Here is a 115,343-nt window from a genome sequence, read left to right as displayed (position 1 = left end):
ATTTTCATGAAAATAGAAATTGTGCAGAATTCTATTTTGGATTAAAGGGGGAGGGATTACTTCTTCTAATGAATAAAGAAGGTGAAATGTGGGCAGAAAGGATATGTGAAGGGTCACTCCACCACATAGATGGAGAAATTGCTCACAGGATAGTGAATGTTTCTGATGATAAATTGATGGTAGGAGCATGTTGGCCAACTACATCAGGGCATGATTATCAATCTATCGAAAGAAATGAATTTCCTTATAGAGTGTTTAAAAGTAATGGAAGAATTAAATTTGTAAAAAAACAGTAGAAAATACTTAAGAAAAAACTATGCATAAGTCATTATTTTTGAATGAATAGGAATTACAAGGAGGAAAGCAAATGGATTATAAAAAGAGAGTTTCTAATTATGATAAAGAACCAGAGATAATGGTAAGAGGATTTGAGCATAAAGCTTGGATGGGATACTTAAACATAATAAATGAGATTAAAAACAATATAGATAAGAAAAAATATGTTATAACTTTGGATTGCTATCCTGGTGTGAGAGACGAAGAGGTACTAAATGAATTTATAAATGGATTGAATCCTGAGGTTGTTATAAAAAGTGAAGATGTTTTCTATGAGGGAGAAAAAATAACAGATTTAATAAAAAGAAATTTAACTGATGATAGAGTTTTTGGAATAATGTATTATGGAGAAATAGATGATTTTATTGATAAAGATAAATTAGATGAAGCTAAACAAAAGTTAGAAGAAGTAGAAGAAGGTATAGTACTTGTTTATGGTGTGGCTGCAAGTAAAATTACTAAAGGAGATACCTTTATATACTTAGATTTAGCAAGATGGGAAATTCAAAATAGATATGCTAGAGGTGAGCTTGGAAATTTTAAGATTAACAACTTAAGTGAAGATGGATTAAGAAAATATAAAAGAGCATTTTTCATAGAATGGAGAATAGCAGATAGACATAAAAGAAAATTGTACAATAGCATAGATTACTTATTGGATACTAATGTAAAATATAATCCTAAAATGGTAACAGGAGATGCTTTTACAGCGGGATTAAGTGAAACTGTAAAGCGCCCATTTAGAATTGTACCTTATTTTGCTCCAGGGGTTTGGGGCGGACAATGGATGAAAGAGGTATGTGATTTAGATAGAAATGAAGATAATTTTGCTTGGTGTTTTGATGGAGTTCCTGAAGAAAATAGTTTGTATTTAAGATATGGAGATGTTAGGATAGAGGTTCCTTCTATAGATGTAGTATTATACAGACCTAAAGAATTGTTAGGAGAAAAGGTTTATGCAAGATTTGGAGCAGAGTTTCCAATAAGATTTGATTTTTTAGATACTATTGATGGAGGTAATTTAAGTCTTCAAGTTCATCCAGTAACAGAATATATTCAAGAAAAGTTTGGAATGCATTATACTCAAGATGAAAGTTATTATATTTTAGATGCAAAGGAGGACGCTTGTGTATATTTAGGATTAAAAGAAGGAATTAATAAGGATGATATGATAAATGATTTAGGGAGAGCTGAAAGAGGAGAGATTTTATTTGATGCAGAAAAGTATATAAATAAATTCCCAGCCCAAAAACATGATCATTTTTTAATTCCTGCAGGCACAATACATTGCTCTGGAAAAAATAGCATGGTACTTGAAATTAGTGCTACTCCATATATATTTACATTTAAACTATGGGACTGGGGTAGAGTTGGATTAGATGGTATTCCAAGACCTATCCATTTAAACCATGGTAAAAATGTGATACAATGGGATAGGACTACTAATTGGATAAAAAATAATTTGGTAAATAGAATAGAGCTTATTAAGGATGATGGAAAGGTAAAGGAAGAGAAGACTGGATTGCATGAATTAGAATTTATAGAAACAAGAAGATTTTGGTTTGATGATAAAATCTTGTTTAATACCAATAATGTAGTTAATGTTTTGAATCTTGTAGAAGGTGATGAAGCTGTAGTTGAAAGCCCTGATAATAGTTTTGAGCCGTTTACAGTTCATTATGCAGAAACCTTTATAATACCAGCAGATATTTCTATGTATACCATAAGACCTACGGGAATAAGTAAAGGGAAAAAGATAGGTGTAATAAAGGCCTATGTAAGATTTTAACCATATATTAATTATTATATAATATAATATTTAAAATTAAATATTTAAAGTAATGTATTGTATGTTAATTCATTGAAAAATTAAAGCTAAAGCTAATTATATTGGTATAAAAAAGAGGTGATAAATTGCAATTAGATTTTAATAAGGGAGCTCCTCCACTATATTATCAAATAGAGGAATTATTAAAGAAAAAGATTGAAAATGAGGAATATGTTGAGGGAGATATACTTCCTTCAGAGCTAGAACTTCAGGAATTTTTTCATGTAAGCAGAATAACTGTAAGACAGGCTATAAATGAGTTAGTTAACGAAGGATATGTAAAAAGGACTAGAGGTAAGGGAACCACAGTTATATTTAATAAAATAGAAGAACCTTTAAGCAGAATAATGAGTTTTACAGAAGAAATGAAAATGAGAGGGTATGAACCTTCTACAAGATTTGTTAAAGTAGATATAATAAAAGCCAATAAAGTCATAGCAAAAAATTTAGATATAAATGAAGGTGAAGAAGTTTATAAGATTCAAAGACTTCGATATGCAGACAACTTTCCAATGGTATTTTTCATAACATATTTAAAAAAAGAATTAGATTTACCTTTAGATGAAAAAGAATATGAGGGTTCTTTATATGAATTTTTAAGCAAAAATAAAAATATAATGGCGGTAAAAGTTAAAGAATATTTTGAAGCTGTAGCTACAGATGAGATTATAAGTAGATATTTGGGTGTGAAGATTGGAACACCTACTTTAAAAAGGACTAGACTTTCATTTGATTCTACAGGAAATAATTTGGAATACTCAGTTTGTTATTATAGAGCTGAGAGATATAAATATTTAGTTGAAATAGGATAGATTATCCCAGAAGCTATTTGCTTCTGGGTATTTTTTATATGTAATTCCCTTTAGTTTTTATAAGAAAGTTTCTTAATCTACATTATCAATACTTTCTTTGTAGTCTGTGGGTATTTCAATATAATCAATTGAAATACCTTCATTATTTAATATGTTAAAAATCTCTTCCATGAAAATGCCACGCTTACCTGTAATACTACAAGTTGGACTTTCGTTTATTCCTATTATAGTTTTGAGCTTGTATCCTGAGGCAATATATTTTTTTAGGTCTTCTAGTACTGAAAAAAATAAAGTTTTACATAGCTCTCTATATTCTGGACAATCGTATTCTTCTTTGCTCATAGGTTTTCTATTAGGTCCTAAAAATTTAAATTCTGGACAAGGTAGTTGTATTATACCGTAACCTTCCTTAATAAATTTATCTATCATAGTAAAAGCACCTCTGGCACGAGCAAGTGGTTCTACAACGCTGTTTTGATTTAATACACAGTGACTTACTAAAATTAAATTTTTACTTCTCTCCATTGATCTACTCTCCATTCAAAAGTTCTATTTTAAGTATACATTATAATATAACATTTTAAATATAAAAGATTATTTTGTATTTGAAAATCACATAGAACGTTTAATATCAATAGAATATTCCTATTTCACATGCTGTAGATGAAATATTATAATCAAGTGGAGTAATTTAATAATACAAGGAGATGAGCTTATGAGAAATAACAAGTTGAGAGTATTACTTTTATGTTCTATTGCAATTGCATTAAACATTGTACTTGGAATTTTAACTAGTAGTTTAAAGTTACCTCTTTACTTAGATACCATAGGTACTATATTTATAGCTGTTTATTTTGGACCTTGGTATGGCGCTGCGGTTGGTGGAATTACAAATTTAATTACTGGAATGATATTTAGTCCTAAGGATATTCCTTTTTTAATTGTCAATGTAGCTGTAGGCATAATTGTAGGATTTATAGCTAAAAAGTTTAAATTTAATTTTATTACAGCACTAATAACTGGAATTATATTAAGTATTGTATGTCCACTTATTGGAACACCTATAGGAATATGGGTTTATGGAGGTTTAACAGGAACTGGATTAGATTTCTTATTCTTGTGGCTTAAAGAAAGTGGCAGCAATATTTTTGTTGCATCATTTATTCCTAAGATTATAAATAATTTATTAGATAAAATAGGATCTTGTGTTTTAGTTTATCTCTTAATTACTTATTTACCAAAGCAGTATAGACATTCTAAATCTTTAGGAAGAGGAATGAATTAAAAAATTAAATTGAATTTTAAACAGACTATATCGTTGAATATGTAATTTTATTCAATGATATAGTCTATTTTAATTATTGTAGTATAGAATTTTTTGTTTTTTTAGAAATATTACTATGCTATAATAAAATAAATTATTAATAAATGGGGGAGCAATCGTGAGTGATTTAATGACAGAGAGTTCAATAGATAGAGATAAAACAATGGTTTCAAGAAAAGAAAGAATAAAATCCAGAAAAGTGAAAAGAAGGAATAAGAAAAGAAAAAGATTTAAGATATTATTAGCAATATTTATATTACTTGCAGGTATGTATTCAAGCTTAGTATTTTTAGATATACCTGTAATTTCAGAACTTAGAGATATATACATAGAAACTGCAATGACAACAGCAACTCATCAGTGGCTAGCTACATTATTTTTCCCAGATTCACTAATAAATAGAGTTATGAGCAAAAAAGTGAACAATTCTAATTTAGTATCAGTTACAAATATAGATAAAGATGTGAAGAATAGTGAAAACCAAGGCAGAAATAATGGACAAGCAGTAGATATTTTAAATCAGAGAAATTTAAAAGTTGGAGACAAAGATTATGCAGGAAATAATGTGGTTATAAATGATATTGAACAAGGCATTCTAATATCTAAAGTTAGCGGTACCAAGTTTAAAGGCAGGATTGCATTGATTGATGATCCAAAGAGGGTATTTGTAGGTACTACAGATAGAAAAGGTATTTCAGGAAGAGCTATTTTAGATTTTATTAGTATGTATGATGCTGTAATAGGTATAAATGCTAGTGGATTTAATGATGTTGGAGGTGTAGGAAATGGAGGCAGCATTATAGGGATTACATATTCAAATGGTGAAAAATGGGGAGAATATACAAATGGGTATGGTACAATAGCCTTTGATAAAAATAATAGGCTTATTGTTGGAGGAATACAAAATTGGGATAAATATAATATAAGAGATGGAGCTCAATTTTCACCAGTGCTAATTTCAGATAATAAGAAAATAATTAATGGTTCAGCAGGATGGGGACTTCAACCGAGAACTATTATAGGGCAAAGAAAGGATGGAGTTGTAATATTTTTAGTTATTGATGGAAGGCAGCCCACTTACAGTTTAGGGGCAACAATGGAAGACTGTGCAGAGGTTATGCAATCTTATGGAGCTATTACAGCGGCAGCATGTGATGGGGGATCATCTTCTATTATGGCTTATGATGGAAAAATTCTAACAAAATGTTCTTCTCCATCAAAGGTTGGTAGACTTCTTCCTAATGCATTTTTAGTTAGAAGAAAATAGGAAAAGAGCCTTTTAAGTTAAAGGCTCTTTTTCAATAACTACGCCTAAAAGGCCAGGACCAGTATGAACACCAGCAACTGGACTTATATCTCCAAAACCTAGATAATCTATATTAGGGTTATCTTTTAGTGAGTCGTAGAAGTTTCTACCTTCTTCGTAAGCGCCACCATGCATTACCCAAACTTTTGCTTTTGTATTATTTAAATTTTCCTTAACTATATCCATAAGTTTACTTTTTGCCTGTTTTTTGCCCCTTACTTTACAATAGGTATAATAGATTCCCTCATCGTTTATAGATATTATTGGTTTAATATTCAATAATTGTCCTAGGGTTCCAGATACTTTTCCGATTCGTCCACCTTTTATTAAATATTCTAAAGTATCAACTATATAATAAACACTAATATTATCTCTCATTTTAGGAAGAGCCGATACAATTTCATCATAGTTCTTTCCATTCTTTATCATTTCACCACAGCCTATAACTAGTGCACCTGCTCCAAGGGTTAAAGATTTTGAGTCAAAAACTGTTATATTAAGATTAGTATGTTCACTAGCAGCAAGTTTTAATGTGTTATAGGTACCAGATAATCCAGAACCTATAGGGATTGCAATGGCGTGTGTATATCCTTCAGCTTCAAGTTTATAAAAAAGTTCATGCATGTCTGCTACGGAAGGTAAGGATGTATGAGGAACTTCTACCTTTAAGTTATCATATACTTGTTGAGGTGTTATATTAACTTTATCAATGTATTCTTTATTTTTGTAAATTATTTTCAAATTAAGCATTTTTACATCATATTTTTTTATAAATTCGTCATTTAAATCACATGTGCTATCTGAAATTAAAGCTATTTTCTCCAAAATAATGCCTCCTAATAAATCAAATTAATACGCGGTTTTCAAAACTACATATAGGTATATTAATATAATACCACCTAGTGAGTCATATATCAACTAAAACATTCCATAATATCACCAATAAATAATATATCAACTAAAACATTCCAGTTGCAATGTATTAAATCTTATTATGCTATAATAAGATAAATTATTAATTTAATTGGAAGGATATTAATATGTATTTTAAGCAAAAATAAAAAATTAATACTAAAAGTATGAAATGATTTTGAGGGAGAATATGAATAAAATGAATTACATCATATTTGATTTAGAGTTTAACCAAGGTTGGGATGAGAAAGAAAATAAAGTGATTACAAATTCAAAAAATCCTTTTGAAATAATTCAAATTGGAGCAGTTAAACTTGATGAAAATCTTAATGTGGTTTCAAGCTTCAATAAATTAATAAAACCTAAAATATATAGTCAGATAAATCCGTATGTAAAAAAAATAACTAATATAACCATGGAACAATTGAATGAAGCGGAGGATTTTAAAAACATATGGAAAGAATTCATTGGATTTTTTACTGATAATAGAAATGTACTAGGTGTTTGGGGAACTTCAGATATTAAAGAATTAATAAGAAATATTGAATATCATAAATTAGATTCATCAGTAATACCTAGAGAGTATATTAATATTCAGTATTATGCTTCTAAGCATTTTAATTTGCAGAAAGGAAAAAATATTGGTCTTAAAAATGCAGTTAAACTATTAAATATTACAGGAAATAATAAATTTCATGATGCTTTTTATGATGCCTGTTATACTGCAGAGGTTTTTAAGAAAATTTATAATAAAAAAATTCAACCTAAGATATATAATCAACCTAAAAAAAGTAGAAAAAGTAGATATGATGAAAGTAAAGAAATTGACTTTGAGGGATTAATAAAGCAATTTGAAAAAATGTTTCAAAGAAAAATGAGTCCAGAAGAAAAATCTATGATTAAGTTAGCTTATATTATGGGGAAAACAAATCAATTTTTAATAAAGAATAAATAGGAATAGTTATTTTGTATAATATTTATTCTCCATGCAAAAATTAATGGTAAACAAATGAATGGAGGATTTTAAAACATGTTTATTCCTAAGAGAATAATATTTGAAAAGGGAAGCCTAGATTATGAAATAGGTAGATATGTATTAAATTTTTTTAAAGGAAATAGTGATGTACAAATTATAAATATCACATCTAATAGAATTAAAGAAAATATTCCAGGGGAGGATTTATATAATTTCTATAGAGAGGGTAAAAAAACTTTAGTTGTGGGAGTAAAGAAGGGATTAAAGTTTCAATCTTGTAAGCCATCAGCTCATTATCAATTGCCACTAGTATCAGGTTGTACAGGTCAATGTCAATATTGCTATTTAAATACTAATTTAGGTGATAAACCTTATATAAAAATAAACGCAAATGTGGAGGAGATACTTTATAAGGCACAAAGCTATATAAATGAAAAATTGCCAGAGGTAACTATATTTGAAGGTTCTGCTACCTCTGATCCTGTGCCTGTGGAGCCATATTCTCATTTGCTAAGGAGGACTATAGAATTTTTTGCAAATAATGAAAATGGCAGGTTTAGATTTGTCACAAAATATAATGATGTGGATAGCCTTATAAATTTGAATCACAAGGGAAAAACAGAAGTAAGATTTACTCTAAATACAGATAAGGTTATAAGAGAATATGAAAGTAAAACAGCCTCTATTAATAAAAGAATAGAAGCCAGTGTTAAGTTAGCTAAGGCAGAGTATCCCATAGGATTTATAATAGCACCTGTATTTATTTATGAGGGATGGAAGGAAGATTACAGGAATTTGTTAATAGAATTAAAAGATAATTTGCCAACAAATTTAAAATATCCACTAACTTTTGAAGTAATATCTCATAGGTATACCTCAAGAGCGAAAGATATAATATTGCAGGTATTTCCTAATACTAGTTTGCCTATGAATGATGAGGAGAGAAAATATAAATATGGTCAATTTGGTTATGGCAAATTTGTGTACGAAAAAGAACAACTTAGGCATATGAAAGAATTCTTTACGAAGGAAATAGAAGAAATATTTAAAAATAGTACCATAAAGTATATAATATAAGTTATATGGTAGTGTGCAACGAAATAATGTATTATGGGGGGATTTTATGTATATTGTAGACTATACTTCTGATGATTTTAATGAAATTTCTAGCAGGGTAAATACTGTAATAATACCTATAGGTTCAGTAGAAGCTCATGGACATCATCTTCCACTGGGCACAGACATATTTTCACCTAGGTTGTTTTGTGATAATATAAATAAAAAAATTGGAGATAGGATTTGGATTGCACCAGAGATTCCATATGGTCAAAGTTATGATCTATCTATATATCCTGGTACAGTTACAGTACCTTCTGAAGTAATGGCAGAATATCTTTTTCATGTGAGTAAAAGCTTTTATAATAACGGACTTAAAAATATAATTTTTTTAAACGGACATGGAGGAAATATAACTTCTCTTAGTTTGACAGCTGAGAAACTAGTGGATTTAGGTGCTGTGGTTATGACTATAAATTGGTGGATGGATTTTTCTAAGGATATACTTACTATAACTGAGGGGCAAGGTCATGGGGGAGAAGATGAAACCTCTGCTATTTTGTATTACAATGAAAGTTTAGTGCAAATGGGGAAAACTACAAAAAATCCTAATAAACAATTATATCCCGTGAGATTTAAAGATAGAGGAAAAACTATTTTTCAAGATGCCATTACGGGAGATGCAACTTTAGCTTCTAAAGAGAAAGGTGAAAAGATATTTAGTTTATTGGAAAATAAGATAATAGACAGAATAAATCTTATGGAGCAAGGAATATATTTTGAATAGATAATAAAATAAATCAATTTGTGGAACAATTAACAAAATTTACGACTTATTATAGAAGAAATTTAGGATACAGTTAACATAGACTTAGAAAGGAGTAACTAAATGAATATATTAATTACTAACGATGATGGAATAAATGCTAGAGGAATTAGAGCTTTAGCAGAGGAAATTTCTAAAAATCATGAAGTTTTAATAGTTGCCCCAAGAGAACAACAAAGTGCTACTAGTCACTCTATATCTATAAATAAGCCTATAAAAATAAAGGAAGAAAAACTACAAGGTTTAACCTGTAAGGCCTATAGTGTACTTGGAACTCCAGCAGATTGCACTCAAGCAGGTCTTTCATTACTTGGAAAAGATATAGATTTAGTTATCTCGGGTATTAATAGAGGGCTTAATGCTGGTACCGATGTATTGTATTCCGGTACAGTATCTGCTGCTATTGAAGGAGCTATTTATAATGTTCCATCCATTGCAGTTTCTATGGGAGTAGATTGGGAAAAAGATGATGAAGACTATAACAAGGCAGTAAAATGGACAAGTAAAATACTTAAAATGGTGGAAAAAGAGTATTTAAGAGGAGATGTGGTTATTAATATAAACATTCCTAATATAAAAGAAGAAGATATAAAAGGCATTAAGGTTTGTAGGATAGGAAAATCAACTTATAAGGCAAAATATACATTAATAGAAGATAGTGAAGACAAGATTTATAAAAAAAATGGAACGAGAAATGAAATACAAGAACAGGATTCTGATTTATATTTTCTTTCTCAGGGATATGTAACAGTAACTCCGCTGCATTTTGATTTCACTAATTTTAATATTTTAGAAGAAGTAAGAGATATAATTGAATAATATGGTTTAATATGGTATATTTTTCGGGTATAATAAAATAAACATATAAACAAAAAGTCTTAGAAAAGTATTTTTATTTTTCTAAGGCTTTTTATATACATGTGTCTAGCAATGAATTTTACTAAAGGGTTTTGCCGATGGATTTTTTAGGACACGAATAAACACATTTGCTACACTGGATGCAATCCTTGTGAGTGATAGCATTGTCTTTAAATTCATAGGGTGCTATACCCATAGGGCAATTACGCTCACATATTTTGCAGGACACGCAAGAATTATTTACTTTAAGTAAAGAAGAACTATTTTTATTATTTTTAAAAAATGATATTAATGCAGCTATGCTGCCCATAGGACAGAAATTACACCAGGTTCTATGGTTGTAAAATAAAGATAAAATAATGCCAATTAGAGTAGTAACCGCTATAAGTCTATAGAATATGAATCCCATTGCATATAAATTACCCCAATTCTCTATCATTCCTAAGGTGAACATAGTGAGCATGATAACAGTAACGATTAATCTAAAAAATGTAGATTTAAGAAATTTAGGTACTTTTCTTTTGTTACTAAATTTAGATACTACATTATCGTAAAAGCTTCCTCTAGGACAAATGTTACCACACCAGAATCTTCCCTTAAATAAAGATAGTATTATAGGTCCAACCATACATAGGATTGCAATTAATCCTATTCTAAAATCAAATAATCCAAGTATCATAAAGATTATTAGAATTATATAAGAATATTTTTTCCAAATTAAAGATAAATTTTTCATCATAAGCACCTCCAATTTTTTAATATACCCTACAGGGGTATCTGAAAAATATTATATTTTATATTTATTAGTGTGTCAATATAAACTTATGAAATATAAAAAAAATAATTACCTAATATTTAAATATATCCAGTAAAAATTTTATTGAATATTTTAGTCATCATATATTTTATAACCTATATAATGATTAAACCACAATAAGGTACAATGTGGTGGAATTATGAAATTTCTCCTCCATGACTTGCATAAAAGCTCGGAACAATAAATTAAATTTAAACAGTTCCTTCGCTTCTTATGCAAGTCATTCCAGAGAAATTTCATAATTCAAGTAATATAATGCTTTTTGTGGGTTAATCATATAATAATTTGTAATTGAAAAAAATTTGTTAACATATTGAGAAAAAACTTGACTAGTGTTATTAAAAGGATTAATATATTTCGTATGCGAAATATATTAATACGAATGATTTTAATATAAAACGTTTTTTGAAAATATGTAACAAGGATCAACAATAATTTGTAGGAATTATTAAGAGAGGGGGATAATGTTCCATGAATAATACAAATAAATCAATTGAGATAGTTAGGATGCTGAAGCAGGTTATGGATTCTATAAAGCAAAGTGTGAAAAAAGAATTTAAAGATATGAAATTAACAGCACCACAAGGCATGATTATAGGCATACTGTCCCATGAGGGAAAAATGAAAATAAGCGATTTAAGTAAGCGTATAGGGCTTTCTAATAGTACTATATCGGGTATAGTAGACAGATTAGAAAAGCAAGGCTTGGTAGAAAGAATTAGAAGTGAAAAGGATAGAAGAGTTGTTTATGTAGATGTAAACCCTGAATTTAGAAAAAATTCAAAAGATCGCTTTTGTCAAATACAAAGAAAAATTGAGATGATGGTAAGTAAAACATCAGATGAGGAAGCAGATAAAATACTTGAAGGTTTGTCCATATTAAAAGAAGTAGTAGACAGGGAAACTTTCTAGATTTTCAAATATAACCTTAGGAAAGGGGTAGGAGTTGCAATGTACAAATTAGCTAAATATTTAAAACCATTTGTGGCATCAATACTTATTGCTATAGTTCTTCTTTTTGTTCAAGCTATGGCAGACTTAGCATTGCCAGACTATATGTCTAATATTGTAAACAAAGGTATTCAGCAAGGCGGTATTGAGGATGCTGTACCAAAAGCTATAAGAAAAAATGAAATGGAAAAACTCACTATATTTATGAGTGAAAAGGATAAGGAAAAGGTATTAAAGCAATATACTTTAATAGATAATAAAAATATTGATTATGAAAAGTATGTAGATGATTATCCAAATCTTAAAAAACAAGCTATATATGTATTAAAAAATAATGATAAGTCAAAGGTAGAAGAATTAAATTTAATAATGGGAAAATCATTCTTAGCGGTTTCAGGCGTTGATAAGATGAAAAATGAGGCAAAGAATGGTTTAATTGATATAGGTGGTAAAAAAGTTCCAGAAGCCACAGATTTATTTATGCTATTTAAAAATTTACCAGAACAACAGCGTTTAAAAATAAATGATGATATGAATAAGAAATTTGCTGCTTTAGGAGATAATATGATAATACAAGTTGCAGCAAATTCTGTAAAGGCAGAATATAAAGCTTTAGGAGTAGACACTGATAAAATCCAAAATAGGTATATTGGAAAAACAGGAGTTAAAATGCTTTTAATATCCTTATTAAGTGCCGTATGCATAGTTATGGTGGGATTCTTTGCGTCAAGAATAGCAGCCGGTCTTGCTAAAAATTTACGTAAGGATGTGTTTAAGAAGGTAGAGAGTTTTTCTAATGCTGAGTTGGACAAATTCTCCACTGCATCGCTTATAACAAGGACAACTAATGATATTAATCAAATTCAAATGCTCATTGTAATAATGATTAGGATGATGTTTTATGCACCAATATTAGGAGTTGGGGGCGTAATTAAAGCTATTGATAAGAGTACATCAATGTCATGGATTATTGCAGTGGCAGTGATAACACTTTTAGGATTAATACTTATAGTATTTTCAATAGCTTTACCAAAATTTAAAATTGTACAAGGACTTGTGGATAAGCTTAATTTAGTTACTCGTGAAAATCTTTCAGGAATGATGGTTATAAGAGCTTTTAATACTCAGAAATTTGAAGAAAAAAGGTTTGATAAAGCCAATAAAAATCTTACAAAGACTAATTTATTTGTTAATCGTATAATGGCAGTTATGTTTCCAAGTATGATGCTTATAATGAATGGAGTAACTTTACTAATAGTTTGGGTGGGAGCCCATCATATTGCAGAATCAAGTATGCAAGTGGGAGATATGATGGCGTTTATGCAGTATGCTATGCAAATAATTTTTGCATTCCTTATGATGTCATTTATGTTTATTATGATACCAAGGGCTTCTGTATCAGCACAACGTATTTCTGAAGTTTTAGAGGTGGAGCCAACTATTCTAGACCCAGAGGAGGGCAAAAGTTTTAATGAAGAATTAAAGGGTGTAGTGGATTTTAGAAACGTGTCCTTTAAATATCCTGGTGCAGAGGAAAATATGCTTAAAGATATAAGTTTTAAAGCTTTGCCAGGAGAAACCACAGCTTTTATAGGAGCTACTGGTTCAGGGAAAACTACATTAATTAATTTAATACTTCGTTTTTATGATGCTACAGAAGGTGAAGTACTAATTGATGGCGTGAATGTAAAAGAAGTTAATCAACATGAACTTAGGGAGAAAATTGGTTATGTACCACAAAAAAGTTCATTATTTAGCGGAGATATTGAATCTAACCTAAGATATGCTAATGAAAATGCCTCAGAGGAGGAATTAAATAGAGCTATAGAAATTGCTCAAGCTAAAGGATTTGTAGAAGAAAAGGGTCAGGGACTTTTAATGGAAATTTCTCAAGGTGGAAACAATGTGTCAGGTGGTCAAAAGCAAAGATTGTCCATAGCTCGTGCTATTGTAAAAAATCCTGAAATTGCTATATTTGATGATAGCTTTTCTGCTTTGGATTTTAAAACAGACTTAGAATTAAGAAAGGCTTTAAAAGAAAAAACTGGTGATAGTACATTTTTAATAGTAGCACAGCGTATAGCTACTATTAAAAATGCGGAAAAGATAATAGTTTTAGATGAAGGCAGAATAGTCGGCATGGGTACACATAAAGAACTTATAGAAAATTGTGAAACGTATAAAGAAATTGCTTTATCACAGCTTTCAAAGGAGGAATTGGCATGAGCGACAACAAAAGTAAAGTAAGAGAAAATCATAACCGCCGTCCACCTAAGCGTATGGGACATGGTCCAGGAGCTATGATGCAAGGTGGAGAAAAAGCAAGAGATTTTAAAGGCACTATGAAAAAATTAGGTAAGCACTTAAGTGTATATAAATTTTCAATAATAATTGTATTGATATTTGCTATAGGCAGCTCAGTCTTTTCTATAGTTGGACCTAAGGTATTAGGAAAGGTTACTACAAAGATTTTCGAAGGTATTATGGCAAAAATATCAGGTATAGGTAATATAGATTTCGATTATATAGAAAAAATAATAATTATACTAATAGGCTTATATTTGTTAAGTGCAGTGCTTAGTTATATTCAAGGATGGATAATGACTAGTGTTGCAATGAAAGTTAGTTACAATTTTAGAAAAGAAATTTCTGAAAAAATTAATAAAATGCCTCTTAAATATTTTGATAATACAAATCAAGGAGAAGTATTATCACGTGTTACTAATGATGTAGATACTTTAAGCCAAACTCTTAATCAGAGTTTAACACAGATTATAACGTCTGTAACCACTGTTATTGGTGTTTTAATTATGATGTTTACTATAAGCTGGCAAATGAGCTTGGTGGCTATTGGTATAATTCCAGTATCTATGATTATCATAATGATTATTGTTAAGAATTCTCAAAAATTCTTTAAACAGCAACAGGATTATTTAGGAAATGTAAATGGACATGTGGAAGAGATGTATGGTGGTCACGTAGTAATGAAGGCCTTTAATGGTGAAAGGAAGAGTGTTGAGAAGTTTAACAAGTTAAATGATAGGCTTTATGGAGCTGCATGGAAATCTCAATTTCTAACTAGTATCATGATGCCACTTATGAATTTTGTAGGTAATTTAGGTTATGTGTCAGTGAGTATTTTGGGGGGATATCTTGCAATTAAGAGAACTATAGAAGTGGGAGATATTCAAGCATTTATACAATATGTACGTCAATTTACTCAGCCTATTGCCCAAATTGCTAATATATCCAATATACTTCAGCAAACAGCGGCTTCTGCTGAGCGTGTATTTGAATTTTTAGATGAAGAGGAAGAGGTGTCAGAAGTTAATAATCCTGTGAAGCTTAATAAGGTTGAAGGTCAGGTTGAATTTAAAAATGTACACTTTGGATACAATCCGGAAAAGATTATCATTAAAGATTTTTCAGCAAATATAAAACCAGGACAAAAGGTTGCTATAGTTGGACCTACTGGTGCCGGTAAAACTACTATGGTAAAACTTTTAATGCGCTTTTATGATGTGAATCAAGGAGCAATATTGGTAGATGGTCATGACATAAGAAATTTTACACGTAAAGATTTACGCTCAATGTTTGGTATGGTTTTACAGGATACTTGGCTATATAATGGCAGCATCATGGAGAATATAAGGTACGGCAGAGTAGAAGCTACGGATGAAGAAGTAGTTGAGGCTGCAAAATTAGCTCGTGTGGACAGTTTTGTTCATGCTTTGCCAGATGGGTACAATATGATACTTAATGAAGAAGCATCTAACATATCTCAAGGTCAAAAACAGCTAATAACTATTGCAAGAGCTATTCTTGCGAAACCTAAAATTCTTATTTTAGATGAAGCTACTAGCTCTATTGATACTCGTACAGAAGTTCAGATTAAATTGGCCATGGATGCACTTACAAATGACTGCACTAGCTTTATAATAGCCCACCGTTTATCAACAATAAGAGATGCAGATTTAATTTTGGTTATGAACAATGGGGACATTGTAGAGCAGGGAAATCACAGTGAGCTTCTAGAAAAAGGAGGATTTTATGCTAAACTTTATGAGAGTCAATTTGAAGCTTCTTAAATTATACGCATTTAAAGATAAAATTAATAATTCAACTTTCGCAGTCATAAAATAAAAATATAAAATTTAAAATGAAGAATAAAGCTCTTTTAGAAATTAACTATAATTTGAAATTTGCAGGTAAGTAGTAGGTAATAGGTAAGAGCTAAGAAGTAAGAGTTAAGGATAAAACTCAAGGAGTTTTTTATAATTAATTTGTGAATAAGTAAGACCAGCTAGTAATAGTTGTGCTGAAAATTCAGCTTTGCTGAATTTTTTCAAGAGCTCTTACTTCTTACCTTTTACCTACTCTTTAATTGCTCATTAAAAGTTATATTTGTATTTCTTTTATTTATATAATTTGGGGTTTGAATATTATGTTTAAAAATTAGTTAATTAATAGAGAGAATTAATTGTAATAAGAACTTATTATTAATACAATTAATCCTCTTTTTTTATTATTTTCTCTAATATGTGCAAAAATTTTACCTAAATGTGTTTTATTTTGTTCATTATTTATTAATGAAGTATTAAATAATTTATAATAATACCTGTAAACGATATTATTAATATATAAAGAAAATGGATTGGGAGGATTAATATGATTAAAAAAAGATTATTGGCTTTGGCTTTGGGAACGGTTATGCTTGGAAGCACTCTAGTTGGTTGTGGCAAAAGTGAAGCTACTAAAAAAGGAGATAAACAACTATCATTGACAATATATGCAGGACTTATGGAAGATCATGCAAATGCTGTTGCAAAGGAATTTGAAAAAGAGTCTGGTATTAAAACTACTGTTATAAGACTAAGTGGAGGAGAAGCATTAAAGAGAATAGATGCTGAAAAACAAAATCCTAAAGCTTCAGTATGGTATGGTGGTCCAGCAGATACATTTGTAGCTGCGAAGGAACAAGGACTATTGGAAAAGTATGAATCACCTACAGCGAAAGAAATACCAGATAAATTTAAGGATAAAAATGGATATTGGACAGGAATATATAATGGATATTTAGGATTTGTGTGTAATTCTAAATTATTAAAAGAAAAAAATGCTCAAGTACCAAAATCTTGGGAAGATCTATTAAAACCTGAATATAAGGGACAAATAGTTGTGGCTAATCCAGCTTCATCAGGTACAGCTTACGCTATGCTTTCAACTTTAGTTCAGTTAATGGGCGAAGAGAAGGCTATGGAATATGCTAAAAAGTTAGATGGACAAGTAAGACAATATCCTAAAACAGGATCTGCTCCAGCTCAAATGGCAGGTACAGGAGAAACTATGGTTGGTATTTGTTTCTTACATGATGGAATTAAATATCAAAAACAAGGATATTCTGATATAGTTCTATCAGCTCCTTCAGAAGGTACTGGGTATGAAGTAGGTGCTGTATCTATAATAAAAAATGCCCCAGATATGGAAGCAGCTAAGAAGTTTGTAGATTGGTGTTTAAAGAAAGAAGTACAGGAAATGGGACAAAACTACGGTTCATTCCAATTCTTAACAAATAAGAATGCTCAACCACCTAAAGAAGCTGAACAATTAAAAGATACTAAATTAATTGATTATGACATGGAGTTTGCAGGAAAGAATAGAAAGAAATTAGTAGATGAATGGCACAAATTAACAAATAAATAATATTTAGAAATAGAACAAAATTAGGCAATAATAGAAAACTCGTTAGTAGCTGAATTTTATGATACTGACGAGTTATTTATTAAAATATTAATGAAATTTCTCCTCCATGACTTGCATAAGAGCTCGGAACAATAAATTTAATTTAAGAAATTCTAATCTTTTAGCCATATAAAATTATCTAACGCTCACATTCAGCGTCCTGCCTCAGGTTCGCTAGTCTGGCGTCCTTGCCAGGTTTACGATAATTTTATCTGTCTAAAAGAAGAATTTCTAAAATTAAATTTAAACAGTTCCTTTGCTTCTTATGCAAGTCATTCCAGAGAAATTTCATAATTCAGGTAATATAATGCTTTTTGTGGGATAATCAAATGAAAAGTATTTAATATATTTACTAATTTCGCTTAAGGTAAGTGTACATGTTTTATACAGGAAAGGAGAATGTTTAATGGCATTCAATAAGTATAAGAATAAAATGAAAAGTGATGTAACGGATATGAAAAAAATATGGAGAGATCCAATGCTTTTAGTTACAATAATTTTTGTAATAGCAATATTGTTAATATTTATTCTATATCCATTATTTGCAGTACTTAAAGAGAGTTTTATAAGTAGAGATGGTTTTACATTAAGCGCATACTCTGAAACTATTAAAAGTATTGATTTTAGAAATACATTAAAAAATACATTAATGTTAGGATTTATTGTTGGAGGATTATCTACTTTAATTGGATTTATATTTGCATATGCAGATTCATACATAAAAACAAGATTTAAAAAATTATTTAATATTGTATCTATACTTCCTATTATATCACCACCTTTTGTACTTGCATTATCAGCAATTATGCTTTTTGGACAAAGAGGATTTATAACTCATAAGTTACTTCATATTTCGGATGCAAATATATACGGGCTAAAGGGTTTAGTTATTGTACAGACTATGACATTTTTCCCAGTAGCATATCTTTTGTTGACAGGACTTTTAAAACATATTGACCCTTCATTAGAAGAAGCAGCGAGAAATATGGGTGCATCGAGATGGAAGACTTTTACTACTGTTACATTACCGCTTATGGCACCAGGACTTGCTAATGCATTTTTATTAACATTTATAGAAACTGTGGCAGATTTTTCAAACCCAATGGTTATTGGAGGAAACTTTTCTACATTGGCAACACAGATATATTTGCAGGCTATAGGTAATTATGATATGCAAGGGGGAGCTACTATAGCAGTTATTTTATTAGTTCTTACCATATTACTTTTTGTTATTGAAAAATATTGGATAGAGAGAAAATCTTATATAACAGTTACTGGAAAAGCATCAAGAGGAAGAGATTTAATTGACGAGAAGAAAATAGTATATCCTATAGATGCATTTTGCTTAATAGTGACTATTTTTGTATTAATATTCTACGGACTAATACCTTTAGGTGGACTATTTAACATATGGGGAATGGATTATACATTAACCCTTAAACATTTTAAATATGTCTTTGAACTTGGAATTAAACCATTAATAGATACTACTTTATTATCTGCTATTGCAACACCAATTACAGGAATACTTGCTATGATTGTTGCATTTTTAATTGTTAGAAAAAAATTCTATGGACGTGGTTTTGTTGAATTTTCATCTTTATTAGCCATGGCGGTACCTGGAACTGTTATAGGTATAGGGTATGTTTTAGCCTATAATACTAAACCATTGTTATTAACTGGAACTGGGACAATAATAATAATAGCTTTCGTTATGAGAAGTTTGCCAGTGGGAGTAAGATCAGGAGTAGCGGCTCTTCAACAAATAGATCCTGCTATAGAAGAGGCAGCTTCGGATTTAGGAGCAGATACAACTAAGGTATTTAGTTCTGTAACATTACCACTTATAAAGCCAGCATTTTTTTCAGGACTTGTTTATAGTTTTGTAAGAAGTATGACTGCAGTAAGTGCGGTAATATTTTTAGTTTCAGCAAGATATAGTCTACTTACTGTAAATATACTTTCACAGGTGGACGCTGGTAGGTTTGGTGTAGCTGCAGCATATTCTACTTTACTTATTATAATTGTTTATATTGCTGTTTCTATAATGTATTTTGCACTAAGCAAAATGGGAGTAAGCAAAGAGCAGATATAAATGTATTAATCAAAATAGCACGGTACAGGTTAAGTAAAGATTACAATTATAGTTATAATCTAGGTGCTTTACAATTATAGTTAGATTAATCTATTAGTTTTGAAGCATAGATAGTGAAATGGAGGAGTATACTATGGAAAAAAGATCTAAAGGAGTTAATATAAAAAAATTAAGCAAAATATATATTGGTGCTAATAATAATGAATTTAAAGCAGTGGATAATATATCAGTGGATATTAAACCGGGAGAATTTGTAACTTTACTTGGACCATCTGGATGTGGTAAAACTACTACATTAAGAATGATAGCAGGATTTGAAATTCCAACCATGGGGGAGATTTATCTAGGAGGAGATAAGATAAATGATCTTCCACCGGATAAAAGAGATAGTGCTATGGTTTTTCAAAGCTATGCTCTTTTCCCTCATTACAATATTTATGATAATATTGCTTATGGTTTAAAATTAAAGAAAATAAGTAAAGATGAAGTAAAGACAAGAGTGGATAATATTATAGAACTAGTTGGATTAAAGGGAATGGAAAATAGATATCCAAATCAATTATCTGGAGGACAACAGCAAAGAGTTGCGCTAGCTCGTGCACTGGTTATGGAACCGGGAGTATTACTATTTGATGAACCTCTTTCAAACCTTGATGCAAAGCTTAGAGTATATATGAGAACAGAAATTAGAAAAATACAACAAAAGGTAGGAATTACTGCGATTTATGTAACACATGACCAGTCAGAAGCTATGAGCTTATCTGATAGGATTATTATTATGAATAAGGGAATAATTGAGCAGGTTGGAACTCCTAAAGAGATTTATTACACACCAAAAACAGAATTTGTTGCAGATTTCATTGGTACAGCAAACTTTATAAGTGGTACAATAGATAGTGTAGAGAATAGTATAGCTGAAGTGTCAATTTACGGCAAAAAAATGAGTATACCTTATAAGGGAGATAAGAAAGCAGGTAGTACTTGTAAATTAGTTTTAAGACCAGAAGCTGTGGAAATAGGCAGAGAAGGATTTTTAGAAGGAAAGGTTATGTTATCAACATTTATGGGAGCTTATCAAGATTATGTGGTTAAAGTTGGAGAAGCGGAAGTCAAAATTCAACATAATAACCCTCAAGCGAAAGAAATTTTCAATGAGGGAGAGAATGTAAAAATAAGTTTCTCACCATATAATGCTCATATAATATAATGTTGGTAAGAAGTAAAAAGTAAGAAGTAAGAAGTAAGAAGTAAAAAGTAAGAGCTATTGAAAAAATCGAGCAAGGCTGAATTTTCAGCACAACTATTACTTACAAATTAATTATAAAAACTCCTTGAGTTTTATCCTTAACTCTTACTTCTTAGCTATTAGTTATTACCTATTATCTATTACTTATCTATGAATTCCCATTATAGTTAATTTCTAAAAGAGTTTTATTCTTCATTTTAAATTGTATATTTTTATTTTATAACTACGAAAGTTGAATTAATAAATAATTGAAAATTATTATTGTATGGTTATGTTTAGGTATTTAGATGCTAAAAAGAATAAGGTCTTATGGACCTTATTTGTTTATATTAAGAACTAGAGTATATATTTTACTTTTCTTATTTATGAAATAACTGTTTTCTTAGATATTATTTATAATAAAAAGTAAGAATTATAATCTTAAAAAGTATATTTTATGATTATCCCACAAAAAGTATTACATTATCTGAATTATACCTTATTGTGGGTTAATCATTTTATAAATTATCTTAATATGTGACATTTAATGGTGGGAGGTGAGCTGTTGCGATAAATCTATAAAACATCACAAATAAGAGACATTGAAGGGTGAATTAAATGATGTTTATTTTATGGATTATTGGCAACTAAGGTTATATGCTAATTCATGAGGTGGTTTTAAGGATTTTTCTTGCAGTTATAGTAGGCGGATTAATTGGATACGAAAGAGAATTTAAAAATAGACCAGCAGGATTTAGAACCCACATTTTAGTTTGTGTAGGTGCTGCGGTAATTTCTATGATTCAATTATATTCAGTGGAAGAAACTACTAGATTAATATTAGCACATCCACAGTTACAATCTGCTTTAAAGGCTGATATTGGGCGGCTCGGAGCACAAGTTATAAGTGGCATAGGTTTTCTAGGTGCAGGTACTATAATTCATGAAAAAGGTTCTGTAAAAGGGCTTACCACTGCTGCAAGTCTTTGGGTGGTAGCATGTATTGGTTTGGCTGTGGGACTGGGATACTATACTTTAACCTTATTATCAACAGCTGCTGTTTTTATGGTATTAGCTGCACTTAAAAGAGTTGAGGCCAGATTTATGGAAAAAGGAAATTTAGTTAAAATAGAACTTCAATATAATGATAAAAAACAGCTAATAAATATTGTTGAAGGATATTTTGAGACTAGAAATATTAAAGTGCAAAATATTGAATTTTCTTTAGAAGATGATGAGGAGAGCCCTTATAAAACTAGTCTTTATACAATATTGGTACCTAGATATATAAAAAAAAGTAAAATCATTCAAGAATTATCTGTTTATGAGGGTGTGGAAAAGGTTAATTTAATTGAGTAAATATATATTAATGATTATCCCACAAAAAGTATTAAATTACTTGAATTATGAAATTTCTCTGGAATGAGTTGCATAAGAAGCAAAGGAACTATTTAAATTGAATTTATTGTTCCGAGCTTTTATGCAAGTCATGGAGGAGAAATTTCATAATTCCACTAAATTGTACCTTTTGTGGGTTAATCATATTAATTGTTTAATAGAAAAGTAAAGTATTTAAAAAAATAATTTAATAACTTTAATCTATATAGCTCAATTGTGTTACAATTGAGCTATATTAAATTTTACTATCTATTTTAAAAATGTGAAGGCATTTAGTTAATAAACTTTGTTTACAACAATAATTAAGTTGTAGTAAATACATTATGATTTTTTAAGGGGATTTTTATGAAAAAGAAATTTTCATTTAAAAACAAACTTTGGTTTAGAAATAGATGTATATCTAACATTTTAAATAGGAACAAATGTATATATAGATTTAAGAAAACTTTTGGTGTATTATGGAAAAATCGCAGTTTTAAGGATAAGCTATTTAGAGGCTTTTTATTAGTAGGAATATTACCACTTTTGAGTATGACGATTTTTTCTTATTATAATACTAGTAAGTCAATTAATAGTAGATTAGATATTTCAGTAAAAGAAAACTTAGAGGTAGTCAGTAGGCTTATAGATTCATCTTTAGGGAGTTTTATAAGTATCAGTGATTACATATCAGAAAATAAAGAAGTAAAGGAAATTTTAAAGAAAAAAGATTATAATAATTATGAAGAAAAATTTTTAGATATTCAAAAAATATACAGAATAACTAGCGGTGTATTAGCTACACAAAAAAGGGATGTGCCTATATATATAACAGGAATGAGTAAATATAGTCATTTTAGTACTACGGACTATTATCCACCTATATATGAAGATTTAAACAGTGAATTTTTTAAATCCATTGATAAAAGAGAAAATGAGAAGCTTTTGTATATACATAGAAGAATAGATGAAAAAGAGAGAAAAGACATTGTAATGGCTATAGGAAAAGAAATAAAAGATGTAGAAAATGGACAAAAAATAGGATATGTAATAGTTGATTTATATGATGATTACTTTAATGATATTTTTAAATATTTAAAGGTATATAAGGACAATAATATTTTTGTGTTGGACAGAAATGGTAAAATAATTACGGATAAAATAAATAAAAATAAAACAGGATTTTATTTTTATGAAGAATACTTGAGTGATATATTAAAGAATACTAAGGGAAAATTTTCATGCAACATAGAAAATAAAAAATATACAGCTTATTTTACAACTTTAAGTGATACAGGACTTAAGATAGTGGAAATAATTCCTCAAAAACAATTATATAAAGATAAAAGAGTTATTATAATTACATTTATGTTATTACTTATTTTATTTGCTATATTAGCTGTAATGGCTTCTTTAGTGTTGTCTAAAAATATTTATAAACCAATAAATGAGCTGGCAAATTTGATGGATAGAGTTGAAAAAGGAGATAGAAACGTAAATTTCTCTATTAATACAAATGATGAAATTGCACATATGGGTAATAGTTTTAATAATATGCTTAAAGAAATTAACAGATTAATAGAAGAGGTTTATGTAAAACAATATTTACTGAAAGAAGCAGAATTTAAAGCACTTAAAGCTCAAGTAAACCCTCACTTTTTATACAACACATTGGAGTCAATTAATTGGATGGCAAAGCTTGATGACTTACAAGGAGTAAGCACTATGGTTACAAGCTTAGGAAAATTTTTAAGATACAGTATTAGTAAAAAAGGTGATATAGTAACGGTAGAGGAAGAGTTGCAGCAGGTGAATAACTATTTAACCATACAAAAAATTAGGTATAGAGATAAATTTCAGGTATTCGTAAAGGTGGAACCGGAGGTTTATAAACAAAATATTCTTAGGCTTTTAATTCAACCGTTAGTAGAAAATGCAATAACTCACGGATTAGAACAAAAGAGAGGCACGGGAAATCTTATTATAAAAGGTTATTTAGAGAACAATATAGTTTATATTGATGTAATAGATGATGGCATTGGAGTGGGAAATAGTAACAGTTCAGGAGAGAAAATAGGTTTAAGTAATGTGGATAATAGAATAAAACTTCATTATGGAGATGAGTATGGGGTAAAATTATTTAGTGAAGAAGGATTCACTATATCTAGAATCAATATACCTGGTGGATTATAAAAGCATAAGGTAGTTCTAGTTGCACGAGCCTTTGTCACTATCAGTGTATGCGTTAATGCATTAAAGAATGGAGTAATGCATAGTTGGTAATTTAATATTGATAGAGAAAATATATGTGTGGCATTAATAAACAATAAATAGCAAAAGAACGAAGATAATTTAAACTGAAGTTACATTGGAAAAGTAATTGTAGTAGACTTTTTATAAATTTAGTGTTTAGAGGAGGACGGTGATTTTGGTTAAAGTCATAGTGGTAGATGATGAGTATTTAGCTAGAGAAGGTATGAAAAAAACTGTTGATTGGAATAAATATGGATGTAAGATAGTAGGTGAAGCAGAGGATGCGTTTCAGGCAATAGAACTAGCAAAGCTGGAAAAACCAGATTTAATTATAACGGATATTAATATGCCGGAAATGAATGGACTGGAAATGGCTAGGGAGATTATAAAAATTTTACCTAATAGTAAGTTCATCATAATTACCGGATATGATGATTTAAACTATGCAATAGGAGCCGTTAAGGTAAATGCTATAGATTTTTTATTAAAACCTATAGATGAAGGAGAGTTTTTGAATGCTATAGAAAAAGCAGCTAATGAATGTATAAAAACCAAAGAAAGCGTATCTATAACTCAAGAAAAAATGTTATTAGATATGATGCGGGGAAAGCTGAGAAGTTATGAAAATATTTATGAAGAAATAAGAAGGCATAATATATCTTTAGAAAAACTTATGATTGTTTCTATTCAAAATGATAATTATGAAAATATATTAGAAATGGATAATATGAAGTTAATTTATGAGGAGAATCAGATAATTAGAGATGCAATAAATAAGTCTTTTCTAGAGGAACACTATGTTATTGAATGTCATGAGGATAAGTTAGCTTTGGTATTATGCTGTAATAATATTAGTTGTGAAAAAGAAATCGAGAATAAACTGAAAAATATTCAAAGCATTGTAAAATCTAAATGTAATATAACTATAAGTATGGGCGTTTCTGGTATAATGAATTTGGAAAGCATACAGGATATATATAGTCAAGGGAAAAGAGCTCTAAAAAATAGATTATATAGTGGTAAGGGCAGTATAACTTATTTTAAAGACATAGGTAAAGAAGTATGTGATGAAGAAAAATTAGAATGGAATGATTTACATCAAAAAGAAAGAGAACTTATATTAAGTATTAAGGCTTGTGATAAAAAGAGAGTTAGAGGTGGATTAAAATATATTTATTATGATATATTCAAGTGCAATAAAATAAGCGATGATACTATAAAACAAATTAGTATTAATTTAATTTTAAAGGCGCTAGATATTCTTAAGGATTTTAATATTAACATGTCAGATATAGTAGGAGAAAACTTTAATGTTTACAAGAAAACTACAGAACTTAACACCATTGAAGAATTATATACATGGGCTGAGCACTTAATATTTGAAATATTATATGCTATAAAAGAAGTTAAAGTGCAAATAGTTGAGTCTGGAATAAAGGATGCGCTGGATTATATGACAGAGCACTATAATGAGAATATTTGTTTAAATGACGTAGCTACAAAAGTCTACTTAAGCGAAAGCTATTTAAGTAGAAAGATTAAAAAGGTAATGGGAGTAAGCTTTGTAGAGTACTTAACAAAACTGAGGGTAAGTAAAGCTATGGAATACCTAACGGAGCCTGAGGCAAAGATAGCAGATGTGGCCTCTAAGGTTGGTTATACAGACTATAGATACTTCTCACATGTTTTTAAAAAGCACACAGGATATTCACCTAGTGAATTTATGAAAGTATCTTTAGGGTAAAGAACTTTATTTAATAAAAATCATGGAAGCGAAGGAAAAAGTAGATTTATGTAGAATAATAATTTGTAGATATGAATATTTTATGAAGAAAATTAAGAATTCAAATATAACTTGTAAACTTATCATAAAGAGAGGTGCATTAGCGTGAAAAAAAATAGATTTAGATAAAAAAGCTTTATTTAATTCAGGACGTACTTTGGGAATTATTGGTTGCATTTTATTGGTACTAGGGATTTTTTATACTATAGGAAGTATTGGAGATTCTACAATGACCGTAGGACAGGTGTTTTCTGGTTTATTATTATTTGTAGGTGGTGGAATTGCATTAATTGTTGTAAGTAGAAGAAATAAGAAAAAGGCTCAAAAATTTAAAAAATATATAGCTATAGTAGTAAATCAGAACATTACATCTATAGATAACATAGCTGCTGCAATGGATTTGCCTTATGATGTAGTTAAAAGTGATCTTCAAAATATGATAGATAAAGAATATTTTTTTAATGCATATATTAACGAATCTAAAAGGGAAATTATTATAGTACATAAACGAAAGCAGGACTATAATAAAGAAGCAAGTGTTAAATTTAATCCTAATGTACAAGTGGTAGTAGTAACTTGCAAAGGCTGTGGAGCGAAGAATAAGATTTTAAAAGGTTCTGTAGGGGAATGTGAATTTTGTGGCTCACCTATTAGTACTGTGAATATGTAAATAATTATAAAGGAGCTGTAGCATTAAGAAATTTACATACAATGTACTGTTTTACAGATTTAAACTTGCAAAACAATACATTGTAGTATTTATTTTTAGTGCTACAGCCCTTTTGTTAGATATCCTTATTAGATATTATATTTAAAACATCCGTAATAGTATGAGGTATAAATTCTCCCTTTCTATATTTCTTTTTTGTAACTATTACATCTACTTGGTTTCCGCTATTCTCTACTTTTCTAACTATTTCTGGTCTTTCTATAAAAGCACCTAAAACCTTTTGAGTTTTGTCTGTAATTATAAAAGTAGGTATTCGAGGTTTTCCATCTATTGCATAGTCATCTAAATATTTTTCATTTCCTTCTCTTGAAACTACTTTGAAATTAATCTTAGGATTTAATATATGGATTTTTTCTAGAGCAGGTACATTTAGCATACAATCAGGGCACCATATTTCTGCAAAAGCAATTATGTCAACTTCTTTATCTACAGCTTTTATTTTATCTTCTAGGTCTTTTCCTATTTCTATATTATTGTATATGTCTAAAACTTTGTCCTTTGTGTCCACGTCTTTACTATTTAAAAAATCATTGTACTCTATGCCACTTTCATATAAACTTTTTAAACTCATAAAAAAGACTCCCTTCTAAAAATTTTATTAAAATTTATAAAAATTTCACTGCTTATTTATGAAATTATTGAAAATATTTTTGTGATAGTTCAAGGAGAAATCATTATAGCATTAAAAGAGTAAATTCGCACATATTATGATTATATAATGTAAAATTATTTCCCCCATTATTTTTAACGATATACATAGATTTATCTGCATTTGATATCAATTCATCAAGGCTCTTCCCATCAAATGGATAAAGACTTACACCTATGCTAAGGGAAACTTTTATTTTTTCTCCATTGCAGTAAATAGGCTTGTTTCTTTCATTCAGAATTCTAGATACTATAACTTTGTAATCATTAGGATTTTTTATATTTGGTAGTAAAATTAGAAATTCATCTCCACCAAACCGAGCTACAATGTCTCCTTTTCTAGTACAATTATTTAATGAATTGGCCACACTAATTAAAATATTATCTCCTGATTTATGCCCATAGGTATCATTTATGAATTTAAAATTATCTACATCTACAAACATTAGTGCTAGCAAACTTTTAGTTCTATCAGCATTAATTAGGAATTTTTCAACAATTTTATAAAATAACGTTCTATTTGGTACATTGGTTAACTTGTCATAGTAAGCTAGTTTTTTTATTTGGACTTCTTTGTACTTCAATTTTTTATTTAATGAAGACAATTGATTAATGTAGTTTTTTAGCTGATTAATCCGTATAAATTGATTCGTTACATTAGTAAATTCAAGAAGTAGGAGTTTCGAATAATCTGTTTGTAAGCGACTTATTTTCAAATTCAAATAGTGTCCATTGATTATTATTTCTTTATGCATTGCTGCAGAAAAAAACATTTTATATCCATCATTTAGTACTTGTTTTAATGATTTTCTAAAATAATTTTTATCTAGATTTGGTAAAAAATCATATATATTATGGTATAGGGCAGCTTCTTTTGTAATGCCAGTTACATGTTCCATATAACTATTCCATAGCGCTATGTTAAAATTCTCATCTAAAAGAATTATAGCTTCATTAATATCATTTAAAGTGTCATATAATATCTTATCCATATAATTCGTCTTCTATCTTATCTATTTTACTTATTAGATTATTTAAGGATTTCATAGTTAAGTCAATTATTATAGCACCCTCTACTTCTGTTCCATCTATGTTAAAGGTTATATATAGCATTAATATATATGCGTATTCGTTACTTTCTATATCTTTTTTAAAATCTATTTTATTAAATAATTTTACTTCTGGTAAAGTGTAGTCTAAGCCAATAGTTAAATAATTTCCTATCTCTCCAATAACGGAATTTAAAACTATATTTCCTATTTCTTTCATAACGTCTAGATCTATATCAGTGAAATCCATATTGCCATTGCTATTTTCTTCTTCATTTAAACAAAGGCTTATAAAAGTACGTATTTTTTCAGCAGGAAATATTAAATTTGCTTTTCCCGTTAGTTCCTTCTTAAAAGTAATAGAAGAAACCATTAAATTTCTATTGCAGATAATGTTTATAAAGTTATTGACAATTGTAAAGATTCATAATATAATGAATGACAATAATTAAATTCTTTGAAGGGAAGAGTAGACATTTTAAAAGTACTCTCAGCGAGTCAGGAATGGTGAGAGCCTGGCAGGAAATTAGATGTTCGAAGGACATCCTGGAGATATTTGCCTGAAAGCTGATGTTATTAGGGTAAATCGGTTTTCACCGTTATATGAATCCAAGTGAACTTCAAATTTGAAGTTAAAAAGGATGGTACCGTGGGAATACACTCACTCCTAATTGGAGTGGGTTTTTTATTTTTTGAAATCAAGCACTGCGCAGTGCTGCATAATAAAATTTTAAGGAAGAGGTGTAATTATGCAGCGTATATTAATTAAAAATTTAAGTAATCAAGTAAATAGTCAAGTTTCTATTAAGGGCTGGGTATACAAAATTAGAAAATTAAGCAAGGTATCTTTTTTAATAATAAGAGATAGAACTGGCTTGGTTCAATGTGTTTTGGATAGCAGTATTAAATTAAATCATGTTAAATTAGAATCGGTGGTAGAAATAGTAGGTAATGTTGTGGAGAGTAAAAATAAAATAAGTAATATAGAAATACAAGTAAGTTCTTTAAATATTATATCAAAAGTAGAAGATGAGCTTCCTTTAGAAGTAAATAAGGAAGATGTAAATGCAAATTTAGATACACTTCTAGATCATAGAGTTTTGAGTTTAAGGCAGCAGAAAATCAATAGTATATTTAAGATTCAGGGAGTTATTGCTCAGGGATTTAGAGAATTTTTATTAAATGAAGATTTTACAGAAATCTTTACCCCTAAAATAGTTTCAGAGGGGGCAGAAGGTGGTACAGCTATTTTTAAGGTGAAATATTTTGAAAGAGAAGCTTTTCTTGCTCAAAGCCCCCAATTTTATAAACAAATGATGGTAGGTGCAGGCTATGAAAGAGTTTTTGAAATAGCTCATGTATATAGAGCTGAGGAGCACAATACCAGTAGACATTTAAATGAATATATTAGCATGGACTTAGAAATGGGATTTATAGAAAATGAGAGAGATGTAATGGACATTGAAACGAATATTTTAAAACATATTCTTTATAAATTAAAGAATGAATGTGGAAAATTACTAGAATTTTTAGAAATTCAATTACCACAAATAAGCGAGAAAATACCAAGTATTACTTTCTCAGAAGCTATAAATTTATTAAAAACTGAGTATGGCAAAGAGTGTAATGAAGGAGATTTAGATCCAGAGGGAGAAAAGCTCATATGCAAATATGCTGAGGAAAAGATGGGGTCAGAATTTTTATTTATAACGGATTATCCAAGAAAGAAAAGACCAATGTATACCATGCCTAAGGGTGAAAAATTCACTTATTCCTTTGACCTTTTATTTAGAGGATTAGAGATTACAACTGGTGGACAGAGAATACATGATTATTCAATGTTGGCGGAAAATATGATATATAAGGGCTTAAATCCAGAGAATTTTACCACATATATGGAGGTTTTCAAATATGGAATGCCACCGCATGGAGGACTTGCTATAGGACTAGAAAGATTAACTTCTCAGATATTAGGATTAAAGAATGTAAGAGAGGCATCTCTATTTCCTAGAGATAGAACTAGATTATTGCCTTAAAGGGAATATAATAGTCTAGTATGTAAATTATCTAACGCTCACATTCGACGTCCTGCTTCAGGTTCCCTAGCCTGGCGTCCTTGTCAGGCTAGCGATAATTTTATCTGTCTAAAAGAAGAATTTCTTAAATTAAATTTAAATAGTTCCTTTGCTTCTTATGCAAGTCATTACAGATGAATTTCATAATTAAGTAATTTAATACTTTTTATGGGATAATTATTATATAACTTATATAATTTCTAGATGAAGGAGGCTATGTGAATTTCATAAATGGAATTTATATAGTCTCCTTATATATTGCTCATTTTTTACTTAAAACTTATGCTTATTTTACTAAGGTGTCGTAAATATTTATTTCTTCATATTTCCCATTTTTTAAAATAGCAGGACAAGTATTTTTTGACTTAATAGCTTCTATAAAATCTTTTTCATCTCTTATGGTACCATTAAATACTGTGGCATATTTTCCAATGTTTTCAGTAACATGGGCATCACTAGCACCGAAAAGTGGTAGGTTTAGTTCTGTGGCAAGAGCATAGGAATATAAATTATGGTGTGGTGTTGTACTGCCGTTAAAAACTTCTACTCCTGAAAGTAAATCTTTTACCACTCTTATATGATCCTTAAGACCCCTGTTGTTGGTTCTAAAAGGATGTGCACTTATAGCTGCTCCATTATGTTTTTTTACAATGTTTAAAAGTTCTTCGGCATGAATCATTTCTTCTGGTAGGTTGCCCACTCCAAAAACTAATATGTCACCTTCAAAAGTAAGTATTTCAGCTCCAACTATTATTAAAAAATCATTCTTTTTTCCATAGTCTAATGCTTCCTGTTTTATTTTATTGTTGTCGTGATCTGTTATACATATTCCATCTAATCCGATTTTTTTTGCAACATTAACAGCTTCTTCAAGAGAGAATTTGCTATCAGGGGAATATTTTTTTTCATGTATATGTGTGTCAATAATCATATATAAAATCCTCCATTAATATCTTATGTGCAAGGTGGTAAGTACCCTGCTATACTATATTTTCAATGAATAATATGTAAATTCATTATTTATATTTATGCTATAAATTTTAATTCAAATCTTGTTTATATTAAATGCTTATTGAAAATATCAATACAAAATGAATTATCTATTCATAAAACAAATTTGATATAAGAGTAGTACTATGTGATAATAATTGTGGAAAATTTAGATTATTTGTCATAATGGAGGGTAAATAATGAAGAAACTTAAGAAAATAATGTCAGTTGCACTTTCGTTGGTTCTAGTTTTAGGACTTTCTGCTTGTTCAAGCAAGAAAAGTACAAAGGATAGCCAAAAAGATTCAACAAAGACTTCAACAAAAGATTTAAAAGGAACAACATTAAAAGCTATAGCTACTAGTGAATATAAAGAGGTGTTTGAAAAGTTTACAAAGGAAACTGGAATAAAAGTAGAAACTTTATCTATGTCCTCTGGTGAGGCAATATCAAGAATAAAGGCTGAAGGCGGAAAGCCTATGGCTGATCTATGGTTTGGAGGCGGAATTGATGCTTTTATACAAGCTAAGAAAGATGGGCTTCTTGAAAAATATGTTTCTCCTGAATTTAAGGACATACCTGATAAGTATAAAGATAAGGAAGGATATTGGGTTTCAAAAGGAATAACTATTGTAGGATTTATAGTTAACAAGGATGTGCTTAAGGAAAAGAATTTACAAATGCCAAAAACTTGGCAGGATTTAACAAAGCCTGAATATAAGGGCGAAGTTTTAATGTCCAACCCTGCAATATCTGGAACAAACTATGGGGTACTATGTGGACTTCTTGAAAACATGGGTGAAGAAAAAGGATGGGAATATTTTAAAAAGTTAAACGAAAACATTACAGCATATTCAAAAAGAGGAAAAGACCCACAAGTGAAGACTGTGGCAGGAGAAGCTGCAATAGGGATAACTTACATAGATAAATCAATAACTGATTTAAAAGATCAGCATAATGTAGAAATTGTTTATCCAGAAGATGGGCTTCCATGGATACCTGAGGGCGTTGGTATATTTAAAAATGCAAGCAATGTAGATGCTGCAAAGGCATTTTTAGATTGGATTTTCAAAAAGGATAATATGGAATTCTTAGCAAAACATGAAGGCAAAGATGGAGCAACTTCTTCTAAACCAGGTGTAAAAGGTTATGATATAAAAGTTCCAAAAGATAAATTATTTGAAGAAAACTTCGCTGAATATGGGAAAAATAGAAAAAATATATTGGCTAAATGGGCTGATTTAACAGGAAATAAATAATGAAAAACAAGAAAAGGGTATCTAAATTTCTAGATACCCATCTTTATAATTTTTTTGACTTATTGATTATATTAATATTGATTTTATCAATTTTGATATTTATCTTTTGGCCAATTTTATCTGTAGCAAAGCAAAGTATTTATCATGACGGAGGATTTTCTTTTAATTTTTATAAGGAGATTTTAAAAGAAAATAAAAAACTTATAACTAATGGAATTTTTGTTGCTTCTTTATCTACATTATTTTCTATAATTATTTCTATATATGTGGCTGTATACATTAGTTTTTCTGAAAGTAAAATTAAAAAAATTCTTTTTATTATATTAATGATTACTATGATATCTCCACCTTTTGTATCTTCATTAGCATATATTAATTTATTTGGAAGAAGAGGATTTATAACTCATAATATTTTAAAACTTACATTAAATACTTATGGATGGTATGGAATAGTGGCAATGCAGACATTAAGTCATGTATCTCTAAACGCCATAATACTATCTGGAGTTATAAGTGGTATAGATAAGAGTATAATTGAAGCTTCATTAGACAGTGGAGCTAGTGTAAATTACACTATTAGAAAAGTAGTGATTCCAATGATGATTCCAGGAATTATAGTAGCATCCCTGTTGACTTTTGTACGATGCTTTTCAGATTTTGGTACGCCTATGATAATTGGTGGTTCTTTTAATGTTATTGCAACTCAAATATATATTGAAATAATAGCAAATAGCAATCTTCCTAAGGCTGCGGCAATGAATATGCTTTTGATTATTCCATGTATTATAGCTTTTATAGCATATAGATTTTATATGAAAAAAAATAATTCTACTTTAGGGGGAGCTCAAAAGGCAAGTTCGAGAGAAATGAAGCTAAAGTTTAATGGATTCCTAGGGGCCTTAATAAAATTTATAACATACACGTTTATCTTTATAATGGTTCTTCAATATATATCTATTTTTATTTCTGCAATAACTGTATATAGAAAAGGAAAAATGTATTTTTCTTTAGATAATATAATTAAATTAAAAAATTATAGCAGTAAAAGTTTTATAAGAAGCATAATATATTCTACTATTGCTGGAATTATTGGAAGCTTTATAGGAATGCTTACAGCTTATTATACTGAAAGAAGAAAGATATTAGGTATGAAGCAAGTTGACTTTATTGCAACACTTCCTTATATTATTCCAGGAACATTTTTCGGTATTGGATACATTTTAGCATTTAATGATTATCCAATGAAACTTACTGGAACTGCTGCTATAGTTATATTGAATTGTATATTTAAGCAGTTACCTATGACTACTAAAGTAAGCAGTGCAGTGGTTTCATATATAGATAGGGAAGTTGAGTATGCAGGAAAAGATTGTGGTGCATCAAACTTCTTTATACTTAAAGATATTATAATACCATCTCTAAAACCAGCATTTTTAATGGGATTTATAAATAATTTTACTGCTACTATGACTACTATAGGTTCTATTATATTTTTAATATATCCAGGACAAAAGGTTGCTACAGTTGAGATGTTTGATGCTATTCAAAGCGGAGAATACGGACTGGGTGCTGTTATTGCATGCATAATAATATTAATTACTTTAGCTATTAATTTACTGTTTTCCAAGTGGGTTTTAGGAGGGAAAAATGTTTCTACAATTAAAAAATTTAGTAAAGAGTTTTAATGATTTAAATGTGGTTAATGATTTGAATATGAATGTAGAAAAGGGTGAAATGGTTTGCTTTTTAGGTTCTAGTGGTTGTGGTAAAACAACTACACTAAGGATGATTGGTGGATTTTTAAAGCCAGATGGTGGGAATATAATACTAGATGGTAATGATATAACTAATTTAGAGTCACAGGAAAGACCAGTGGCAACGGTTTTTCAGTCGTATGCATTATTTCCTAATATGAATGTTATGCAGAATGTAATTTATGGATTGAAGTTTCAGGGTTATAAAAAGAAAGAAGCTCTAAGTATGGGTGAGAAATACCTTCATTTAGTTGGACTAGATGATTATAAAAAAAGTAGTGTGAGTAAATTAAGTGGTGGCCAGCAGCAGAGAGTTGCCTTAGCAAGAGCTTTGATTTTAAAACCTAAAGTTCTTCTTTTAGACGAACCACTAAGTAATTTAGATGCTAAACTTAGATTAAAAATGAGAGATGAGATAAAAGAGATAAATGAAAAATTTAAAATTACAATGATTTTTGTAACTCACGACCAAGAAGAAGCTTTAAGTATATCAGATAAAATTGCAGTTATGAATGAGGGAAAGATAGAGCAAATAGGAACTCCGGAGGATTTGTATAATAATCCTAAAACAGATTTTGTAGCAAGCTTTATTGGAACATTAAATAGGCTGAAGCTTCAAGATGGAAGTATAAAGTTTGTAAGACCTGAGAAAATCATTATTCACAGAAATGAGGAAAAACAGAATGCTGAAATTATAAAAAAGCAGTTTTTAGGATCTAACTCAATATATTCTATTAAGACAAAGGATGAACAAATTCTTAAAGTCCAAGTTATAAATACTTTAGATAATTTTAATGTTGGAGATAAAGTTAAATATACTATAGTATAAAACAATGTTAAAATATTATCAACGCATGGTGCAATATAGTTGTACTAGATAAATTAGTTTAATACATACTAAGCATAAATTGCGGCAGAAGTGCCGTAATTTTTGGCTTAACTTAAATCTTTTATTGGCGATAGCCAGCCAAAATACTAAAACTAAAATTTATACAATCCTATGCCTCACGGCAAAATGAATTAAATTTTAGCTATTATCTTATTTTCATAAGTATCATATAACTTTTCGAAAGGCTACGCCTAAAAAATATTATGAGCGCTCTCTTTTTTTATAAATCAAAGATTTTCCATAGTACAGCGGAGGAAAATAATCCTTTACTAGTCCACTAGCCCTCTGACACCCTAGCCCACTGAAAATTATGACAAAGTCATAATTTTCTTATGTTCCAACTTTATTTAATTTTTAATTAAGAAGTTCCTGTTTAAGTGCAGGGAGTGGGGAGCTAATAGTAATATGTATTAGTAGTAATAGTAATATGTATTAGTAGAAAAAGATTAAACTTTATAATAGGTTGAATGTTAAAACATTCATTAGTGTATTGAAACTGAATGTGGTGTGCGTGAAGAGAAAATGGTAATTTACTGCATGAAGCTGTATAATAAATTACAGAATGTCGGGTAGTGTTTAGAAACATTGAAAAAAGCATGGAGGATAAAGTTTTATGAAAAAAATACTTATTGTGGAAGACGATAAGAAAATTCGTGGAGAATTAAGTACATTTCTTTCTAAAAATGGTTATGTATGTGAAGTTTTAGATGATTTTAATAATGTGGTAAAGGACATAATGTCTAAAGAAATTGATTTAGTACTTTTAGATATTAATCTTCCATCTTTTGATGGGTATTATGTATGCCGTGAAGTAAGAAAGAAATCTCAGGTACCTATAATTGTTGTTACTAGTAGAGATACAGAAATCGACGAACTTATGGCTTTAAATTTGGGCGCGGATGATTTTATAACTAAACCTTATAATCTTCAAATATTGTTAGCTCATATATCTTCTGTTTTAAAGAGGACTTTAAGAGAAAAAGAACCTGAATATATAAGTGGTAAAGATTTTACAATAAATATTTCTAAAAGTACTATAAGGCATGATAATAAAGAATACGATCTTACCAAAAACGAGCTAAATATACTTACACTTCTCTATAAAAAAAGGGGAAAGATAGTTAGTCGTGATGAGCTTATGGAAGAACTTTGGAATAGTAATATGTTTATAGATGATAATACCCTTACAGTTAATATTAACAGGCTACGAAAAAAACTTGAAGGTATAGGAATAGATGAAGTTATAGAAACAAAAAGAGGTAGGGGGTATATGGTAAATTGAATTTAAGAGAATTTATAAAGGAAAGAATGCTGTATATTATATCATTGCTAATAGTGTCTATTTTAAACATGTCTATAATATGGGTTTTAAATCCTAAGAAAAGTTTTCAACTGCCTTTACTCATAGGCAGCATATATATAATAGGTGCTGCGGTTCCAATAATTTTTGAGTACGCAACTAAAAGAGAGTTTTATAAAAATGTAACTTGTATTTTTGAATCTCTTGATAAAAAGAACCTAATTGCAGAGATGATTTCGCGCCCTACTTTTAAAGAGGGAATAGTTTTATATGATATACTAAAAGGTTCCAATAAGGCAATGATAGAGGAAATAAATAAATATAAATTTATGCAAGAGGAGTATAGAGAATACATAGAACTATGGGTTCATGAGATAAAAACTCCAATTGCTGCATCAAAACTTATAGTTCAAAATAATAGAAGTAAAGTAATGGATAATCTATGTGAAGAAATAGATAAAATAGAAAACTTTGTGGAACAAGCTTTATTTTATTCCAGAAGTAATACTGTTGAGAAGGATTATTTGATAAAGAAAGTAAATTTAGAAGAGTTATGTTTTGATGTTTTGAAAAATAATTCAAAGATTTTTATTCACAATAAGGTTGGAGTGGAAACGGAAAATTTAGATATTAATGTTTTTACAGATGGTAAGTGGGTAAGCTTTATGTTAAAACAAATACTTACTAACTCAGTGAAATATATGAATAAATTTGAGCCAAGCATTAAAATAAGCGCATATAAAATGTATAACGGAGTAGTACTTTCTGTTAAGGACAATGGAGTAGGGATCAAAGAAAGTGAGTTTTCAAGGATATTTGATAAAGGATTTACAGGTACTAATGGAAGAGGCGACGAAAGAGCTACAGGCATGGGATTATACATCTGCAAGAAGCTTTGTACTAAACTAAACCTTTCTATTAAGGCATATTCAAAATATGGTGAAGGTACAAAAGTGGATATAATTTTTCCTAAAAGCTCTATGATGAATGTCAGGCAGAAAAAATATATATAAAGAAAGGATGAAAAGTCTTATCTTACAAAATGTAAGAATAGTGTAAGTTAAAATTATGGTACATAAAAGTAAATTATATTAAAATGAAGCCATCAAGATGATGGAGGGATTTGTATGGCAGAGATACTTAAGGTTTCAAATGTTGAAAAATATTATGGAAATAAAGAAAATATCACAAAAGCTATTGATAATGTTAACTTTTCTGTGGAGAAAGGTGAATTTGTAGGGATAATGGGTGCATCTGGTAGTGGAAAAAGTACACTTTTGAATTGTATATCTACAATTGATTCAGTTACAGCTGGTCATATATATATAAGAGGCAAGGACATAACTGAAATGAAGAGTCGTGCTTTAGCAAGATTTAGGCGTGAAGAGCTAGGGTTTATATTTCAAGACTTTAATCTTTTAGATACACTCACTGGATTTGAAAACATTATATTACCATTGACCATATCTGGAACACACCATAAAGAAGCTGAAAAAAGGGTATTGGAAATGGCTAAAAGGCTTGAAATAAGTGATGTGCTTTCTAAATATCCCTATGAGATGTCAGGTGGACAAAGACAGAGAGTGGCATCTGCTAGAGCTATAATATCAAACCCAGCAATGATACTTGCAGATGAACCTACAGGAGCATTGGATTCTAAGTCATCTCGTATGCTTCTTGAAAGCATGGAGGATCTTAATAAAAATTTGGATGTAACTATACTTATGGTTACCCACGACGCATTTACTGCAAGTTATTGCAGTAGGATACTATTTATAAAGGACGGTAAAATTTTTAATGAGATTATAAAGGGAGATAGCAGCAGGAGGGAATTTTTTAATAAAATAGTTGATACGGTAACGCTTCTTGGGGGTGACATGGATAATGTTCTTTAAGTTGTCTTCAAAAAATGTAAAAAAGAGTTTTAAAAATTATACTTTGTATTTTCTAACTCTCACCTTTGGAGTTTGTATATTTTATATTTTTAATTCTATTGAAGCACAAAAGTCCATGATGAATATATCGCATTCTACCTCCCAAATGATGGGGACTTTAACTAAACTTATGAATATAATTTCAGTATTCATATCTATAATACTTGGATTTTTAATTGTATATGCAAATAACTTTCTTATTAGAAGAAGAAAAAAAGAAATAGGTATATACATGACCCTTGGCATGGAAAAGGGAAAGGTTTCTAGGATACTTGTAACTGAAAACTTTATAATAGGTATATTATCACTTGCTATAGGACTTTTAGCTGGCGTATTTTTATCTCAGGGGCTTTCAGTTATAACAGCAAAGCTCTTTGAAGTGGATATGACTGAATATCATTTTATATTCTCATCCAGCGCATTTGTAAAAACTATTTTATATTTTGGTATAATATTTTTGGTTGTTATGTTTATGAGTACCGTATCTATATCAAAGTATAAACTAATAGAACTTATAAATGCAGAAAAACAAAATGAAAAACAAAAGCTTAAAAATCCTGTGCTTACAATAATATTATTTATACTATCTATTGCATGTATTGGTACAGCATACAAATTGGTGTTGAAAAATGGAATTGGAAATTTTGATAAAAAACTTATATTTGAAATAGTACTTGGTTCCATTGGTACATTCTTATTTTTTGCATCTTTATCAGGATTTTTTCTTAAATTACTTCAATCAAGGAAAAAATTGTACTTTAAAAAACTTAATATGTTTATTTTGCGTCAGATAAATTCTAAAATAAACACAGCGCATATTTCAATGTCAATTATATGTCTTATGTTATTTTGTACTATAGGTATATTGTCTACAGGACTTGGTATTAACAGTGTACTGAATAAAGCTTTTAATGATGTCATACCTTTTGACGCATCCTTTGTAGCTCAGGGAGGAGAAAGCATTGTTAAAAAACTTAAACAATATAATTTGGATTTTAATAAATATAGTGATAAACTTGTAGAGTATTCATTATATAATTATAAAAATGGAGAAATTAACAATAAAGTTATATTTGAAAAAATGAAAGGGTATGAAAGTAAAAGGCCTATCAATATGAAAACACCTATTTTATTTATGAGGATTACAGATTATAATAAGCTTTTAAAACTTGGAGGAAAGGAAGAAATTAGACTTTCTGAAAATGAGGTAGCTTTGTATTCCCCTGATTTGAAGAATGAAACAGAGCTTAAAGATGCACTTTATAAGTATATTAAAAGTGATAACACTATCAAAATAGGTGAAAAACAATATAGTATTTATTCCAAGGCATTAACTTTTGGTTTTGAAAGTAATATGAGCCCATCTACAATTATGCTTGTAGTACCAGATAAAATAACGGAAGGGGCTGTTAAACAAAGTACTATTGTATCTTTTAACTGTAAGGGAGATAGTAAATTGATGCAAAAAAAGCTTGAAGATGATCTTTATTCATTGACTGAAAAAACTAAAAATGCAAAAAATGAAATTAAAATATCAGGTATGACAAAGGAAGCTTATAAAGCTATTGGAGCAGGAACGGAAGCTGTAATAGCCTTTGTAGGAATATATATTGGGATAATATTTCTTATAACCAGTGCTGCAATACTTGCTCTTCAGCAGCTTTCAGAAGCTGCAGACAATAGACATAGATATGATATTTTAGAGAAGATAGGAGCAGATGATAAACTTGTAAAAGCTACGCTTTTTAAACAAATAGCTATATATTTTATGTTACCAATTATACTAGCATGCATACATTCAGTTGTGGGTATAAAGGTTGCAAATGATATGATACGGGAAGGCGGAAATATTAACGCTACAAGTAATATAATAATAACAGCAGTATTCATTACTATTGTATATGGAGCATATTTCCTTGCAACATATTTTAGTAGTAAGAGAATTGTTTTAAGAAGAAAATAAGACTATAAAAATTCCACATAGGGGTTATACCTATGTGGAATTTTTATTTATCATCTATTACCATAAATGCAACACAAATGGACTTGTATCTATGGTGATTTTTAATGTTATTTATAACATTTTTTAAATATAACTTCAATTTGTTCTGCAAAAGGTCCACAGCCAGTTCCCTCAAAATATGCATCTGATTTTGCTAATATTTTCCTTGCTATTCTATTGTGTTCTGGAGATGTTCTGGAACTGAACAATATTTCACCATTTAGATATTCAAAGACTCCATCATATTTATTTTGAATCTCTTCAAATTGTTCTGGTGTAACAAACACATTTCTAATAGGTTGCATGTTTTCATCTCCTAACATTATACAATATTCCTATGTTTTTATTATATATTTTTTCACTAATTAGCAATTTAAAAGAATATTAACAACTTGAAATAATGTAAAAAAATTAGTTATATGATGTTTAATGGTATTAATGTTATAATTATTATAGAGAATTTATGTATTAATTAAATATATTTGACTTTGGTATCAAATACTGTATGCTTGAAAATGAATTTAATGGTTATTTTAAAATATATTAATATGGGGGATTTAAAATTGACTAGTAGAGTATATTTTAAAAAATTTATTTCTAAGGAGGATTTTAAATATTTTTCAAAGTTAGTTTTTAATGAAAAAATAATGGTGATGAATTATGGAAGAGTATTTACAATGGATGAAGCAAAAAATTACTATAAGTATTTATTACAAAATAATAAAACACATGATGATTTTGGAAATTTCAAGGTTTTTGAAACATCAACTAACAATTTTATAGGTATGGGCGCTATTACAATAACCAGTGACTTGAAAGAGTCTGAGATTGAATATATGTTGCTTCCTGAGTATTGGGGAAAAGGATATGGAAGTGAGATTGTAGACAATTTATTAAAGATCACTAAAGAAACAAAGAGTATTGAAAAGGTTACAGCAATAACAGACCCTGGTAATGTAGGGTCAAAAAAAATATTACTAAAAAATGGTTTCGTATCTTGTAAGATATATAGAATTGATGATGGTTCACTAGCAGAAATGTTTAGTAAAAAATAATGCATAAGTAGTAATGAGTTCATATGCAAAGCATATGAATATAAAATAATATTTCATATGTTGGAAGGAGAGTTTTATATGAAATATAAAGCTATATATTTCGATCGTGATAATACGCTAACCCACGCTAATCCACACAAAATTAAGTGGAGAGATAAAATGATCGAAAGTTTATCTGGTAAAAAATTTGAATTAAATTATGACAAAATGCTTGATTTGTTTTGTAAGGCTGGATATCCTAAAGGAGGATTAAAAACTGTAGATGAAGAAATAGAATTTTGGAAAAGGTATTATCAGTGCATTCTCATAGAGGAAGGTATAAAGGATAAAATAGAAGAGAGAGCAAATTTGATTTTTCAAGAATTATGGCTTAAGGATAGAATACTTTTCCCAGAAGTTATTGAGGTATTAGAATATTTTAAGAACAATGGATATAAGATTGGTGTTATAAGTGATACTTCACCTTCTTTGGAACTAACACTAAAAGCTTTAGGATTGTCAGAATATTTTGACTGCTATATTTGTTCTGATCTCGTAGGTGTTATGAAACCTGACCCTAAAATTTATCAGGAAGCACTAGATAAATTAGGTGTAGCAGCTGAGGAAAGTATATATGTTGATGACTATGATGTAGAAGCAGATGGAGCAAGAAACATTGGATTTACATCTTTTCATATAGACAGAAAAAATAAATTTAAAGATCAGTGGGATATATATACTCTTAAAGAGATTGTTTATTATGTTAAGAGAAATAAAATGGGTAATTAGAAAATTTATAAATACAGTAGGAGAACATTTAAAATAAATACACATATTAAAAAGACTATTAGGGTTTTGTGAAAGGTGGCTGAAGGTATGAATAAAAGAGTTAATGTACAAGCATTTGTTTTTTCAAATAATCCATCTTTTAAGGTTCTTATTTTAAAAAGAACTCCAGATAGGAGTGGATATTGGCAACCTGTTTGTGGTGGTATTGAAAATGATGAGAGTTCAAGAGATGCTGTAATAAGGGAAGTATTCGAGGAAACAGGAATAACTGATATAAAAAATATTATAGATTTAAATTATACATTTAATTATAGAGAAACTAAAAATGGAATTTTAATGGATATGACAGATATATGCTTTGCGGTGGAAGTTGACGGCATATCCCATGTAAGAATATCCGATGAACATGAGGCATATAAATGGTGTTCATATACGGAATCAAAAAAATATTTAAATTGGAAACATAATTTAATAGCGTTAGACAGGTTGATGGAGTTAATTAATATTTGATTATTATAATTGAATCTTATGATAATAAATGCATTTAATAGTAAAATGAGGAAGGGTTATGATAGCTATGAAAGAAAAAGTAAAAGTACTTATATAATAATCCTAAACATATTGAAAGAGAGCAGAGTAATCTTTACTTAAATTTAGCAAGAGTAGGAGGTGGAAATAACTATCATGAAAAAACCTAAGATGATTATATTTGATTATGGTCAAACCCTTGTTAATGAAAAAATTTTTGATCCACTGAAAGGTACGAAGGCTGTATTGTGTGATGCTGCAAAAAATCCAAATGATGTTTCAGCGGAGGAAGTACAAGCCTTGGCTAACGAATTGAATAAGGAAATAAGACGGTATGGGATGGACATTGAAAAATATGCTATTGTTGAAGTTCATACTCATATTTTTCAGAATTATCTTTATGAATATTTTAATATAGAACTGACAAAAACACCGGGAGAAGTGGAACACATATTTGAAAAAGCTGCTTCGATATCAGAACCAACAACACATATAGAGAGTTTTCTGGAATTTCTATATGACCACAAAATACGCACAAGTGTAATAAGTAATATATCTTTCAGTGGTGAATTGTTGAAGAGACGAATTAACAGATACATTCCGTTTAATAAGTTTGAATTCATCATTGCAAGTAGCGAATATGTATTTAGAAAACCTCACAAACGAATATTTGAACTTGCACTGCGCAAAGCAGGGCTTGATTGCAGTGATGTCTGGTACTGCGGAGACAATGCTGTATGTGACGTGGATGGTGCGGCGGACTGTGGTATATTCTCTGTATGGTACAAGGGAGCAATGGAAGAATGTAATAAAAGTATTCCTAAAAAGAAATGTCTAGAAATAAGCGATTGGAATGAACTTATAGATATATTAAAATGTACTTAATAATTTATATGAATGATAGGTGACAGTAGTTAAGAAGGGCTGTTGCTGAGTTGTTAGCATGTAGCCCCATTTCTTAAAATGAATTTGCTATATTAATAAGCATAAGTTCATCTTTATCAAGTTTATTTTTTGTGGATGTGGTAGTTAATCCTATGTCATGATTACCCATAGGAATAGTTAAACTTATAAATGCTATATCACTATTTTTTTCGAAGCTAATAATTATATAGGCTTCATGATTTTTTATATTTATTTTTTTAAATTTAGTACCTTGTGGGAAAGTAGTTCCCACTGATGAATCATTCTTATTTTTAGAAATATATCTAAATGTTAAATCTTTTCTTATACTATTTATTCTGTCAGAATCATTTGTGCTAAAATATTTGATTATAATTGATTCACTAGTGTTGGAATTAGAATGTAGGGCGTAGTTAAATGTATAATTATTTGGAAGTTTAGGCGATGGAATTGGATATTTTATTTCATTTTTAAGTTTATCCAGATTTTTATATTTTTTAACATCACCTGAAACAGAATAGTCTTTCTTTTCTTCTTTTCTAAGTTTATCATCATATTGTTCAACAATTTTATCTATTTTTCTATAAGCGGATTTTTTATCTTTAGATTTTAGTGCTTTATCTATAAGAAGTTGTCTTTCTTGAAGACATTTATATAAATTAGGGTACTCTGTGGCAAAGGCTATTGTATAAGTTCCTTCAGATAATTTATAGTTATTATTTTTAAGTTCAATTGAGCTTTCACAGATGTTTTTTAATTTATTTTCCCAAGATTCAATAGCTGCTTTAGCAATAGATTTACCTTTAAAAGGTAAAATAACAAGTAGTATGATTATAGCACAAATAGTTAAAGGTATTTTTTTATTGTTTTTAATGAAATTATTATACCTTCTATTATCAATCTTATTTTTATCTAGAGAAATTTTTTTATTTAAGGAATCTAAGTTTTTATTTATATAATCATAACTATAGTATTCATTTCCAGATAGAAGTTTTTTAGTTTTTATCAAATTATCTTTAAAATATTTACAATTTGGACAATGTTTAATATGATTTAATATAGCAGTATCATAAGAATCTATTTCACCATCTTCTATTAACATAATATATTTTTTAGCTTCCTCACAATTCATAAATTACTCACCTCTTCATAGTATTTTATAAAATTTTGTCTAGCTCTATATAATAATGATTTTACAGCATTGTATGAAATACCCATTATGCATGAAATTTCATCATATGAGTAACCCTCCATATCTTTTAATAGGATAGCGGTGGATTGGTTAGGAGGTAATTTTATAAGAATCGCTTGAATAATTTTCCTTTTATGATTTTCTTCTATTACTCGGTCCGGAGTATTTGAAGTATCTTGCAAGCTATCATTTAAATGCTCATTAATTTTGTTATTTTTTTTAAAATAATTAACTGCTTCATTATGGGCTACTTTATATAACCAAGCCTTTACTTTTTCATATTTAATTTTATGTTTATATTTGTAAAATTTTATAAATACATCTTGAGTAATTTCTTCTGAAATTGATTGATTGTTACACATTTTAAAAATATAATTTCTAATACTAGAATAATTTTCTTTATAAATTTCATCAAATGTATAAAAGTTTTCCTTACTGATTATATTGTTTAGAGGATAACTTTTTTTCGAAAAATACATTTTTTTCACCTCCCCTTCATTATATATAACAATTTATAATTATAAAAGTTTTGGTTATTTTAGAAAAAATTTAAATTGTATTACTTAATTATAATGGTATAGTATTTTTAAGTGATTTTTATCTTTAAAAAATGTATTATATATGCTTTTAATTGAAATGTAGTAAGAATCAAGAAGAATGGTTAAATATAGAAATGGAATATATTTGTATGTTATAATTATTTTACAAGTTAATATATAGAAGTTTTGAATTATTGAAGATAAAAGCGTGATTTAAAATAAAGCAGTAAGAGAATATAGAGTAAAGATAATAGATTGTAATGAAAATATGGGAAATGAGAGTTGAAACTGTGCAATAACGGTAGTTTGTGTAGTTAAAGGGGGATTTTATGTATAACGTTCGTTATGCTGATGTAGATGATGCAAAAATATTAGGACAGATCCATTCAGAATCATGGAAAGTAGCATACAAAGGTGTAGTACCAGATGAAGTATTAAATAATATTACTGCTGAAAAAAGACAAAAATATTTTGAAAAGGCATTAACAGAAGGATGGGAAGAAGATGCTATAATTTTTAAAGATGACAAAGCAGTTGGATTAATATGTATTGGAAAATGTAGAGACGAAGACAAAGAAGAATTCTGGGGTGAAATATGGGGTATATATTTATTGCCAGAGTATTGGAATATGGGTATAGGCTTTGAATTAATAAATTGGGGATTGAATGAATTAAAGAGAAGAAATTATAAAAAAATTGCCTTATGGGTTCTTGAGGGGAATCTAAATGCAAGAAATTTCTATGAAAAAATGGGGTTTAAGCATGATGGCACAATTAAAAAAATTACCATAGGTAAAACATTAAATGAATATCGTTATGTGATATCCATTACATAAATTCCAAATTTAAAATATATACAATAAAAAATCAAGTAAAATGTAAAGGAGATTTTATGTATAAAAATCAATGGAGTGTAATTAAGAGTTTAGCTAGTATTTTTGAGCAGAACAATATAAAGTATCACTATGATGCTTCTACTTCTGTATTTGTGCATGGAATTGAATTTGAAATGGACGATATTGACATTGTTTTTATGTGGCATGAGGAAAATCATTTAAAGGAAGTATTTAAAGGTTATGGTGTAACAAAAACAGAATATATTCAAGAAATTGGTTTGAAGTATTTTTGGATGGAGATAGATGGGCAGAAAATTCATTGTCTGTTATATAAAAGTGATAATTCTAATTTAACAGAGAAAGAATTCAATAAAAATGCAGAGGCGGTTTACGTAGATGGACAAAAAATTATGACTCAAACCCTAGAATTTTATCTAAAAAATTGTAAGGACAAGAACAATTTGAAAACGAAAATCTGTGACTTTTTAGTTAAAAAAGGGGAAAGTAAATGTTAACTGAATTTGTAAATGAAGCTAGAAAAAAAGATCTAAATATTTTTGGAATTGTGGTTATAAAAGACGGTGCCAAGGTTTTTGAACATCATTTTATACCAGAGAAAAGACGAGAATTATATTCGGTTACAAAAAGTTTTACTTCTACAGCAGTTGGTATTGCAATAGAGGAGGGGTATTTTTCTTTAAACGACAGTTTGTTAAAATTATTTGAAGAAGAAATTCCAAGAGATATGTCACAGTGTCATATGGATAATTTAAATAAAGTCACAGTAGAGAGACTGCTTACCATGTCAATTAAGGATTATCCATATGAGAGCTTGACATCAGATAATTGGCTTTCATATATTTTATCATTACCTCTTCCAAATATAGAACAGAGAGTATTTGAATATTCCAATTTTTCTTCTTATCTGGCAGGTGTTATAGTAGAAAAAATTACTGAAATGAATATTATGGACTACCTTCAACCTAGATTATTTACACCACTCGGAATTAAAAATGTTGAATGTGAATATAGCCCAGAAGGTTATTTTTATGGAGCAACTGGTATGAAATTAACAATTAATGAACTCAGCAGATTTGGACAACTTTATTTACAAGATGGGTATTATAATGGACAACAATTATTGACGAAGGAATGGGTAGCTAGTGCTACAAAAAAGCAGATTGATAATAGAGAAGGTGGGTATGGATATTATTTTTGGAGACATGAAGGAAATTGTTATCGAGCTAGTGGAATGAAAGGTCAAGTTTGTATTGTAATTCCAGAGAAGAATGCAGTAATAGCAGTTATGTCTGATTTAAATAGTAAAAATAAAACCAATGAAGCTTTAGAAATGCGACAGTGTATTTGGGATACAGTTTATACTAAACTATAGTTAATATAATATTAATATGGACGTAATTACATGTGCATATTAAATTTTTGTTTTAAGGCACATCTTAAATTTTATTGTGCCATAGATTTAGAGCGTGGGGGGTATGGAAATGTCTAAAGTAAAACTAACAATCATGAAAAGCAATTGTAGGTGCGGATATCACAAAGAAAATGATTCTTTTATTGTAGGAGATATTTGTCCACCTATATGTCATGAGCTATGGAATAATATTTATCCAAGCGTATATGTTCTTTTAAATGGAGGAGTACTAGATTATGGTGATACTAAAGAAAAAAAGTTTGAAATGAAGTGCCCAGACAATGGCAGGGTAGTGATACGTGGTGAAGTTGTATGAGAATATATTATGTGAGACATTGATTAGATGAAAAATTCATTAAGTCAATAGTATAAAAGGGAAAAGAAAATTTTTAACTGTGTTATAAAAATATAAAATATAGTAGATAAGGATGAAGCAAATGAATTTTATAATTATAATCACCATTGTAATAGCTTTTATATGTGGTTCCATACCAACAGGATATTTGATTACCAAAAAAATATGTGGAATCGATATTAGGACTAAAGGTAGTGGAAATATTGGTTCAACAAATGTAAAAAGATATGAAATTGCCTATTGAAATCATAATTTCTACTACAGTAGCTTGTATTTTGATGATATTTAGACATAAAAGCAATTTAATAAGACTTATAAATAAAGAGGAAAAATAAATAAATTAAATTTAATAGGGGGTACACTAATGGGAAAATTAAGAATACTTCTTAAATAATCAATAAATTTAAGGAGGAAAATTTAAATGAATATTATAATTACAAAAGAATTTATGTATCAGGAATTAAGGAATCTGCTTAAGTTGTTATTTGCCCTTCCTGAATTAGAGAGTATAGTAATAAAAGAAGTTGTGATTCAATCAGTGAATGATGAAAAATCAATAAATAGAGCAGTAGATAGAAGTTTTTATGATATATATAGTGATGTTGATATTTACATAAAAATTAAGTTAAGTGAACATGAGTATAAGGGAAATTGTTCAATATATGCTGATTGTATGAGTAGACTTGGCTTTGCAAATGATATATTGGGAATGTCACATTATTGTACGGAACCAAGAGGGGAAGTTATAAGAATTTGCAAAACAAATGGCATGAGGTTTGACTTAATTATTATTGCAACGTATGTAGAGGATACGCCATTGTTACCACATATTCACATAAGTGAGAATTGTGAGAAAATAAATAATTTTTGGTTTGTAGCTGTTCAAGCATTGGGAAAACTAATGAGAAAAGACTACTTAATATCAACACATTTAGCTCATATGTTGATACAGGAAGGAATAGTATTACAAATGGTGATGAGGGATAAGGAAAAAAATACTAGTATTCATAAGTTTGGTTATGCAGAAGAATTAGATTATTTAAACATATTCAATAATGAGGAAGTTTATTTTAAAAAAACATCAGATGAAACCTATAACTATATTTCCAAGTTAATCTATAGCGCCGTAAAAAGCTATGATAGGCTGGTTTCCTTGTTAAATGCATCATATAAGTCAAGAATTGAAAATTATTTAGATATATGGTCATGTTACTATCAATTTCATGTATGAAAGTTTATAGAGTCACTAAATTCTTTATAATTTTAGCGGTAATTAAATAAATTTAATTAATGCCTTGCCCATTACGTGACGTAATGATTTATAATTACAATAAATATTACAGTAAAGTTTTAGAAATATATGTAGAAGTAAGAAAATAAAAGGGCTATGGGGAGGCTATAATTATGATACGAAAATTAACTCAAGAAGATAATAATGAGCTTATGAAATTAATTATGAAGGAGCCAGAGTTAAATCTTTATATAATTGGAGATATAGAAAACTTTGGATATAATCAAAATTTTCTTGAATATTTTGGTGAATTTGATGGAAAGGGTACTTTAACAGCTGTTTTAGTTAGATATTTTAGCATTTTCAATTTGTATGCGAAAAATGAATTTGATGTAAATGGATTTGTAAATATAATGAAAAATCAGGGTAAGGTGGGAATGCTATCTGGAAAAACAAATTTAGTATCAAAATTTGAGAAAACATCATTAGAATTTAATGAATCGGAACTACATTATTTTGCTGTGTTAAAGGAAATAAATGAATCATTTAAAGTAGATAGAGAAATCAATGTAAAAAAGGCAAGTGTTGAAGACATTGGACGTATAGCTGAATTGAGAGAAAAAATTAAAGAATTTTCTCATGGCAATCATGATTTTAAGGAAATTATTTTAAATGATTTTAAAGCTGGCACAGCTCATGGATATTATGTTGAAGTTGATGGTAATATAGTATCATATGCCCAAACATCTGCAGAAAACAGTATGTCAGCAATGGTGGTCAGTGTTATGACTGACAGTAAATATAGAAAAAAAGGGTTTGCATCTGCTTGTGTGAAAGTCATATGTGAAGACTTACTTAAACAGGGAAAAACTCCATGCCTATTTTATAAAAATCCTGCTGCAGGAGCTATATATAAAAGTATAGGTTTCAAGGAAATAGGATTCTGGAGTATGTATATGTAAGTATAAGTTTGTAGCAAGAACTTATTTAGACTCTTAATTAAAAACCATATATTAATAATAAGTATATGTCATCATAGAAATTTGAGGGGAGATCAACATGGCACATAAATTAGGCGTTTCCGGTAGTACAATATTATCTAATCCAGAATTATATTCAGAATTATTTTGGGAGGACATACAGCATATTGAAATTGGAGAGTTTGAGGATAAAAAATCTTTATATAAGTTTCTGAAAATATGCAGAGGTAAAAATATTTCGTTTGGTATTCATTCCCCTTTAGTACGTGGAAAAAGTAAATATGATTTAATTGAAAAGGTACAATATGATCCTAAAGAAGCTTGGAAACAGTTAGAATTAGAGGCCGAGAAAATGTCAGCATTAGGGGCTAAATATCTTTTAGTGCATTTCCCATATTTTAAAGGAGAGATTTTAGAAGATACCAATAAATTAATTGAAGAAGGTTTAAAAAAATTAAGTTATATACAAAATCAATATTCTATAGACATTATCTGTGAACCCAAACTTGGATTTAATCGCTCTTCTGCTGGCATTAATTATTTAAATAAATTTCCAAGGGATATATGGAAAAAATATAATGTGAAGTTATGTATAGATATAGGTGATTATATTATTGCTTCTGAGGATGAAATTTTAAATTATTTAGTAAGGTGGAGTGAGTTTATAAAAGTAGTTCATTTACATAATATACACTATGAAGATGACAAGTATATTTGGATACCTGTTCATCCTAGTCAAGAGTATGAAGGAAATCATAAAGTTAAGAAGATAATTAGCTTTTTAGCGAAATGTAAAGATGTTACTTTTGTTTTCGAACATACTCCTCAAACAAATCCAAGTAAGGCTTTTGTTAATGAAGGATATAAATGGGTAAGTTCTCTTATTAGGTAATGTAAGCTATTAAAACATATAAAGTTCACAATTATAAAATTAAAATGATTTCTACTTTACTTGGGAAGGTACTAGGTACAAAATTACATATATAGTAAATGAAAGAGAATTTCAATAATAAGGGGGAATAAAAATGAAGGTTTTAGTTATGGGTGGAACTCAGTTTGTAAGTAGCTCAGTGGCAAAATATTTAATTGGCAGGGGATATACGGTAGATATATTTACAAGAGGTGTTAAGCCTATTGAATATGATGGGGTTAGGAGACATTTACAAGGGGATAGGGGGTCCATTGAAGATTTAAAAGCAAATATTTCAATGGAAAAATATGATTATGTTTTTGATATATCTGCATATACAAAAGAAGATGTGGAAAATTTAACTAAGGTTTTAAATAGAGAAAACTTAAAAAGATATATATTCTGCAGTTCAGGATCTGTGTATATACCTTCCCATGAAGTAGTTACAGAAGAATTTACTCGAGGTGAAAATGTAAACTGGGGAAAGTATGGATTGAATAAGAAGAAGGCTGAAGACTATTTATTTAATCTATATGAAGCTGAAGGGTTTCCCGTAACTATATTCAGACCTACTTATATATATGGAGATGGAAATAATTTATACAGGGAGATTTATTTATTTGATAGGATAAGTAGGGGATTAGATATTCCAATACCTGATGGTAATAAGAAAACTCAATTTATATATATTGATGATTTAGTTAAGATATTTGAAAGTGCCATACATGTAGACGAGGCTATAGGACAAGCATATAATGTAACACATCCTAAATTTGCAGCATGGCAGCAATTAGTTGAAACTGCCATGAAAGTGGTGGGCAAAAAAGTAAATATAATAAAAGTAGACGATAAAAAATTAGACACATTAGATATAAATGTAAGAGAATTTTTCCCTTTCAGAAATGTAACTTATTTATTAGATACAAAAAAATTACAAAATCATGGGTTATACGTACCAAAAGTTAATCTATTTGAAGGCATGAAGAAAACATATAAATGGTATTGTGATTCTAAACCGGAAGTAAAAGATGATAGAATGAATAAAATGGATTTACTATTGGAATGCACAATATAAAATAATATATCGACACAATTATTTTCTTTTAAAACGGGATATTATGTACATTTGCTAACTGATATTGAGTGGTCAAAATTATTTAAGGAAAAGAGAAAAGAGCCTTTATATAGAGAAGGTTTAGAAAAGGATAAAAATTTTATTTGGGTTATAAAAAAGGATTGGTATGGATTGGATTATATATATTTAGAAAAGCATCCAGAGTTTATATTTAATACAGTTTTTAAAAATGTACATAAAGTACCTGATTACTTAGATTATTTTCCAAAGGGAGCTTTTGAAAAACAAGTAAAATATATAACTGAGTTTTATTTAGGTGAGAATGAGGAGAATAAAGATAACTTTATTTATTTAACGGAGGAGGAAATGAATAAATTTGTTGATGATACAACAAGAATAATAGATAATTTGCTAAGGGAGGAATTATAAAATGGAAATTGCTGAGCTTACCAATATGTGTATGATAGAGGATAGTAAAAATGAAAAGGTGCTAGTGCAAAATCGAAAGAAAGGAAGTTGGACAGGCATTGCTTTTCCAGGAGGGCATATTGAAAAAGGTGAATCCATAGTTGAATCTGTAATAAGAGAGGTAAAAGAAGAAACTAATTTAGATATTGATAATATTAAACTATGTGGAATAAAAGATTGGTACGAGAAGGATAACAATAAAAGATATATAGTTTTATTGTTTAAGACACAAACTTTTTCTGGGGAGCTTTTAGAAAATGGAGAAGAAGGAGATGTATATTGGGTGGATAAAAAATCCGTTTATAGTCTAGATTTGGCAGATGGATTCGATAAAATGTTGGATGTTATGCTAAGTGAAACATTAAATGAATATTTCGTAAGTGAAACTTTTGAACAAGATGGGTGGAAACATGAGTTAATGTAGGAAAAAGATGATAAATACATTGTGGAAATATAGGTGTAAATTTAGAAAAGTGTAAAATAGAAAGGAATGCAGAAGGAATGGTAGAAACATTTGCAAAGCCTGCGGCTGGTGCAATAATAGAGAAAGTGGAGGAAGACACTGATTATATTTTAATTCAAGAAAGATGTAAGGAAAATGGTGGAGAAGAAAATGGCCTTATAGAAATTCCAGCAGGAAAGATAAGAGAATATGAAAATATTTTTGACGGTTTGCGCAGAGAAATTTGGGAAGAGACAGGATTAGAATTAATAGAGATACAAGAGGAAAAAGATGCTGTTATATCTAATTGTAATGGATATAAAGTTATAAGTTTTAATCCATTTTATTCTTCACAAAACTTAAGTGGGGGCTATTCTATTATGTTGCAGACGTTTATTTGCAAGGCAAGAGGAGAGCTTCTAAAGAAATCTGAGGAATCAGTTAATATAAGATGGATAAAAGTTAAAGATTTAAAAAAAATATTGGAAGAAGATGAAAATACATTTTATCCTATGCATATTAATGCTTTAAAGAAATATCTTAAAGAAAAAATTAGGTAAGTAAAATTAGTATAGATAAAAATTTTTATAAAAAACCGCTGCGGTATAAAAACGCAGCGGTTTTTTATATTGTCTATAAATGAAACAAACTGATGTAGAATATGAATATCAATTGAATTTTAGTATACTTGCAATAAATTTTAATTCGACCCAATAATAATTTATTTTTATTAAATGTTAAAAAATATAATATTAACATGTTAAAGATTAATAGCTTTTTAAAAAGCATCACAAAAATATCATATATATGGAATGAGGCTATTTTTAAAATGTATATTACAATAATCGCTGTAAAAAAATAAACAAACATATATATTTATACAAGAATAAGAAATAAATTATTCAATAACGTCTATAAATGAAGTAAATATTGCAAAACTATCAGTGCTGGTATAGGATTGAATGGAAGGTATTTATAATATTGTAATATAAAGTTTTTAAGTTGTAGTAGCATTATGGAGGTTGATATATGCTTAAAAATTATATGAGTTTTCATAAAAATAATATAAATAAAGAATTTAAGGTAAAAAAAATGGAAGAAAAAGAGGCTAAGGAGGTAGTAGAGTGCGCTTACAAGGCTTACGGAGGATCATATATTCATAAATATATATATTCTTCAGAAGAACTTATTAAATTAAATGCCGTTGGAGAGATAATTTCATATGTAGCCGTTGACAAATATGGACAGGTAGTTGGACATATTGCCTTAGAGAAAGAAGAAAATTTATCTATATATGAATTGTCTTGTGCATTCATACATCCTTTTTATAGGGGAAGAGGTTATCTTAAAGGTTTAACTGAGGAGGTAATAAGAATATGTCAGCATGAAGAGATTAAAGGGGTGTTTGTAAGGTCTGTTACAAGTCATAATTATTCTCAAAAATCAGCTAGTAAAAATGGATTTATAGAATGTGCATTACTTTTATCTAGAATTAAATCGTTAAATTTTAAAGGTATATGTAATGAAATAAATAAAAGAGAAAATTTATTATTAGGTTATAGATATTTAAAAAAACCTTTGAGAAGAAAGAGTTTCTATAAAATTATAAAGCATATGGATATTATTAAAGAAATTTATAACAATATGGGAATTAAAGTTGAATTTAAAGATTCGGATAATCTAAATGTAAGTGATTTATCAGAAAGTAAAATTAGGATTGTATCTAAAGATAAGATAGAAGCTGTAGTATTTGTGGACAAGTTTGGAAATGAAATATTAAGTGAAGCTTCGAGGATAATTAATAAATTAAAGGCTCAGGGGAAAAAGGTTATAATTTTAAGAATTAAGCTAAATGACAAATTTACTCCTTGGTTTTGTGAATATATGGAGAAAAAGGGGTTTATTTTTGCAGGAATCATGCCCTCATACAATAAAGATGATGAGTTGATACTTCAATATGTTCAATATAAAGTTGATTTTGAAAATATAACCATGAGCTCTAAAATGGCACAAAGGTTATTAAATTATGTTAGAAATTGTTATATTGATAATTTAGAGAATGGGAGAATGAGTGTATGAAATTTTCGTATATTGATGAGTTATGTGCAAAAAAAGATGCGTTTAATTTTTCTAAAGAAACAGAAGAATTATTTTTAAATAGTATGATTGAAAATTATAAATTTCAATTAAAAAATCAGCCATATATAAGGTACTTAGCAGAAAAAAATAAATTCCATATAAGAGATATAAAGCATCTAGAAGAAGTAGATAAAATACCTTTTCTTTTTGTGGAAACTATGAAGCTTAATAGTTTCTGTAATTTTAGAGAAGAGGATTTAGCTATGATATTGACAAGTTCAGGAACCAATGGACAAAAGACTCAAGCCTTTTTTGATAAAGGATCTCTTAGAAGACTTGAAGAATTGGCACTTAATGCTTTTGATTCTATAGGGTTTAGAAGTAAAACTCCAGTGCACTATTTCTTGTTTTCTTATGATATAAAGAATGCCAAGAATATAGGTACAAGCTGGAGTGATGAACAAATATTACAGTTAGCACCTGCAATTTCTATAAACTGGATGATTGAATGGGATAAAAATAAGGAGAATTTTTTCTTCGATAGTGAAAAATGGGCTAAAAAATTTGTTCAGCTAAGTAAAGAAGCACCAGTACGTTTATTAGGTTTTCCAGCATTTATGTATAAAATGGTAGAAGATATAAGAAGAATGTATGGAAAGATTCAAGTTAAAAAAGAATCCTTTGTTATAGCTGGAGGCGGATGGAAGAACCATCTTGGTAAAAGTATGGAGTTAAAAAGTTTTTTAGATTATATGAAAGAAAATATAGGATTAGAGCCTAATAATATAAGAGATACATATGGTATGGCAGAGCATGGAGTGCCATATTGTTCATGTCCTGAAGGGCATTTACATGTACCAATATATAGTAAAGTTTTAGTAAGAGATCCTATAACCTTAGAAAAAAAGAATTATGGAGAAGAGGGATTACTGCAGCTTTTAACGCCATATAATATTGCTGAGGCTAATATGTCTTTGTTATCCACAGATATTGCAATATTGGGTAAGAATTGTAAATGTGGTATAAAAGGAGATTATATAAAAAAAGTAAGACGTGGAGGCATAAAAAAACATAAGGGATGTGCTATTAAAGCACAAGATATTTTAAGTAAGAGTAAATAGGGAGTGTTGGGAATATGAAATTAAGTGAATTTAAACATATATTATTCGGGGAAAAATTAAATTTGGAAGGTGAATTATCTGAAGAATTAGCTAATAAATATTTTTCTGAAAATATGCTTAGTAGAAAGTCTCAGAAATTTAGAGAAGTACCCATAGATAAAATACTACAAGTATTAGAGGATACTGCAAATAAACTTACTGATAAAAATGGTTTTTATTATAAGAAATTGATTAACAAAATGCCAGACATAACTAATTATTCTGCTCAAATGGTTAAGAAAGCAGTGGAGCTAATACCAGATATGTTAAGTATAGATGCTTTGAAAAAAAGACTTAAATGTATTGGCAATTACCATAGTTTAGATTATTTTATAAATGACACATGCTCTAAGACTAATAGAGTAGTTCCCATAGGATCTGTGCTTCATGTAGCTGCAGGAAATATTTTTTTGGGGTCTGTAGACTCTTTAGTAGTTGGAATAATTACTAAAAATGTGAATGTATTAAAAGTTTCTAGTGAAGATTTTTTATTTCCTATATTATTTTATGAAGCATTAATGGAAGCAGATGAGGATAAAGTAATAGTACCATATATTGCTGTAACTTATTGGAGGAGTGATAATCATAATATAGAAAGAATAGTTAAGAGTAAATTTGATGCTATATTACTTTTCGGAGGAGAGGGGGCTGTTTTAAATTACAAAAATGGACTTTCTGCTAAAACAGAGATTTACTCCTTTGGTCCAAAGATAAGCTTTGGACTTGTATGTAAGGATTTAGATGATGATAAACTTATGAATGCAGCAAAGGGATTTGCAAAGGATATAGTATACTGGGAACAAAGGGCTTGTACAAGCTGTCAAAATATATTTATAGAAAGTTCTAATAAAGATGGAAAGTTTGTTGATTATTTGGCAGAGAGTTTGGAAAACTTAGCTAGAGAGTTTCCGCAGAATAAATTAACATTGGATTCTGCTGTGGAAATAAGAAAAGAGAGAGAAATAGCAAAATGGAATGAATTTAATAATAATTGTAGAGTCATAGAGGGGAAAAAAGCTGCCCACACTATAATAGTTAAGAAAAGCAATGATTTTATAAATTCACCTTTAAATAGAACTGTATATGTAAATATAGTTGATGATTATCAAGATATATTTAAAGGAAATTTAAAAGAGCTAAAATATTATATGTCTACTTTAGGGGTAATATCTAAGGAAAAACTACAGGATATTGTAGAGAATTTTATGAAATATGGGGTAATGAGATTTTGTAAACCTGGATCTATGAATGAAGCTAATGATGAATACCAGTCACATGATGGAAAATATTTAGCTAATTTGCTTGTAAAATATATAAATAAGGAAGACTTAGAGAATAATAATTTTGGATTGGAATTTATAGAGAAAAATAAAAAGGAAGAAATCTTGCTTTCTAAGTTAAATGTTTTATTAAAAGAGGCTATTAAGGCACCTTTTTATAGAGAACTTTACAAGAATATTGAACTTCCTTTAAAAAGTTTAGATGAGTTTAGAAGAGTTCCAATTCTTGAAAAAAAGTATATGTTTAATAATAGTATAGACAAAAGTAATGATATGTTAACGAGAGATATGAATCAATGCTATGTATTTTCGGCTGGTGGAACTACGGGTAAAATGAAGTATGTATTATATTCCAATAAGGAATTTGAAAACTCTCAAAAAGCTTTTGGAAAAGGATTTAAGGCTGTTGGTATTAATGAAAAGGATTTTGTTGCTAATTATATGAAAGCAGGTGCACTTTGGACAGCATTTTCAGCAGTTAACAAGGGGCTAGAAGAAGTGGGATGTAAAATATTATCTCTTACGGCTAATCAGTCAGAGAAGGAAACTATAGAGTATTTAAAAATATTTAAACCAAATGTAATTATAGGGCTTCCAGGAAATATTATATTATTAACAAGAGAAATAGAGAAATTAAATGAAAATATAAAAATAGAAAAAGTTTATTATGCAGGGGAGCACATGTCTGAAAAATCCCAAGAATATGTAAAAAATATTTTAGGAGCAGAAGTTATAGCTTCTTTTGGTTATGCCGCAGTAGAAATAGGACCTATTGGTTTTCAATGTGAATGTTGTAAAGGAACTGAGCATCATGTGATGGATGAATGGTGTTATTTAGAAAGTGATAAAAATGGAGAGGCAATAGTAACTGCATTAAATAAAACTCTTCATCCAATAATAAGATATAGAATAGGTGATAAGATACAGTGGATTGAAGAGAAATGTAGTTGTGGCAGAACATCTAAAAAATTTAAGCTTTTATCAAGAACGGATGATGTTGTAAGATTTAATGTATCAGATATATATTTAAATGATGTTTACAGTGTTTTAAAAAATGTAAAAGAAACTTCATCATTTTTTCAAATAGTGGTTGAAAATGTAGAGAATATGAGAGATGTTACATTTAAAATAGAAGCCCAAAATGAAAGAATACCTGTCTATGATGATAGTTTAATAAAGAAAATTCAATATTTATTAAAAACTAATATTAAAAGTATAGGAAAAGATTATAGAGAAAATTTAATTAATAATGTTTATGTTCAATTATTACCACCTTGCACAATAGAACGGGTTGGTCGCACTGGTAAAATAAGAAGAATTATTGATAAGAGAATTTAATCATATAAAAATTTATATTTGTAACATTATAAAAAATAGAATTTAATCAATGAATTTTAATAACAATATGATTTTCACAATTTAGTCACAATTACATCTAATTTTTATCAAATTACTCCTTTATTATAAAAACATGATGATTATAAAAAAGGAGTGATTTTATGAAAAAGCGAAATTATTTTAAGTGGGTTATATCTATATTTTTTCTGATTTTTGCACCTGTAATGGGATATATGCATCAAGTAAAAGGGGGAGGTCCTAGCGGTTCGCCTTCTGTAGATGCCCTTTGTCCTTTTGGAGGATTGGAAACACTATTTTCGTTAATAAAAGATGGAGCTTATATAAAGAGAATAGCACCATCATCTTTAATAATTTTAATATGTTTAATAGTGCTTACTATTTTGCTGGGAAGAATATTCTGCGGATATATATGTCCTTTGGGAACTATTCAGACTCTTATAAATAAATTAGGTAGAAAACTTAAAATAAAACAAATTAAAGTAAATGAAAAAATGGACAAGATTTTAAGATATTCTAAGTATGTGGTTTTAGTGGTGGTTTTATTTACAACATATAAAGCAGGAGAATTGATATTAAGACCGCTAGATCCTTGGGCTACATTTATGCACTTAGGTTCAGGCAGTGAAATCTTTAGTGAATTTTTAATAGGATTTATAATACTAATGCTGATTTTTATGTCCTCTTTGTTTATAGAAAGGGCTTGGTGTAGATATTTTTGTCCACTTGGAGCTTTTCTTGCAATAATATCACCTTTAAGAATATTTAAAGTAAAGAGAAATCCTCAAACATGTGTAAATTGTAAGAAATGTACTAAAAACTGCCCTATGGGAATAGAAATTAGTAATTGTAATGCCACTGATAGTATGGAATGTATAAGTTGTGGCGAATGTCTAGCAGTATGTCCAAAGTCAGAAACTCTAGATATGAAAAAGGGTAAAAAGAAGCTTTCACTAAGTGCTATAGGTGCTGTTGTTACATTGGTTGTAATTTTAGTGATAGGTGGCAATGTAGCTTCAGGAAAATTTGAAGTAGCTCAAGGAAATACAGAAACTTTAACTCAAAATGGAGTGCTAAATCCAGACAATATAAGAGGATACATGACTTTAAATGATATATGTAAAGAATTTAAAATAGAATCTTCAATACTATTGAAAGAGTGCGGTTTACCAGAGGATACAGATTTAAATAAGCCTATTAAAGAGTTGAAAACAGATTTGGAACAAAAAGATATAGAGTTTGAAACTGAGAATTTAAGGGACGCTATTAAAAAAATATTAGAAAAATAATGAGAAATTAAGAAATTTTAAATGTATTCTTATGAACCCTGGGTGTTTTACCAGGGTTTTTTTATTTTCTATGTCATTTGTGTATACATTTTAAAAAAGTTTAAATTTATATATCTACGTATTACAAAGTAATAATAACTACATAAAATGTATATTTAAATTATGATATATAATAAAAAATACTTTACATTAAGCAAATATAATGGTAATATAAATATATAGAAATTACTAACAGAAATGGGGGCGGAGAACATGAATGCAAAAGTTTCTAATAATTTTATAAAAATTTCATCATGGATAATTAATTTAATATTTATAGTGCTTGTATTATTGTTTTCAAAATTAGCTATGGTATCTAAAATAATTACCATAGTTGTGGTTAGCATATTTAATATGTATTTAATGCCAAGGATAATTAAAAAAATAAATGTAGAGATAGAGAAAATGAAATTGGAGGAATTTTACTATTTAGGTCCAAGTCCAAAGTTTGAAATTATTTATAATATAGCATTTTTAATAACCATATATTTTATGACTATTTACTATATGTTAGGTTACTACAGTAATAAAATTTCTTTTTTTTCTCCTTTGGGAATATATATTCTTATATTTGTATTTATGATTCTTATTGATTCATTATATGGACCACAGCTACACGTCAATAAACTTAAAAATAATATTACATTTATTATGGAGAAAAGTGAAAGGACGGGCGTAAGTGTTTTGGGCAGCAGGGTTGGTTCTTATAAAGATGGAATTGTATTGGGGGATTATATATTTTTAAAAGAGCACATATTGTATGTTAAAGAAATAAAAGGCGATTTTATAATAACACTTACAGAGAAGAGAGAGATAGTGATTAGGGAAAAAAGGGCTAAAGAATATTTAAGAAAGGTACTGATTATAGACAAATAGAGTATAGTATGATTAACCCACGATAAGGTACAATGTGGTTGAATTATAAAATTTTTCCTCCATGACTTGTATAAAAGCTCGGAACAATAAATTTAATTTAAGAAATTCTAATCTTTTAGCCATATAAAATTATCTAACGCTCACATTCAGCGTCCTGCCTCAGGTTCGCTAGCCTGGCGTCCTTGCCAGGCTTACGATAATTTTATCTGTCTAAAAGAAGAATTTCTAAAATTAAATTTAAACAGTTCCTTCGCTTCTTATGCAAGTCATTCCAGAGAAATTTCATAATTCAAGTAATATAATGTTTTTTGTGGGTTAATCATATTATAATTATATAAATATTAATTTATACTAATAAATGAATTTTAAGGAGGAGTTTGCTATGATAATGACAACCACACCACAAATAGAGGGAAAAAGGATAATAGAGTATAGAGGAATAGTGTGCGGAGAAGTAATATCTGGTGTAAATTTTGTTAAAGATTTTATGGCAGGAATTAGAGACTTTGTAGGTGGAAGATCAGAAACTTATGAAGAAGAATTAATAAGAGCAAGAGATGGTGCTATAGCTGAATTATCAAGAAGGGCACAAGCTATAGGAGCTAATGCTGTAGTAGGAATTGATATAGACTATGAAGTTCTTGGACAAGGTGGAAGCATGCTCATGGTAACAGCCTCAGGAACTGCTGTAGTAACAGATTAATTTAATAATATATTTAATGAATTCTTTCATTTGAAAAATAGAGGAAAAAGTAATAAGGTATTTAAGATAATAATTTATACCTGATAATTATATCATATGAAGAGAATATAACTAATTAAATAACTTTATATATTTAGGTAAATAATATATAAAAGTAAAAGGCTGTAGTAAAAGTTATACAGCCTTTTTAAAAATTTTAAGGTTATTTTACTCCTACATTATCAAAAGCCTGCTGAACAGCCTTTAATTCTTTACTGTTGTCACCATATAAGTCTTTTGCAGCTAGTTCTACACCTTTCCTTGCTTCTGAGAAATTAGTTGTTGATCTCCAGTAAAGGCAGTTAGCTCTATAAAATAATTTGGCCATAGCTGGTTTTCCTAAGCTCTCACCAATATAGTAGGCAGCATGATTTATAATGCCTGAGTTGATGTGAACTCCACCCCAGTCGAAAAACGGAAGAGCTGGATAATTTTTATATTCGCTCATATGAGCTGGTTGGTTACCTTTATGAGGATCTTGCATATCTCTTAAAGCATCGCCTGGTTTACCAGGGGTATAGCAATCTTCACCAATCTGCCAATCATCATCATCTACTGCTGCACCGATTATATCTGAAAATGCTTCATTTAGAGCACCAGATTGTTTCCTATATTCAAGATTAGATTGCATACTAGTTACACCATGAGATAATTCATGAGCTATTACATCTAAGGCTGCTGTAAAGCTTGAAAAATCTTTACCATCACCGTCACCAAAGTACATAGCTTTATGGGAATCGAACCAAAAAGCATTATTGTAATTGTTACCTACATGAACAAAACCTTCTATATCCATACCATTATTGTCTATACTATTTCTATTTAGAATATCTCTATAATAATCGTAAACATTTGAGAAATTAATATAAGCATCTACACCAGCTATTTGAGCAGCGTCTATAAATTTATTGTCATCATCACTCATTAATGGACCATATTGTTTTACTTGGTCTTTTGTCTTTCTAGTTATATCATTTTCCTCAAGTGAATTGTTTAGGTTATACACCATTATAGAACCGTTCATATTTTTAGTTCTATTGCATAAATAATATTTGCTATCTTCACAGTAAGTTGGAATTGCTACTTCTCCATCAAGGGTGGTTCTACCAGTTCCAGTGGTTACTTCTCCGCTATTAGTTATATTAGTTATATTTTTATTTTCGCTTTTTTTATTTGTTTCATCATTCTGTAATAAAATTGGTCGGTTATTAAATTCATCTACTATTTGTCCATTTTCAGCGTTTATAAATAGTTTCCAGTCTCCACTTTCACAATTTAAATTAACTAGATATACTACATAAGGGTTTCCATCAAAATTATATAAATACAATTTTGAGTTTTCTTCAAATATTTTCTTTGGTTTTATATGATTTTCAGCTATTTCCAAGGCACTTTTAGATTGAAGTTTTATTCTTTTGTTCCAGTTTATATTTTCAAAAGTTTTATCTAGTTCTCCATTTATAGCATAGATTTTACCACTATTATCTGTATGCAGAATTAAGTCACAACCATAAACAGGTATTCCATTTACAAAATATTGAACTTTATAGTGCTTTTTACCAAGATCATCTTTTATTATTTTTTCTACAGATAATTTACTATTTTCAGGTGTAGAAGAATTTGAATCGTTATTTAAAAATTTTTCCACCTCAGATGAATTTTTAAAGTGTTTATTATTTACTTTTGATTTAACAGATTCAGGCATATTCTTTAAGTCTAAGAAAAATTCTCCATCTTTCAAAAAGTCATCTATCATATGGTTAGAATTATATGAAACCTCCTTTTGTGAACTAGTTGGAATGAGTACCCTTGCATGCGCTTTCTCAGTAAAGGTAAAGGTTGACATGAAAAGCATACTAGTTGTTAACAAAATTGAAGTCAGTTTTTTATTCATAAATTTGCCCCCTTAAAATATACTTAAAAAATATTTGATATACATACATATAATATGTATATGAAGTATAAGATGTTACGATAAATTAAAGTGAATTTACAGTATTCATAGTAGACATTTGAATCATATCCTTATTTAAAGTGTTTAAAATAGCCATATATAAAAGTCTCTTATTAATATATAGTTATTTTATAGTGCTAATTAAATCTATTCGCAATAAAAAATATAATTGACATTAAGAATATAAGTATGTATAATATTGAAAATAATAAATGAAATCTGTAATTCGTATAACCCCAATGATATGGTTTGGGGGTCTCTACCAGGAACCGATAATTTCTGCTTACGAAGAAGATATTAGTATTAATGTCTTCTTTGTAAGCAGTTTTTTATTATACGGATTAATGTTTAAAATCTTCAATAACTAAGTATCCATAAGATTTAATACAATTTTGTACAATGTGAAAAATTATTGTACTGTAGAAATTTATAATAAGAGAATATTATTTGTAACTACTACAGGAGATATATAAGAAAGGAGGAATTAGTGAGAATGTGGTGTTCACGCCGCAAGAGTATCTCACTAAAAATACAATTATGAATTTACCTAAAATAGAATTGCACTGTCATTTAGATGGCAGCGTTAGACCTGAAACAATAATTGATATAGCTAAAGAGGAGAAAATAGACATAGGTTCTTTTAATGTTGAAGATATTAAAGAATTACTGGTGGCTCCTTTAGAATGTAAATCATTAGAGGAATATTTGGAAAAATTTGATATACCTAATAAAGTAATGCAGTCAAATAAGAGTTTGAGAAGAATTACATTCGAGCTTCTTGAGGATGCTGCTAAGGAAAATGTAAAATACATAGAGGTTAGATTTGCTCCATTACTTCATACAAGAAAAGGATTGGATGTTGAACAAGTATTAGAGAGTGTAATAAAAGGCATAAAAGATGCAGAAAGTAAGTTTGATATAAAGGGTAATGTAATAATAGGTTGCATGAGAACTATGAGTGAGGACAGTGCTATTGAGGTAATAGAAAGCGGAAAGAAATTTATAGGCAAGGGCGTAGTAGCAGTAGATTTATGTGGACCTGAACTAAAATCATTTGCACAAAACTATAAAAAAGCTATAGCTTTAGCTAAAAATTATGGTTATAGGATAACTATTCATGCAGGAGAAACTGGTATAGGAGAAAATGTTTTAGATTCAATTGAAATTCTTGGGGCGGAAAGAATAGGACACGGTGTGTATATTAAAAACTGTAGAGAGGCTTATGAAATTGTAAAACATAAGGGCATTACTCTAGAAATGTGTCCAACTAGTAATATACAAACTAAAGCAATAGATGTATATAAAAATCATCCTTTTTATGATTTCTTTAATAATGGAATAAAAGTGAGCATTAATACTGATAATAGAACAGTATCAGATACAAATATGGAAAAAGAGAGCAAGATATTGTTTTCTGAATTTGGAATAACTAAGGAAGAGTACAAGAAAATTTATCTAGATACTGTTGAGGCAATTTTCGGAGATGAAAAAACAAAAAAATGGTTAAGAGGATTTTGGGAAGATTAAAATGTAATGTTTATATGTTATGTAAATGAATAAACATGATTTTATAAGGTACATGAAAAGAAATAACAAGTCAAAGATATTGGTATATTTTGTGTCAGACAAGGAAGCCGGTTATGTCACTAGGACTATCGTCGGGTTCTGCTGATGCAAAATAGACTAGCATACTGACTTGTTATTTATTTGAATGTGCCTAATACATTTATAATTCATAATTTGAATTATTACCATTTAAATTTGAAATTTAGTATGTAAAATGGATGATTATAATTGTATATTGAGAATTTCAGTAATATATTCCTTAGACTTGATTTTATAGTAATTTAGTTATATTATGAGATTAGTTCATTTATTTGTAATTGGGCTAATGTTTTGACAATTTACAACAAGCATGTATAACTTAATAAGGGGGGCTAGAGTATGCATAATGAATTTAAAGTTAATGAAATGTATTACGGTTTTAAATTGTTAGAAGAAAACAAAATTGATGAAATTCAATCTGTAGCTAGAGTATTTGAACACCTTAAGAGTGGGGCAAGACTTTTACATTTAGAAAACAAGGATGATAATAAGGTATTTTGTATAAGTTTTAGGACAACCCCTACAGATAGCACTGGAGTGGCACATATATTAGAACACTCTGTACTTTGTGGATCAAGAAAATTTAAAACTAAAGATCCTTTTGGGGATATTGCAAAAAGTTCACTGAATACTTTTTTAAACGCCATGACTTATCCAGATAGAACTAGTTATCCGGTGGCTAGCAGAAATCAAAAGGATTTTATGAATCTAATGGATGTTTATTTAGATGCAGTTTTATATCCTAATATATATGAGAATCATCAAATACTTCGTCAAGAAGGATGGAGATATGAGACAGATCCAAAGACAGATAAGTTGATTTATAAAGGTGTTGTGTATAGTGAAATGCAGGGAGCATTGTCTTCACCACAGGAAGTTTTGGCAGGGGAAATATATAAATCTTTATTTCCAAACACTACTTATGCATTTAATTCTGGTGGAGCTCCAGAGGAAATACCACAGTTAACTCAGAAGAATTTTGAAGAATTTCACAGTAAATTTTATCATCCATCCAATAGTTATATTTATTTATATGGTGATCAAGATTTAGATGAATGTCTTAAATTCATAAATGAAAATTATCTTATTAATTTTGACAGAATAGAAATACCGTCTCATATAGATGATGTGAAACCTTTTAAAGAAATGGCAGAAACAACTTCAGAATATTCTATAAGTCCAGAAGAAAACGAAGAAAACAAAAGCTTTTTTGCTTTGAATTTTGTTTGTGGTGAAAATTCTAATGCTGAAGAATATTTAGCTATGAAGATACTTTATAACATGCTTATAGAATCTTCAGCTTCTCCAATAAAACTTGCTTTACTTAAGGAAGAAGTAGGGGAAAGTATACTTAATTTTGATCAAATGAATATGGATCCAACTAAACAAGCTATATTCCCTATAGCAGTAAAAAACACAGATAAGAGAAAAAGAGAAGGATTTAAAGAAGTGATTTTTGAAACTTTAAGATCTTTGGTTAAAAACGGAATAGATAAAAAGCTTTTAAAGGCGTCTATAAATTCAATTGAATTTGAACTTCGTGAAGCAGACCCATGGAGAATGGCTAATAAGGGACTTCATTATAGTGGCAAGGTAATGGAGAGTTGGCTTTATGACGGTAATCCACTAACACATTTAAAATATGAGAATAATCTTAATAAAATAAAGGCTTCTATGAATGATAAGTATTTTGAGAATTTCATAGAAAAATATATGCTAAACAATAATCACTGCTCCTTTGTGGTTTTAAATCCTAAAAAAGGACTAGAGGGAAGTAAGGTAAAATCTTTAGACGAAAAGTTACAAAAGTATAAAGCTTCTCTTTCAAAGGAGGATTTACAAAAACTTAAAGATGAAAATGAAAAATTAAATAAAGCTCAAATAGCAGAGGATACAGAAGAAGCTAAGGATACTATTCCAAAATTATCTATAGAGGAAGTGTCTCCTAAAGTTGAAAAAATTCCACAAGTAGTAACTGAAGATAAGGGAGTTACTATACTTTCTCATAATATGAACACAAATGAAATATCCTATATAAATTTATTATTTGATGCCAGCATTATTGAGCAAAAATATATTCCTTATATAGGATTATTACGCGATGTTTTAGGAAAACTTCATACTGAAAAAAGAGATTATTCAGATCTTGTAACGGAAATATATAGTACTACTGGTGGTATAGATTTTGATACAGAGGTTTATAATGAAAAAAATAATATAGAAGTGTATTACCCAAAATTTATTATTAAATCTAAGGTGCTCTCAGAAAATATTCCTAATTTATTTAAACTGATAAATGAGATAATAACTTTAACTACTTTTGATGATGCTAGAAGAATTAGAGAAGTAATAAGGGAGACAAAATCAAAACTTCAAATGAGAGTTATAAATGCAGGAAATCAATTGGCTACCATTAGGGCATATTCATGTTTCTCTAAAGCTGATAAGTATATTGATATATTGAAAGGTGCAGCATATTACGAGTTCTTATGCCATTTGGAGAAGGAATTTGAAAATAATTGTAATGAAATTGTTAATAATTTAAGAAAAGTATATAAAACTATATTTAATAAAAATAATTTAATAATTTCATTTGTAGGAGAAAAGGAAGAAGAAAATAAAGTAAACTCCAGCATGCATATTGTATTAGATGAGCTTAAAGATAATAAAATAAAAGCTGCTGAAATTAACTTTAAATCATCAAATAAAAATCAAGCATTAGTTACTGCTAGTAATGTACAATACGTGGTTAAAGCCTTTGATTTTGGAAAGCTTAACTATAAATACTCTGGAAAAATGCCCGTTCTTCAAACCATATTAAATAGTGAGTATCTTTATACAAGGGTTAGACTTCAAGGTGGAGCTTATGGATGTTATATGGATATGAGAAGAGGAAATAATATTGCTTTTGCATCATATCGTGATCCAAATCTTACAAGAACTATAGATGTATATGATGAAGCTTATAAATTTTTAGAAGGGATAAATTACGCACAAAAGGATATGGAGAAGTTTATAATTGGCTCTGTGGGATATGTTTATAAACCATTAACTCCTGACAGAAAAGGTGAAAAGGCTACGGAAAATTATATATGTGGCATAACTTATGAAGATTTACAAAAGGAAAAAGATGAACTTTTAAATACAAAGTTACAAGACATTAAGGAATTTACGCATATGGTGAAAGAAGGAATGGAACAAAATTATTGTTGTGTTGCTGGCAATGAAAGGGAAATAAAACAAAATAAAAATTTATTTGATGAGATAAGTATGTTACTATAGAAAACATTATAGAAAGCAAGAGAGAAAAACAGTAGTCTTTAATGATAGTTCATTCTATGACAAAGTTTTATCATTTTAACTTTTAGTCATAAAATAAACATATCATTAGGCTGCTGTTTTTATGTTTATCTTTAATCTTCACGTTTTTTTTCTTCATTGAGTTTTTTTGCTAATTTTATATCTGCACTGGTTACACCACTGTTTATATGAGCTGCAGTAAAGTTCATGATTTCGGGAGTTAAAGAACCTGAGTATTTAAATTCATCTTTTTTAATTTTATCAAAATCATTAAGTTTATTTTTATCCATAATCACATGCTGCTACTCAAAATATGGTCAAATGTATCCATATTGAGATTCTTACTGCTTCAACGTACTCTGCCTTGCCTAAGCTACTGCAGTTTGTATAGTACTCCACAGTCGTTAATTCCCCAAATAGCCTTGGGTACACATATAAGTGCTTGTTTAATTAAGCTATCTTATATTCTTTAGCATTGCCTAAATTGATTGAAACATTTAAATCTTCAATAGTTATAAAACTTGGTTTTTGTTTTATTAACTCATTTACTGTTTTATTAATATAATCAGTTCTTATATTTGTAAGTCTTTGATGAAGTTTTTGTACCTTGACTATTTGTTTTTGGATATTTTGACGAGTAGCTTCTCCTTTCTTTTTTATTTCTTAATTTTAAACTTTCATATTTCCTTGAAAGCTTTCTTTGCTCACGTTTTAGTTTATTTTCTGCCTTTTTAACTGTTTTAGTTTTGTTGATATTCTTTTTAGTTAAACCATTATTGCAAATTGCAAAAATCTTTAGTCCAAGGTCTACACCTATTCCTTCTGAATAAGATTTATTGTCTAAATTAATAGCTTCTTAAACTAAAATTGAAACAAAATATCTATCTCCCTAAAAATAATATTTATAGGTATATAAATATTATTCCCCTATTTGTAAGGGATATTCAGGGACAACCAGGAGATGACTAATTAATTTTATTAATTTATTAGGAATATTAATTTATGCAGTAATTTTAGAATACTGAATATAAAATAAAACTTTTGAAATTGCCCATGTGTATAGGGCTGAGGAACACAATACCAGCAGACATTTAAATGAATATGTAAGCATGGATTTAGAAATGGGATTTATAGAAGATGAGAGGGAAATAATGCAGTTAGAAACTGGTATTTTAAAACACATTATGTTTAAGTTAGACCATGAGTATAAGGATTTATTGGGTTGTTTGAAAATTAAACTGCCAAAAATAAAAGAAATTATCCCTTGCATTACCTTTTCAGAAGCTATAAATATATTGGGAAGAGAATATGGTAAGTACTGTGAAAAAGGAGATTTGGACCCACAGGGCGAGAAGCTAATATGTAAGTACGCAGAGGAAAAATTAGGCTCAGAATTTTTATTTATAACAGACTACCCAAGAAAGAAGAGAACTATTATACTATGCCGAAAAGTAAGGAATTTACTTATTCTTTTGACCTTTTATTTAGAGAATTAGAGATTACCACAGGGGGACAAAGAATACATGAACATTCTATGTTAAAGGAAAATATGATATATAAAGGTTTAAAGCCGGATAACTTTATAGCATACATGGAAGTATTTAAATATGGAATGCCGCCTCATGGGGGAATTGCCATAGGATTAGAAAGATTGACTTCTCAGATATTGGGATTAAAAAACGTGAGGTAGGCTTCTTTATTTCCTAGAGATAGAACAAGGATATTGCCGAAGATAAATTTATTTTGTCTATGGGCTTTACAATATAATACCTATATTGTATAATGTATAATATAAATTATAATAATGGAAGTTATCTGAAAGGAGACTGTAAAATGATTAATTTAATATTTGGCAATAAGTTAAGACATAATTTAACAATAGAATATACAGTCTGCTGTCAGGAGAAATTTTTATAATTTGTTAACATGAAAAATAGAAATAACCCATAATATATGTATTCTTGTGTTGGTGTGGTTTCAACTACAATTGATGCTTATAAGTATTATGTTAATGTTTAAGGGTTACAATTAAGTTGTTAATAAATCATTTGTTATTGACCGTAGACGTGTAAGCTGCGGTTTTATTAATATAATTAGTTAATTAACCGTGGGAAAATCTGCGGTTTTTTTATATTTATTTTTAAAGATTATGACAAAGGCTGCAGTAAATTTCTAGTTATTAGTGCTAGATTAGCTGCAGCTTTTTTTATAACTAAATTATAAACATAGCAATATATTACTTTGTTGCTAATTTTACAGGGGGTTATGAAAATGAGAATTTGGATGAGAATAGAATAGTTTTGAAAAAATGTATTAAAACAATTACAGATTTATTTACTAAATTTAAACAGGGGTGATTTTATGATACAAGGAAATATTGATGGTATAAGAAAATCTATTTTAGAAAGAATTGAAAATTTATATGATATAAGTATAGATAAATATAGTATTTTTTCTTACGAATTAGTAGATGAAATGAATGATATTACTAGGATAATAAGAAAGGAAATAAGTGTAGCTATAGATAGAAAGGGAAAAATCCTTAGTGTTATAGTTGGTGACAGTAGAAGCGCCCAGATACCATTTATTGAGGATAGAGGTAAAAGGCTTAGTGGCATTAGAATAATTCACACTCATCCCAGCGGGAATCCTAAGCTTTCCTCGTTGGATATATCAGCTCTTTTAGATATGAAATTAGATGCTATAGTATCTATTGGAGTTAAAGAGAATACTAGTGATGTTAAGATAAATATAGGATTATGTGATGTATATGACAAAATTTTAGTTTGTGATGAATTTAAAAATTTCAGTATTAGTAAGGCTATGGATTTTCAGTTTATAGATAAAATTCACTATATAGATAAAATTATCACAGAGATTGAAGTATGTGAAGAAGGCATTGAAAGGGCAATTTTAGTGAGTACAGATAGTGAAGAGAGTTTAGAGGAGCTTAAAGGGCTTGCAGAAGCTTGTAAAGTTCTTTCTGTATATAAAGTTTTTCAGAAAAAAAATAGAATAGATTCAGCTTATTATACAGGTCAAGGAAAGGCACAGGAATTAGCTTATTTAAGGCAAATTAAAAATGCAAATCTTGTAGTTTTTGATGATGAATTATCTGGATCTCAAGTTAGAAATCTTGAAGAAAGGATTGGATGTAAGGTAATAGATAGAACAACATTGATACTGGAAATATTCGCAAAGAGAGCTAAAAGTAAGCAATCTAAATTACAGGTGGAGCTAGCTATACTTAAGCACAGACTTTCAAGGCTAAGAGGGTTTGGTGCAGACCTTGATAAGATAAAAGGTGGTGTAGGTACAAAAGGAGGTGTAGGTTCAAGAGGTCCTGGGGAAAAGAAGCTTGAAACTGATAGAAGGCACATAGAAAAAAGAATACAGGATATTAAGGAGGAGCTTTCAAAGATAGTTTCCAATAGAGCAGTTCAAAGAGAGAACAGAAATAGGGGAAACATAAGTAAAGTGGCGTTAGTTGGGTATACTAATGCTGGAAAGTCCACCTTACGAAATAAGCTTTGTGAAATCTCATCTTGTAACAGTAAATTGAAGAATGGAGTTTTTGAGGCGGATATGCTTTTTGCCACACTAGATACCACTGTAAGAGCTGTAGCTTTAAATGACAATAGGAAGATTGCTTTATCAGATACTGTTGGATTTATAAGTAAACTTCCTCATGAATTAGTAGAAGCTTTTAAGTCAACTTTAGAGGAAGTTATAGAAGCAGATGTTCTTTTACATGTGGTGGATGCTTCAAGTAAAGAGGCTTTAGAGCAAATAAAAGCTGTTAATGATGTGCTAGAAGAGCTAGATGTGTTACACAAAAATATTATAGTTGTTTTAAATAAAATTGATAAAGTTTCTATAGAAACTTTGGAATCTTTAAGAAGTTTTTTAAAGGAGCAGAATGTAGTGGAAGTAAGTGCTGCAACTGGGGAAAATCTTAATATGCTGTTAAAAACTATAGGTAAAGAGATTCCAGTAAAACTTATTCAAAAGGAATTTATTATTCCTTATCACAGGCAAGCTATGGTTTCTATGCTTCATGAAACTTGTAATATTGTGAATGAAGACTATAGAGAAGAAGGAGCGTATATTAAGGCACAAGTGTATGAGGAAATATATGAAAAGTGCAAAGAATTTGAGATTTAACTTGTTTACATTTTAAATTATTGCTGTATAATTAATTAGTGATATATTACTTACATTTAGAATTTAATTAGTTATACAGCTATATTTATTTTAATAGAGAACTTCGAGTTACTATTGATAGTTTTGGTAAACTTGCCTTATTGAAGATATTGCTAAAGAGGTTCTTAACTTAACTAAGCAATTTGTGGGAGATATATTTAGTTATTTAAAATATAGATAAAAGTAATTAAATATAGTAAAATGCACTTATGAAAAGGAAGTGAGTACATTTGAAGAATATTAACTATAAACCAAATGAAGTTGTAGAGTTAATTAATGTATCAGTTAGAACATTACAAAGATGGGATAACGAAGGAATATTAAAAGCATTTAGAATACCAACAAATAGGAGATATTATACTTATGAGCAATACAAAGAAAATATAATAAAAAGATAAAGGAAGATGAAGAAGTTGAAAAAAGCATACAAAATAGAAATTAAACCAACAGAAGAACAGATAACTAAAATTCATCAAACTATTGGTGTAAGTAGGTTTATATACAATTTTTATATTGCTCATAATAAAGAAGTTTATGAAAAAGAGAAAAAACTTATTAGTGGTATGGATTTTTCTAAATGGCTTAATAACAAATATATTCCTCATCATCCTGACNCAGTTAAAAAAGCAGAGAAGAAACTAAAACGTGAGCAAAGAAAACTTTCAAGGAAATATGAAAGTTTAAAATTAAGAAATAAAAAAGAGAAAGGAGAAGCTACTCGTCAAAATATCCAAAAACAAATAGTCAAGGTACAAAAACTTCATCAAAGACTTACAAATATAAGAACTGATTACATAAATAAAACAGTGAATGAGTTAATAAAACAAAAACCAAGTTTTATAACTATTGAAGATTTAAATGTAAGTGGAATGATGAAGAATAGACATTTAGCTAAAGCGGTTGCTGGGCAAAAGTTTTATGAATTTAGAACTAAGCTTATTTTAAAAGCTAAACAAAATGGCATTGAGATAAGAATAGTTGATAGATTCTATCCAAGTAGTAAAGTGTGTAGCTGTTGTGGAGCATATAAGAAAGATTTAAAACTATCTGATAGAGTTTACAAATGCAGTTGTGGGCTTTCTATTGATAGAGATTTAAATGCTTCAATAAATTTAGCCAATGCTAAAGAATATAAGATAGCTTAATTAAACAAGCACTTATATGTGTACCCAAGGCTATTTGGGGAATTAACGACTGTGGAGTGCTATACAAACTGTAGTAGCTTAGGCAAGGCAGAGTACGTTGAAGCAGTAAGAATCTCAATATGGATACATTTGACCATATTTTGAGTAGCAGCTTATAAAAGTTGTAAGTGATATATGATAGGAGGAATTGGCATGAATACTATTATAGAAAATATTAAAAAGAGAAGAAGTATAAGAGATTATAAGAAAGAACAAATAAAAGAAGAAGAATTGCAGGCTATATTGGAAGCTGGTACTTATGCTCCTTCTGGTTGTAATGCTCAATCATGGCACTTTACTGTTATTCAAGACAGAGAACTAATAAATCTTATGAGTAATGTGGCAAAGGAAAAGTTAAAGACTTCTTCAGATGAAGGATTTAGAAATATGGCAAACAATAAAGATTTAGACTTAACCCATGGAGCGCCAACTTTAGTGGTAGTATCAGGCAGACAAGATGCTTATTCACCATTAACTGATTGTTCTGCCGCTATACAAAATATGCTTCTTGCAGCGGAAAGTTTAGATATAGGTTCTCTTTGGATAGGACTTATAGGACTTTCTTTTGAACATGAACAGGTGGCTAGAAAATTAAATATACCAGATGGGTATAAGTCTTACTATGGAGTTGCTCTTGGTTATAAAGGATCTGGAGAAGTTAGAGCTCCTAGAAGAAAAGAAAATGTTATAAGTTATATTAGATAATTGTTAATTATTTACATCAAATACAAGTGAGAAGTAACCACTTTGAAAAATCTTCAAAGTGGTTACTTTTTTTACTGATATTTAAAAAAATATAAAGAATGATTAACCCACAAAAAGCATTATATTACTTGAATTATGAAATTTCTCTGGAATGACTTGCATAAGAAGCGAAGGAAGTGTTTAAATTAAATTTATTGTTCAGAGCTTTTATGCAAGTCATGGAGGAGAAATTTCATAATTCCACCACATTGTACCTTATTGTGGGTTAATCAAAGAATAAATTAAAAAGATAATGTAAAAAACCATACACTAACGAGAATGTTAAGGAGGAAAAAGTTATGGAAAAATCTATATCAGCAGCTTTAAATCAAATATTTAGTGATAAAAAATTCTATAAAAATACTTTTAGATTATCATTGCCTATAATTATTCAATATCTAATAGTTTCTTCTTTGAATATGTTAGATACTGTAATGATAGGTAAGGTGGGTGAAATAGAACTAGCATCTGTGGGCATAGCCAATCAATATTATTTTCTTTATAGTTTAATAGTAATGGGTATAAGTTCAGGGTGTGCTGTACTTATATCACAGCTTTGGGGAAAAAGAGATGAGGATAATATAAGAAGGGTACTAGGAATTGGCATAGTAAGTGGAACTGTTATAACCATTTTGTTTTTTATAATAGCTTTATTTGTACCAGAGAAAATTATTGCAATATTTAATAAGGATACTATGGTTATAAATCTAGGAGCAGACTATTTAAAAATTGTATGTTTTAGCTATATTTTCACTACACTTAGTTTTAATTACGCTACAGCATTAAAAAGTATAGAAAATGCTACTGTTCCAATGTTAGCTAGTTTAGTGGGACTTATAGGCAATGGATTTTTGAATTATATATTTATATTTGGAAAGTTAGGATTACCTGCCATGGGAGTTAAAGGGGCGGCACTGGCTACATTAATAGCTAGAATTTTAGAATTAAGTGTTTTGATTATCTATGTATACGGTAAAAAGGGAATACTTGCAGTAAGGATAAAAGATATAACTTCTACTACATATCCTTTATTTAAAAGTCTATACAGCATAGTAATTCCTGTAGTTGTGAATGAAGCTTGTTGGGGACTTGGAAATGTAACTTATTCTGTGATATATGGAAGAATAGGTACTAAGGCCACCGCAGCTATACAAATTTGTAGTACAATATTTAATTTTTTTATGATAATAAACTTTGCATTAGGTAATGCTTCGGTAGTAATAATAGGAAAGGAAATAGGAGCAGGAAGAGAGGAAAGAGGAAAGTTATATGCTAAAAGAATCTGTGCTATTTCTTTAGGCGTTGGGGCTATTTTGTCTCTTGTTTTATTTATCACATCACCAGCATTGCTTTCCATGTTTAATGTCTCTAATGAAGTAATTAGGAGTGCGCTATATATTTTATATATATATTCCGCTATATTTACTATTAAGACATTTAATTTCATAATAATAGTAGGTATATTACGTGGAGGTGGGGATGCTTCTTACGGGGTATATGTACAAGCTATTACCCTATGGTGTATAGGGATACCAGCAGCTTTTATAGTAGCATTTGTTTTTAAATTCCCTGTTCATATAGTGGTGCTAATGTCAATGATAGAAGAGATGGTTAAACTTGTAATAGTATTAAGAAGATTTATATCAAATAAATGGATTCACAATGTGGTGAAAGATATATAAAATATAAATTTATTATGGAATTTACATATAATCAGGCATGTAAAAATAGTTTATTATAAATAATATTAATATAATTATCCTACAAAAAGTATTACATTACTTGAATTATGAAATTTCTCTGGAATGACTTGCATAAGAAACAAAGGAACTATTTAAATTCAATTTTATATGGCTAAAAAATTAGAATTTCTTAAATTAAATTTATTGTTCCAAGCTCTTATGCAAGTCATGGAGGAGAAATTTTATGATTCTACAACATTGTATATTTGCCAAAGTTCTTTTTAAAATTTGTATTATTATAGTTATATTTGAAACAATTCTTTTATTTCTTCTTCACTCATTTTTCCTAAAACATTCACATCAGAAGCATTTTCAATAGTCATATTAAAAATATCTTTTTTCTTTTCTTGAATCTTTTGAATTTTTTCTTCTATGGTACCTTTAGCCACTAGTTTTATAACTTCTACGGTTTTTTTCTGACCAATTCTATGAGCTCTGTCAGAAGCTTGATTTTCCACAGAAGGGTTCCACCAAGGGTCAAAGTGAATAACTGTGTCTGCTCCAGTTAAATTTAAGCCTGTACCACCAGCTTTTAATGATATTAAAAAAACGCTGGAGTTTCCTTCATTAAACTTATTTACCATATTAATTCTATCTTCACTTTTTACAGAACCGTCTAAGTACATATAGTTTATATTTTGATTTTTTAATTCTTCAGCTATGCTTTTAAGCATTGATGTGAATTGAGAGAATACTAAAACTCTATGGCCTTCTTCTAATACATTGTCTAATATATCTAAAAGTGCTGTTACTTTGGAACTTTCTCCTTTATAATCTTGTACGAATATTGCTGGGTCACAGCAAATTTGTCTTAGCCTTGTTAAAAGTGATAAAATTTTAAATTTGCTTTTATTAAATCCCATTTCATTTATGTCCTCATCAATTTCATTTTTAAAGGAATTAACATAGGAAGTATAAAGTTTCTTTTGTTCATCACATAAATCCACAATAACTGTATGTTCTATCTTTTTAGGAAGTTCTTTTATAACATCATTTTTATGTCTTCTAAGAATAAAAGGTTTTATATGGTTATTCAGTTCTTTTAATGCCTTTTCATTTTTATTTTTTACTACAGGGTTTTCGTATAGAGTTCTGAATTTAGTGTGGTTTAAAAGATATCCTGGCATTATAAAGTCAAATATGGACCAAAGTTCTGTAAGAGAATTCTCTATAGGGGTACCGGTTAAGGCAAAGCGTCCCTTTGCTTTTAAGTCTTTTACAGCATGGGCACTTTGTGAATGAGGATTTTTTATAGCTTGGGCTTCATCTAAAAAACAGTAGTTAAAAGCTATATCTTTATATTCATCTATATCTATTCTTATAAGAGGATAAGAGGTAATTACCACATCCACATTTTTAATATTTTTCATTTTTTCATATCTTAAATCCTTATTGCCACATATAACTTCTACCTTAAGCTCAGGAGCAAATTTTTGTATTTCACTTTCCCAGTTATACATAAGGGAAGTTGGACATACCACTAGAGAAGGATTAACTCTATCATAATCTTCTCTAGAAGCTATAAATGCAATAGCTTCTAGCGTTTTTCCAAGGCCCATTTCATCAGCTAATATACCTCCAAAGCCATAATGTGCTAAGGTTTTTAGCCACTTTAATCCTGTTTTTTGATAATCTCTTAGTATGTTTTGTATGTGACTTGGAGCTTTAAAATCACTTTCGTGAACTTCTTTTATATTATTTATGGTTTCCCTAAATTTATTGTTTTTTTCAACTTCTACAATTTCATTATCTTTAAATTTTTGGTCTAAATATAAGGCGTTATATTTACTTAGCAAAATTTTTTCAGATGAAAGCTGAGAGTTTTTAATCCCTAAGTAGTCAATGGTGTTGGTGAAATCTTCAAGAGCTAAAGAATTTAATAGTACAAAGCTTCCATTTTTGAGTTTGTGATAGTTTTTTTTAGTTCTTATACTATTAAAAATATCTACTAGTTCGTTATTGTCTATATTATCCATGTTAAAAGAAATTTCTAGAAGGTCGTCATCATTTATTCTTAAAGAGGATTTTATACTAGAAGAACTGTGGACCTTCATATTTTTAAAATTGTCAGAGTAAAACAAGTTGCTTGTATTTTGTAGACTACCTATACCTTTATATAAGAAGTCCACTATAGCTTCTTCATCTTTAAGAATTAGAAAAGTATCTTCCTTTTGGAAACCATGTTTTTTTAATGTATTTAAAATTTCTAGTTCTGTTTCCTTTTCTCTTATAATAATAATTTCACTACTATTTTTCTCATTTAAAGGGTTTATTTTATGTTTACCATATTTAAATTCTAAATTGGCAATTATATGATTATCCACTTTATCTAGATATATATTACTTTCTAAAGGTTCTTTAAGTATATATTCTTTTATTTCATCTTTAATTTGAATTGTTGAAGTTATATTCTTTACAAAAGGTATTATGTATTCTGAAAAATCTCCCCAGCTACTTCGAGGTATTACTATAGGATTTTTCTTTAAAAATTTATTGTGAAAGGGTATGTAATGGCTAATTTGAGTTTTGCTGGGTGCATATATTTTATCTCTACATAAAAAGTACTTCCCATCGCTGGTTATTGGCAAAAATGGTGGATTTTTTTGAAGTAATAATATATTTTTATGATTTCCACTTATCTGTAATTCTATAGGTAAATTTTCATGAACTATAGTTACATTTTCAAAAGTTTTGTTGCTAAATTTAAAAGTAAAAATATGATTGTCTAAATAGGAAAGAAGTCTTTTAAACTGTAATTCATTTAAAGAAACTTGTTTGCCTTTGAAAAATTTTATAGAGTTATTGTAGTAACTTAAATCTAGGCTAATACTTGCCTGGGTTTCATATATTTCTTGAATTAAGCCGATAATTTTTTTATCCTCTGACTTAAAGATATGGCAGTGAGGGTCGTATGTAAAGCCTTTGCCAAATTCTAAAGTTTCTGACGAATTAACCGCTTCTATAAATTGCTTCATATTTTTAACTACATACTTTTTATGTTCACCTATTTTTAATTCAATAGAATATTCATCAGGATGATAGCTATATTTATCTACATTTAATATTATGTCTAGTTGGAGTTCTTTTTTATATGAATTAATATAATCTAATTCGTGCCTTATTGAATTTACAAAAGAAGCAATATCAATAGATTCAGTATTAATTTTTCTTTTATTTTTTTTTGTATTGCTTATATCTATGTATTTTAAAAGCAATGCCACTGTGTGTTTACACAAGCCTTCGTATTTTGTAAAAGCCTCACAGTTACAAAAGCAACTGGAAAGGTTCAACTTTTCTTCATGTTTTTTAAGGAGTACCGCAATGCAATTATAAGTTTTGTGATTGGAACCTTTTACATTGGCAAAGATCCTTTGACATGGGTTACCATAATCATCTTCTATATCCTCTATAGAAAAGTTTGATATTCTATTTTCTTCATAATATTCTTTTCCCCTTTGAAAGGTAGAACTATAACATAAATTTTTTAAATCTTCTTTAGAAAAATTAATCATAAAAAGCACCTCATATGGTTTTAGTATATACTTTAGATTATATCAATATTTGAGAAATTATAAACAAAAAAATATTAAAACAGTAGAAATTTCATAATTCAAGTAATGTAATGATTTTTGTGGGATAATCCTTTAATGTGTATTAATGCTAGTAAAGCTTACTAATGATATTGCAAATTATTTTTGGTATAATATATTTATAATGCAATGTATATGTAGATATAAAAGTTCAGTATATTAATGGCATTCAAATAATTTTATTGAATGCCTTGTTTTTGTATACATATTTCAAACCCTAATGAGAAAGACGGTGGTTTTATGTTAACTTTAAGGAAGATGATAGAGATTTCGGAATTTTATGATTTTGAAGTATTAGCCGGAGAAGAAGGATTAGGTAGAGAAGTGAAATCTGTAACAGTTATGGATGCTCCAGACATATACAACTGGATGAAGGGTGGAGAATTTTTAATTACTACAGGATATTCTATTAAGGATAATCCTAAATATATAGAGTTTTTAATTAAAAAATTAAATGAAAAGGGCGCTGCCGGATTGGGAATAAAACTTGGAAGATTTATTAGGGAAATCCCAGAATCTGTGGTTCATGTAGCCAATGAGCTAAGATTCCCTTTAATACATATTCCCGTAAAATACGCTTTTGTAGATATAATAAATCCTGTATTGTCTAATCTTGTAAATGCACAATCTAGAAAACTTATGTATTCTGAAAAAATACATAAATCATTTACTCAACTGGTTATAAGTGGAGGGAACACCCAGCAAATAATAGATACTCTTGAAGATATATTAGAAATAGACATAATATTTTATGATTTATATTTTGATAAATACTATTTTGGAAAAAACAATGATAAATTAATAAAGAAAATGCAAAATTCGTCTTTGGAAAATATGTTGAAAGAATATAATTATTACACGGTTTCTATCCATAAGCAAAATTATGGATATATATTTTTGATGCATGATATAAACAATGAAACTTTAAATGAATATGCAGAGATAGCTTTAGAACATGCAGCAACTGTACTTAAACTTAATGTACAAAATAAAATATCAAATTTGCAAGTTGAAAGAAGGTATAGAAGTGAATTTGTACAGGATATAATAATGAAAAATATAAAGTCTATAGAAGAAGTAAAAAATAGAGCTAAAATATATGGATGGACCTTTGACAGTGGATTTCTTTGTTTGATTGTAGATATAGATAACTATAAGGCTCAGTACATAAAAATGAATAAAAAATATTATAGCGGGACTTTAGAAAATATAAAAGAGCAAATATTTATAACTACTAGAAAAATAATGAAAAAGTATTTTGAACAAAGGGTATATACAACCTTTAGTGATAGCATAGTGTTTTTATTAGAAGCATTTGAAGGAGATAATGAAAAATTACAAAGGGGTTTAGAGAGAATATGTAGTGAAATAAGAAAAGAAATATTAAGGGTAAATGGATTTACTGTTACTATAGGCATAGGAGAATATAAGACATCTATAATGGATATGCATGAAAGTTTTAAGGAAGCTCAAAAGTCTATAAAGCTTGGTAGAATTATGTATAATAAAAACAAAACTATGTTTTATAATAAATTAGGTATATATAAATTATTGTCTAGCATATATTTAACACAGGATGCTCATGAATTTTGTAGGGAAAAGTTAAAAAATCTTATAGAATATGATGAAAAATATAATGGTAATTTCACAGAAACTTTAAAATGCATAGTTAAAAATGATTGGAATTTAAAAAGTGCTTCTAAAGATATGTACATACATTACAATACAATAAAGTATAGGTTTAATAAGATAAATGAAATATTAAATGTTAACCTACAAAATCAAGAGGAAAAACTTAATATAGCTATAGCATTAAAACTTTTGGATATGCAGGAGTGATGATGAAGTTGTTATATGTGGACAATAATTGTCCATTTTTTTTGTCCATTAAGTACGAAGTAAAACAATGTGAATTATGATACTATAAAATCATCAATTAGAAATGACTGTCATGCGTTAACTGGCCGGTTACGTTATTTAATTTGTAAGTTAATAAATATTGAAAGGGGAACTTAGATATGTATGAAAATAAAGTTGGCACACTTCCAGATATATTAGCTTCAGCTAAAAATAATAAATTACATGATCCTATTGGAGAATTACCATGTGGTGGAAGGCTTATATTGAAAGCTGGACTTGTAGTAGATCCTAAAAACAATTTAGAGGAAGTTAAAGATGTTGTTATATATGGAGATAAAATTCAAAGTATAGAAAATGATATAAAGCCAGAAAAGGGTGATAGAGTTATAAATTGCGAAGGGCTTATTGTGGCTCCAGGACTTGTAGATATGCACCTGCATTTAGGAGATTTATTTGAGGTAAGTACAGAACCTATTAAATGTGCAGTAGAAGATGGTGTTACAATAGGACTTTCACCAGGAGCAGGAAATACTTTTATGGCACCAGCTTTATTGGGAGCAGAAGTAGATAGAGGTTTGCCTATAAATATAGGACTTTATTTAGGAGCTGTTAATGTACTTGGAACTATGCTTTCTGTGGAGGAGTTAATACAGCTTTTTAGAGGAGAACTTAATGAGGAAGTATCTATTAGAAAAATGACTAGAAATAGAATAACTAATACTACGGCTCCTTTGACAGTAGGTATTAAAGACCACATGGGACACTTTATAATGAGTGATGAAAATATAGAAAAGATATTTGAAATAACTTCAAAGGCAAAATTAATATATATGTCTCACACTCAAGATCCTGCCCATGCAGAAAGATTAGTTTCATTATCTAAAGGAAGACCAATACATTTAGCTCATGCTACTGCTGCTGGATGTGGAACTCACATGGGTGCAGCAGAAGGAATGGCTAGAGTTATAGAGCTTTGCAAAAATGATCATGTAACTGGAGAGTTTGTAACTACTATGCTAAGAGCAGGAAAAGGCAGTAGGGAAGGACTTCAATTGCCTAAGGAATCACAGAAATTAGCCTATGATGCATTGCATGAAGGAATAGTAAAAGTGTTAATATCAGATGGTCAAAATCAAGCAACTATGAAAGGCTTCGGAGATACTAGAGATAATATACCTGCCATAATTGAATTAAGTGAAATGGGAGTATTGACATTAAAGGATGCGGTAGCTTGTATGACTTGTAATCCAGCTAAATTAATATCAGATAGAACAGGAAATCCATGGTGGGAAGAAGCTATTGGGCACATTGGAGTTGGAGCAAATGCTAATATAACAGTAATGGATCCTAATGATAAGCTTGCTACTTATACTATAGTAAATGGTCAAGTTGTAGCTTTTGAAAATAGACTTGTAAGAAGATCACAAGGTGCAGGTGGCTGGGTAAGTAAGTTTGGAATGGTAAAGAGAACAGGAGTAGGAGATTTAGCTGCTTTCTCTTATATTAAATAATTAACTTAGGCACATTCAAAGAAATAACAAGTCAGTATGCTAGTCTATTTTGCGTCATACTGCGTCATCAGAACCTGCCGATAGTCTAACTATCAACGGAATCTGTTTCCTTGTCAGACACAAAATATACCAGCAGCTTTGACTTGTTATTTATTTTCATGTACCTTAAATGAAGATGTAAAGGTATGAGAGTATTCATACCTTTACATAGTGGCAGCAGATAGGAGAGAAAAATATGTTTAGATCAGATTTAGAATTGAGAGAAGAGGCTTGTAAAATTCTCAAAAAATTAATAAGAACTAAAAGTGTAAATACTCCTGGGGATGAAATGGACGTAGTAAAGTTAATACTTTCTTATTTTGAAGGCTATGATGTAAAACATACAATATTAGACCATGGAAACAATAGAGGATCTTTAATATTAGAAATTCCAGGAGAAGATAATTCATCACCTGTAGCATTTATAGGTCACATAGATACTGTACCTATAGGTGATGAAGGGGCATGGAAATATTCACCTTTTCAGGGGGTTGTAGAAGGAGATTACATGTACGGAAGAGGCACTTCAGACATGAAGGGTGGAGTATGTGCAATGATTCTTACAGCTAAGTATTTATTACAAAACAAGATTTTACCTCCTAGAAAGATATATTTTTGTTTTACAGCAGATGAAGAAAAAGATGGCATGGGAATAATGGCAATAAAAAAAGCTGGTATTATAAATGATGTAAAAGAAATAATAATAACTGAACCTTCATGCCTTAAACTTGGAATATGTGAAAAGGGAGCTTTATGGTTAAATATAAAAGTTAGAGGAAAGGAAGCACATGCATCTATGCCGCACTTAGGTATAAACGCCATTGAAATTATGGTTGAATTTATAAAAAGATTAAAAGAAAGCATAGATATGGATTCTTTTAATAAATATCTTGGACATTCAACAGTTGCTGTAACCAAAATAGAGGGAGGAGTAAAGACAAACATTATTCCTGCTTTTGCTGAGGCTTCTGTAGATATAAGAGCTATTCCAGGAATAATTAATCAGGAAGTATTAGAAAAAGCTGAAGAAATAGCAAAGAGTTTAATAAAAGAAAAAGATGTTTCTATAGAATTAGAAGTGGAAAATAACAGACCAGCATTAGAGATCGAGGAAGAACACGAATTTTTAAATAAGTTTAAAGATATATATAATAATTTGAATTATAAATTGGATTACAAGGGCATAAATTTTTATACGGATGCATCTCAAATTATACCGGATTTAGACATGCCTTTTGTAATATTAGGGCCTGGCGATGATTCATTGGCTCATCAAAGAAATGAGAGAATAGAGATATCAACTATACCAAAAGCTGTAGAAATATATATAAATTATATAATGTATCATGTGAAAAAATAGGTTATACAGTTTTAATACTATATTTTTCAGTAAGAAATATATGAATTATATAATGTAACATGAAAAAATAGTAGGAGGTAAATTTTATGGGTAGTAACGATAATAAGGCTTGTGATAGATTTTTAAGTAAACCCGTGGGTTCGCATATAGGATTTTTAATAACTATTGCTTTTGCCTTTGCTTTATATTTTGGTCTTGTAAATATAAAAGTAGTTGGGCAATGGTTCCCATATAATGAAGTGGTTAGCAATGCTGATAGCAGTATATTTTATAAATTTATATGGTGCATAATGAATTTTACAGAAGCAGAGTTTTTTGCAGGAGTTATGGCATCTTTAGGAATAATAGTTGGAGGATTTATTGCTTGGAGACTGGATGTAAAGGATTCAAAATATGCAGGATTTAATGTATGTTATGGTACAAATCAATTTCCTTGGGTATTTGCATCACAGGTACTATCAGTATTTATAGCAGTTTTTGTTTTAAATTATACTCATTTATTTGCAGGAGGAAAGTATACATGGCTTCCAACTTTTATAACAATAGTGGGAGTTCCACCGGCTATAATGCTTCTTTATGGTCCTAGTATAAAGGCTTTGTTTACAGGTTCCATTTTAGGAGGACTTTTATCATTCCCAATAGCTTTTTGGATAATGACAAAAATAATACCTGTGTTAAATGTGCCAGGAGTGGTTTCTAATGTATTAACTATGGCTATTACAGGTATAGTAGTTATAGAAATATGTGAGGCACTGCCATGGATGGAGAAAAAGCCATGCAAACCTATAAAGAGAAAAAAAGTAAGCTTAAGTGATGAAGAAAAGTTAAAATCTATGTCTAAACCTACTTGGTTTATTAGAAGGGTTTTAGCAGATTTTTCAGAAGCGCAATTCTATGGTAATGAAATTCCAGGATTATTAGCAATATTGGGTGTAAGTATAGATTGGATATTGAATTCTGGACATGCTGCTTATGGTTCAGGAACAGTGCCAGCTATACTTCTATCACAAATAATAGGTTCAGCAGTAGGTGTGTACATATATTTTAATAAATATTACAAAACTGGTTGGTATGCTACTTTTGTACCTGTAGTTAGCGTAGGGCCTGCCTGTGTACTTATGTTTGGCGCTAGTATACCAGTAGCAGTACTTTCAGGAGTTCTAGGTGCAATAATAGGACCTCCACTTGCTGAATATTTAGTTAAAAAGTTGCCTTCAGAGCTTCATCCAACTGTAGGAAATGTAACTTCTATGGCAGCAACTACGATAATAGTATCTACTGTAATGGCTGTTATATTCTAGAAAAACTACATTGTAAATAGCATATTATGATTATCTCACAAAAAGTATTAAATTTTATTGTTACGAGCTCTTATGTAAGTCATAGAGGAGAAATTTTATAATTCCACCACATTGTATCTTTTTTGCTCTAATCATATTAGGCACATTCAAATAAATAACAAGTCAGTATGCTAGTCTATTTTGCGTCATACTGCGTCAGCAGAACCCGCCGATAGTTTTACTAGCGACGAAACCTATTTCCTTGTCTGACACAAAATATACCTGCATCTTTGACTTGTTATTTATTTTCATGTACCTTATAGATTTAGTAATACTCAATAAATATATATTTTCTAGAATAATTTATGTGTAATTAAAATTAGAAACGGTTCATTATTTATACTAAATTAAAGTATAAATAATGAACCGTCATTAGTTTCTCATGACAATATATTTAAATAAATGTAACGAGCTTTACTAGATTTGCTCTTGTATATGCACTCTTTTAGCATGGATGGGTGTAGTTTGCAATGATTTTAACTCTTAAATCTAGTGGTGAACATAGATCATTGTCAGGAAGAATAAAGCTAAATCTTCTATTGGTATTTACACATGGTGAACTTGGGTTAGAAGATTTATTTTTGTCATATATTAAATTGTCTTCTTGTGTACTGCAAGGACATCCTTGACCTAAAGTGAATGTTTGAGATTTAAATGCTAATACTGTATTGCATTTGTCCAAAATTATACATCCTACAGTTAATTCATGGCCAGGGCATACATTCTTTAAGCAAACATTTACTTCCAATAATCTTGATGCACCAGCCACGTTAGTAGGATCTAGTGTAGCACTTTTACAAAGCTCGCATGGATCAAAGTGAATACAATTATTTCCGTCGGATTTATTACAAAAATCTGAAATAGTACATGGTTTTATATTAGGAAAACTTTTGTTTTCACTATTTTCTTCAAAAACTTTATTCATATAATAACCTCCCTATTATTGNATAACTACTGGAAGCCACTAAATGAGATAGATATTTTAACTAATGCGGGCAATATGCCTGCTAAGTGGCAATTACTTATTTACCTTGGTCAACAAACAATATTAAAGATGCAAACTGAAAATTCTGCTTAATTTAGTTGTAAAGTAAATATGGGATATTTATTAACCACTACGTGAATAACTCAATGTAGAGATTACTAATATCAAAAATTTTCCTTCACTCAAAAGGATTTTTTGTCATGCCTAAAATTCGTTATTTCATCTTCAAATCACAAAGTATTTTATTATTCTGCGTCCTTCGGGCAAAACATTTTTAAACTTAGCTTTTTCATATTTCACTTTACACTATCTTATTGATTAAATCAGATAAAACTAGGTGTCCATAATTATATTATATTAATAGGGTTTATATAAGGTTACTATATATTTTTTAGCTCTTATTTAAGATGTTCTTCGCTAGTATTCATGTCGTACTCTATATTTATATTTATGGAGTTTTCATTTTGTTCTTTTGAAGCACTTTTTAAAGAAGTATCTATAATTTCAGCGGGAATTTGCAAATTACTTTTTAAAGAGGTATCTGTATTTTCTATAGGAATTTGCAAATTGTTTTTTAAAGAAGTATCTGTATTTTCTATAGGAATTTGCAAATTACTTTTTAAAGAGGTATCTGTATTTTCTATAGGAATTTGCGAGTTATTTTTTAAAGAAGTATCTGTATTTTCTATAGGAATTTGCGAGTTACTTTTTAAAGAGGTATCTATATTTTCTATAGGAATTTGCGAATTATTTTTTAAAGAAGTATCTATATTTTCTATAGGAATTTGCGAATTATTTTTTAAAGAGGTATCTATATTTTCTATAGGAATTTGCGAATTATTTTTTAAAGAAGTATCTATATTTTCTATATGTGTTTGTAAATTATCTTTTGAAGAGACATTGATATTTTCTTTAGATGAGTTATTGTTATTTAAAACTGTACATATTAGCATTAATGCTGATATGGAAAAGCTTTTTTTGTTTATACGATTAATAAAAGCTTCTTCAATAAATATAGCAGGTGTTAAACTAGTAATATTAATATTTTCTACAGGCAAAATTTCTGATAGTGGCCTACTAAATTCTGTATAGTAAATATTTTTTGAATATAAGTTGGATTTGAAAAATATCCTTGAATTTAAGAGCCCTTCAATAAAAATTTTATTTTTGCCATGAGTAAATATATGTTTCCAATTGCTAATTTCTGCATTAAGTGAAAGTTCTAGTATCAGCTGTATGTTGGGCTTATTTTCAGGGAGAGTTATATGATAGGATTTACAAATTTCTCTGCAGGGATATTGGATATTATAATTATTTAATTGTTTTTGAGATATTAATCCATTTATTTTTATAGTGGTATTTTCCATGTAAATACTCCTTTCCTATTGAATCTTTGTATAGTTAAATATGTATGTATAATGGTTTTTAATATAAAATTTTAAATTTTGCTATGTAGTTGTATATTACCAATTAAAGTTTAATGAGTCTTTACTACTATTTTATGCTATGAATCTGATATAATATGTGTTACTAGGCTAATAGAATATTTGAAAGTTGATATTAATATTAAAAAATAGTATATGATTAAACCATAACAAGGTATAATGTGGTGAATTATTAAATTTAAATAGTTCCTTTGCTTCTTATGCAAGTCATTACAGAGAAATTTCATAATTCAAGTAATTTAATATTTTTGTGGGATAATCAGTATATTAATATTGAATATGACAAAGAAAGGTATGGTAATATTAATGGGGGTGATCATATGACAGCGTCAAGGAATACTGATAATAGACAGGGTAGGGTTCCTTATGAATATATTCAAAATATATTTAAAATGCAGGAGCCTAAGAAAATGGAGAAACTTACAGGTGCAACATATGATGAGAAAAGAAAGACTTTTAAATTAAGGCTTATGGGAAAAAATTACTACATAAAGTATCCATCGGCAGATACTTTTAATGAAGCTGGACAAGAGATAAAAGGATATACCATTAAAACTATATTTTTAAGATATTTAGTAAATGGAAAAGGTATCCCGCCTACAGGAAAAGATATAACGTATAAAGAAATACCAGGAGGACATACTTATTATCCTAATTTTAGTAGCAGAACCATTGCAAAGCTGGCTAAAGTATTTGGAGACAAATTAGAGTTTTTACAAGAGGTTTTCGAAAAAATGGGAGCTCAGAGAGTAAAAAATGGAGATATGGCATATAGGTTTGAATTTATAAATAATGTGTATATGACTTTTATAGTTTGGCAAGGTGATGAGGAATTTTCAAGTTCTGCAAATATTTTATTTGATAATAATATTATATACTACTTTAATGCAGAGGATTTAGCTGTAGTAGGAGAGGTGGCAATAGAAATAGTAAGAAATGGAGGAGAACTTCCTAAGGGTATGACGCTCTACGAATACGAAGATAAGTAAGGAACGGTTCATTAATTTTATTATATAAAATTAATGAACCGTTCCTTGCTTGCATTAGAATATAATATGTGCGATAACAGATATAATTGGAAGTGTTATCAAAGTTCTTTCTATAAATATTATAAATAGTTCCTTAAAATTCACAGGTATTTTGGAACCAATTAGTAATCCACCTACTTCAGACATATAAATAAGTTGAGTTACAGAAACTGCAGCTATTATAAAAAGTGTAATAGGACTTTTTATAGTACTTGCAGCTATTACTGATGGAAGAAACATATCAGCAAAGCCTACAACTAATGTGGAGGAGGCAGCTTGTGCTTCTGGGATTTGTAATAGCTGAAGTAATGGTATAAATGGCATGCCTAGCCATTTAAAGATTGGAGTGTATTCAGCTAATATAAGAGCTATAGTACCCATAGCCATGACTATGGGAGTAACTCCAAGCCACATGTCGAAAACATTTTTAAATCCATCTGTTAAAAATTTACGTACATTAGTATTTCTTCGAGCCTTTTCTATTGACTGTTCAAAGCCCCAACTTAGTGCAGAATAACCTTCAGGAATAACCTCGCTAGAGGAGTTGTTATTATTATTAAAATAAGTATCAGATTTTCTAGAAAGAGGTGGTATTCTTGGAGTTATTACAGCGGCCGCTATGCCTGATAATGTTACTGTAAGATAAAATGGAAGAAACATATGACCGAGTCCAACTTGTGAAATAACAACTAAACAAAATGTTATAGATACTGCGGAAAAGGAAGTGCCAATTATGGCTGCTTCTCTTTTTGAGTAATATCCCTCTTCATATTGCTTGCTTGTTAAAAGCACTCCTATAGTACCGTCTCCAAGCCATGAGGTTATACAGTCTATTGAGGAACGACCAGGTAGATTGAAAATAGGTCTCATTATTTTAGTTAGTAAAGTACCGAAAAATTCTAGTAGACCAAAATCTAATATTAATGGTAGTAATAATCCTGCAAATAAAAACACTGCAAATAAAATAGGAAGTAAGCTATATAGTAAAAGACCACCAGTATTTTCAGAATATATAATTTTGCTACCTAATTTAAAAAACGTGCATATAGCTAGAAGCATGCCTATAATTCTAGAGATAACCCAAAGGGGTGTAACATCTAAAAGTTTTTTTAAGTAATCATTATTCATTAGGAAACTTGGCTTGAATATTTTTATAATTAGGGTAAAAACACATGATGAGGTTATAAGTATTGTCATTATTAATGGTAAATAGTTTTCTAATGAAGTTTGTATAAATTTAGAGAGAAAAGCAATAGGAATTGTGACTTCTCCTTCTAGTGGAATTGGTGTCATAAATAATAATATGCCAGTTATTGATGGAAATATAAATTTAAGCAAATCCTTTAACGAATATTTTCTTTTTATATTATTTTTATTCATTGAATTCTTCATAAAAAACCTCCTTATTATAATGCCATGCATGGCATTAATATTTATACAGCATTTTTTATAATAATACAAAAATGATTATTTTGCAATAAGTTTTAAAACATAATTTGATTATTCCCCAAAAGGCATTACATTACTTGAATTATGAAATTTCTCTGGAATGACTTTCATAAGAAGCGAAGGAACTGTTTAAATTTAATTTATATTTTGTTAACAAAGTTGTCACTTAAGTGTCACTGTGTACAAGTAATATATGTTTATCTGATAGATACTTAACGTAATGTGTCTATTTCTTTAAATATATAAAGTAAGATTATTATGTTATGTATTGGACAGTTTTTTAGATTAAGGAGAGTAGTGTTTTTATTAAGTAATTTTTTGCTAAAGCTAAAAATAATTTAGTTAGATTCTTTAAAAATGTCTTTGAAAAATGAGGAGGGAAAATGGTGAGTAAAAAAATATCAAAAATAGTTTTTATAAGTGTAGTTGTAATAATTATTGCAGTAGCAGGATGGTGGATATTTAACAAATATAGTAAAGGAAAGAAAGTATCAGTAAATACAAAGTATATAACAGCAACTGCAGCAAAGAGAGATATAAAAGTAAGTGTACAGGGAACAGGAACCGTATTTGCAGATGTTACTAAAGAAATAGTTACTAATAATAATGGTGAAATAAAAGATTTAACTGTTAAAGTTGGAGATAGGGTAAAGAAAGGGCAAGTCATATGTAGAGTTGAAAGTGAGCAGCTAAGGCAACAAATTAGTAATGCTGAAATTAATTTACAAAAACAAAAACTTCAATTGGAGAAAGCTAAGACGGATGAGAAAATTAATTTACAAAACTTACTTGTAAATGAAGCGCAGAAGGATCTAGATTATGCCAATAGTCAAATGAATAAAGCTGTTCTTACGTCACCTATAGATGGAGTAGTAGTGGAAAGAAATAATAACAGTGGAGATGATGTTCAAAGTGGTAAAACAATAATTTCCATAATGGATCCAACATCATTAAAGATTAAGTCATCTATAGATGAATTGGATATTTCTAAAGTGAAAAAAGATCAAAAAGTTCAGATAAGTGCTAGTGCTGTTGAAGACAAGGTATATGAGGGAGTAGTTGATTTTATATCAGAAACAGGAACAAATAATAATAATGTAACAAAATACGATGTTATAATATCTATGAAAAATTATGAAGAATTGAAAATTGGAATGAATGTTAATGTGGATATATTAGTTAATAGTAAACAAGATGCTTTGGTAGTTCCCGCAGAAGCATTAATAGAGAAGAATGGTAAAAAATATATCATGACTGCTGATAGTAATAATATCAATAGTAGTGATGATAGCAATAATAGTAATAATAAGAATACCAATAATGATAATAAAGTCAACACTGACGAAACAGAAGCTAATAGAAAAAATGAAAATAATGTAAGTTCCAAGGAAAAACAAAGTGGTCAAATAAGTAATAGAACAAATAGAAAAAGCGAAATATCAAGTTATGATAATTTAGTAGAAGTAAAAACAGGGCTAGAAAATGAAAATTATATAGAAATTTTAGAAGGAATAAATGCAGGTCAAAAAATTCTCATAGCATTACCTGAAAGTAATAATACGAATACTACCAATATGAGGAGCAACTTTGGAGGTATGGGTAATAAAATGGATATGCCTGGTATGTCTAGTGGAAGGTCATCAAGAAGTAAATAAAGATGGCTGTAGTAGTAATAAATAAAAATCTTAACAGTTGATCTACCAGTTGTAGTGTCGGTTAAAGGGAGGTAGTACTGTATGAATAAAAATATTGAAGAGAAATATGTTATAAAAATGAACAATATATGTAAATATTATAAAATGGGAAAAGGAGAATATAAAGCATTAGAAAATATAGATTTAAATATTAAGAAGGGAGAATTTGTTGCTATAGTTGGTTCCTCAGGAGCTGGAAAAACTACTTTAATGAATATTATAGGATGTTTAGATATACCTACAAAAGGAGAGTATATATTAGATGGTCTAAATACACAGTGTAGTGATGATAAATTAGCTGAAATTAGAAATAACAAAATAGGATTCATATTTCAAAATTATAGTTTGTTACCTAAATTAAGTGTACTAGAAAATGTTGAATTACCTTTAATTTATTTGGGATTAAGTGAAAAAGAAATTAGAGAAAAATCAGAGAGCTGTTTGACAAAGGTGGGATTGAATACTCATATTAAGCACAAACCATCAGAATTGTCTGGCGGACAAATGCAGAGAGTTGCTATAGCAAGAGCACTAGTTACAAATCCTCAAATTATTTTGGCAGATGAGCCTACTGGAGCTCTTGATAGCAAAACTGGAGAAGAAGTATTAAAGATGTTAAAGAACCTAAATGAAGAGGGAAATACTATAATTTTGATTACTCATGATAAAGAAATTGCCAATAAGGCAAAAAGAATTATAACCATAAAAGATGGAAAAATAGTATTAGATGTTTTAAACCAGAGCCTAAGTAAAGAGGTGAGCCTATGAAGATAACTAGACTTTTTAAAATGGCTATAAAGTCCATATGGTCCAATAAAATGAGGTCTTTCTTAACTATGCTAGGTATAATTATTGGTATTTCATCTGTAATAGTACTTGTAGGCATAGGGGAAGGAACTAAGCAGCAAGTACAATCTCAAATAGAAAAACTTGGAACAAATTTAATAACAGTTAATATAGTAGGTAAAAGAACAAAAAGTTTTGCAGATGAAGAAATAGATGAATTAAAAAGTAAACCTGGAATAAAAGAAATTGCCCCTACACTTACGCAAAATAATATAGATGTTAAGGCAGGAAGTAAATCAACAAATACAACAGTGGAAGCATCTACACCAGAATATTCTAACATAAGGAAGACATATGTAAGTTACGGTAGATTTCTCAATAAAAGGGATATAGACAATAGATACAAAGTTGCGGTTATAGGAATAGATACAGCAAATGATTTATTTGGAACAACAAATGTAATTGGGAAAGTTGTAAATATAAATGGGATTAATTTTTCTATAGTAGGAGTATTAGAAGCTCAGGGCAGTAGCATGGGTGGTTCTGGTGATGATAAAATAATATTGCCTATAAGCACTGCTCAGCGATTATTTGAGAATACTGACATTAAAACTTTTTATGTAGAAGCAACGGATAAAGATAAAGTAAGTGAAGCTATGAGTTATTTACAATTGTTTTTGAACAAAAAGTTTAATAATGATACAGATAGTTATAGACTATTTGATCAAACCAGTTTGCTTAGTACGGCAAATGAAACAAATAGTAGTATGACAATGATGCTTACTGGTATTGCAGCAATATCACTTATTGTAGGTGGTATAGGTATTATGAATATAATGCTTGTATCAGTTATAGAGAGAACAAGAGAAATTGGAATAAGAAAAGCCATAGGGGCTAAGAGAAGAATTATATTATTACAATTCTTAATGGAATCTGCTATAATAAGCTGTTTAGGTGGAATAATAGGAGTATTAACAGGATTTTTAATAGCTTATTTTGCACAAACTGTTCTTAAAATGACTGTTGTGATATCAAGTAGTGTAGTTATGGGAGCTGTTGCTTTTTCAGTATTTGTTGGAATATTGTTTGGAATGTATCCTGCAAGCAAAGCCTCTAAATTAAATCCTATAGAAGCTCTTAGATTTGAATAAAATAGATTTATTCCTCTGCGAGGTATTTCGTAGAGGAATTTTCTAATATTCCATGTGAATTATAATTAATATAGTATAAAATAGCAGTATATTGAGAAAGAATTATAGGAAATTGTAGAGTAGGAAAGAGGTAAAAAGTAAGAAGTAAGAGTTAAAAGGTAAGAACTAATAGGTAAAAGATGAGAGTTCCTTTAAAAAATTCAGCAAGGCTGAATTTTCGGCACAACTATTACTTACAAATTAATTATAAAAAACTCTTTGAGTTTTATCCTTAACTCTTACTTCTTACTTTTTAGTTCTTACCTCTTACCTATTACTTATCTGTAAATTTCAAATTATAGTTAATTTCTAAAGGAGGATATCTTTAGTTACTAAAAGTATATACAAATGTACTTAGAAATAGTAAAATGCACTCATGAAAAGGAAGTGAGTACATTTGAAGAATATTAACTATAAACCAAATGAATTTGCAGAATTAATTAATGTATCAGTTAGAACATTACAAAGATGGGATAACGAAGGAATATTAAAAGCATTTAGAACACCAACAAATAGGACATATTATACTTATAAGCAATACAAAGAAAATATAAGAAAAAGATAAAGGAAGATGAAGAAGTTGAAAAAAGCATACAAAATAGAAATTAAACCAACAGAAGAACAGATAACTAAAATTCATAAAACTATTGGTGTAAGTAGGTTCATATACAATTTTTATATTGCTCATAATAAAAAAGTTTACGAAAAAGAGAAAAAATTTATTAGTGGTATGGATTTTTCTAAATGGCTTAATAATGAGTATATTCCTAATAATACCGATAAAATTTGGATTAAAGAAGTATCCTCTAAAGCTACCAAACGAGCAATCATGAATAGTGAGAAAGCTTTTAAAAAATTTTTTGATGGTAAAGCAAGTTTCCCTAAATTTAAGAAAAAGAAAAATCAAGATGTTAAAGCTTACTTTCCAAAGAACAATAAAACAGATTGGACTATTGAAAGACATAGAGTTAAAGTTCCAACTTTAGGTTGGATTAGATTAAAAGAATTTGGATACATTCCAGTTAACTCCATAGTTAAAAGTGGTACAGTAAGTCAAAAAGCAGATAGATATTTTGTTTCAATTTTAGTTGAAGAAGCTATTAAATTAGACAATAAATCTTATTCAGAAGGAATAGGCGTAGACCTTGGACTAAAGAATTTTGCAATTTGTAATAATGGTTTATCTAAAAAGAATATTAACAAAACTAAAACAGTTAAAAAAGAAGAAAAGAAACTAATACGTGAGCAAAGAAAACTTTCAAGGAAATATGAAAGTTTAAAATTAAGAAATAAAAAAGAGAAAGGAGAAGCTACTCGTCAAAATATCCAAAAACAAATAGTCAAGGTACAAAAACTTCATCAAAGACTTACAAATATAAGAACTGATTATATAAATAAAACAGTGAATGAGTTAATAAAACAAAAACCAAGTTTTATAACTATCGAAGATTTAAATGTAAGTGGAATGATGAAGAATAAACATTTAGCTAAAGCGGTTGCTGGGCAAAAGTTTTATGAATTTAGAACTAAACTTATTTCAAAAGCTAAACAAAATGGCATTGAGATAAGAATAGTTGATAGATTCTATCCAAGTAGTAAAATGTGTAGCTGTTGTGGAGCATATAAGAAAGATTTAAAACTATCTGATAGAGTTTATAAATGCAGTTGTGGGCTTTCTATTGATAGAGATTTAAATGCTTCAATCAATTTAGCCAATGCTAAAGAATATAAGATAGCTTAATTAAACAAGCACTTATATGTGTACCCAAGGCTATTTGGGGAATTAACGACTGTGGAGTGCTATACAAACTGTAGTAGCTTAGGCAAGGCAGAGTACGTTGAAACAGTAAAAATCTCAATATGGATACATTTGACCATATTTTGAGTAGCAGATTTAATCTTCATATTAAATTTTATATTTTTATTTTATAACTGCGAAATTTGAATAATTAACAAATTAAGAGTAATTAATAAATTGCTAAATAGTTAATATAATTGCTTTTGTATATGCAAAAGCAGAAATTCAGTGTAGAACTAGATATAACATGGGGAGTGAATTTATTATGGATACTATTCTTATAGTGGACGATGAGGAAAGAATTAGAAAACTTATTGCAGCATATTTAAAAAAAGATAATTACAATACAATGGAAGCAGAAAATGGAATGGATGCTATAAAGATTTTAAAAGAAAATCATATTAAGCTTATGATATTAGATGTTATGATGCCTGTAATGGATGGATGGACGGTATTAAATGAGGTAAGAAAATTTTCTAATATACCAGTTATTATGCTTACAGCAAAATCTGAAGAGGAGGATACTTTATTGGCATTTGAATTGGGAACAGATATTTATTTAACTAAACCATTTAGTCCAAAGGTACTGGTTGCTAATGTGAAGGCTTCCTTAAAGAGAAGTTATAATTGTCAGGGTAACAATAATAAGGTATGTGCATTCGAAGGTATTCACATAGATAAGAATTCTCATAGAGTAACTATTGATGAAAAGGAGATAAATCTTTTACCTAAGGAATTTCAACTGCTAGTTTATTTTATGGATAATAATAGACTGGTGCTTACAAGAGAACAGATATTAAATGCTGTTTGGGGAAATGACTATTATGGGGATTTGAGAACTGTGGATACGCATATTAGACGACTAAGGGAGAAACTTGGTACAAGAGCCTATGCAATATCTACCATAAGGGGATATGGGTATAAATTCGAGGTGAAAAATGAAGGTTAAAAAGAGTATATCAAAACAACTTTTTATCATAACATCTTTATTATTTGTAGTTTTTATTATTATAATATTAATTACTCAAACTTTATTCTTTCAAAAATTTTATGTAAATAAGAAAAAAAGGGATATACAGGCGGTTGTAAGTGATTTTAAAGAAGAATATAAAAAAATTAACACCAGTGAGGAAATTGAAGATTTGATAGAAAAGTATCATATGAATACTAGGGTAGAAATTAGTATTTTACAATCTTCAGGAAATATACAAATGTATTTAAGAAGAGAATATTTAAAGCCGGAAAAAATGAAAACAATGTATATGAATGAATTTATAAATAATTGGGTACCTAATATTTATAGATTCCAAGAAATTATGGATAAGAATAAGAGTGAGATTTATTTAGAACCTCTAAAAGAAAAAGAAGTTCCTAGGAAAAATATAGTTTGTATATCACCAATTAAAGAAAAAAATCAAATTATATTTGGATTTGATTCACTAGAACCAGTAAATGAGGCTGTGTCTGTAATAAAGGAATTCTATTTATATTTTTTTATAGTTGCAATTTTACTTATAATAGTTACTTCTTTGATTTATTCTAATATTATAACTAAGCCTTTAGTACAAATAAATAAAACTGCCTTAAAAATGGCTGAATTAGATTTTAATGAAAAATGCATGGTGAAAAGTGAAAATGAAATAGGAAGTCTTGCTACTACACTGAATTTTTTGTCTTACAATTTACAAAAGGCTTTGACATCTTTAAAAGAAGCAAATGCAAAATTAGAAGAAGATATTGAAAAGGAAAGGCAACTGGAAAAAATGAGAAGAGAATTCGTAGCTGCGGTTTCTCATGAACTTAAGACACCTATAACATTAATAGAAGGATATGCAGAAGGTATTAAAGATAATGTGTTTGATGATGAAGACAAGGACTATTATATTGATGTAATAATGGACGAATCTAAAAAAATGACAGGGTTAATTAATGACATGCTTGATTTGTCTTTACTGGAATGTGGGAATTTTAAGTTAGTTAAAGAGAAATTTTTCATAGAGCAGCTAATTAAGTCCACTATAAAAAGATTTTGGGGTATTGTGAAGGATAAAAACATTAATATTCAATGCAATTTAATTGATAATATAGAAGTATATGCGGATTGGAACAGAATAGAACAGGTGGTATATAATATATTGACTAATGCCATAAGACATACTGGAGAAAAAGATACTATTTTTGTGAATATGGTAAAACTAAATGAAAAGATTAAGATAGAGATAGAAAATGAAGGGGAACATATTGAAAAAGAAGAGCTGGATAGGATATGGGATAAATTCTATAAAGTTGATAAATCTAGAAGTAGAAAATTGGGAGGTACGGGCATAGGACTTGCGGTAGTGAAAAACATTATAGTTTTACATGGAGGAGAATGTGGTGTAGAGAACACTCAAAGAGGAGTTAAGTTTTATTTTATATTACCATTGTAGTTTAACTAATAAAATTGCATATAATTTCAAATAATATTAATATAATTATAAACTTACCTAAAAAATAGAAGGAAATACAGTAATAACTGTGGTAAAATGAAAAAAGTACAAATTGATATAAAGCATTAATACAAGTTAAAAATTAATGGTAATATAAATATCAAAATATAAAGTTAAGGAAGGGTTAGTATGATCGAATTAGGAAAGATACAAAATCTAGAGGTGATTAGAATTACTCCTATAGGAGTATATTTGAATTCAAAAGAAAATAAAAGTGAAGATGACATTTTACTTCCTCAAAAACAAGTACCAGAGGGAACTGAGGTAGGAGACGAAATAGAGGTATTTGTTTATAGGGATTCGGAGGATAGATTAATATCTACTATAAGAAAGCCTAAAATAAATTTGGGAGAAGTGGCATTACTTAAGGTAGTACAGGAGACAAAAATAGGTGCATTTTTGGATTGGGGTTTAGAAAAGGATTTATTTTTACCTTTTAATGAACAAACTACTAGTGTAAAAGTGGGCAGAGAGTATTTAGTTTATTTATATATAGATAAAAGTGATAGATTGTGTGCATCTATGAGAATTTATAAAAGACTTGCTAGTGATTCACCATATAAGGAAGATGACAAGGTTAAGGGAACAATATACAGTATAAAGGATGACTTAGGTGCATTTGTGGCAGTGGATAATAAGTATCAAGGAATGATACCTAAAGATGAATTTTATGGTGAGTACAGATACGGAGATGAAATTGAAGCTAGGGTGGTAAAAGTTAAAGAGGACGGAAAATTAGATTTAAGTCTTAGGGAAAAAGCCTATAAGCAAATGGATGAAGATGCAGAGGTGATTTTAGAAAAGTTAAAAAATAACGGTGGAATGCTTAACTTAAACGATGGAAGCGATCCAGAGGAAATAAAGGAAGAATTAAATATGAGTAAAAAAGCTTTTAAAAGAGCTATAGGAAGGCTATTAAAAGAAAAAAGAATCCAGTTTATAGAAAATGGAATTAAATTAGTTTAAATTTTATACAGGAAAACGAGGGTTATAAAAAATGCATAAATGTAGTTTTAAAGATTTTCATCTAGATGAAAACATATTGAAATCTATAGAAAAATTAGGCTATATAAATCCGTCACCTGTACAGGAGAAAGTGATTCCCTTTGCACTTAAAAACAATGATATTATAGTTAAATCTGAAACAGGAAGTGGAAAAACAGCAGCTTTTGCTATACCTATTTGTCAGAAGGTAGAAGTAGAGGAGGTGAATCCTCAAGCATTGGTACTTACGCCCACAAGAGAATTGGCAGTACAGTTGAAAGAAGAGATTTATAACATTGGAAGATTCAAAAGAATAAGATGTGCTGCTATATATGGAAAACAGCCTATGGAAGTACAGAAGAGACAATTGAAACAAAGGGTTCATGTGGTAGTTGGCACGCCAGGTAGAACAATAGACCATATAGAGCGGGGAACTTTAAATTTAGAAGAAGTCAGATACCTAGTTATTGACGAAGCAGATGAGATGCTAAATATGGGATTTATATCTCAAGTAGAATCTATAATAAAAGTAGTGCCTAGAAATAGAGTAACCATGCTATTTTCTGCAACTATGTCGGAGAAAATTCAAAATTTGTGTGATAAGTATATGCATAATGCTGAAAATATAGATATTAATCCAGAAAATATTACTGTGGATAAGATAAATGAAGAGTATTACATAGTTGAAGAAGATAAAAAACTTAATGCTTTAAATAGTATAATTTATACCAAAAGACCTGAAAAATGTATTTTGTTTTGTAATACTAGAGAAAAGGTTGATGAGTTGGTTAGAAGTATGAAAAAACAAGGATATTATGCTAGAAAGTTGCACGGAGGCATGGAACAGAAGGATAGATTAGAAGTAATTGAAAGCTATAAAAGGGGAAAAATCCAATTTTTGGTAGCTACAGATGTAGCAGCTAGAGGAATACATATAGAAGATGTAACGCATGTTATAAATTATGATGTGCCTGTAGAGAAGGAAAGCTATGTTCATAGGATTGGAAGAACGGGAAGAGCAGGAAGTACAGGTACAGCTATAACTTTTGTGTGTTCTTATGATAAGAAACTTTTAGAGGATATAGAAGAGTATTTAGGATATAAGATACCTAAAAAAGAAATGCCATCTAGGGGAGAAGTTATAAAAGGAGAAGAAATTTTTAAACAATCACTTAAAAACAGACCTGAGCCAAAGCCTAGCAAAAATATCAAACTTAATAAGGAAATTACCAAGATATATATAAGTGCGGGAAAAAAGAAGAAGATAAGACCTGGAGATATTGTTGGTGCTATTACTAATATAAATGGAATTAATGCAGAGGATGTAGGAATTATTGATATACAAGATGGCTTCTCTTATGTGGACATATTAGGAGGAAAGGGCTCTATAGTGCTTAAATCTGCTGAAAATATGAAAATAAAGGGTAAAAGCGTTAGAGTACAGAGAGCTGTTAAGTAAGAAAATTGTGATGTTGTCACAATTTTCAGTGGGCTAGTGGGCCAGTGTGCTAGAGGTCTAGTGAAGGATAATTTTTCTTCATTGCATTACGAAAAATTTTAGAATGTAAAAAAGATAGCTAACATAATTTCACGTTGTGAAATTATGTTAGCTATCTTTTGCACTTAACTTAAATCTTTTATTGGCGGTAGCCAGCGTAAATATTAAAGCTGAGATTTATACAAGTCAGTGTCTTATGGCAAAATATATTGAATTTTATCACGGAATTAAAGGCAGTTTTTTCTTAATGCACTTAGTTCACAATATGCTAAGTGCGAAAGTCCCTCTTTTGTTAATTTATTTTTCCAGTGGATTTTCATCCTTTAATGTAGTTACAATTACTTTTATTACAGCGTAAATTGGAACTACAACAAAAGCTCCAATAGGTCCAAAAATAGCAGCGGCAGCTACTACCAAAAAAATATCAGTAATTGGGTGAATTTTCATGGCTTTGGACATAACTAGCGGTACAATTACTCTTCCTTTAATAGCTTGAGCTACAATAAATAGAAGTGAGAGTTTAACTACCATTTTTAACCCCATACTTAAAGCTATTATATATGGTATTATCATAGAAATAAAAAAACCTACAAATGGTATAAAGGCTAATACAAAGGTTATAGATGATAGTATAAGTCCACTGGGTATACCTATAATTAAGTATCCGACGTAAATCATAGAAGCTAATGAAAGAGCTACTTTAGCCTGACCTATTATGTAATTTGAAAGTACATAATCACATTTGGTGAAAACCTCTTCTAATTTATTACCATATTTATTTTTATATTTATTAGGAACAATTCTTAATAAGCATTTTTTTAGTTCTCCATTATCCTTTAATAAATAGAACACGATTATGATGATAAGTAGTATGTCAGAAAATGCTACCATCACAAAATTAGCGGTTTTAAAAGCTCCATCCTTAAATAAATATAAGTAATTCTTTACATAAGAAGCAAGTTGTTCTAATATCCATTTCATATCTAAGTTTTTAGATAAATTACCATTTACAAAATTCACAAGATCATTTTTATGTTCTACAATAGAGAGTTTTTCTATAAGATTTTTAAATTGAGAAATAAAATATAAACCTAATCCTTCTATAATTCCAATTGAAATAATCATTGCAATTACTAAAGTGAGACTAGCTGCATAGGTATTTTTTAAGCCTTTTTTAATAAATATGTTTTTTAGAGGCTTTAAAATGTAGTAGATGAATACTGATATTAAAATCGGAACAATTATTAATTTGTACACAGAGGAAAAAGCTTTATTTACTATAGGGAATTTTATAAGAAAATGAATAGCTAGCAGTATTAAATTTATAAGTATTAAAGGAAGTAAAAATCTTTTTAATTTCATAAATAAATACATTTTATTAAGATAAATTTTTTTAATTTTTAAAGCATTTTATTTTATGTTTAAGTAGTAATATTCAAAATAAACCTTAATAAAAATAAACCTCCTTACTAAATATTTTATCTTTATTTTGTGTTTATATTGTACTTTTATGCCTATATGGGTAAGGTTTTAAATATTATTTATATAAGTGTTTTATCTGATTTCAGATTGTTGCTTTGTTTAGGACATTGTATTTATACACTAGTTTGATATATAATTTAAATAGTCCTATGCGCTAAGGAAACTTTATATAATATAAATGAATATAGTTGATTAAATTTAAATAGTTTCTTTGCTTCTTATGCAATTCATTCCAGAGAAATTTCATAAGTCAAGTAATGTAATATTTTTTGTGGTTTAATCATAATATGTTTTTACTAATATACTTAAAAAATTAAATATTACGAGGTGGTAATGTGAAAAAGAGATTTTATATACTCAGTTTAATTGCAATAATATGTTTTGCAGTTTTTCTTGGAGGATGTGCTAATTCTCAAAAGAATAATGCTAAAAACAATGCCAGCACCAAAGAGGAAAAGATAAAAATAGGTGCTTTAAAAGGACCTACAGGTATAGGCATGGTTAAACTTATGGAAGAGGGGAAAGATAAGTATGAAATTACTTTGTTTAATTCTCCAGATGAAATAGTTTCTAAAGTCGTAAATGGTGAGTTAGATGGAGCAGCAGTACCTTCAAATTTAGCATCGGTTTTATATAATAAAACAAAAGGAGAAGTTAAATTAGCAGCTATTAATACATTAGGAGTTTTATATGTGGTTGAAAACGGAAATGATATTAAAAGTATAAAAGATTTAAAAGGAAAAACTGTGTATTCTTCAGGAAAGGGATCGGCTCCAGAATTTATATTCAACTATATACTTAAGAAAAATGGATTAGAACCAGATAAAGATGTTAAAATAGAATACAAAATGCAGCATAGTGATTTAGCTGCTTCTGTAGCTTCTAAAGAAGTAAAGATAGCATTACTTCCAGAGCCCTTTGTAACTTCTTCTAAAATGAAGAATAAAGATTTAAAAATTCCTATTAACTTAACAGAAGAGTGGGAAAAGGCTTCAGAAGATGAAAGTAAACTAGTTATGGGTACAATAGTATTTAGAAAAGATTTTATATCTAATAGAAAAGAAGATTTAAATGAATTTCTTCAGGATTATGAGAAGTCTGTAGATTTTGTTAATAAAAATGTTGAGAGTGCAGGTAAGCTTGCTGAGAAACATGGAGTTATGCCTAAGGCCAAAATAGCAGAAATAGCCATTCCTAAGTGCAATATAGTCCTTATTAAAGGGGATGAAGCTAAAAAATCTATAGAAGGTTTCTATAAGATTTTATTCCAAAGCAATCCTAAATCAATTGGAGGAAAAATGCCAGATGAAGGATTCTATTATAAAAATAATTAAAAAAATATCTATATTGTTTTTTTGGTTAATGATTTGGGAGCTAGGCTCCCTTTTTCTCAATAAAGAAATTTTATTACCAGGTCCTATTTCTGTTTTTAAAAGGTTAATAGGACTTTTATTTGAAGAATACTTTTGGAAAAGTATATTTTATAGTTTATTAAGGGTGTTTTGCGCTTTAATAATATCTATAATCATGGGGATAGTATTTGGCATGATAGCAGGATTTTTTAAGGTTTTTGAAGAAATTATGGAACCTTTCATGGCAGCGGTAAAATCTACTCCGGTAATGTCCATAATAATATTAGCTTTAGTGTGGATTAAAGCTGGTAATGTAGCCATTTTTACTGCTATGTTAATATGTTTTCCTATAATTTATACTAATGTACTTCAGGGATTAAAATCAGTTGATATTAAAATTATAGAAATGGCAAGGCTATACAAAGTAAAAAAAATTTATGTAATAAAATATGTTTACTTACCATCAATAAAATCCTACATAGTTTCTGGAATAATTCTTTGTTTAGGACTTGCGTGGAAAGTAGTGGTTGCATCAGAGATTTTAAGCACTCCTAAATACTCTATAGGTTTAAATCTTTTAAATTCTAAGACAACACTGGATACTGAAGAACTTTTTGCATGGACTATTGTAGTGGTGATTTTGAGTTTAGCTTTAGAAGTTGTTTTTAGGAAACAAATATTGAAAAGAGGAGATAAATAGAATAATGAAAATATGCACAGAACAAAATTCAATAGAATATGAAATTGAATTAGTTAATATTTGCAAAAAATATGGAGAAATAGAAGTTTTAAATAATTTAAATATGAGCTTTCCTAAAGACAAAATTACTGTAATAACAGGGCCTTCAGGAGTTGGTAAAACTACTTTGCTAAATATAATAAGTGGATTAGATACAGAGTATAAGGGAAACATAATTTGGCATGATAACATAAGTAATAAAAATTTTTCGTATATATTTCAGGAAGATAGATTAATTCCTTGGCTTACAGTTTATGAAAATATAGCATTTATTTTAAAATCTCAATTAGATAAAGATCAAATGAAAAAAGTAATTGATAAAAATCTAAAATTAGTAAAACTATATGATAATAGAAATATGCTGCCTGAAACTTTAAGCGGTGGGATGAAAAGAAGAGCAGCTCTTGCAAGGGCCTTTGCTTATGAAAGTAACCTATTACTTATGGACGAGCCATTTAAAGGATTAGATAATAATTTGAAGAAAGAAATAATTAAAGAGTTTTTAAAAATATGGAATGATAATAAAAGAACTGTAATATTAGTAACTCATGACAAGGATGAAGCAGAAGCACTAGGTCATTATGTATATAAAATGGAAAAATAAAAGATTAAACTTTGCTTGACATTTAGTCATAATTTTTTTATAATAGTGTAAAAGTTAATATTAATTAAATGCTGTGATAAGAAAAAGTAGGTTTGTTCTATCTTTTCAGAGAGTTCCTGGTTGGTGTGAAGGAATAAAGAAGAATGTGCCGAATACATCTTTGAGCATGGCACCGAAGCCAGTATGGTTGTAGGCTGCTGACGGGATTCAGCCGTTAAAAAAGATAGAGTATCATGTGTATTGATAAGTTTTACATCGTACTCGAAAAGGTTAATATCGCAAGGTATTGATGAATTAAGGTGGTACCACGGGAATTTGTCTCCCGTCCTTATTGTGTAAACAGTAAGGACGGGAGTTTTTATTTTGTGCAAAATATTACTTAATTCAACTTTCGCGGTTATAAAATAAAAATATTCATTCATCTAATGTAAAGCTTGGAATTTATGTGCGAAAGTCGAGTAATTAAATAATAAATAAAGTTTTTATTTTTAAGCAGAACATTACTAAATGATAGCTGCTGAAATAAATTTGTAATCAGATTAACAATGCCGGCATAGGTTACGAATTTATTGAATTACAGTTGGGTATATATAGGGTAATTTATTAGAAAAATTAAGATTAAAAATTGAAATTAGAAAATTAGTAGTAAAAATTTAAGGAGAAAGGTAGGTGAAGTGTGTAAATTATAAAGTTTTATAATTTATACACAGATAACATTATGAATATAGATGAGCAAGTAAAAATAATTAAAAAAGGTGCAGATGAAATAATAAATATAGAGGAACTAAAAGATAAATTAATAAAATGTGAAAAGGAAAATAGACCTCTAGTGGTAAAGTTAGGTCTTGACCCTAGTGCTCCTGATATACACATTGGTCATGCGGTGGTCTTAAGGAAAATAAAGCAGATTCAAGATTTAGGACACAAAGCAGTAATAATAATAGGTGATTTTACAGGTATGATAGGGGATCCTACTGGAAAATCTAAAGCTAGAAAACAACTTACTAGAGAGCAGGTTTTAGAAAATGCTAAGACCTATGAAACTCAAATATTTAAAATATTAGATAAAAGCAAAACAGAATTAAGATTCAATAGTGAGTGGTTATTTAAGCTTAATTTTAAAGATGTTATAGAATTGGCATCAAAATATACTGTAGCTAGAATGCTTGAAAGAGAAGATTTCAAAAATAGATTTAATAATCAAATGAGTATAGGAATACATGAATTTTTCTACCCATTGATGCAGGCTTATGATTCAGTAGAAGTAAAGGCTGATATAGAGCTTGGAGGAACTGATCAGAGATTTAATATTTTAATGGGTAGAACTTTGCAAAAAGAATACAATCAAGAAAGTCAAATAGCTATATTTATGCCTATATTAGAGGGGTTAGACGGTAAGGAAAAAATGAGCAAAAGTCTTGGCAATTACATTGGTATAAAGGAAGAGGCAAAAGTAATATACAGTAAAGTAATGCAGATACCTGATGAGCTTATAATAAAATACTTTGAATTAGCAACAGATTTACATCCAGATGTTATAGATAATATAAAAGAAGAATTGAATAAAGAGGGTGTTAATCCAAGGGATATTAAGATGAGGCTTGCTAGAGAAATTACAACTTTATACCATAATGAATTAGAAGCGTTAGAGGCAGAAGAGAATTTTAAAAGTGTATTTCAAAAGGATGAAGTGCCTAAAGATATTCCAGTGATAGAAATGCATAGTGGCTGGGGATTAATAGATATAATGGTTCAAGGAAACCTAGCCTCATCGAAAAATGAAGCTAGAAGATTAGTGCTTCAAGGAGGAGTTAAGATAAATGGAGAACCAGTAAAAGATTTTAAAGAAGCTGAATTAAATCATGGAGATATAATAAAAGTAGGAAAGAGGAAGTTTATAAAAGTTTTATAAAAATGTATTAAAATCTCTCATTTATAGTTATCCTTTGAGTATTTCATAGTTTAGGATAAATATAAATGAGAGGTTTTTATTTAAGGGCAAGAAACATCCGTAGCTTTGATCTTAGTCCATAAGTTTTTATGCGAACGTGTGTATGAATAAAATGCATTTTTTTGTTTATAATGTAAAATATGAAATTCATAGATACTTTATAACAAATCTAAATTTTATATGTACTAAAAACTCATTTGAAATTTACAAATTTATTTATGATTTGTGTTAAACTAAGTATTATAGGTTTCTAATTAACAGGTAGAAGGAGTAGGGATATTTAATGTACAGTTCAGAAGAAGTTCTTAAAAAATATTTTGGCTATGATAGTTTTAGAAGAGGACAGGAAAAGGTTATAGGAAGTGTATTAAATTGCAAAGATGTAGTGGCTATAATGCCTACGGGTGCGGGAAAATCTCTTTGTTTTCAAATTCCTGCTATTATGTTTAGTGGAATTACTATAGTTATATCTCCATTAATTTCTCTTATGAAAGACCAAGTGGATAGTTTAAATGAACAGGGGATAGAAGCTACTTATATAAATAGCACTCTTACGGAAATGGAATATATGGAGCGAGTACAGCAGATATCTGTAGGCAATTATAAGCTTATTTATATAGCTCCTGAAAGATTGGAGTCAGAAAGCTTTTGTAGAATACTAAATGACGTGGAAGTATCTTTCGTAGCTATAGATGAGGCTCATTGTATATCTCAGTGGGCTCACGATTTTAGGCCTAGTTATAAAAAAATAGGCGAATTCATAAATAATTTTTCTAAAAGGCCAGTAATTGGTGCATACACTGCTACAGCAACGGAAAAGGTAAAGGAAGATATAGTTAAACTCTTGGGATTAAATAATCCTGATGTCTATGTAACGGGATTTGACAGAGAAAATTTGTTTTTTTCTGTGTTAAGAGGAGAAGACAATCAAAATTATATACTATCCTACATATCTAATCATAAAGAAGATAAGGGAATTATATATGCAGCTACAAGAAGAGAAGTGGAAAGCATATATAACTTTTTACTAAAACATGAAATAAAGGTAGGCATGTATCATGCTGGATTAAGTGATAGGAAGAGAGAAGAGGCGCAGAATAGCTTTGCTTATGATGATATAGATGTAATGGTGGCTACTAATGCTTTTGGTATGGGTATAGATAAATCAAATGTGAGATTTGTTATTCACAATAATATGCCTAAAAATTTGGAAGCCTATTATCAAGAGGCAGGACGTGCTGGTAGAGACGGGGAAAAAAGTGAATGTATACTTTTATTTAATGCAAGAGATGTACAGCTTCAAAGTTTCTTTATAGAGCAGAGTGAATTGCCTTCCTATAGAAAAGAGTATGAATATGAAAAATTAAGAGAAATGGTGGATTATTGTTATACATCTAAATGTCTTAGAAAATACATATTGGAGTATTTTGAAGATGAAGTGGATTATGAGGAATGTGGAAACTGTGGAAATTGCTTGGATGAAAGTGAGTACAGGGATATAACAATAGAAGCTCAAAAGATATTTTCTTGTATATATAGAATGAGAGAACGATATGGCAGCGGCATGGTAGTTGATGTGCTAAGAGGGTCAGAGAATAAAAAGGTTTTAACATTAGAATTAAACAAACTATCAACCTACGGTATAATGATGGAGTACAGTAGAAAAGACTTAATAAATATAATTAATAAATTAACTGCTGATGGTTATTTAAGACTTACCAATGATGGATATCCAGTGATTAAGTTAACATTAAAGGCTGTGGATGTTTTAAAGAGTAAAGCTAATGTTAAGATGAAGGTTGCAAAGGTTAAAAAGATTACTAAGGCTGATGATCAATTGTTTAATTTGTTAAGGAGGTTTAGAAAGCAAATATCCGAGGAAGAAAAAGTGCCACCATATATAGTATTTGGAGATAGCTCTCTAAAAGAAATGAGTGGATACATGCCTATTAATAAGGAAGAGTTTTTAAGTATAAGTGGAGTTGGAGAAGTTAAGTACGAGAAATATGGGGAGAGATTTTTAAATGAAATAAAAAGCTACATAGAAGAAAATAACATTAACAGAGGAGATTTCTTGAAAACTATAAGAAACTTAGATGATAATTCAAAATTAAAAAATCAGAGAAATAAAAGTGAAGAAAATGGGAATGGTAAGATTCCAAGTCACTATATAACATACCAAATGTTTTCTAAAGGTGAAAAACTTGAGGAAATAGCTAAATACAGAAATATGGCATTGCAAACTGTTGAAAATCATATAATTAAGTGTTACATGGAGGGAAAAGAATTAGATATTAATGAATTTGTTCCAAAAGAATATATTGAAATGATAAAAGAGGCAATAAATAAAGTAGATACAGATAGATTAAAACCTATAAAAGAATTACTGCCTAGAGAAGTGGAGTATTTTTGGATAAAACTAATTAAATGTCAGGAAGATAAAAAAGTAGGGTAAATATTTTTATTATGCTTATTGAAATTTTCATTGGTTGTGGTATTATTTCAATAGAGACAAATTTTATGGTTTTTAACTATGGCTATCGAAGAAATAAACAAGGGTTATTTCACCGCAGGAGTAGATTCTCTGCGGTTTTGTTATAAGGTACATTTTAAAAAATAACAAGTCAGTATGCTAGTCTGTTTTACGTCATACTGCGTTAGCAGAACCCGCCGATAGTCCTACCAAAGGCGGAAACTGCTTCCTTGTGTGACACAAAATATACTAGCATCTTTGACTTGTTATTTCTTTCATGTACCTTATTTAATTAATTTGTAGGAGGAAACATTATGGAGTTCTATGTTTACAATACCTTAACTAGAAAAAAAGAAGAATTTGTACCCGCAAAAGAAGGAAAAGTTGGTATGTATACTTGTGGACCAACAGTTTATAATTATGCGCATATTGGAAACTTAAGAACATATATTTTTGAGGATGTTTTAAAGAAATCTTTAGAATATGCAGGATATAAAGTAAAACATGTTATGAATATAACAGACGTAGGTCATCTTCAATCTGATGCAGATGAGGGAGAAGATAAAATGACGCTAGGGGCAAAGCGTGAAAATAAGAGTCCTTGGGAAATTGCTAGATTTTATGAAGATGGTTTTTTCGAAGATTGCAAAAAACTTAATATAAAAAGACCAACAGTTACTTGCAGAGCTACAGAGCACATAGATGATATGATAAATCTTATAAAGACATTAGAAGAAAAAGGTTATACGTATATTTCTAATGGTAATGTATATTATCAAATAGATAAATTTAAGGATTATACTAAACTTGCAAATTTAAGTATAGATGAATTAGAGGCAGGTAGTAGAGTTGAAGTGGACACCAATAAAAAGAATCCTTTGGATTTTGTACTTTGGTTTACCAATTCTAAATTTACCAATCAAATAATGCAATGGGATTCTCCATGGGGTACAGGATTTCCAGGATGGCATTTAGAGTGTTCCGCTATGTCTATAAAATACTTAGGGGAAGCAGTGGATATACATTGTGGAGGAGTTGATCACATACCAGTGCATCATACTAATGAAATAGCTCAATCAGAGGGAGCTTTAGGACATAAATGGGTAAATTATTGGATGCATGGTGAATTTCTTGTTTTAGATAATGGCAAGATGTCAAAGTCTAGTGGAGATTTTTTAACTTTATCTAGAGTTATAGAAGAGGGATTTGATCCTTTAGAATATAGATATTTTTGCCTACAATCTAGATATAGAAAGCAACTTTTGTTTAGTTTCCAAAGCTTAAAGGAAGCTAGTAACGGACTTAAAAAGCTTAAAGAAAAGATATTTTTTATAAGAAAAGCTGCAGAAGAAAATGAAAGATTAGATAAAGATAAAATTCAGGATTATAAAAATAAGTTTGCAAATAATATATGTGATGATTTAAATATGCCTAATGCATTCACTACACTTCACGAAATTTTAAAGGATGAAGAACTTACAAATAAAGAAAAAATTATATTAGTTGAAGATTTTGACGAAGTTCTTTCATTGGATTTACTAAATTATAAAGAAGAAAAAAATATAGATGTAGATGAAGAATATATAAATGATCTAATAGCTAAAAGAGCTGAAGCTAGGAAAAATAAGGAGTGGGCTAAGGCGGATCAATTAAGAAATGAACTTTTAGAAATGGATATAGAACTTATTGATACTAAAGAAGGAACTACTTGGAAAATAAAGTAGTGTCAAGATAAAAACATTTCAAGAATAAGGAATTTATCAGAATATGAAAATATTTTAGAGATAAATTCCTTAATTTTATATGGTTAAAAGATTAGAATTTCTTAAATTAAATTTATTGTTTCGAGCTCTTATGCAAGTCATGGAGGAATTTCATAACTCCACCACATTGTACTTTTGTGGTTTAATCATATGATTTTTTAGAAGTTTTACATTTTTATTTTAAAAGCATATGCATAAGGTTATATTTTATTAATAATACCTTTAAGACTAGTATTACTAAACTATAATAAAAAATGTAAGAAAATTCATGTAGGGAATGATAAAAATGATAGAATTACTTAAAAACTTATTGAATAATTTAGGATATATAATAGTAATTGCATTTATAGTTTCGAAACTAAATAGTTTTAAAAAAATAATGCAGAAGGATACTTTTACAAAAACAGATATACTAATTTTATCTTTAATTTTTGGAGGATTTGGAATTTTAGGAACCTATGTAGGTAAGGAGATAAATGGAGCTATAGCTAACACTAGGATTATAGGAGTTATGACCGGTGGAATTATGTGTGGACCTGTGGTAGGAATAGTAGGAGGACTAATTGCTGCATTTCATAGGCTTATTATATATCCAGTGGGTATAACAGCAGTCCCTTGTTCTATAGCTACAGTAATATCTGGAATAGTAGCAGGAAGAATATATAATAGATGCAATGATGAAAAGGTTGAAAGAAAGTGGATTTATGGATTTTTGAGCGCAATAACTATGGAAAGTCTGGAAATGATGCTGATTTTAGTTATGTCAAGGCCTTTTGAAAAAGCATTTTCTATAGTTAAAAGTATATACATACCTATGCTTTTTGCTAATGCAGCGGGCGTTGCTATGGTAATACTTCTAACACAAAATATATACAATGAAAAAGAAAAAATAGCAGCCAGCCAATCAAAATTGGCTTTAGAAATAGCAAGTAAAACTCTTCCATACTTTAGGGATACAGGAGAAAAATCCTATGATAAAATATGTGAGATAATTAAGAACTCTACCGGTGCAGATGCAGTGGCTATAACTGATATGAAATGTATTTTATCACATATAGGAATGGGCTCAGATCATCATGTTAAAGGTTCTTGTGTACTTACAGAAACCACTAAAAATGTACTTGATGAGGGTAGAATGATGGTTTTAAATAAAGCTAGTGAAATAAATTGTCAGAAAAATAATTGTCCATTAAAATCTGCAGTTATAGTTCCTTTAAAAGAAGGAGAAAAAATAATAGGAACTTTAAAAATATATTATGCCAAGGAAAATAGCGTATCTTATAGGAATATAAATTTAGCTGAAGGGTTATCTCAAATAATTTCTACTCAGATAGAAATTAGTAAAGTTGGAAAGCTTAAGGAAATGGCCAATAAGGCAGAAATAAAGGCGTTACAAGCTCAAATTAATCCTCACTTTTTATTTAATGCATTAAATACCATATCATCTTTTGTTAGAATTAATCCGGATAGAGCAAGAGAACTTATTATAAGTCTTTCAACTTATTTAAGGTATAATTTAGAAGTAGGAGATGAGCTAGTTGATATATATAAGGAATTAGAGCAAGTAAAGGCATATGTAGAAATAGAAAAAGCTAGATTTGGAGATAAATTAAATGTTGTTTATAATGTGGATGAGAATATAAATATTAAAATTCCTAGTTTGATAATACAGCCTATAGTAGAGAACTCAATAAAGCACGGAATACTACCTACAGGAGAGAGAGGAAATGTTAAAATTCATATTAAAAAAACAGGAAATGCAGAAGCTGAAATCTGCATAGAGGATGATGGAATAGGAATTCCACAAGAAATAATTAATAGAGTTTATAGGGGAAAGTGCAGTGAAAATAAAATAGGTATATGTAATGTTAATAACAGATTGAAAATACTTTATGGGCAAGGGCTTAAAATAGAGAGGAAAACTAAAGGAACTAGTACTAGTTTTGTAGTTAGATATAAGAGGTGATTATATTGAACTGTGTAATAGTTGACGATGAATATCCAGCACGTGAGGAGTTAAAGTATTTTATAAATAATTATAGTAAAATAAACATATTAGGGGAATTTGATAATGGACCAGAAGCATTAATGTTTATAGAAAAAAACATACCAGATATTATATTTTTAGATATAAACATGCCTAAAATTTCTGGAATTGAAATAGGAAGGTTACTAAGACGTTTTGATAAGAAAGTTTATATAGTATTCATAACAGCGTATGAACAGCATGCAGTAGAAGCTTTTGAAATACAAGCTTTTGATTATATATTAAAGCCATATTCTAAGGAAAGGATAATAAATACCTTAAGACGTTTAGAGAAGAATTCCTTAAATCAAGGGTTGCCATACGTAAATAACAGGATAACTCTTTGGAAAGAAAATAAAATGGTTGTTATAAATGTTAAAGATATTTGCTATTGTGAAGCTAGAGAAAGAGAAACCATTGTTTATACTATGGATAATGAGTATATTATGAACCAAAGTATTTCACATGTGGCGGAAAAGCTACCAGAAAATATATTTTTCAGAACACATAGATCTTTTCTTATAAATATTGAT

General features: G+C 29.1%; 93 protein-coding genes, 5 pseudogenes, 1 riboswitch and 2 other annotated features (2 of these 101 cut by a window edge). Of the genes and pseudogenes, 80 read left to right on the top strand and 18 right to left on the bottom strand.

From position 1 onward, the window contains the following. From C1715_RS00845 to C1715_RS00835, 3 genes are all read left to right on the top strand, one after another. On the top strand, window positions 1–296 hold the 3' portion of the coding sequence (locus tag C1715_RS00845; protein ID WP_102398794.1) for a glucose-6-phosphate isomerase family protein. 265 nt of this gene lie to the left of the window's left edge; 296 of the gene's 561 nt are visible here — the last part of the coding sequence; the start codon falls outside the window, past its left edge; it ends in the stop codon at window positions 294–296. Window positions 297–367: 71 nt separating this feature from the next. Beyond that, the gene (locus tag C1715_RS00840) at window positions 368–2,125 is read left to right on the top strand and encodes a class I mannose-6-phosphate isomerase (protein WP_102398793.1); all 1,758 of its coding nucleotides are present in this window, start codon (window positions 368–370) and stop codon (window positions 2,123–2,125) included. Between the two features lie 125 nt (window positions 2,126–2,250). Beyond that, a complete protein-coding gene (locus tag C1715_RS00835) occupies window positions 2,251–2,976 on the top strand; it encodes a GntR family transcriptional regulator (protein ID WP_102398792.1) in 726 nt (241 codons plus the stop codon). Between the two features lie 72 nt (window positions 2,977–3,048). Here C1715_RS00835 and C1715_RS00830 read toward each other — a convergent pair whose 3' ends face one another. Continuing rightward, a complete protein-coding gene (locus C1715_RS00830) occupies window positions 3,049–3,501 on the bottom strand; it encodes a CD3072 family TudS-related putative desulfidase (protein WP_102398791.1) in 453 nt (150 codons plus the stop codon). Between the two features lie 190 nt (window positions 3,502–3,691). Here C1715_RS00830 and C1715_RS00825 point away from each other — a divergent pair, with 190 nt between their 5' ends. After that, complete coding sequence (locus tag C1715_RS00825) at window positions 3,692–4,261, top strand: CD3073 family putative ECF transporter S component (protein ID WP_102398790.1); 570 nt, start codon at window positions 3,692–3,694, stop codon at window positions 4,259–4,261. Window positions 4,262–4,418: 157 nt separating this feature from the next. Next, on the top strand, window positions 4,419–5,567 hold the full coding sequence (locus C1715_RS00820; protein WP_102398789.1) for a phosphodiester glycosidase family protein: 1,149 nt from the start codon (window positions 4,419–4,421) through the stop codon (window positions 5,565–5,567). Window positions 5,568–5,579: 12 nt separating this feature from the next. On the opposite strand, the gene C1715_RS00815 is transcribed toward C1715_RS00820, so the two are convergent. Next, complete coding sequence (locus tag C1715_RS00815) at window positions 5,580–6,431, bottom strand: DegV family protein (protein ID WP_102398788.1); 852 nt, start codon at window positions 6,429–6,431, stop codon at window positions 5,580–5,582. Between the two features lie 286 nt (window positions 6,432–6,717). On the opposite strand from C1715_RS00815, the gene C1715_RS00810 reads away from it, so the two are divergent. From C1715_RS00810 to surE, 4 genes are all read left to right on the top strand, one after another. Beyond that, the gene (locus C1715_RS00810; RefSeq protein ID WP_102398787.1) at window positions 6,718–7,473 is read left to right on the top strand and encodes a 3'-5' exonuclease; all 756 of its coding nucleotides are present in this window, start codon (window positions 6,718–6,720) and stop codon (window positions 7,471–7,473) included. A 75-nt stretch (window positions 7,474–7,548) separates the two neighbouring features. Further along, the gene (splB, locus tag C1715_RS00805) at window positions 7,549–8,571 is read left to right on the top strand and encodes a spore photoproduct lyase (protein WP_102398786.1); all 1,023 of its coding nucleotides are present in this window, start codon (window positions 7,549–7,551) and stop codon (window positions 8,569–8,571) included. A 46-nt stretch (window positions 8,572–8,617) separates the two neighbouring features. Continuing rightward, the gene (locus tag C1715_RS00800) at window positions 8,618–9,337 is read left to right on the top strand and encodes a creatininase family protein (protein ID WP_102398785.1); all 720 of its coding nucleotides are present in this window, start codon (window positions 8,618–8,620) and stop codon (window positions 9,335–9,337) included. A gap of 102 nt (window positions 9,338–9,439) precedes the next feature. Further along, on the top strand, window positions 9,440–10,195 hold the full coding sequence (surE, locus tag C1715_RS00795) for a 5'/3'-nucleotidase SurE (protein WP_102398784.1): 756 nt from the start codon (window positions 9,440–9,442) through the stop codon (window positions 10,193–10,195). Window positions 10,196–10,316: 121 nt separating this feature from the next. Here the strand turns inward: surE and C1715_RS00790 are convergent, their stop codons facing one another. Next, on the bottom strand, window positions 10,317–10,970 hold the full coding sequence (locus C1715_RS00790; protein ID WP_102398783.1) for a 4Fe-4S binding protein: 654 nt from the start codon (window positions 10,968–10,970) through the stop codon (window positions 10,317–10,319). Between the two features lie 552 nt (window positions 10,971–11,522). On the opposite strand from C1715_RS00790, the gene C1715_RS00785 reads away from it, so the two are divergent. The 11 genes from C1715_RS00785 (at window position 11,523) to C1715_RS00740 (ending at window position 27,147) form a co-directional block, all read left to right on the top strand. Next, window positions 11,523–11,963 (top strand): MarR family winged helix-turn-helix transcriptional regulator, encoded by a 441-nt coding sequence (locus C1715_RS00785; protein WP_102398782.1) that lies wholly within the window; start codon window positions 11,523–11,525, stop codon window positions 11,961–11,963. Window positions 11,964–12,002: 39 nt separating this feature from the next. Then, a complete protein-coding gene (locus C1715_RS00780) occupies window positions 12,003–14,228 on the top strand; it encodes an ABC transporter ATP-binding protein (protein ID WP_102398781.1) in 2,226 nt (741 codons plus the stop codon). A gap of 53 nt (window positions 14,229–14,281) precedes the next feature. After that, window positions 14,282–16,090, top strand: coding sequence for an ABC transporter ATP-binding protein (locus C1715_RS00775; protein ID WP_242971858.1), 1,809 nt, complete (start codon window positions 14,282–14,284; stop codon window positions 16,088–16,090). 580 nt (window positions 16,091–16,670) lie between these two features. Further along, window positions 16,671–17,705: an ABC transporter substrate-binding protein gene (locus tag C1715_RS00770; protein WP_207654952.1), complete on the top strand. Its 1,035-nt coding sequence runs from the start codon at window positions 16,671–16,673 to the stop codon at window positions 17,703–17,705. A gap of 445 nt (window positions 17,706–18,150) precedes the next feature. Next, on the top strand, window positions 18,151–19,839 hold the full coding sequence (locus C1715_RS00765) for an ABC transporter permease (RefSeq protein WP_242971856.1): 1,689 nt from the start codon (window positions 18,151–18,153) through the stop codon (window positions 19,837–19,839). A gap of 133 nt (window positions 19,840–19,972) precedes the next feature. Continuing rightward, window positions 19,973–21,046 (top strand): ABC transporter ATP-binding protein, encoded by a 1,074-nt coding sequence (locus tag C1715_RS00760; protein WP_102398779.1) that lies wholly within the window; start codon window positions 19,973–19,975, stop codon window positions 21,044–21,046. Window positions 21,047–21,721: 675 nt separating this feature from the next. After that, window positions 21,722–22,423, top strand: a complete 702-nt coding sequence (locus tag C1715_RS00755; RefSeq protein ID WP_102398778.1) for an MgtC/SapB family protein — start codon at window positions 21,722–21,724, stop codon at window positions 22,421–22,423. Window positions 22,424–22,807: 384 nt separating this feature from the next. Continuing rightward, window positions 22,808–24,634 carry a sensor histidine kinase gene (locus C1715_RS00750; protein ID WP_102398777.1) on the top strand — a complete coding sequence of 609 codons (1,827 nt, stop codon included), beginning with the start codon at window positions 22,808–22,810 and terminating at the stop codon, window positions 24,632–24,634. A gap of 235 nt (window positions 24,635–24,869) precedes the next feature. After that, complete coding sequence (locus tag C1715_RS00745; protein ID WP_102398776.1) at window positions 24,870–26,438, top strand: response regulator transcription factor; 1,569 nt, start codon at window positions 24,870–24,872, stop codon at window positions 26,436–26,438. Between the two features lie 22 nt (window positions 26,439–26,460). Then, window positions 26,461–26,586: a hypothetical protein gene (locus C1715_RS19940; protein ID WP_278320072.1), complete on the top strand. Its 126-nt coding sequence runs from the start codon at window positions 26,461–26,463 to the stop codon at window positions 26,584–26,586. A 120-nt stretch (window positions 26,587–26,706) separates the two neighbouring features. Further along, window positions 26,707–27,147 (top strand): hypothetical protein, encoded by a 441-nt coding sequence (locus C1715_RS00740; RefSeq protein WP_102398775.1) that lies wholly within the window; start codon window positions 26,707–26,709, stop codon window positions 27,145–27,147. Between the two features lie 115 nt (window positions 27,148–27,262). Here C1715_RS00740 and C1715_RS00735 read toward each other — a convergent pair whose 3' ends face one another. The 3 genes from C1715_RS00735 to C1715_RS00725 form a co-directional block, all read right to left on the bottom strand. Then, window positions 27,263–27,778 carry a thioredoxin family protein gene (locus C1715_RS00735; protein WP_102398774.1) on the bottom strand — a complete coding sequence of 172 codons (516 nt, stop codon included), beginning with the start codon at window positions 27,776–27,778 and terminating at the stop codon, window positions 27,263–27,265. A gap of 103 nt (window positions 27,779–27,881) precedes the next feature. Continuing rightward, window positions 27,882–28,847, bottom strand: coding sequence for a diguanylate cyclase domain-containing protein (locus C1715_RS00730; RefSeq protein WP_102398773.1), 966 nt, complete (start codon window positions 28,845–28,847; stop codon window positions 27,882–27,884). Next, window positions 28,840–29,277 carry a hypothetical protein gene (locus C1715_RS00725; protein ID WP_102398772.1) on the bottom strand — a complete coding sequence of 146 codons (438 nt, stop codon included), beginning with the start codon at window positions 29,275–29,277 and terminating at the stop codon, window positions 28,840–28,842. Before C1715_RS00725 ends, C1715_RS00730 begins: the two co-directional genes overlap by 8 nt. Window positions 29,278–29,352: 75 nt before the next feature. Beyond that, window positions 29,353–29,576, top strand: a binding site (T-box leader). Window positions 29,577–29,653: 77 nt separating this feature from the next. Here C1715_RS00725 and aspS point away from each other — a divergent pair. Further along, window positions 29,654–30,940, top strand: coding sequence for an aspartate--tRNA(Asn) ligase (gene aspS / locus C1715_RS00720; protein WP_102398771.1), 1,287 nt, complete (start codon window positions 29,654–29,656; stop codon window positions 30,938–30,940). Between the two features lie 325 nt (window positions 30,941–31,265). Here the strand turns inward: aspS and C1715_RS00715 are convergent, their stop codons facing one another. Next, the gene (locus tag C1715_RS00715; RefSeq protein WP_102398770.1) at window positions 31,266–31,910 is read right to left on the bottom strand and encodes a PHP domain-containing protein; all 645 of its coding nucleotides are present in this window, start codon (window positions 31,908–31,910) and stop codon (window positions 31,266–31,268) included. Between the two features lie 259 nt (window positions 31,911–32,169). Between C1715_RS00715 and C1715_RS00710 the strand changes: the two genes are divergently transcribed. The 7 genes from C1715_RS00710 to C1715_RS00680 all read left to right on the top strand — a co-directional run bounded on the left by C1715_RS00710 (window position 32,170) and on the right by C1715_RS00680 (window position 41,068). Next, on the top strand, window positions 32,170–33,228 hold the full coding sequence (locus C1715_RS00710; protein ID WP_102398769.1) for an ABC transporter substrate-binding protein: 1,059 nt from the start codon (window positions 32,170–32,172) through the stop codon (window positions 33,226–33,228). Continuing rightward, complete coding sequence (locus C1715_RS00705) at window positions 33,225–34,913, top strand: ABC transporter permease subunit (RefSeq protein ID WP_102398768.1); 1,689 nt, start codon at window positions 33,225–33,227, stop codon at window positions 34,911–34,913. The genes C1715_RS00710 and C1715_RS00705 overlap by 4 nt, the downstream gene beginning before the upstream one ends. Continuing rightward, window positions 34,876–35,811, top strand: a complete 936-nt coding sequence (locus C1715_RS00700; RefSeq protein ID WP_102398767.1) for an ABC transporter ATP-binding protein — start codon at window positions 34,876–34,878, stop codon at window positions 35,809–35,811. The genes C1715_RS00705 and C1715_RS00700 overlap by 38 nt, the downstream gene beginning before the upstream one ends. Before the next feature lie 673 nt (window positions 35,812–36,484). Next, window positions 36,485–37,153, top strand: a complete 669-nt coding sequence (locus C1715_RS00695) for a response regulator transcription factor (protein ID WP_102398766.1) — start codon at window positions 36,485–36,487, stop codon at window positions 37,151–37,153. Next, window positions 37,150–38,184 (top strand): sensor histidine kinase, encoded by a 1,035-nt coding sequence (locus C1715_RS00690; protein ID WP_102398765.1) that lies wholly within the window; start codon window positions 37,150–37,152, stop codon window positions 38,182–38,184. The genes C1715_RS00695 and C1715_RS00690 overlap by 4 nt, the downstream gene beginning before the upstream one ends. A gap of 114 nt (window positions 38,185–38,298) precedes the next feature. Continuing rightward, the gene (locus C1715_RS00685; protein ID WP_102398764.1) at window positions 38,299–39,066 is read left to right on the top strand and encodes an ABC transporter ATP-binding protein; all 768 of its coding nucleotides are present in this window, start codon (window positions 38,299–38,301) and stop codon (window positions 39,064–39,066) included. Beyond that, window positions 39,056–41,068 carry an ABC transporter permease gene (locus C1715_RS00680; protein WP_102398763.1) on the top strand — a complete coding sequence of 671 codons (2,013 nt, stop codon included), beginning with the start codon at window positions 39,056–39,058 and terminating at the stop codon, window positions 41,066–41,068. The genes C1715_RS00685 and C1715_RS00680 overlap by 11 nt, the downstream gene beginning before the upstream one ends. A 107-nt stretch (window positions 41,069–41,175) precedes the next feature. On the opposite strand, the gene C1715_RS00675 is transcribed toward C1715_RS00680, so the two are convergent. Continuing rightward, the gene (locus tag C1715_RS00675) at window positions 41,176–41,430 is read right to left on the bottom strand and encodes a PDDEXK family nuclease (protein WP_242971854.1); all 255 of its coding nucleotides are present in this window, start codon (window positions 41,428–41,430) and stop codon (window positions 41,176–41,178) included. A 240-nt stretch (window positions 41,431–41,670) separates the two neighbouring features. Here C1715_RS00675 and C1715_RS00670 point away from each other — a divergent pair, with 240 nt between their 5' ends. From C1715_RS00670 to C1715_RS00655, 4 genes are all read left to right on the top strand, one after another. Continuing rightward, complete coding sequence (locus tag C1715_RS00670) at window positions 41,671–42,162, top strand: GNAT family N-acetyltransferase (protein ID WP_102398762.1); 492 nt, start codon at window positions 41,671–41,673, stop codon at window positions 42,160–42,162. A 78-nt stretch (window positions 42,163–42,240) separates the two neighbouring features. Next, window positions 42,241–42,930 (top strand): HAD family hydrolase, encoded by a 690-nt coding sequence (locus C1715_RS00665; RefSeq protein WP_180963947.1) that lies wholly within the window; start codon window positions 42,241–42,243, stop codon window positions 42,928–42,930. 87 nt (window positions 42,931–43,017) lie between these two features. After that, entirely contained in the window at window positions 43,018–43,440 is a 423-nt protein-coding gene (locus C1715_RS00660) for an NUDIX hydrolase (protein ID WP_102398760.1), read from the top strand. A gap of 159 nt (window positions 43,441–43,599) precedes the next feature. Continuing rightward, window positions 43,600–44,343 carry an HAD family hydrolase gene (locus C1715_RS00655; protein ID WP_146005350.1) on the top strand — a complete coding sequence of 248 codons (744 nt, stop codon included), beginning with the start codon at window positions 43,600–43,602 and terminating at the stop codon, window positions 44,341–44,343. 73 nt (window positions 44,344–44,416) lie between these two features. On the opposite strand, the gene C1715_RS00650 is transcribed toward C1715_RS00655, so the two are convergent. Further along, on the bottom strand, window positions 44,417–45,493 hold the full coding sequence (locus C1715_RS00650; RefSeq protein ID WP_102398758.1) for a hypothetical protein: 1,077 nt from the start codon (window positions 45,491–45,493) through the stop codon (window positions 44,417–44,419). Further along, window positions 45,490–46,032 carry an RNA polymerase sigma factor gene (locus C1715_RS00645; RefSeq protein ID WP_102398757.1) on the bottom strand — a complete coding sequence of 181 codons (543 nt, stop codon included), beginning with the start codon at window positions 46,030–46,032 and terminating at the stop codon, window positions 45,490–45,492. The genes C1715_RS00650 and C1715_RS00645 overlap by 4 nt, the downstream gene beginning before the upstream one ends. Before the next feature lie 389 nt (window positions 46,033–46,421). On the opposite strand from C1715_RS00645, the gene C1715_RS00640 reads away from it, so the two are divergent. From C1715_RS00640 to C1715_RS00555, 18 genes and pseudogenes are all read left to right on the top strand, one after another. Beyond that, on the top strand, window positions 46,422–46,928 hold the full coding sequence (locus tag C1715_RS00640; RefSeq protein WP_102398756.1) for a GNAT family N-acetyltransferase: 507 nt from the start codon (window positions 46,422–46,424) through the stop codon (window positions 46,926–46,928). Between the two features lie 56 nt (window positions 46,929–46,984). Continuing rightward, a complete protein-coding gene (locus tag C1715_RS00635; protein ID WP_102398755.1) occupies window positions 46,985–47,443 on the top strand; it encodes a hypothetical protein in 459 nt (152 codons plus the stop codon). Beyond that, window positions 47,437–48,321, top strand: a complete 885-nt coding sequence (locus C1715_RS00630) for a serine hydrolase domain-containing protein (RefSeq protein WP_102398754.1) — start codon at window positions 47,437–47,439, stop codon at window positions 48,319–48,321. Before C1715_RS00635 ends, C1715_RS00630 begins: the two co-directional genes overlap by 7 nt. Before the next feature lie 109 nt (window positions 48,322–48,430). After that, a complete protein-coding gene (locus C1715_RS00625) occupies window positions 48,431–48,676 on the top strand; it encodes a TIGR04076 family protein (protein WP_035289174.1) in 246 nt (81 codons plus the stop codon). Window positions 48,677–48,797: 121 nt separating this feature from the next. Beyond that, window positions 48,798–48,941: pseudogene (locus C1715_RS19660) on the top strand (glycerol-3-phosphate acyltransferase); the annotation flags it as partial. A 195-nt stretch (window positions 48,942–49,136) separates the two neighbouring features. Continuing rightward, complete coding sequence (locus tag C1715_RS00615; RefSeq protein WP_102398753.1) at window positions 49,137–49,946, top strand: hypothetical protein; 810 nt, start codon at window positions 49,137–49,139, stop codon at window positions 49,944–49,946. 173 nt (window positions 49,947–50,119) lie between these two features. Further along, window positions 50,120–50,908 (top strand): GNAT family N-acetyltransferase, encoded by a 789-nt coding sequence (locus C1715_RS00610; RefSeq protein ID WP_102398752.1) that lies wholly within the window; start codon window positions 50,120–50,122, stop codon window positions 50,906–50,908. Between the two features lie 97 nt (window positions 50,909–51,005). Next, window positions 51,006–51,818 carry a TIM barrel protein gene (locus tag C1715_RS00605; RefSeq protein ID WP_102398751.1) on the top strand — a complete coding sequence of 271 codons (813 nt, stop codon included), beginning with the start codon at window positions 51,006–51,008 and terminating at the stop codon, window positions 51,816–51,818. Between the two features lie 133 nt (window positions 51,819–51,951). Further along, window positions 51,952–52,911 carry an SDR family oxidoreductase gene (locus C1715_RS00600; protein WP_102398750.1) on the top strand — a complete coding sequence of 320 codons (960 nt, stop codon included), beginning with the start codon at window positions 51,952–51,954 and terminating at the stop codon, window positions 52,909–52,911. Window positions 52,912–52,962: 51 nt separating this feature from the next. Then, the gene (locus C1715_RS00595; RefSeq protein ID WP_102398749.1) at window positions 52,963–53,340 is read left to right on the top strand and encodes a hypothetical protein; all 378 of its coding nucleotides are present in this window, start codon (window positions 52,963–52,965) and stop codon (window positions 53,338–53,340) included. Between the two features lies 1 nt (window position 53,341). Further along, window positions 53,342–53,803 (top strand): 8-oxo-dGTP diphosphatase, encoded by a 462-nt coding sequence (locus tag C1715_RS00590; RefSeq protein WP_102398748.1) that lies wholly within the window; start codon window positions 53,342–53,344, stop codon window positions 53,801–53,803. 77 nt (window positions 53,804–53,880) lie between these two features. After that, window positions 53,881–54,381, top strand: a complete 501-nt coding sequence (locus tag C1715_RS00585) for an NUDIX hydrolase (protein ID WP_102398747.1) — start codon at window positions 53,881–53,883, stop codon at window positions 54,379–54,381. A gap of 469 nt (window positions 54,382–54,850) precedes the next feature. Next, window positions 54,851–55,900: a GNAT family N-acetyltransferase gene (locus C1715_RS00580; RefSeq protein ID WP_102398746.1), complete on the top strand. Its 1,050-nt coding sequence runs from the start codon at window positions 54,851–54,853 to the stop codon at window positions 55,898–55,900. Further along, the gene (locus C1715_RS00575) at window positions 55,897–57,021 is read left to right on the top strand and encodes a LuxE/PaaK family acyltransferase (protein WP_102398745.1); all 1,125 of its coding nucleotides are present in this window, start codon (window positions 55,897–55,899) and stop codon (window positions 57,019–57,021) included. The genes C1715_RS00580 and C1715_RS00575 overlap by 4 nt, the downstream gene beginning before the upstream one ends. 14 nt (window positions 57,022–57,035) lie before the next feature. Beyond that, complete coding sequence (locus C1715_RS00570; protein ID WP_102398744.1) at window positions 57,036–59,678, top strand: acyl-CoA reductase; 2,643 nt, start codon at window positions 57,036–57,038, stop codon at window positions 59,676–59,678. Window positions 59,679–59,839: 161 nt separating this feature from the next. Continuing rightward, window positions 59,840–60,985, top strand: coding sequence for a 4Fe-4S binding protein (locus C1715_RS00565; protein WP_102398743.1), 1,146 nt, complete (start codon window positions 59,840–59,842; stop codon window positions 60,983–60,985). A 252-nt stretch (window positions 60,986–61,237) separates the two neighbouring features. Continuing rightward, window positions 61,238–61,900, top strand: coding sequence for a hypothetical protein (locus C1715_RS00560; RefSeq protein WP_102398742.1), 663 nt, complete (start codon window positions 61,238–61,240; stop codon window positions 61,898–61,900). A 382-nt stretch (window positions 61,901–62,282) separates the two neighbouring features. Further along, window positions 62,283–62,603 carry a heavy metal-binding domain-containing protein gene (locus tag C1715_RS00555; RefSeq protein WP_102398741.1) on the top strand — a complete coding sequence of 107 codons (321 nt, stop codon included), beginning with the start codon at window positions 62,283–62,285 and terminating at the stop codon, window positions 62,601–62,603. A gap of 202 nt (window positions 62,604–62,805) precedes the next feature. Here the strand turns inward: C1715_RS00555 and C1715_RS00550 are convergent, their stop codons facing one another. Then, the gene (locus C1715_RS00550) at window positions 62,806–64,536 is read right to left on the bottom strand and encodes a M4 family metallopeptidase (RefSeq protein ID WP_102398740.1); all 1,731 of its coding nucleotides are present in this window, start codon (window positions 64,534–64,536) and stop codon (window positions 62,806–62,808) included. Between the two features lie 266 nt (window positions 64,537–64,802). Further along, a riboswitch (purine riboswitch) is annotated at window positions 64,803–64,902 on the top strand. Window positions 64,903–65,133: 231 nt separating this feature from the next. On the opposite strand from C1715_RS00550, the gene add reads away from it, so the two are divergent. Both add and C1715_RS00540 read left to right on the top strand, forming a co-directional pair. Beyond that, complete coding sequence (add, locus tag C1715_RS00545) at window positions 65,134–66,123, top strand: adenosine deaminase (protein WP_102398797.1); 990 nt, start codon at window positions 65,134–65,136, stop codon at window positions 66,121–66,123. 417 nt (window positions 66,124–66,540) lie between these two features. Then, window positions 66,541–69,483: an insulinase family protein gene (locus tag C1715_RS00540; protein ID WP_102398739.1), complete on the top strand. Its 2,943-nt coding sequence runs from the start codon at window positions 66,541–66,543 to the stop codon at window positions 69,481–69,483. Window positions 69,484–69,614: 131 nt separating this feature from the next. Here C1715_RS00540 and C1715_RS19215 read toward each other — a convergent pair whose 3' ends face one another. Beyond that, on the bottom strand, window positions 69,615–69,791 hold the full coding sequence (locus C1715_RS19215; protein ID WP_180963946.1) for a hypothetical protein: 177 nt from the start codon (window positions 69,789–69,791) through the stop codon (window positions 69,615–69,617). Window positions 69,792–69,993: 202 nt separating this feature from the next. After that, a pseudogene (locus C1715_RS00535) lies at window positions 69,994–70,387 on the bottom strand (RNA-guided endonuclease TnpB family protein); the annotation flags it as partial. A 148-nt stretch (window positions 70,388–70,535) separates the two neighbouring features. On the opposite strand from C1715_RS00535, the pseudogene C1715_RS00530 reads away from it, so the two are divergent. The 6 genes and pseudogenes from C1715_RS00530 to C1715_RS00505 all read left to right on the top strand — a co-directional run. Next, window positions 70,536–71,191, top strand: a pseudogene (locus C1715_RS00530) (amino acid--tRNA ligase-related protein); the annotation flags it as partial. 671 nt (window positions 71,192–71,862) lie between these two features. Further along, entirely contained in the window at window positions 71,863–73,665 is a 1,803-nt protein-coding gene (gene hflX / locus C1715_RS00525) for a GTPase HflX (protein ID WP_102398738.1), read from the top strand. Between the two features lie 278 nt (window positions 73,666–73,943). Further along, a pseudogene (locus tag C1715_RS00520) lies at window positions 73,944–74,131 on the top strand (MerR family transcriptional regulator); the annotation flags it as partial. After that, on the top strand, window positions 74,118–74,849 hold the full coding sequence (locus tag C1715_RS00515; RefSeq protein ID WP_102398737.1) for an RNA-guided endonuclease InsQ/TnpB family protein: 732 nt from the start codon (window positions 74,118–74,120) through the stop codon (window positions 74,847–74,849). The pseudogene C1715_RS00520 and the gene C1715_RS00515, both read left to right, overlap by 14 nt. A 192-nt stretch (window positions 74,850–75,041) precedes the next feature. Then, complete coding sequence (locus C1715_RS00510) at window positions 75,042–75,593, top strand: nitroreductase family protein (protein ID WP_102398736.1); 552 nt, start codon at window positions 75,042–75,044, stop codon at window positions 75,591–75,593. A 338-nt stretch (window positions 75,594–75,931) separates the two neighbouring features. Further along, a complete protein-coding gene (locus C1715_RS00505) occupies window positions 75,932–77,314 on the top strand; it encodes an MATE family efflux transporter (RefSeq protein WP_102398735.1) in 1,383 nt (460 codons plus the stop codon). A gap of 302 nt (window positions 77,315–77,616) precedes the next feature. Here C1715_RS00505 and C1715_RS00500 read toward each other — a convergent pair whose 3' ends face one another. Then, entirely contained in the window at window positions 77,617–80,886 is a 3,270-nt protein-coding gene (locus tag C1715_RS00500; protein ID WP_146005349.1) for a DEAD/DEAH box helicase, read from the bottom strand. A gap of 336 nt (window positions 80,887–81,222) precedes the next feature. Between C1715_RS00500 and C1715_RS00495 the strand changes: the two genes are divergently transcribed. The 4 genes from C1715_RS00495 (at window position 81,223) to C1715_RS00480 (ending at window position 87,035) form a co-directional block, all read left to right on the top strand. After that, window positions 81,223–82,803, top strand: coding sequence for a PucR family transcriptional regulator (locus C1715_RS00495; RefSeq protein WP_180963945.1), 1,581 nt, complete (start codon window positions 81,223–81,225; stop codon window positions 82,801–82,803). A gap of 179 nt (window positions 82,804–82,982) precedes the next feature. After that, window positions 82,983–84,335 carry an amidohydrolase family protein gene (locus C1715_RS00490; RefSeq protein WP_102398733.1) on the top strand — a complete coding sequence of 451 codons (1,353 nt, stop codon included), beginning with the start codon at window positions 82,983–82,985 and terminating at the stop codon, window positions 84,333–84,335. Between the two features lie 235 nt (window positions 84,336–84,570). Then, a complete protein-coding gene (locus C1715_RS00485) occupies window positions 84,571–85,734 on the top strand; it encodes a M20 family metallopeptidase (RefSeq protein ID WP_102398732.1) in 1,164 nt (387 codons plus the stop codon). A gap of 86 nt (window positions 85,735–85,820) precedes the next feature. Beyond that, window positions 85,821–87,035, top strand: coding sequence for a hypothetical protein (locus tag C1715_RS00480; protein WP_102398731.1), 1,215 nt, complete (start codon window positions 85,821–85,823; stop codon window positions 87,033–87,035). A 484-nt stretch (window positions 87,036–87,519) separates the two neighbouring features. Here C1715_RS00480 and C1715_RS00475 read toward each other — a convergent pair whose 3' ends face one another. Both C1715_RS00475 and C1715_RS00465 read right to left on the bottom strand, forming a co-directional pair. Continuing rightward, on the bottom strand, window positions 87,520–87,999 hold the full coding sequence (locus tag C1715_RS00475; protein WP_102398730.1) for a hypothetical protein: 480 nt from the start codon (window positions 87,997–87,999) through the stop codon (window positions 87,520–87,522). Between the two features lie 458 nt (window positions 88,000–88,457). Next, entirely contained in the window at window positions 88,458–89,426 is a 969-nt protein-coding gene (locus C1715_RS00465; RefSeq protein WP_102398729.1) for a ring-infected erythrocyte surface antigen domain-containing protein, read from the bottom strand. 398 nt (window positions 89,427–89,824) lie between these two features. Here C1715_RS00465 and C1715_RS00460 point away from each other — a divergent pair, with 398 nt between their 5' ends. Next, on the top strand, window positions 89,825–90,493 hold the full coding sequence (locus C1715_RS00460; RefSeq protein WP_102398728.1) for a DUF3786 domain-containing protein: 669 nt from the start codon (window positions 89,825–89,827) through the stop codon (window positions 90,491–90,493). A 54-nt stretch (window positions 90,494–90,547) separates the two neighbouring features. Here C1715_RS00460 and C1715_RS00455 read toward each other — a convergent pair whose 3' ends face one another. Then, window positions 90,548–91,924, bottom strand: a complete 1,377-nt coding sequence (locus C1715_RS00455) for a YjiH family protein (protein WP_102398727.1) — start codon at window positions 91,922–91,924, stop codon at window positions 90,548–90,550. A 443-nt stretch (window positions 91,925–92,367) separates the two neighbouring features. On the opposite strand from C1715_RS00455, the gene C1715_RS00450 reads away from it, so the two are divergent. The 9 genes and pseudogenes from C1715_RS00450 (at window position 92,368) to C1715_RS00410 (ending at window position 102,381) form a co-directional block, all read left to right on the top strand. Then, window positions 92,368–93,636 (top strand): efflux RND transporter periplasmic adaptor subunit, encoded by a 1,269-nt coding sequence (locus tag C1715_RS00450; protein WP_180963944.1) that lies wholly within the window; start codon window positions 92,368–92,370, stop codon window positions 93,634–93,636. An 81-nt stretch (window positions 93,637–93,717) separates the two neighbouring features. After that, window positions 93,718–94,443 carry an ABC transporter ATP-binding protein gene (locus C1715_RS00445; protein ID WP_102398725.1) on the top strand — a complete coding sequence of 242 codons (726 nt, stop codon included), beginning with the start codon at window positions 93,718–93,720 and terminating at the stop codon, window positions 94,441–94,443. Then, window positions 94,440–95,612, top strand: a complete 1,173-nt coding sequence (locus tag C1715_RS00440; RefSeq protein ID WP_102398724.1) for an ABC transporter permease — start codon at window positions 94,440–94,442, stop codon at window positions 95,610–95,612. The genes C1715_RS00445 and C1715_RS00440 overlap by 4 nt, the downstream gene beginning before the upstream one ends. A gap of 445 nt (window positions 95,613–96,057) precedes the next feature. Continuing rightward, window positions 96,058–96,245, top strand: a pseudogene (locus tag C1715_RS00435) (MerR family transcriptional regulator); the annotation flags it as partial. Further along, complete coding sequence (locus tag C1715_RS00430) at window positions 96,223–97,392, top strand: RNA-guided endonuclease InsQ/TnpB family protein (RefSeq protein WP_180963943.1); 1,170 nt, start codon at window positions 96,223–96,225, stop codon at window positions 97,390–97,392. The pseudogene C1715_RS00435 and the gene C1715_RS00430, both read left to right, overlap by 23 nt. 319 nt (window positions 97,393–97,711) lie before the next feature. Continuing rightward, window positions 97,712–98,398, top strand: a complete 687-nt coding sequence (locus C1715_RS00425) for a response regulator (protein WP_102398795.1) — start codon at window positions 97,712–97,714, stop codon at window positions 98,396–98,398. Continuing rightward, on the top strand, window positions 98,388–99,878 hold the full coding sequence (locus C1715_RS00420) for a sensor histidine kinase (RefSeq protein WP_102398722.1): 1,491 nt from the start codon (window positions 98,388–98,390) through the stop codon (window positions 99,876–99,878). The genes C1715_RS00425 and C1715_RS00420 overlap by 11 nt, the downstream gene beginning before the upstream one ends. 189 nt (window positions 99,879–100,067) lie before the next feature. After that, window positions 100,068–100,904 (top strand): CvfB family protein, encoded by an 837-nt coding sequence (locus C1715_RS00415; protein WP_102398721.1) that lies wholly within the window; start codon window positions 100,068–100,070, stop codon window positions 100,902–100,904. 31 nt (window positions 100,905–100,935) lie between these two features. After that, window positions 100,936–102,381, top strand: coding sequence for a DEAD/DEAH box helicase (locus C1715_RS00410; RefSeq protein ID WP_102398720.1), 1,446 nt, complete (start codon window positions 100,936–100,938; stop codon window positions 102,379–102,381). A gap of 336 nt (window positions 102,382–102,717) precedes the next feature. On the opposite strand, the gene C1715_RS00405 is transcribed toward C1715_RS00410, so the two are convergent. Beyond that, entirely contained in the window at window positions 102,718–103,782 is a 1,065-nt protein-coding gene (locus C1715_RS00405; protein ID WP_102398719.1) for an AI-2E family transporter, read from the bottom strand. 455 nt (window positions 103,783–104,237) lie between these two features. Between C1715_RS00405 and C1715_RS00400 the strand changes: the two genes are divergently transcribed. The 8 genes from C1715_RS00400 to C1715_RS00365 all read left to right on the top strand — a co-directional run. Continuing rightward, window positions 104,238–105,236 (top strand): ABC transporter substrate-binding protein, encoded by a 999-nt coding sequence (locus tag C1715_RS00400; protein WP_102398718.1) that lies wholly within the window; start codon window positions 104,238–104,240, stop codon window positions 105,234–105,236. Continuing rightward, entirely contained in the window at window positions 105,208–105,954 is a 747-nt protein-coding gene (locus tag C1715_RS00395; RefSeq protein WP_102398717.1) for an ABC transporter permease, read from the top strand. Before C1715_RS00400 ends, C1715_RS00395 begins: the two co-directional genes overlap by 29 nt. 4 nt (window positions 105,955–105,958) lie before the next feature. Continuing rightward, window positions 105,959–106,597, top strand: a complete 639-nt coding sequence (locus C1715_RS00390; RefSeq protein WP_102398716.1) for an ATP-binding cassette domain-containing protein — start codon at window positions 105,959–105,961, stop codon at window positions 106,595–106,597. Between the two features lie 64 nt (window positions 106,598–106,661). After that, window positions 106,662–106,930, top strand: a binding site (T-box leader). 382 nt (window positions 106,931–107,312) lie between these two features. After that, complete coding sequence (gene tyrS, locus C1715_RS00385; protein WP_102398715.1) at window positions 107,313–108,509, top strand: tyrosine--tRNA ligase; 1,197 nt, start codon at window positions 107,313–107,315, stop codon at window positions 108,507–108,509. Between the two features lie 322 nt (window positions 108,510–108,831). Further along, the gene (gene recQ / locus C1715_RS00380) at window positions 108,832–111,003 is read left to right on the top strand and encodes a DNA helicase RecQ (RefSeq protein WP_102398714.1); all 2,172 of its coding nucleotides are present in this window, start codon (window positions 108,832–108,834) and stop codon (window positions 111,001–111,003) included. Window positions 111,004–111,335: 332 nt separating this feature from the next. Beyond that, entirely contained in the window at window positions 111,336–112,745 is a 1,410-nt protein-coding gene (cysS, locus tag C1715_RS00375; RefSeq protein WP_102398713.1) for a cysteine--tRNA ligase, read from the top strand. 325 nt (window positions 112,746–113,070) lie between these two features. Further along, complete coding sequence (locus C1715_RS00370) at window positions 113,071–114,750, top strand: sensor histidine kinase (protein WP_102398712.1); 1,680 nt, start codon at window positions 113,071–113,073, stop codon at window positions 114,748–114,750. Between the two features lie 5 nt (window positions 114,751–114,755). Continuing rightward, window positions 114,756–115,343 carry the 5' portion of a LytR/AlgR family response regulator transcription factor gene (locus tag C1715_RS00365; protein WP_102398711.1) on the top strand. 123 nt of this gene lie beyond the right edge of the window, so the window shows 588 of its 711 coding nt (coding positions 1–588); it begins with the start codon at window positions 114,756–114,758; its stop codon lies off the right edge, out of view.

It is taken from the genome of Haloimpatiens massiliensis (assembly GCF_900184255.1).
Classification (GTDB): domain Bacteria; phylum Bacillota; class Clostridia; order Clostridiales; family Clostridiaceae; genus Haloimpatiens; species Haloimpatiens massiliensis.
This window is presented reverse-complemented; position numbering and strand designations above follow the sequence as displayed.

Coding starts and splice junctions, on each gene's coding strand:
- C1715_RS00755 (WP_102398778.1), top strand. CDS start 21,722: ATGCTAATTCATGAGGTGGTTTTAAGGATTTTTCTTGCAGTTATAGTA.
- C1715_RS00770 (WP_207654952.1), top strand. CDS start 16,671: ATGATTAAAAAAAGATTATTGGCTTTGGCTTTGGGAACGGTTATGCTT.
- C1715_RS00615 (WP_102398753.1), top strand. CDS start 49,137: ATGAATATTATAATTACAAAAGAATTTATGTATCAGGAATTAAGGAAT.
- C1715_RS00830 (WP_102398791.1), bottom strand. CDS start 3,501: ATGGAGAGAAGTAAAAATTTAATTTTAGTAAGTCACTGTGTATTAAAT.
- hflX (WP_102398738.1), top strand. CDS start 71,863: ATGATACAAGGAAATATTGATGGTATAAGAAAATCTATTTTAGAAAGA.
- C1715_RS19940 (WP_278320072.1), top strand. CDS start 26,461: ATGGAAGCGAAGGAAAAAGTAGATTTATGTAGAATAATAATTTGTAGA.
- C1715_RS00475 (WP_102398730.1), bottom strand. CDS start 87,999: ATGAATAAAGTTTTTGAAGAAAATAGTGAAAACAAAAGTTTTCCTAAT.
- C1715_RS19215 (WP_180963946.1), bottom strand. CDS start 69,791: ATGGATAAAAATAAACTTAATGATTTTGATAAAATTAAAAAAGATGAA.
- C1715_RS00580 (WP_102398746.1), top strand. CDS start 54,851: ATGCTTAAAAATTATATGAGTTTTCATAAAAATAATATAAATAAAGAA.
- C1715_RS00625 (WP_035289174.1), top strand. CDS start 48,431: ATGTCTAAAGTAAAACTAACAATCATGAAAAGCAATTGTAGGTGCGGA.
- C1715_RS00840 (WP_102398793.1), top strand. CDS start 368: ATGGATTATAAAAAGAGAGTTTCTAATTATGATAAAGAACCAGAGATA.
- C1715_RS00775 (WP_242971858.1), top strand. CDS start 14,282: ATGGGACATGGTCCAGGAGCTATGATGCAAGGTGGAGAAAAAGCAAGA.
- C1715_RS00665 (WP_180963947.1), top strand. CDS start 42,241: ATGAAATATAAAGCTATATATTTCGATCGTGATAATACGCTAACCCAC.
- C1715_RS00455 (WP_102398727.1), bottom strand. CDS start 91,924: ATGAAGAATTCAATGAATAAAAATAATATAAAAAGAAAATATTCGTTA.
- C1715_RS00675 (WP_242971854.1), bottom strand. CDS start 41,430: ATGTTAGGAGATGAAAACATGCAACCTATTAGAAATGTGTTTGTTACA.
- C1715_RS00735 (WP_102398774.1), bottom strand. CDS start 27,778: ATGAGTTTAAAAAGTTTATATGAAAGTGGCATAGAGTACAATGATTTT.
- splB (WP_102398786.1), top strand. CDS start 7,549: ATGTTTATTCCTAAGAGAATAATATTTGAAAAGGGAAGCCTAGATTAT.
- add (WP_102398797.1), top strand. CDS start 65,134: ATGAATTTACCTAAAATAGAATTGCACTGTCATTTAGATGGCAGCGTT.
- C1715_RS00635 (WP_102398755.1), top strand. CDS start 46,985: ATGTATAAAAATCAATGGAGTGTAATTAAGAGTTTAGCTAGTATTTTT.
- C1715_RS00540 (WP_102398739.1), top strand. CDS start 66,541: ATGCATAATGAATTTAAAGTTAATGAAATGTATTACGGTTTTAAATTG.
- C1715_RS00685 (WP_102398764.1), top strand. CDS start 38,299: ATGGCAGAGATACTTAAGGTTTCAAATGTTGAAAAATATTATGGAAAT.
- C1715_RS00650 (WP_102398758.1), bottom strand. CDS start 45,493: ATGAATTGTGAGGAAGCTAAAAAATATATTATGTTAATAGAAGATGGT.
- C1715_RS00810 (WP_102398787.1), top strand. CDS start 6,718: ATGAATTACATCATATTTGATTTAGAGTTTAACCAAGGTTGGGATGAG.
- C1715_RS00700 (WP_102398767.1), top strand. CDS start 34,876: ATGTTTCTACAATTAAAAAATTTAGTAAAGAGTTTTAATGATTTAAAT.
- C1715_RS00765 (WP_242971856.1), top strand. CDS start 18,151: ATGGCATTCAATAAGTATAAGAATAAAATGAAAAGTGATGTAACGGAT.
- C1715_RS00725 (WP_102398772.1), bottom strand. CDS start 29,277: ATGGTTTCTTCTATTACTTTTAAGAAGGAACTAACGGGAAAAGCAAAT.
- C1715_RS00495 (WP_180963945.1), top strand. CDS start 81,223: ATGATAGAGATTTCGGAATTTTATGATTTTGAAGTATTAGCCGGAGAA.
- C1715_RS00780 (WP_102398781.1), top strand. CDS start 12,003: ATGTACAAATTAGCTAAATATTTAAAACCATTTGTGGCATCAATACTT.
- C1715_RS00695 (WP_102398766.1), top strand. CDS start 36,485: ATGAAAAAAATACTTATTGTGGAAGACGATAAGAAAATTCGTGGAGAA.
- aspS (WP_102398771.1), top strand. CDS start 29,654: ATGCAGCGTATATTAATTAAAAATTTAAGTAATCAAGTAAATAGTCAA.
- C1715_RS00560 (WP_102398742.1), top strand. CDS start 61,238: ATGAATGCAAAAGTTTCTAATAATTTTATAAAAATTTCATCATGGATA.
- C1715_RS00645 (WP_102398757.1), bottom strand. CDS start 46,032: ATGTATTTTTCGAAAAAAAGTTATCCTCTAAACAATATAATCAGTAAG.
- C1715_RS00800 (WP_102398785.1), top strand. CDS start 8,618: ATGTATATTGTAGACTATACTTCTGATGATTTTAATGAAATTTCTAGC.
- C1715_RS00660 (WP_102398760.1), top strand. CDS start 43,018: ATGAATAAAAGAGTTAATGTACAAGCATTTGTTTTTTCAAATAATCCA.
- C1715_RS00405 (WP_102398719.1), bottom strand. CDS start 103,782: ATGAAATTAAAAAGATTTTTACTTCCTTTAATACTTATAAATTTAATA.
- C1715_RS00460 (WP_102398728.1), top strand. CDS start 89,825: ATGACAGCGTCAAGGAATACTGATAATAGACAGGGTAGGGTTCCTTAT.
- C1715_RS00485 (WP_102398732.1), top strand. CDS start 84,571: ATGTTTAGATCAGATTTAGAATTGAGAGAAGAGGCTTGTAAAATTCTC.
- C1715_RS00415 (WP_102398721.1), top strand. CDS start 100,068: ATGATCGAATTAGGAAAGATACAAAATCTAGAGGTGATTAGAATTACT.
- C1715_RS00640 (WP_102398756.1), top strand. CDS start 46,422: ATGTATAACGTTCGTTATGCTGATGTAGATGATGCAAAAATATTAGGA.
- C1715_RS00440 (WP_102398724.1), top strand. CDS start 94,440: ATGAAGATAACTAGACTTTTTAAAATGGCTATAAAGTCCATATGGTCC.
- C1715_RS00610 (WP_102398752.1), top strand. CDS start 50,120: ATGATACGAAAATTAACTCAAGAAGATAATAATGAGCTTATGAAATTA.
- C1715_RS00790 (WP_102398783.1), bottom strand. CDS start 10,970: ATGAAAAATTTATCTTTAATTTGGAAAAAATATTCTTATATAATTCTA.
- C1715_RS00480 (WP_102398731.1), top strand. CDS start 85,821: ATGGGTAGTAACGATAATAAGGCTTGTGATAGATTTTTAAGTAAACCC.
- C1715_RS00590 (WP_102398748.1), top strand. CDS start 53,342: ATGGAAATTGCTGAGCTTACCAATATGTGTATGATAGAGGATAGTAAA.
- C1715_RS00760 (WP_102398779.1), top strand. CDS start 19,973: ATGGAAAAAAGATCTAAAGGAGTTAATATAAAAAAATTAAGCAAAATA.
- C1715_RS00710 (WP_102398769.1), top strand. CDS start 32,170: ATGAAGAAACTTAAGAAAATAATGTCAGTTGCACTTTCGTTGGTTCTA.
- C1715_RS00500 (WP_146005349.1), bottom strand. CDS start 80,886: ATGATTAATTTTTCTAAAGAAGATTTAAAAAATTTATGTTATAGTTCT.
- C1715_RS00715 (WP_102398770.1), bottom strand. CDS start 31,910: ATGATTATTGACACACATATACATGAAAAAAAATATTCCCCTGATAGC.
- C1715_RS00750 (WP_102398777.1), top strand. CDS start 22,808: ATGAAAAAGAAATTTTCATTTAAAAACAAACTTTGGTTTAGAAATAGA.
- C1715_RS00575 (WP_102398745.1), top strand. CDS start 55,897: ATGAAATTTTCGTATATTGATGAGTTATGTGCAAAAAAAGATGCGTTT.
- C1715_RS00430 (WP_180963943.1), top strand. CDS start 96,223: ATGAAGAAGTTGAAAAAAGCATACAAAATAGAAATTAAACCAACAGAA.
- recQ (WP_102398714.1), top strand. CDS start 108,832: ATGTACAGTTCAGAAGAAGTTCTTAAAAAATATTTTGGCTATGATAGT.
- cysS (WP_102398713.1), top strand. CDS start 111,336: ATGGAGTTCTATGTTTACAATACCTTAACTAGAAAAAAAGAAGAATTT.
- C1715_RS00395 (WP_102398717.1), top strand. CDS start 105,208: ATGAAGGATTCTATTATAAAAATAATTAAAAAAATATCTATATTGTTT.
- C1715_RS00825 (WP_102398790.1), top strand. CDS start 3,692: ATGAGAAATAACAAGTTGAGAGTATTACTTTTATGTTCTATTGCAATT.
- C1715_RS00490 (WP_102398733.1), top strand. CDS start 82,983: ATGTATGAAAATAAAGTTGGCACACTTCCAGATATATTAGCTTCAGCT.
- C1715_RS00505 (WP_102398735.1), top strand. CDS start 75,932: ATGGAAAAATCTATATCAGCAGCTTTAAATCAAATATTTAGTGATAAA.
- C1715_RS00600 (WP_102398750.1), top strand. CDS start 51,952: ATGAAGGTTTTAGTTATGGGTGGAACTCAGTTTGTAAGTAGCTCAGTG.
- C1715_RS00630 (WP_102398754.1), top strand. CDS start 47,437: ATGTTAACTGAATTTGTAAATGAAGCTAGAAAAAAAGATCTAAATATT.
- C1715_RS00510 (WP_102398736.1), top strand. CDS start 75,042: ATGAATACTATTATAGAAAATATTAAAAAGAGAAGAAGTATAAGAGAT.
- C1715_RS00565 (WP_102398743.1), top strand. CDS start 59,840: ATGAAAAAGCGAAATTATTTTAAGTGGGTTATATCTATATTTTTTCTG.
- C1715_RS00370 (WP_102398712.1), top strand. CDS start 113,071: ATGATAGAATTACTTAAAAACTTATTGAATAATTTAGGATATATAATA.
- C1715_RS00555 (WP_102398741.1), top strand. CDS start 62,283: ATGATAATGACAACCACACCACAAATAGAGGGAAAAAGGATAATAGAG.
- C1715_RS00420 (WP_102398722.1), top strand. CDS start 98,388: ATGAAGGTTAAAAAGAGTATATCAAAACAACTTTTTATCATAACATCT.
- C1715_RS00585 (WP_102398747.1), top strand. CDS start 53,881: ATGGTAGAAACATTTGCAAAGCCTGCGGCTGGTGCAATAATAGAGAAA.
- C1715_RS00390 (WP_102398716.1), top strand. CDS start 105,959: ATGAAAATATGCACAGAACAAAATTCAATAGAATATGAAATTGAATTA.
- C1715_RS00570 (WP_102398744.1), top strand. CDS start 57,036: ATGAAATTAAGTGAATTTAAACATATATTATTCGGGGAAAAATTAAAT.
- C1715_RS00605 (WP_102398751.1), top strand. CDS start 51,006: ATGGCACATAAATTAGGCGTTTCCGGTAGTACAATATTATCTAATCCA.
- C1715_RS00740 (WP_102398775.1), top strand. CDS start 26,707: ATGACCGTAGGACAGGTGTTTTCTGGTTTATTATTATTTGTAGGTGGT.
- surE (WP_102398784.1), top strand. CDS start 9,440: ATGAATATATTAATTACTAACGATGATGGAATAAATGCTAGAGGAATT.
- C1715_RS00680 (WP_102398763.1), top strand. CDS start 39,056: ATGTTCTTTAAGTTGTCTTCAAAAAATGTAAAAAAGAGTTTTAAAAAT.
- C1715_RS00550 (WP_102398740.1), bottom strand. CDS start 64,536: ATGAATAAAAAACTGACTTCAATTTTGTTAACAACTAGTATGCTTTTC.
- C1715_RS00445 (WP_102398725.1), top strand. CDS start 93,718: ATGAATAAAAATATTGAAGAGAAATATGTTATAAAAATGAACAATATA.
- C1715_RS00730 (WP_102398773.1), bottom strand. CDS start 28,847: ATGGATAAGATATTATATGACACTTTAAATGATATTAATGAAGCTATA.
- C1715_RS00465 (WP_102398729.1), bottom strand. CDS start 89,426: ATGGAAAATACCACTATAAAAATAAATGGATTAATATCTCAAAAACAA.
- C1715_RS00785 (WP_102398782.1), top strand. CDS start 11,523: ATGAATAATACAAATAAATCAATTGAGATAGTTAGGATGCTGAAGCAG.
- C1715_RS00410 (WP_102398720.1), top strand. CDS start 100,936: ATGCATAAATGTAGTTTTAAAGATTTTCATCTAGATGAAAACATATTG.